This window comes from Pseudomonas sp. E1BtOHC1 (assembly GCF_058744285.1).
Genome location: NZ_CP196023.1, coordinates 1,491,643 through 1,606,020, shown reverse-complemented (window position 1 = coordinate 1,606,020; position 114,378 = coordinate 1,491,643). Strand labels below are relative to the sequence as shown.

Annotated in this window: 102 protein-coding genes and 2 pseudogenes (2 of these 104 cut by a window edge); 72 read left to right on the top strand and 32 right to left on the bottom strand. The window is 63.8% G+C overall.

The genetic code is table 11. The annotated features are described in order from the left end of the window. Together ACSSVC_RS07345 and ACSSVC_RS07340 are read left to right on the top strand one after the other, a co-directional pair. Window positions 1-650 (top strand): annotated as a pseudogene (locus ACSSVC_RS07345) (cache domain-containing protein); its annotated part reaches 439 nt to the left of the window's first position; the annotation flags it as partial. Between the two features lie 90 nt (window positions 651-740). Continuing rightward, window positions 741-1,508, top strand: a complete 768-nt coding sequence (locus ACSSVC_RS07340) for a methyl-accepting chemotaxis protein (RefSeq protein WP_404939905.1) — start codon at window positions 741-743, stop codon at window positions 1,506-1,508. Window positions 1,509-1,592: 84 nt separating this feature from the next. On the opposite strand, the gene ACSSVC_RS07335 is transcribed toward ACSSVC_RS07340, so the two are convergent. Continuing rightward, entirely contained in the window at window positions 1,593-2,870 is a 1,278-nt protein-coding gene (locus tag ACSSVC_RS07335) for an acetyl-CoA C-acetyltransferase (RefSeq protein WP_346636281.1), read from the bottom strand. Between the two features lie 133 nt (window positions 2,871-3,003). Here ACSSVC_RS07335 and ACSSVC_RS07330 point away from each other — a divergent pair, with 133 nt between their 5' ends. From ACSSVC_RS07330 to ACSSVC_RS07315, 4 genes are all read left to right on the top strand, one after another. After that, window positions 3,004-4,356, top strand: a complete 1,353-nt coding sequence (locus ACSSVC_RS07330; RefSeq protein WP_346636282.1) for a 3-oxoacyl-ACP reductase — start codon at window positions 3,004-3,006, stop codon at window positions 4,354-4,356. Between the two features lie 2 nt (window positions 4,357-4,358). Then, window positions 4,359-5,213, top strand: a complete 855-nt coding sequence (locus tag ACSSVC_RS07325; RefSeq protein ID WP_492612119.1) for a MaoC family dehydratase — start codon at window positions 4,359-4,361, stop codon at window positions 5,211-5,213. Between the two features lie 531 nt (window positions 5,214-5,744). Continuing rightward, window positions 5,745-7,277 (top strand): collagen-like triple helix repeat-containing protein, encoded by a 1,533-nt coding sequence (locus ACSSVC_RS07320; protein ID WP_346636284.1) that lies wholly within the window; start codon window positions 5,745-5,747, stop codon window positions 7,275-7,277. Between the two features lie 192 nt (window positions 7,278-7,469). Further along, window positions 7,470-9,146 carry a ShlB/FhaC/HecB family hemolysin secretion/activation protein gene (locus tag ACSSVC_RS07315; RefSeq protein WP_346636285.1) on the top strand — a complete coding sequence of 559 codons (1,677 nt, stop codon included), beginning with the start codon at window positions 7,470-7,472 and terminating at the stop codon, window positions 9,144-9,146. A 161-nt stretch (window positions 9,147-9,307) separates the two neighbouring features. On the opposite strand, the gene ACSSVC_RS07310 is transcribed toward ACSSVC_RS07315, so the two are convergent. Genes ACSSVC_RS07310 through ACSSVC_RS07300 form a run of 3 tightly spaced genes read right to left on the bottom strand, consistent with a single transcriptional unit; the run spans window position 9,308 to window position 10,249 of the window. After that, a complete protein-coding gene (locus ACSSVC_RS07310) occupies window positions 9,308-9,721 on the bottom strand; it encodes a response regulator (RefSeq protein WP_346636286.1) in 414 nt (137 codons plus the stop codon). A 57-nt stretch (window positions 9,722-9,778) separates the two neighbouring features. Continuing rightward, window positions 9,779-9,985 carry a Flp family type IVb pilin gene (locus ACSSVC_RS07305; RefSeq protein ID WP_346636287.1) on the bottom strand — a complete coding sequence of 69 codons (207 nt, stop codon included), beginning with the start codon at window positions 9,983-9,985 and terminating at the stop codon, window positions 9,779-9,781. Between the two features lie 57 nt (window positions 9,986-10,042). After that, window positions 10,043-10,249 carry a Flp family type IVb pilin gene (locus ACSSVC_RS07300; RefSeq protein ID WP_346636288.1) on the bottom strand — a complete coding sequence of 69 codons (207 nt, stop codon included), beginning with the start codon at window positions 10,247-10,249 and terminating at the stop codon, window positions 10,043-10,045. Between the two features lie 330 nt (window positions 10,250-10,579). Here ACSSVC_RS07300 and cpaB point away from each other — a divergent pair, with 330 nt between their 5' ends. The 8 genes from cpaB to ACSSVC_RS07260 are packed head-to-tail and all read left to right on the top strand — an operon-like array spanning window position 10,580 to window position 18,052. Next, on the top strand, window positions 10,580-11,515 hold the full coding sequence (gene cpaB / locus ACSSVC_RS07295; RefSeq protein ID WP_404938170.1) for a Flp pilus assembly protein CpaB: 936 nt from the start codon (window positions 10,580-10,582) through the stop codon (window positions 11,513-11,515). A 19-nt stretch (window positions 11,516-11,534) separates the two neighbouring features. Continuing rightward, window positions 11,535-12,788 carry a type II and III secretion system protein family protein gene (locus ACSSVC_RS07290; protein ID WP_346636290.1) on the top strand — a complete coding sequence of 418 codons (1,254 nt, stop codon included), beginning with the start codon at window positions 11,535-11,537 and terminating at the stop codon, window positions 12,786-12,788. Further along, window positions 12,785-13,978, top strand: a complete 1,194-nt coding sequence (locus ACSSVC_RS07285) for a CpaE/TadZ family protein (RefSeq protein WP_346636291.1) — start codon at window positions 12,785-12,787, stop codon at window positions 13,976-13,978. The genes ACSSVC_RS07290 and ACSSVC_RS07285 overlap by 4 nt, the downstream gene beginning before the upstream one ends. Then, complete coding sequence (locus ACSSVC_RS07280) at window positions 13,975-15,255, top strand: TadA family conjugal transfer-associated ATPase (RefSeq protein ID WP_346636292.1); 1,281 nt, start codon at window positions 13,975-13,977, stop codon at window positions 15,253-15,255. The genes ACSSVC_RS07285 and ACSSVC_RS07280 overlap by 4 nt, the downstream gene beginning before the upstream one ends. Before the next feature lie 16 nt (window positions 15,256-15,271). Beyond that, entirely contained in the window at window positions 15,272-16,153 is an 882-nt protein-coding gene (locus ACSSVC_RS07275) for a type II secretion system F family protein (protein ID WP_346636293.1), read from the top strand. Between the two features lies 1 nt (window position 16,154). Then, a complete protein-coding gene (locus tag ACSSVC_RS07270) occupies window positions 16,155-17,039 on the top strand; it encodes a type II secretion system F family protein (protein WP_346636294.1) in 885 nt (294 codons plus the stop codon). Window positions 17,040-17,049: 10 nt separating this feature from the next. Continuing rightward, on the top strand, window positions 17,050-17,784 hold the full coding sequence (locus tag ACSSVC_RS07265) for a tetratricopeptide repeat protein (protein WP_492612118.1): 735 nt from the start codon (window positions 17,050-17,052) through the stop codon (window positions 17,782-17,784). A 1-nt stretch (window position 17,785) separates the two neighbouring features. Then, window positions 17,786-18,052, top strand: coding sequence for a DUF3613 domain-containing protein (locus tag ACSSVC_RS07260; protein ID WP_346636296.1), 267 nt, complete (start codon window positions 17,786-17,788; stop codon window positions 18,050-18,052). A 56-nt stretch (window positions 18,053-18,108) separates the two neighbouring features. On the opposite strand, the gene ACSSVC_RS07255 is transcribed toward ACSSVC_RS07260, so the two are convergent. After that, window positions 18,109-18,897, bottom strand: coding sequence for a response regulator (locus tag ACSSVC_RS07255; protein ID WP_346636297.1), 789 nt, complete (start codon window positions 18,895-18,897; stop codon window positions 18,109-18,111). A 126-nt stretch (window positions 18,898-19,023) separates the two neighbouring features. Then, complete coding sequence (locus ACSSVC_RS07250) at window positions 19,024-19,494, bottom strand: prepilin peptidase (protein WP_346636298.1); 471 nt, start codon at window positions 19,492-19,494, stop codon at window positions 19,024-19,026. Window positions 19,495-19,567: 73 nt separating this feature from the next. Here ACSSVC_RS07250 and ACSSVC_RS07245 point away from each other — a divergent pair, with 73 nt between their 5' ends. Both ACSSVC_RS07245 and ACSSVC_RS07240 read left to right on the top strand, forming a co-directional pair. Then, window positions 19,568-20,005 (top strand): TadE/TadG family type IV pilus assembly protein, encoded by a 438-nt coding sequence (locus tag ACSSVC_RS07245; protein ID WP_346636299.1) that lies wholly within the window; start codon window positions 19,568-19,570, stop codon window positions 20,003-20,005. Then, window positions 20,002-22,764 (top strand): PAS domain-containing sensor histidine kinase, encoded by a 2,763-nt coding sequence (locus ACSSVC_RS07240; protein ID WP_492612117.1) that lies wholly within the window; start codon window positions 20,002-20,004, stop codon window positions 22,762-22,764. The genes ACSSVC_RS07245 and ACSSVC_RS07240 overlap by 4 nt, the downstream gene beginning before the upstream one ends. Here ACSSVC_RS07240 and ACSSVC_RS07235 read toward each other — a convergent pair. From ACSSVC_RS07235 to ACSSVC_RS07215, 5 genes are all read right to left on the bottom strand, one after another. Next, complete coding sequence (locus ACSSVC_RS07235; protein WP_492612116.1) at window positions 22,749-24,767, bottom strand: pilus assembly protein TadG-related protein; 2,019 nt, start codon at window positions 24,765-24,767, stop codon at window positions 22,749-22,751. The two genes, ACSSVC_RS07240 and ACSSVC_RS07235, sit on opposite strands and share 16 nt — an antisense overlap. A gap of 179 nt (window positions 24,768-24,946) precedes the next feature. Further along, entirely contained in the window at window positions 24,947-25,504 is a 558-nt protein-coding gene (locus ACSSVC_RS07230; RefSeq protein ID WP_346636302.1) for a DUF4136 domain-containing protein, read from the bottom strand. A gap of 41 nt (window positions 25,505-25,545) precedes the next feature. After that, complete coding sequence (locus ACSSVC_RS07225; RefSeq protein WP_346636303.1) at window positions 25,546-26,154, bottom strand: DUF4136 domain-containing protein; 609 nt, start codon at window positions 26,152-26,154, stop codon at window positions 25,546-25,548. Between the two features lie 11 nt (window positions 26,155-26,165). Next, window positions 26,166-26,915 (bottom strand): methyltransferase, encoded by a 750-nt coding sequence (locus tag ACSSVC_RS07220; protein ID WP_123726002.1) that lies wholly within the window; start codon window positions 26,913-26,915, stop codon window positions 26,166-26,168. Then, window positions 26,912-27,217 (bottom strand): MazG-like family protein, encoded by a 306-nt coding sequence (locus ACSSVC_RS07215; RefSeq protein WP_123726003.1) that lies wholly within the window; start codon window positions 27,215-27,217, stop codon window positions 26,912-26,914. Before ACSSVC_RS07215 ends, ACSSVC_RS07220 begins: the two co-directional genes overlap by 4 nt. A gap of 189 nt (window positions 27,218-27,406) precedes the next feature. On the opposite strand from ACSSVC_RS07215, the gene ACSSVC_RS07210 reads away from it, so the two are divergent. Together ACSSVC_RS07210 and ACSSVC_RS07205 are read left to right on the top strand one after the other, a co-directional pair. Continuing rightward, window positions 27,407-27,700, top strand: coding sequence for a hypothetical protein (locus ACSSVC_RS07210; protein ID WP_102863000.1), 294 nt, complete (start codon window positions 27,407-27,409; stop codon window positions 27,698-27,700). Between the two features lie 154 nt (window positions 27,701-27,854). Next, window positions 27,855-29,201: an MATE family efflux transporter gene (locus ACSSVC_RS07205; RefSeq protein WP_346636304.1), complete on the top strand. Its 1,347-nt coding sequence runs from the start codon at window positions 27,855-27,857 to the stop codon at window positions 29,199-29,201. Here ACSSVC_RS07205 and ACSSVC_RS07200 read toward each other — a convergent pair. From ACSSVC_RS07200 to ACSSVC_RS07180, 5 genes are all read right to left on the bottom strand, one after another. Next, a complete protein-coding gene (locus ACSSVC_RS07200) occupies window positions 29,195-30,067 on the bottom strand; it encodes an alpha/beta hydrolase (RefSeq protein WP_492612115.1) in 873 nt (290 codons plus the stop codon). The genes ACSSVC_RS07205 and ACSSVC_RS07200 overlap by 7 nt on opposite strands. A gap of 175 nt (window positions 30,068-30,242) precedes the next feature. Then, window positions 30,243-32,156, bottom strand: coding sequence for an arginine decarboxylase (gene speA / locus ACSSVC_RS07195; RefSeq protein ID WP_053148866.1), 1,914 nt, complete (start codon window positions 32,154-32,156; stop codon window positions 30,243-30,245). 222 nt (window positions 32,157-32,378) lie between these two features. Next, window positions 32,379-32,750 carry a translation initiation factor Sui1 gene (locus tag ACSSVC_RS07190; RefSeq protein WP_346636306.1) on the bottom strand — a complete coding sequence of 124 codons (372 nt, stop codon included), beginning with the start codon at window positions 32,748-32,750 and terminating at the stop codon, window positions 32,379-32,381. A gap of 198 nt (window positions 32,751-32,948) precedes the next feature. After that, entirely contained in the window at window positions 32,949-33,485 is a 537-nt protein-coding gene (locus tag ACSSVC_RS07185) for an NUDIX hydrolase (RefSeq protein ID WP_346636307.1), read from the bottom strand. A gap of 3 nt (window positions 33,486-33,488) precedes the next feature. Beyond that, entirely contained in the window at window positions 33,489-34,556 is a 1,068-nt protein-coding gene (locus tag ACSSVC_RS07180) for a DUF2333 family protein (RefSeq protein ID WP_123726007.1), read from the bottom strand. A 288-nt stretch (window positions 34,557-34,844) separates the two neighbouring features. Between ACSSVC_RS07180 and ACSSVC_RS07175 the strand changes: the two genes are divergently transcribed. The 18 genes and pseudogenes from ACSSVC_RS07175 to ACSSVC_RS07090 all read left to right on the top strand — a co-directional run bounded on the left by ACSSVC_RS07175 (window position 34,845) and on the right by ACSSVC_RS07090 (window position 54,900). Further along, window positions 34,845-36,515, top strand: a complete 1,671-nt coding sequence (locus ACSSVC_RS07175; RefSeq protein WP_404938162.1) for a diguanylate cyclase — start codon at window positions 34,845-34,847, stop codon at window positions 36,513-36,515. 1,499 nt (window positions 36,516-38,014) lie between these two features. Continuing rightward, window positions 38,015-38,530, top strand: a pseudogene (locus tag ACSSVC_RS07170) (methyl-accepting chemotaxis protein); the annotation flags it as partial. Between the two features lie 235 nt (window positions 38,531-38,765). Further along, window positions 38,766-39,221, top strand: coding sequence for a type II 3-dehydroquinate dehydratase (aroQ, locus tag ACSSVC_RS07165; protein ID WP_025130565.1), 456 nt, complete (start codon window positions 38,766-38,768; stop codon window positions 39,219-39,221). Window positions 39,222-39,245: 24 nt separating this feature from the next. Further along, window positions 39,246-39,704, top strand: a complete 459-nt coding sequence (gene accB / locus ACSSVC_RS07160; RefSeq protein ID WP_011059041.1) for an acetyl-CoA carboxylase biotin carboxyl carrier protein — start codon at window positions 39,246-39,248, stop codon at window positions 39,702-39,704. Window positions 39,705-39,721: 17 nt separating this feature from the next. Beyond that, complete coding sequence (gene accC, locus ACSSVC_RS07155; RefSeq protein WP_123726009.1) at window positions 39,722-41,083, top strand: acetyl-CoA carboxylase biotin carboxylase subunit; 1,362 nt, start codon at window positions 39,722-39,724, stop codon at window positions 41,081-41,083. 233 nt (window positions 41,084-41,316) lie between these two features. Beyond that, window positions 41,317-42,195: a 50S ribosomal protein L11 methyltransferase gene (gene prmA, locus ACSSVC_RS07150; RefSeq protein ID WP_102862993.1), complete on the top strand. Its 879-nt coding sequence runs from the start codon at window positions 41,317-41,319 to the stop codon at window positions 42,193-42,195. Window positions 42,196-42,225: 30 nt separating this feature from the next. After that, window positions 42,226-43,533: a DUF3426 domain-containing protein gene (locus ACSSVC_RS07145; RefSeq protein WP_346636310.1), complete on the top strand. Its 1,308-nt coding sequence runs from the start codon at window positions 42,226-42,228 to the stop codon at window positions 43,531-43,533. Between the two features lie 196 nt (window positions 43,534-43,729). Continuing rightward, a complete protein-coding gene (gene dusB / locus ACSSVC_RS07140; protein ID WP_346636311.1) occupies window positions 43,730-44,743 on the top strand; it encodes a tRNA dihydrouridine synthase DusB in 1,014 nt (337 codons plus the stop codon). Beyond that, complete coding sequence (gene fis, locus ACSSVC_RS07135) at window positions 44,740-45,060, top strand: DNA-binding transcriptional regulator Fis (protein WP_003186237.1); 321 nt, start codon at window positions 44,740-44,742, stop codon at window positions 45,058-45,060. The genes dusB and fis overlap by 4 nt, the downstream gene beginning before the upstream one ends. 82 nt (window positions 45,061-45,142) lie before the next feature. Next, window positions 45,143-46,750: a bifunctional phosphoribosylaminoimidazolecarboxamide formyltransferase/IMP cyclohydrolase gene (gene purH, locus ACSSVC_RS07130; RefSeq protein WP_446439485.1), complete on the top strand. Its 1,608-nt coding sequence runs from the start codon at window positions 45,143-45,145 to the stop codon at window positions 46,748-46,750. Between the two features lie 189 nt (window positions 46,751-46,939). Continuing rightward, entirely contained in the window at window positions 46,940-48,229 is a 1,290-nt protein-coding gene (purD, locus tag ACSSVC_RS07125; RefSeq protein ID WP_346636313.1) for a phosphoribosylamine--glycine ligase, read from the top strand. Window positions 48,230-48,329: 100 nt separating this feature from the next. Beyond that, window positions 48,330-51,116 (top strand): hybrid sensor histidine kinase/response regulator, encoded by a 2,787-nt coding sequence (locus ACSSVC_RS07120; protein ID WP_346636314.1) that lies wholly within the window; start codon window positions 48,330-48,332, stop codon window positions 51,114-51,116. A gap of 63 nt (window positions 51,117-51,179) precedes the next feature. Then, window positions 51,180-51,776, top strand: a complete 597-nt coding sequence (locus ACSSVC_RS07115; RefSeq protein WP_123723472.1) for a MarC family protein — start codon at window positions 51,180-51,182, stop codon at window positions 51,774-51,776. Between the two features lie 148 nt (window positions 51,777-51,924). Next, a complete protein-coding gene (locus ACSSVC_RS07110) occupies window positions 51,925-52,725 on the top strand; it encodes a hypothetical protein (protein ID WP_492612114.1) in 801 nt (266 codons plus the stop codon). Between the two features lie 3 nt (window positions 52,726-52,728). Further along, on the top strand, window positions 52,729-53,403 hold the full coding sequence (locus ACSSVC_RS07105; RefSeq protein WP_346636316.1) for a hypothetical protein: 675 nt from the start codon (window positions 52,729-52,731) through the stop codon (window positions 53,401-53,403). Between the two features lie 32 nt (window positions 53,404-53,435). Beyond that, entirely contained in the window at window positions 53,436-53,888 is a 453-nt protein-coding gene (locus ACSSVC_RS07100; RefSeq protein WP_346636317.1) for a hypothetical protein, read from the top strand. 26 nt (window positions 53,889-53,914) lie between these two features. Beyond that, on the top strand, window positions 53,915-54,460 hold the full coding sequence (locus tag ACSSVC_RS07095; RefSeq protein WP_492612113.1) for a CPCC family cysteine-rich protein: 546 nt from the start codon (window positions 53,915-53,917) through the stop codon (window positions 54,458-54,460). Then, complete coding sequence (locus tag ACSSVC_RS07090) at window positions 54,457-54,900, top strand: SMI1/KNR4 family protein (protein WP_346636319.1); 444 nt, start codon at window positions 54,457-54,459, stop codon at window positions 54,898-54,900. The genes ACSSVC_RS07095 and ACSSVC_RS07090 overlap by 4 nt, the downstream gene beginning before the upstream one ends. Before the next feature lie 74 nt (window positions 54,901-54,974). On the opposite strand, the gene cobJ is transcribed toward ACSSVC_RS07090, so the two are convergent. Genes cobJ through cobG form a run of 4 tightly spaced genes read right to left on the bottom strand, consistent with a single transcriptional unit; the run spans window position 54,975 to window position 59,359 of the window. Further along, on the bottom strand, window positions 54,975-56,696 hold the full coding sequence (gene cobJ / locus ACSSVC_RS07085) for a precorrin-3B C(17)-methyltransferase (RefSeq protein ID WP_346634621.1): 1,722 nt from the start codon (window positions 56,694-56,696) through the stop codon (window positions 54,975-54,977). Further along, window positions 56,696-57,427 (bottom strand): precorrin-2 C(20)-methyltransferase, encoded by a 732-nt coding sequence (locus ACSSVC_RS07080; RefSeq protein ID WP_346634627.1) that lies wholly within the window; start codon window positions 57,425-57,427, stop codon window positions 56,696-56,698. Before ACSSVC_RS07080 ends, cobJ begins: the two co-directional genes overlap by 1 nt. Continuing rightward, the gene (locus tag ACSSVC_RS07075) at window positions 57,427-58,053 is read right to left on the bottom strand and encodes a precorrin-8X methylmutase (protein ID WP_102862983.1); all 627 of its coding nucleotides are present in this window, start codon (window positions 58,051-58,053) and stop codon (window positions 57,427-57,429) included. Before ACSSVC_RS07075 ends, ACSSVC_RS07080 begins: the two co-directional genes overlap by 1 nt. Then, window positions 58,046-59,359: a precorrin-3B synthase gene (gene cobG / locus ACSSVC_RS07070; RefSeq protein WP_346634620.1), complete on the bottom strand. Its 1,314-nt coding sequence runs from the start codon at window positions 59,357-59,359 to the stop codon at window positions 58,046-58,048. The genes ACSSVC_RS07075 and cobG overlap by 8 nt, the downstream gene beginning before the upstream one ends. Before the next feature lie 131 nt (window positions 59,360-59,490). Between cobG and cbiE the strand changes: the two genes are divergently transcribed. The 27 genes from cbiE (at window position 59,491) to ACSSVC_RS06935 (ending at window position 85,719) form a co-directional block, all read left to right on the top strand. After that, complete coding sequence (cbiE, locus tag ACSSVC_RS07065) at window positions 59,491-60,705, top strand: precorrin-6y C5,15-methyltransferase (decarboxylating) subunit CbiE (protein WP_492612112.1); 1,215 nt, start codon at window positions 59,491-59,493, stop codon at window positions 60,703-60,705. Between the two features lie 93 nt (window positions 60,706-60,798). Next, on the top strand, window positions 60,799-61,896 hold the full coding sequence (locus ACSSVC_RS07060; RefSeq protein ID WP_346634618.1) for a cobalt-precorrin-5B (C(1))-methyltransferase: 1,098 nt from the start codon (window positions 60,799-60,801) through the stop codon (window positions 61,894-61,896). Next, window positions 61,893-62,621 carry a cobalt-precorrin-6A reductase gene (locus tag ACSSVC_RS07055; protein WP_492612111.1) on the top strand — a complete coding sequence of 243 codons (729 nt, stop codon included), beginning with the start codon at window positions 61,893-61,895 and terminating at the stop codon, window positions 62,619-62,621. The genes ACSSVC_RS07060 and ACSSVC_RS07055 overlap by 4 nt, the downstream gene beginning before the upstream one ends. 182 nt (window positions 62,622-62,803) lie before the next feature. Continuing rightward, entirely contained in the window at window positions 62,804-63,106 is a 303-nt protein-coding gene (locus ACSSVC_RS07050) for a type II toxin-antitoxin system RelE/ParE family toxin (protein ID WP_123723460.1), read from the top strand. 3 nt (window positions 63,107-63,109) lie between these two features. Further along, entirely contained in the window at window positions 63,110-63,400 is a 291-nt protein-coding gene (locus tag ACSSVC_RS07045; protein WP_123723459.1) for an addiction module antidote protein, read from the top strand. Between the two features lie 99 nt (window positions 63,401-63,499). Continuing rightward, the gene (locus ACSSVC_RS07040; RefSeq protein ID WP_346634616.1) at window positions 63,500-63,898 is read left to right on the top strand and encodes a DUF2946 domain-containing protein; all 399 of its coding nucleotides are present in this window, start codon (window positions 63,500-63,502) and stop codon (window positions 63,896-63,898) included. 49 nt (window positions 63,899-63,947) lie between these two features. Next, window positions 63,948-64,442: a copper chaperone PCu(A)C gene (locus ACSSVC_RS07035; protein ID WP_123723457.1), complete on the top strand. Its 495-nt coding sequence runs from the start codon at window positions 63,948-63,950 to the stop codon at window positions 64,440-64,442. An 18-nt stretch (window positions 64,443-64,460) separates the two neighbouring features. Further along, entirely contained in the window at window positions 64,461-64,907 is a 447-nt protein-coding gene (locus ACSSVC_RS07030; protein ID WP_492612110.1) for a DUF2946 domain-containing protein, read from the top strand. 88 nt (window positions 64,908-64,995) lie between these two features. After that, complete coding sequence (locus tag ACSSVC_RS07025) at window positions 64,996-67,128, top strand: TonB-dependent copper receptor (protein ID WP_492612109.1); 2,133 nt, start codon at window positions 64,996-64,998, stop codon at window positions 67,126-67,128. Between the two features lie 99 nt (window positions 67,129-67,227). Further along, a complete protein-coding gene (locus ACSSVC_RS07020; RefSeq protein ID WP_492612108.1) occupies window positions 67,228-68,610 on the top strand; it encodes a PepSY-associated TM helix domain-containing protein in 1,383 nt (460 codons plus the stop codon). Between the two features lie 154 nt (window positions 68,611-68,764). Beyond that, window positions 68,765-70,900 carry a TonB-dependent receptor gene (locus ACSSVC_RS07015; protein WP_404938153.1) on the top strand — a complete coding sequence of 712 codons (2,136 nt, stop codon included), beginning with the start codon at window positions 68,765-68,767 and terminating at the stop codon, window positions 70,898-70,900. Window positions 70,901-70,941: 41 nt separating this feature from the next. Then, window positions 70,942-71,730 (top strand): ABC transporter ATP-binding protein, encoded by a 789-nt coding sequence (locus ACSSVC_RS07010; RefSeq protein ID WP_346634611.1) that lies wholly within the window; start codon window positions 70,942-70,944, stop codon window positions 71,728-71,730. Beyond that, complete coding sequence (locus ACSSVC_RS07005; protein WP_404938152.1) at window positions 71,727-72,686, top strand: ABC transporter substrate-binding protein; 960 nt, start codon at window positions 71,727-71,729, stop codon at window positions 72,684-72,686. The genes ACSSVC_RS07010 and ACSSVC_RS07005 overlap by 4 nt, the downstream gene beginning before the upstream one ends. Next, window positions 72,683-73,693 (top strand): FecCD family ABC transporter permease, encoded by a 1,011-nt coding sequence (locus ACSSVC_RS07000; RefSeq protein WP_446439493.1) that lies wholly within the window; start codon window positions 72,683-72,685, stop codon window positions 73,691-73,693. The genes ACSSVC_RS07005 and ACSSVC_RS07000 overlap by 4 nt, the downstream gene beginning before the upstream one ends. Before the next feature lie 149 nt (window positions 73,694-73,842). Next, window positions 73,843-74,142, top strand: a complete 300-nt coding sequence (locus ACSSVC_RS06995; RefSeq protein WP_346634608.1) for a 7(1) septoil knot domain-containing protein — start codon at window positions 73,843-73,845, stop codon at window positions 74,140-74,142. A gap of 279 nt (window positions 74,143-74,421) precedes the next feature. Then, window positions 74,422-75,687: an urea ABC transporter substrate-binding protein gene (urtA, locus tag ACSSVC_RS06990; RefSeq protein ID WP_346634607.1), complete on the top strand. Its 1,266-nt coding sequence runs from the start codon at window positions 74,422-74,424 to the stop codon at window positions 75,685-75,687. Between the two features lie 147 nt (window positions 75,688-75,834). Beyond that, window positions 75,835-77,337, top strand: a complete 1,503-nt coding sequence (urtB, locus tag ACSSVC_RS06985) for an urea ABC transporter permease subunit UrtB (RefSeq protein ID WP_492612107.1) — start codon at window positions 75,835-75,837, stop codon at window positions 77,335-77,337. Beyond that, entirely contained in the window at window positions 77,337-78,416 is a 1,080-nt protein-coding gene (gene urtC / locus ACSSVC_RS06980; RefSeq protein ID WP_492612106.1) for an urea ABC transporter permease subunit UrtC, read from the top strand. The genes urtB and urtC overlap by 1 nt, the downstream gene beginning before the upstream one ends. Next, window positions 78,413-79,273: an urea ABC transporter ATP-binding protein UrtD gene (urtD, locus tag ACSSVC_RS06975; protein ID WP_404938149.1), complete on the top strand. Its 861-nt coding sequence runs from the start codon at window positions 78,413-78,415 to the stop codon at window positions 79,271-79,273. The genes urtC and urtD overlap by 4 nt, the downstream gene beginning before the upstream one ends. A 103-nt stretch (window positions 79,274-79,376) precedes the next feature. After that, a complete protein-coding gene (urtE, locus tag ACSSVC_RS06970) occupies window positions 79,377-80,075 on the top strand; it encodes an urea ABC transporter ATP-binding subunit UrtE (RefSeq protein ID WP_492612105.1) in 699 nt (232 codons plus the stop codon). Window positions 80,076-80,105: 30 nt separating this feature from the next. Further along, window positions 80,106-80,945, top strand: coding sequence for an urease accessory protein UreD (locus tag ACSSVC_RS06965; protein WP_346634604.1), 840 nt, complete (start codon window positions 80,106-80,108; stop codon window positions 80,943-80,945). Window positions 80,946-80,988: 43 nt separating this feature from the next. Further along, window positions 80,989-81,291, top strand: a complete 303-nt coding sequence (gene ureA, locus ACSSVC_RS06960) for an urease subunit gamma (protein ID WP_003197350.1) — start codon at window positions 80,989-80,991, stop codon at window positions 81,289-81,291. A gap of 9 nt (window positions 81,292-81,300) precedes the next feature. After that, a complete protein-coding gene (locus tag ACSSVC_RS06955) occupies window positions 81,301-81,834 on the top strand; it encodes a GNAT family N-acetyltransferase (RefSeq protein ID WP_346634603.1) in 534 nt (177 codons plus the stop codon). A gap of 7 nt (window positions 81,835-81,841) precedes the next feature. Continuing rightward, window positions 81,842-82,375 carry a GNAT family N-acetyltransferase gene (locus ACSSVC_RS06950; RefSeq protein WP_110650910.1) on the top strand — a complete coding sequence of 178 codons (534 nt, stop codon included), beginning with the start codon at window positions 81,842-81,844 and terminating at the stop codon, window positions 82,373-82,375. Then, a complete protein-coding gene (locus tag ACSSVC_RS06945; RefSeq protein ID WP_102862959.1) occupies window positions 82,372-82,677 on the top strand; it encodes an urease subunit beta in 306 nt (101 codons plus the stop codon). Before ACSSVC_RS06950 ends, ACSSVC_RS06945 begins: the two co-directional genes overlap by 4 nt. 108 nt (window positions 82,678-82,785) lie before the next feature. Next, a complete protein-coding gene (gene ureC, locus ACSSVC_RS06940) occupies window positions 82,786-84,486 on the top strand; it encodes an urease subunit alpha (protein ID WP_404938147.1) in 1,701 nt (566 codons plus the stop codon). A 99-nt stretch (window positions 84,487-84,585) separates the two neighbouring features. Then, window positions 84,586-85,719 carry a sensor histidine kinase gene (locus ACSSVC_RS06935; RefSeq protein ID WP_404938146.1) on the top strand — a complete coding sequence of 378 codons (1,134 nt, stop codon included), beginning with the start codon at window positions 84,586-84,588 and terminating at the stop codon, window positions 85,717-85,719. Between the two features lie 91 nt (window positions 85,720-85,810). Here ACSSVC_RS06935 and ACSSVC_RS06930 read toward each other — a convergent pair whose 3' ends face one another. Both ACSSVC_RS06930 and ACSSVC_RS06925 read right to left on the bottom strand, forming a co-directional pair. After that, a complete protein-coding gene (locus tag ACSSVC_RS06930) occupies window positions 85,811-86,113 on the bottom strand; it encodes a chaperone modulator CbpM (RefSeq protein ID WP_123723438.1) in 303 nt (100 codons plus the stop codon). Window positions 86,114-86,136: 23 nt separating this feature from the next. Then, on the bottom strand, window positions 86,137-87,075 hold the full coding sequence (locus ACSSVC_RS06925) for a DnaJ C-terminal domain-containing protein (RefSeq protein ID WP_346634600.1): 939 nt from the start codon (window positions 87,073-87,075) through the stop codon (window positions 86,137-86,139). A gap of 297 nt (window positions 87,076-87,372) precedes the next feature. Here ACSSVC_RS06925 and ACSSVC_RS06920 point away from each other — a divergent pair, with 297 nt between their 5' ends. Together ACSSVC_RS06920 and ACSSVC_RS06915 are read left to right on the top strand one after the other, a co-directional pair. After that, window positions 87,373-88,638, top strand: coding sequence for an Hsp70 family protein (locus tag ACSSVC_RS06920; protein WP_346634599.1), 1,266 nt, complete (start codon window positions 87,373-87,375; stop codon window positions 88,636-88,638). A gap of 62 nt (window positions 88,639-88,700) precedes the next feature. Then, on the top strand, window positions 88,701-89,609 hold the full coding sequence (locus ACSSVC_RS06915; RefSeq protein WP_346634598.1) for a hypothetical protein: 909 nt from the start codon (window positions 88,701-88,703) through the stop codon (window positions 89,607-89,609). A gap of 12 nt (window positions 89,610-89,621) precedes the next feature. On the opposite strand, the gene ACSSVC_RS06910 is transcribed toward ACSSVC_RS06915, so the two are convergent. The 7 genes from ACSSVC_RS06910 to ACSSVC_RS06880 all read right to left on the bottom strand — a co-directional run bounded on the left by ACSSVC_RS06910 (window position 89,622) and on the right by ACSSVC_RS06880 (window position 105,073). After that, the gene (locus ACSSVC_RS06910) at window positions 89,622-90,632 is read right to left on the bottom strand and encodes an AI-2E family transporter (RefSeq protein ID WP_346634597.1); all 1,011 of its coding nucleotides are present in this window, start codon (window positions 90,630-90,632) and stop codon (window positions 89,622-89,624) included. Between the two features lie 313 nt (window positions 90,633-90,945). After that, entirely contained in the window at window positions 90,946-91,407 is a 462-nt protein-coding gene (locus ACSSVC_RS06905; RefSeq protein ID WP_346634596.1) for a hypothetical protein, read from the bottom strand. A 72-nt stretch (window positions 91,408-91,479) separates the two neighbouring features. After that, the gene (locus ACSSVC_RS06900; protein ID WP_346634595.1) at window positions 91,480-92,316 is read right to left on the bottom strand and encodes a hypothetical protein; all 837 of its coding nucleotides are present in this window, start codon (window positions 92,314-92,316) and stop codon (window positions 91,480-91,482) included. Further along, window positions 92,313-101,930: a hemagglutinin repeat-containing protein gene (locus ACSSVC_RS06895; RefSeq protein ID WP_492612104.1), complete on the bottom strand. Its 9,618-nt coding sequence runs from the start codon at window positions 101,928-101,930 to the stop codon at window positions 92,313-92,315. Before ACSSVC_RS06895 ends, ACSSVC_RS06900 begins: the two co-directional genes overlap by 4 nt. A gap of 35 nt (window positions 101,931-101,965) precedes the next feature. Then, window positions 101,966-103,669 (bottom strand): ShlB/FhaC/HecB family hemolysin secretion/activation protein, encoded by a 1,704-nt coding sequence (locus ACSSVC_RS06890; protein WP_446439497.1) that lies wholly within the window; start codon window positions 103,667-103,669, stop codon window positions 101,966-101,968. 244 nt (window positions 103,670-103,913) lie between these two features. Further along, window positions 103,914-104,213 (bottom strand): PsiF family protein, encoded by a 300-nt coding sequence (locus ACSSVC_RS06885; protein ID WP_025130517.1) that lies wholly within the window; start codon window positions 104,211-104,213, stop codon window positions 103,914-103,916. 71 nt (window positions 104,214-104,284) lie between these two features. Further along, the gene (locus ACSSVC_RS06880; protein ID WP_404938140.1) at window positions 104,285-105,073 is read right to left on the bottom strand and encodes an AraC family transcriptional regulator; all 789 of its coding nucleotides are present in this window, start codon (window positions 105,071-105,073) and stop codon (window positions 104,285-104,287) included. Window positions 105,074-105,169: 96 nt separating this feature from the next. Here ACSSVC_RS06880 and ACSSVC_RS06875 point away from each other — a divergent pair, with 96 nt between their 5' ends. Beyond that, window positions 105,170-106,075, top strand: a complete 906-nt coding sequence (locus ACSSVC_RS06875; RefSeq protein ID WP_492612103.1) for a DMT family transporter — start codon at window positions 105,170-105,172, stop codon at window positions 106,073-106,075. A 3-nt stretch (window positions 106,076-106,078) separates the two neighbouring features. Here ACSSVC_RS06875 and ACSSVC_RS06870 read toward each other — a convergent pair whose 3' ends face one another. Together ACSSVC_RS06870 and ACSSVC_RS06865 are read right to left on the bottom strand one after the other, a co-directional pair. Next, window positions 106,079-106,969: an esterase/lipase family protein gene (locus tag ACSSVC_RS06870; RefSeq protein WP_346634590.1), complete on the bottom strand. Its 891-nt coding sequence runs from the start codon at window positions 106,967-106,969 to the stop codon at window positions 106,079-106,081. A 169-nt stretch (window positions 106,970-107,138) separates the two neighbouring features. Further along, complete coding sequence (locus ACSSVC_RS06865) at window positions 107,139-107,777, bottom strand: FMN-dependent NADH-azoreductase (RefSeq protein WP_346634589.1); 639 nt, start codon at window positions 107,775-107,777, stop codon at window positions 107,139-107,141. A gap of 125 nt (window positions 107,778-107,902) precedes the next feature. Between ACSSVC_RS06865 and ACSSVC_RS06860 the strand changes: the two genes are divergently transcribed. Together ACSSVC_RS06860 and ACSSVC_RS06855 are read left to right on the top strand one after the other, a co-directional pair. After that, window positions 107,903-108,826, top strand: coding sequence for a LysR substrate-binding domain-containing protein (locus ACSSVC_RS06860; protein ID WP_346634588.1), 924 nt, complete (start codon window positions 107,903-107,905; stop codon window positions 108,824-108,826). A gap of 122 nt (window positions 108,827-108,948) precedes the next feature. Beyond that, window positions 108,949-109,479, top strand: coding sequence for a ferritin-like domain-containing protein (locus ACSSVC_RS06855; protein WP_346634587.1), 531 nt, complete (start codon window positions 108,949-108,951; stop codon window positions 109,477-109,479). A 66-nt stretch (window positions 109,480-109,545) separates the two neighbouring features. On the opposite strand, the gene ACSSVC_RS06850 is transcribed toward ACSSVC_RS06855, so the two are convergent. Then, window positions 109,546-111,621, bottom strand: a complete 2,076-nt coding sequence (locus tag ACSSVC_RS06850; RefSeq protein ID WP_346634586.1) for an AsmA family protein — start codon at window positions 111,619-111,621, stop codon at window positions 109,546-109,548. 384 nt (window positions 111,622-112,005) lie between these two features. On the opposite strand from ACSSVC_RS06850, the gene ACSSVC_RS06845 reads away from it, so the two are divergent. The 4 genes from ACSSVC_RS06845 to ACSSVC_RS06830 all read left to right on the top strand — a co-directional run. Continuing rightward, entirely contained in the window at window positions 112,006-112,473 is a 468-nt protein-coding gene (locus ACSSVC_RS06845) for a hypothetical protein (RefSeq protein WP_404938137.1), read from the top strand. 169 nt (window positions 112,474-112,642) lie between these two features. Then, complete coding sequence (locus ACSSVC_RS06840; RefSeq protein WP_123723426.1) at window positions 112,643-113,275, top strand: TetR family transcriptional regulator; 633 nt, start codon at window positions 112,643-112,645, stop codon at window positions 113,273-113,275. Between the two features lie 282 nt (window positions 113,276-113,557). Next, window positions 113,558-114,058 (top strand): urease accessory protein UreE, encoded by a 501-nt coding sequence (gene ureE / locus ACSSVC_RS06835; RefSeq protein WP_102881992.1) that lies wholly within the window; start codon window positions 113,558-113,560, stop codon window positions 114,056-114,058. Further along, window positions 114,055-114,378: the 5' portion of an urease accessory protein UreF gene (locus ACSSVC_RS06830; RefSeq protein WP_492612102.1), read on the top strand. 351 nt of this gene lie beyond the right edge of the window; only the first 324 of its 675 coding nucleotides appear in the window; its start codon is at window positions 114,055-114,057; its stop codon lies off the right edge, out of view. Before ureE ends, ACSSVC_RS06830 begins: the two co-directional genes overlap by 4 nt.

The window sequence follows — 114,378 nt, the reverse complement described above, 5'->3', positions numbered from 1 at the left end:
AAACCGCCCTGGCCAACCCAGGCAAGACCCTGCGCACCGACGCCTATTACTGGGCCAGCGACGATGCGGTGCTGGTCAGCACCGTACGCTCCCTGTCCAACCAGTTGGGCCCTCAAGGCGGGGTGGTCGCGGTCGACGTGTCGCTCAAGCAACTCACCGAAATCGTCAAGCAGATCAAGCTGGGCGAATCCGGTTACCTGATGCTGATGGAAAACAACGGCACGGTGCTGGTGGACCCCAAACAACCGGAACATAACTTCAAGGCCCTGGGCAGCCTCGGCGATGGTTATGCGCAACTGGCCAAGACCGGCAAGGGCCTGGTGCAGGTTGAGCTGGGTGGCGAGCACTACATGGCCAACGTCTGGCCTTCCGAACAACTGGGCTGGACCTTCATCGGCCTGATCAAGCAGAGCGAAGTCATGGGCTCGGCCACCCAACTGACCTGGATCATCGCCGTGATCGCCGGGGTCCTGGCCGTGCTGTTCGCAGTATTCGGAGCCAGCTTCGCCAGCCTCATCGTGCGCCCGATCCGCAGTGTCGCCAGTGGCCTGGAAGGCATCGCCCAGGGCGAAGGCGACCTGACCCGCAACCTGAATATCCGTGGCAGCGATGAAACCGCGCAACTGGCCAACTGGTTCAACCAGTTCCTCGCGGCGATCCGCAGCCTGATCCAGCACATCGGCCAGGCGGCACAGAAGATTCTCGCCACCTCCCATTCCTCGACCCAGGTTTCCAGCGACATGGCCGAAGCCGCCGGACGCCAGCGCGAAGCGGTGGACATGGTGTCCACGGCCTTCCACGAAATGGTTGCCACGGCCAACGAAGTGGCCCGCTCCTGCAGCCAGGCCGCCGAATCGGCGGACAGTGGCCAGCGTCAGGCCCAGGAAGGCCAGCAGCAGATCGACGACGCGGTACACAGCGTCGACCGCCTGAGCCAGGAGATCGAGCAGTCGGCACAATCGATGCAACAACTGGAACGCGACAGCAACGACATCCAGTCGATTCTCGGCACCATCCGCTCCATCGCCGAGCAGACCAACCTGCTGGCCCTCAACGCCGCCATCGAGGCGGCCCGGGCCGGTGAACAGGGCCGTGGGTTTGCCGTGGTGGCCGACGAAGTCCGCGCCCTGGCCAAGCGCACCGCCGATTCCACCGCCGAGATCGACGGGCTGCTGGGCAACCTGGCCAAGCGCACCAGCGCCGTGACCCAGCAGATGCACGCCAGCCTGGAAGTGTCCCAGCAGTCGGTGAACCGCATCGGCCTGGCGCGCAACAGCTTCGGACAGATCCGCGAGTCGGTGGACGTGATCCGCGACATGAACACCCAGATCGCCACCGCCGCCGAGGAGCAGCATCAAGTGGCGGAAGACATCAACCGGCACATCAGCCAGATCCATGGCGATGCGCAATTGGTGGCGGAACTGGCCAACGCGGCGCGCCTGGACTCCCAGAGCCTGGCCGGGCTGTCCAATGAGCTGGACAGCCTGGTACGACGCTTCAAGACTTGAGGACCCTTTCGCCGGCCAGCCGGGCCCCTACGGGTTTGAGGTATTTCTCTGTAGGAACCGGCTTGCCGGCGAATGCCACGAACCTCAGCGTTCGATGATCGCCGTCACGCCCTGGCCCCCGGCCGCACAGATGGAAATCAGCCCGCGCCCCTGCCCCGCCACACTCAGCAACTTGGCCAGGTTGGCGACAATCCGTCCACCGGTGGCGGCAAAGGGGTGTCCCGCCGCCAGGGAGCTGCCTTTGACGTTGAGCCGCGCGCGATCGATGGGCCCCAGGGGCGCGTCGAGGCCCAGGCGGGTCTTGCAATAATCCGCATCCTCCCAGGCCTTGAGGGTGCACAACACCTGGGCGGCAAAGGCTTCGTGGATCTCGTAATAGTCGAAGTCCTGCAGGCTCAGCCCGTTGCGCGCCAACAAGCGCGGCACGGCATACACCGGTGCCATCAGCAGCCCCTCGGCTCCATTGACGAAGTCCACCGCGCCAGCCTCACCGTCGCGCAGGTAGGCGAGGATCGGCAGACCGCGCTCCCGGGCCCATTGCTCACTGCCCAGCAACACCAGGGAGGCCCCGTCGGTCAGCGGCGTGGAGTTGCCGGCGGTGAGGGTGCCCGCAGCACTGCGATCGAAGGCGGGCTTGAGGCTGGCGAGCTTTTCCAGGGTCAGGTCCGGGCGCAGATTGTTGTCCCGGGTCAGGCCGAGGAAGGGCGTGAGCAAGTCGTCGTGCCAGCCTTCGGCATAGGCGGCGGCCATCTTCTGGTGGCTTTCCAGGGCCAGTTGGTCCTGTTCGCCACGGGGAATACTCCAGGTCTTGGCCATCTGCTCGCAGTGTTCGCCCATGGACAGGCCGGTGCGCGGCTCACCGTTGCGCGGCAGTTCCGGCTTGAGGTGATGGGGCCGCAACTGCAGCAGGATCTTCAGCTTGTCACCGGTACTCTTGGCCCGATTGGCCTGCAACAGGATCTGCCGCAACCCTTCGTTGACCCCGATCGGCGCATCCGAGGTGGTGTCGACGCCACCGGCGATGCCGCAGTCGATCTGCCCCAGGGCAATCTTGTTGGCCACCAGCAAGGCCGCTTCCAGGCCGGTGCCGCAGGCTTGCTGGATGTCATAGGCCGGGGTAGTGGGCGACAGCCGCGAACCCAGCACGCATTCCCGGGTCAGGTTGAAGTCCCGCGAATGCTTGAGCACCGCCCCCGCCGCTACTTCGCCAAGGCGCAGGCCATGGAGCTGGTAACGCTCGATCAGCCCCTCCAGGGCGGCCGTGAGCATGGCCTGGTTGCTGGCCGTGGCATACGGGCCGTTGGAGCGGGCGAAGGGAATGCGGTTACCGCCGATAATCGCGACGCGGCGCAGCTGTGTCATGGAAAGCTCCCTATTCTTTGAGTGCGACTTCGGTGAGTACGTCCCCCACTAGCGTAGGAGGCTTCTCGCAGATCGAACGACTCGGGGCCATTCGTGGTCCACACTTTGAACCCCAGCCTGCGGAGTGCGTTCCATGTCCGACCGTTATATCGACTTCGCCAATTCGTCCATCGGCCAGCGCCTGGTCGGGGCCTTTGGCCTGCCGTCACCGGTACGTCTGGAGCGCTGGCAGGCCGGCCGTCTGCGGCCCATCGAAGGCGCCCTGTTGATCGGTGGCGGCGCCATGGCCCAACAGGTGAGCGCCCTGGCACCGCGCCTGACCGACTCGGTCTACAGCTACGGCACCGATCCGGCCCTGGCCACGCCCTGGATTCCCGGCCACGGGCCCAAGCTCAAGGCAGTGGTCTTCGATGCCAGCGAACTGCTGCATACCGACCAGCTCAAGCAACTGCGGGAGTTCTTCCAGCCGCTGTTGCGAAGCCTTGAATCCAGCGCCCATCTGCTGATCCTCGGACGTGCTCCGCAAACCCTGGCAGAGCCCTTTGCCGCCAGTGCCCAGCGCGCCCTGGAGGGCTTCAGTCGCTCCCTGGCCAAGGAGTTGCGCGACGGCGCCACCCTGCAACTGCTGTATGTGGCCGAAGGCGCCGAAGAGCAGCTGGAAGGCGCCCTGCGATTTTTTCTCTCGCCCAAGAGTGCCTATGTTTCCGGGCAGGTGATCCACTTGCAGCCCTGTGCCAGCCAGGTCCAGGACTGGAGTCGACCACTGGCCGGGCGCAAGGCCCTGGTCACCGGCGCGGCCCGAGGCATTGGCGCGGCCATCGCCGAAACCCTGGCTCGGGACGGCGCTCAGGTGCTGTTGCTGGATGTGCCCCAGGCCAAGGCCGATCTGGAAGCCCTGGCCGCCCGTCTCGGCGGACGCGCCATCGGCCTGGATATCTGCGCCGAGGACGCCCCGGCCCAGTTGCTCGAGCAACTGCCCGACGGTATCGACATCCTGGTGCACAACGCCGGGATCACCCGGGACAAGACCCTGGCCAACATGACCGCGGAGTTCTGGGACGCGGTGCTGGCGGTGAACCTCAATGCCCCTCAGGTGCTGACCCAGGCCCTGCTGGACAGCGGCCTACTGCACGATCACGGACGCGTGATTTTGCTGGCCTCCATCAGCGGCATCGCCGGCAACCGTGGGCAGACCAACTACGCCGCCAGCAAGGCCGGGCTGATCGGCCTGGCCCAGGCCTGGGCACCCGTGCTCAAGGCCCGGGGCATCAGCATCAACGCCGTGGCGCCAGGCTTCATCGAGACCCAGATGACCGCCAAGGTGCCCTTCGCCTTGCGCGAAGCCGGACGCCGCATGAGTTCCCTGGGCCAGGGCGGGCTGCCTCAGGACGTCGCCGAGGCCGTGGCCTGGCTCGGCCAGCCGGGCAGTGGCGCGGTCAGCGGGCAAGCCTTGCGGGTGTGTGGCCAAAGTGTCCTGGGAGCCTGAAGATGACGACGCAATGGCATGAACTGAACCTGCCTGCACTCTTGCCGCCGCTGTTTCTCAAAGCGGCGCTGAGACGACGGCCTCATGGCACCGAGTTGCCCGAAGACGGGCTGCGCTGCTGGATCAGCCTGGAGCCCAAACAGCTGGCGGCCTATCGCAAGGTCTGCGGTTTTGCCGACAACGGCCTGCTCCCCGCCACCTATCCCCATGTGCTGGCCTTCGCGCTGCAAATGCAGCTGCTCACCGCGCAGAACTTCCCCTTCCCGTTGCTGGGGCTGGTCCATCTGGCCAACCGGATTCGAGTGTTACGCCCCATGGGCAACGTCAGCAGCGTGCGGATCGGCGTCCGGGTAGACAACCTGCAACCTCACGCCAAGGGGGCGGTGTTCGATCTGGTGACCACCGTGGACGATCTGCTGGGGCCACTCTGGGAAGCCGAAAGTCAGATGCTCTGTCGCACAGTCAAGTTGCCCGGAGAGCCTGCCGCGCCGCTCCCGTCATTGGGTGAAGGTCTGAACGAGGTGAGCCGCTGGCAGGCCGAAAGCAACATCGGCCGACGCTACGCCAGGGTCTCAGGTGACTACAACCCTATCCACCTCAGCGCCTGGAGTGCCCGTCTGTTCGGCTTTCCCCAGGCCATAGCCCACGGTCTGTGGAACAAGGCCATGACCCTGGCGGCGCTGAGCGAGCACCTGCCGGCCGCGAATATCGAAGTGTCGGTGCAGTTCATGAAGCCCGTGCTGCTGCCGGGGACCGTCCGCTTGCTGGCCAGCGCCGCTGGGTCCAGTGGCGAACTCCTGCTACTGGGCAACGGCGATCTGCAACATATGCAGGGTCGCTGGCAGCCCATCGCCTGAGACGTCATCAACCCCGACCTGCTTGGCTAACTGAGCGTGGATTCCGGCTTGCCGGGCCAGAAAGTCCCCAGCGAAAAACGGCAGGCACAACAGCCACCCGATGGGACCAGGCATCACAGGCTCCAACAGCCATTCGCTCGCGCAGTATCGGCTTGCGCAGAATTGAAAGCCCTCGACACCAACTAAGAAAGTCCCGGCAGTTGTCGCCCGCTGCCTAGAAAGCAAAATAAAACCTATTAATTGTATATATACAACTTTAGTTTAAACCCCAAGGAGAACACTCCAACCTCACACAATAACCCCTTAACTAACAATAACTTATAAAAACACAAACCCACAGCCAATACTTTTAAACTAGTTGCTTATAGAGAAACAAAACCCCAAGAACACAAGTCATTAATACCAAGTTCATAATTGTTCAAATAGTCGCTTGCGCCTTTTATGTAGACAACGGACGAAGGCATCTTCAGCACAGAACTGGAGAGCTGTCGAAAACAACGAACGTTGTAACAGGTGCAAGGGATACCTCTCATGAAAACTCAATTCGGATGGAAAGCATGTACAGCACTGGCCATGATCCTGACCCTCAGCCTGGCAGGCTGCAGCGGCGGCGGTGGCGGCCATAAGAGTGGCGGTAGCAGCTCATCTCCAACCACTGCTGGCGGTGGTACTGGTGGCGGAACAGGTGGTGGTACCGGCGGAGGCACCGGAGGCGGAACAGGTGGCACGACCAGCACCCTGGTGACTGCGGACGTGGTGTCCGGCGTGGGCACTACCGTGAGCGGTGTCGGCGACGGTGTCACTGCCCTGGGCGACTCCCTGGCGGCGGTTCCGGTGGTAGGCAGCCTGGCCCGCAGTGCCGTCAACACTACCGGCAATGTAGTGGACACCGTTGGTGAAGGCTTGACCAACGGCCTCGGCAAACTGGGCAGCGATCCCAAGGCCCTGAGCAAGACCACCGCCACCGTCGGCAACGTGGTCGGCGATGTGGGCACCGGAGTCAAAGATCTCAGCGGGCAACTGGCGGCGACCACCCAAAGCGTTCCGGTAGTCGGTGGCGTGGTGACCAGGGTGGCCCCGGTACTCAGCGGTGTCGGCACCCGGGTAACCATGCTGGGCAACACCTTGAGTACCGTTACCAGCAGCGGGCCGGTAGGCACCCTGACCGACGGCGTGGGTGACAAGGTACTGGTACCGGTAGTGAGCATGGCAGAAGGCCTGACCGGCAAAGTCGGCAGCAGCACCGGCCTCGGCGCTCCGGTCAAGGGTCTGATCAAAGGGGTGACCGATGCTGTGGATGATACCGGCGAGAAGGTCAGTGATACCGGTGATGGCAACCCTGTGACCGACCTGTTGGGCAATGCCCTGAGCAATGCCAGCGGCGCTGTAAACAGCGCGGGTGGCTACGTCGGCAAGTCCGGGAGCGGCACCGGAAGCGGTGGCAGCACCGGCGGTGGTACTGGCTTGGGCGGCACCGGCTTGCTGGAAGTCGTAGGCGGTGCAGTGGCCAACCTCGGCAACGGCATCAATACCGGCAACACCAATGGCACTGTCAGCACAGGGAGTGCCGCTGGCGGTGCAGTGGGCGGCCTGATCGCTTCGGTGGGCGGCGCCTTGGGCGGCCCAGGCACTCCCAACCTGGTGGTCACCGCTCCTCTGGCCAGTGTCGGTGTGAACCTTGGCTCGGCGTTGAATCCGATCACCAGTTCGGTCTCCGGCCTGACCCAGCAAGTGGGCGCAGCCAGCGGTCTGGGTGGCCCGGTCAGCGGTCTGCTGGGCCAAGTGGGCGGGGCTGTGAGCAATGTGGGCACTACCGTAGCCGGCAGCACGGGCGGCAATCAGGTCGGCGGCGCCCTGGGCGGCACCCTCGGCGCAGTGGGCAGCACCGTGGCCTCGGTGGGCGGTCTGGTCAACGGTGGCACTGCCCCCAGCGGCGGCTTGCTCGGTGGGCTCGGGGTCGGCGCCAGCGCCAGTGGCAGCGCTTCCGCAGGAGCGGGTCTCAACGGTGGCCTGGGTGGTGTGCTGGGTGGTTTGACCGGCGCCCTGGGCGGCAGCAAAAAATAATTTGCACCTGGCCGATTCGACGGCCTTACCTACAGCGCCTACGCTTGGTTGAGGGCGAGGGATTCAGATGAGTCTCTCGCCTTTTTGTTTATCCAGAGCATGACAATCCAGCACCCGATCATGGCTCAGACCCTGAACGGTGCATGGAATGAGGACTTTTAGCATCGCTGCGGCTTGACCATGGAGTGTCCTATGCGCACGTTGGCCAGTTTGTTGTTGATTGGATGCTGTACCTCCGCTTACGCCGACTCCCTTCCCCGTTTTCTCAACAGCAACGACAGCATTACCAACCTCCCCCAACCCAACCTGCCGGTGGACGCCTATCGCCCGGCCACACCGCAGTTGCAGATGCCCGAGCAACCCGTCGCCCCTCAAGGGCAGCAGCCGCTGATGATGGGCACCAAGGTCACGGTGCGCCAGGTACAGATCGAGGGCGGCACGGTCTACCCGCTTGAGGAGTTGGCGGCGATCTACCAGCCATTGATCGGCCATGAAACCAGCTTCGCTCAATTGATCGAAGCCACTCGTGAGATCACCCGACGCTACCAGAACGACGGCTACCTGCTGTCCTACGCCTTCATGCCGCAGCAGAACTTCGACCAGGGTGTCCTGCGGGTGGTGCTGGTGGAAGGCTATATCAGGGACTACCAGTTGCAGGGCGACATCGGCCCGGTGGCCACCTACCTGGACAAGCTGGTGAGCAAGCTAAAGGCCGAACGCCCGCTGACCCGCAAAACCTTCGAACGCTATACCACGCTGATGAGCCGGGTACCGGGTGTGACCCTGCAAGCGGTGGTGCCGCCACCGGGAACCACCGACGGTGCGACGCAACTGGTGGCCGTGGCCAGCCGCAAGCCCATCAGCACCACCCTCAACAGCACCGACGACAACCGCAACGGCCTGCAGGCCCTGGTGGGCATTACCAGCAGCTCGCAAACGGCCTGGGGCGAACAGCTCAGCCTCAGCGGACTGTTTCCCCCGGGCAAGGACAAGGAACACTACTACCGCCTGGACTACAGCCAGTTGCTGGGTTCCGAGGGCACGCAACTGAGCCTCTACGGTGCACGCTACCGCAGTGATCCGCGAAGCAACGTGCAATTGGCCAATGGCCTGGAGCTTGAGCCCCATCGCGAGAACGACCGTTTCTCCATCGGTGTCAGCCACCCCTTCATCGCCTCGCCCAATGAGATGCTTACCGCCGGTACGCGCCTGTATGCGGTGAACGACAAGACCCGCTATCGGGTGAGCAACAGCCCCCTGACCCTGGAAGAGAAAACCGATATCCGCGCCCTGGCGCTGGAGGGTGACTGGAGCAAGTCCGATCCGCGCCAACTGCGGATTCTCAGCGCCGGTATCTACCGGGGCCTGGACAGCATGGGGGCCAAGACCAACAACGAGCTCTACGACCTGGATTTCTTCCGCCTGCGGGTGGCGGGGGTACAGAGCGACCGTTTCTTCGACAATTGGCAGGGGGTGCTTTCCGCGGCCCTCTACTGGAGCGACGACAACCTGCCCGACAGTGAACGGGCCAGTTTCGGCGGGCAGAACTTCGCGCGGGGTTATCCCGATGACCAGGCCACTGGGGACAAGGGTTGGGGCGTGGCCTATGAGGTGAACTACAGCTTCCATCGTGAGGGCCCCTGGGTCCGGGTACTGCAACCCTACGTCGTGCTGGACCGCTCCAAGACCTGGTTCAACCAGTTGCCGGTCAGGGGCAGTAACCTGTCATCAGCCGCTGTGGGCCTGCGCTTCGGCGACGCCAAGCACTACAACATCGCTCTGGAGGCAGCCAAGCCCATGTCCGATGAAGCCCTGGACACCTACAACCGCCGTCCGCGCTACACCCTGAGCTTCAGTTATCAACTCTGAACAGTGGTGTGACCGAGGCCTGCCCAGCGGCAGGCCTTTTTTTGCCCGCACGACACCTCTCGCAGAGGGCTCCGCGATCAGGTGCTTGAGTGTTGTTCAAAAAAAGCGCTGCCCGCGTCCTGACCACTCGATGAGCGTCAGCCCGAGCCGACAGGGGGCGATCAGGGACCGACTATATGCAGCCGGGGTTGAGGAAACAGATTGTTGAGGGTTTCCAGCAGGCGCACGTGATAGATAGGTTTGCGGAACAGATCCAGTACCTGCAGGCGCAACAGATCGCTGACGTCATCCATATCGGCATGGCCGGACATGACGATGACCGGCAAATGCTGCCGCGAGGTGTGTTCGCGCAGGCGCTTGATCAAAGACAGGCCACTCTCCTCCGGCATACGCAGGTCAGTAATGACCAGCGCAATGTCCGGATGGCGAGTGAGGTGCTCCAACGCCAGCTTCACCGAGGTTGCGGTGAAACAACAGAAGCCCTCACCTTCCAGCAACTCGGTGAGCTCCAGCAGCGCGTCTTCTTCATCGTCCACCAGAAGCAGTTGCTGGCGTTGGGGGGAAGCAATATTCATCGACATTACCTTGAGCTGACTGTCCGACGGCCTTCACAGCAAGAGTAATTGCCGGCCTCAAGGCGTGGGTCGGGTAACCGTGGCACCTCCCATGGCAACGAGAATATTGTTGAAAATGGCCAAGACCCGATCGCCCATCGGCGTCACGAACACCACTACGACAACCGCTACCATGGCAACCACTATCGCGTACTCGATGGCCGACGCACCGTGTGTCCGGGCCAGAAACAGACGAGCGCGAAGCAGTAGGTATTCAATCAGCATGAAGCACCTCCGATTTATCGAACGCCGCAACAGCCGGCTAAGCACTCGCGCGCTGATTCACGGAGTGGGGCGAGTAACCACGGCTCCTCCCAAGGCAACCAGAACGTTGTTGAAAATGGCCAGTACCCGATTACCCAGAGGGGTCACGAACGCCACCACCACAACCGCAACCATAGCCACCACAATCGCGTACTCGATCGCGGAAGCGCCATCGGTACGGTCAAAAAACAGGCGCGCCCTGAGCCACAAATATTGAAGGATCATCCTAGTTCTCCTATGCGCCAGACGGCGCCGATGCAAGCGCACCGGAACAAAGTTCCCCGGTGCAAGTTGAGCATTGTCAACAAAGCCCAGCCCAGCAACTGTAAGAACTGATTAATCACTAAGTATTAATTGGAAGGTTGGCGCCAAAAAAACTCCTCCAGTTGGGTAACTCATACCTTTGTTAGCTATTTTTCGACGAGTTAATGGCATTTCGTCCTAGCTCTACTACCTTCACATAGCGAAATAGTTGCATGTTCATAGCTGCCTGATTGCGAAATTAACTCGTTTGGAATCACGGGCTGGTAGTGCAGCAGGATAGGGAGAGCCTTCATGAACAGTCGCGTCACCATGGGTCTGGCTGGACTTCTACTGCTGGGTGCGGTGTTTTTCGGTTACTGGGGCCTGGTCCTCAGCCGTCAACCCGAACCGGCTCCACCGACTCAACCGGTGGCCCCACCTGTCGTCGAACAAGCCACCAGCAACGCCGAGGACCAGACCCGCCAACCCGTGGTGGTACTGGTGCACGATGTACCACCTTTCGTTCCCCTCACCGCCGCGGATCTGGCGCTGGAAAAACTGCGCACCGCGCCGGCCGGCAGCCTCAATGCCATTGATCAGGCGGTGGGGCGTACGCCCTGGCGGCAACTGAGCGCCGGCACCTGGCTCAACGCCCAGAGTTTCGAGTCCGGTGGCGCCCTGGCACGGATGATTCGCAGCGATGAGCGAGCCCTGGCGGTAGCGGTGGATGAAGTGATCGGCGCCGCCGGACAACTAAGCCCCGGGGACTATGTCGACGTGCTGCTGTTCCTGCGCCAGGACACCACCAATCCACAGCAATCGGCACAGATTGCGGTGCCCGCCATGCGGGTCCTGGCGGTAGGCGAACAACTGGGACTGACCAATGACGGACAGCCCGCTGCCCCTGCCGTAAGCAACGAGGAGAAGCTCAAGCAGGACCAGCGCCGGATCGCCGCCCGTACTGTGGTCCTGGCCGTTCCCGAGCAGCTCTTGAGCCGGCTGATGCTCGCCACCCAGGTCGGTGTGCTGCGACTGGCCGTGCGTAGCAGCGAGGAACAGCGCCTGGCCCATTACTGGGCGGGCAACGAGGACGCCATCGGCCACCTCGATGCCGCCAACAGCAACCTGTTCCAGTTCACTCAACTGGCCCTCGGCAACGCTCCCCGTAGTCCGGTCGCCCACGGTGGCGCACCACGATCGGCGGTGGAGGTCATCCGAGGTAACCAGGTCTCTCAACAAACTCCCTGATTGAGCAAGGATGCACTACATGCGCAGTCGTTCCATGCCGCTGTTCACCACACTGTTGACCCTGAGCCTGGGCCAGTTGCTCTGGAACCAGGCCCTGGCTGCTCCAGTGCCGGGCTGCTCGAGCCTGGCGCCGTTGCCGACAGTGCTGGAAGTCGGCGAAGGTTTGCAGCAGGAACTGCAGTCCCCGGTGACCATCACCCGGCTGGCGGTGGGCGATCCGAAAGTCGCCGATGTCCACGCCAACGGCAACAAGGCCTTTCTCCTCACCGGCATGGCCCCTGGCGCCACTAGCCTGATGGTCTGGACCTCCTGCTCCAGCACTCCGCGCAAGAGCATGGTATTCGTCCGCGGCCGGGCCACTGCCGACATGACCACCAGCCGCTTGCCAATCAGCGATGATCCGTTGCTGCCCAGCCAGGTACAGACCGACATCCGCTTCGTCGAGGTCAGCCGCACCAAGCTCAAGGAGGCCAGTACCTCGATCTTCGGCCGCGGGCACAACTTCCTGTTCGGTTCCCCCAACACCGCTCCTGTCAGCAGTGGCACCTCCGGCAGCGTCACCCCGACCTTCGGTGGCCGGCGCACCAACATCCCCCTGGACAACGGCACCTTCAATATCGGCTTCGGCAACGGGCGGGTGCTGACGCTGATCAACGCCCTGGAAGGCAGCGGCTTCGCCTACACCCTGGCCCGGCCGTCGCTGGTGGCCCTCAGCGGCCAGAGCGCAAGCTTCCTTGCCGGTGGCGAAATCCCTATTCCGGTGCCCAGCACCGGCAGCAATAGCGTGACCATCGAGTACAAGGAATTCGGTATCCGCCTGACCCTGACCCCCACCATTGTCGACAGCGGTCGCATCTCGCTAAAAGTGGCCCCGGAGGTCAGCGAGCTGGACTACAGCAACGCTGTGACCATCGCCGGGACCCAAGTGCCCGCCCTGACCATCCGCCGTACCGATACCAGCATCTCCCTGGCCGATGGCGAAAGCTTCGTCATCAGCGGCCTGATCAGCTCCCGCAACAGTTCCCAGGTGAACAAGTTTCCCGGGCTGGGGGACATCCCGGTACTGGGTGCGTTCTTCCGCGACTCGACGATCAATCGCGAGGAGCGCGAGCTGCTGATGGTGGTCACTCCGCACCTGGTCCAGCCCCTGGCCGCCGACGCCAAGCTGCCGGCCTTGCCCGGTGAGCGCTTGCGCAGCTACGACCCGAACTTCTATCGCATGTTCTTCCTCGAGAACGGCAACTTCGACAAGCGCAGCGGGCTATCGCAATGAGCCAGAGCCAGAGCCTGAGCCAGACCTTTCTTGCCATCACCCGCAACAGCACCGACCTTGAGTGGCTGCAAGGGGCTCTGGCGCCCCTGGGCCAGGTAGTGGGGGCCGATGGCAGCCTCGACGAGTTGCTGGCACTGGTGGACGTGACCTTCGCCAATCTGGTGTTCGTCGGCCTCGACCGCGAGCATGTAGTGGCCCAGGCCGCGCTGATCGAAGGGGCCCTGGAAGCCAAGCCGATGCTGGCGATCGTTGCCCTCGGCGATGGCATGGACAACCAGTTGGTGCTCAACGCCATGCGCGCCGGGGCGCGGGATTTTGTCGCCTACGGCTCGCGCTCCAGCGAAGTCGCCGGCCTGGTCAGACGCTTGAGCAAGCGCCTGCCGGCCGTGACGCCCAACACCCATCTGGGCGGCCTGACCGTGCTCTACGGCGTCCAGGGCGACGGGGATGGCGCACTCCTGGCCGGGCACCTGGCGCTGGTGGTGCAGAAGAGCGGTCAGCAGACCCTATTGCTGGACCTCGGTCTGCCCCGGGGCGACAGCCTGGCCTTGCTGGGGCTGGAAAGCTCCTTCCACTTTGGCGACGCCCTGCGGCACTTGCGACGCCTGGATACAACCCTGATCGACAGCGCCTTCACCAGTGCCGAGGCCGGCTTGCGCATCCTCGCCTATGCCCCCCACGACGAGCCCCTGGAACACACCAGCGCGGCCGAGCTGTACATGCTGCTCAGTGCCTTGCGCCAGCACTTCCAGCACATCGTGGTGAACCTGGTCGGGCAGCCGGACAGCGAGGCCCTGCGCACCTTCGTCAGTCATTGCGACAAGCTGATCTGGTGCACCGACCAGAACGTGCTCGACTGCCGGCGCAACCTGGCGGTGCTCAACCATTGGCGCGAAAAGGGCTTGAAGCTCGATCACGCGCGCTTGCTGGTGGACCGTTACCTGCGCGCCGTCGCACCAGACTCCGAGACCCTGGGCAAGACCTTTGGCCTGGAGGTGATTGCGGTGCTGGCCTACAGCCCGGAGATTCGCCTGAATGCCAAGAACCAGGGCGTCACCCTGTTCGAACTGGCCCCACGCGAAGCCCTGACGCAAAGCCTGCGTACCCTGGGCGAGCGCCTGGCCAAACGTTCCGAAGGCCTGCCCAAGCCCAAAGCCGGCTGGCTCAACCGGATCATGGGGGGCAGATGAGCGGCGAAAAACTGTTTGGTGCCCCAGCCCGCGCGACCCTGGGTAACAGCGATCACGAAGGGCTGAAGCTGGTACTGCATCGCTACATCATCGATGCCATCGAAGAGTCGGGAAAGAACCTGCTGGAAAGCTCACGGCAGAACCTTGCGCAGTTCGTCACCGATAAAGTGGCGGAGTACATCGCGCGCATGCACCTGGCGATTTCGCGCTACGAGATGGAGCGCCTGGCGGAGGAAATCGTTGATGAGCTGACCGGCTTCGGCCCCCTGGAAGTGCTGCTGCGCGACCCGGCGGTGACTGAAATCCTGGTCAACGGTCCGCACCGGGTATTCGTCGAGCGTGACGGTGTATTGCACCAGAGCGACCTGCGCTTTATCGACGCCCACCATGTGGAGCGGGTCATGCAGCGGATTCTCGCGCCCCTTGGCCGACGCCTCGACGAGTCCTCGCCCATGGTCGATGCGCGGCTGCCGGACGGCAGCCGGGTCAACGCAATCATCCCGCCCATCGCCCTGGACGGCCCCTGCCTGTCGATTCGCAAATTTCGCAAGGACATGCTCAAGAGCAGCGACCTGATCGCCATGCAGACCATCGACCTGGCGATCTTCGAGTTCCTCCAGGAGGCCGTGGGCAAACGCTGCAACATCCTGATCAGCGGCGGCACCGGCACCGGCAAGACCACCCTGCTGAACATCCTCAGTCAGTTGATCAATCCCCACGAGCGGCTGGTGACCATCGAAGACGTGGCCGAACTGCAACTGGGACACCCCCATGTGGTGCGCCTGGAAACCCGTCCGCCCAATGCCGAGGGCCATGGCGAGGTCAAGGCCAGCGACCTGATTCGCAACGCCCTGCGGATGCGCCCGGACCGGATCATCCTCGGTGAGATCCGTGGCGTGGAGGTGCTGGATGTGCTGACCGCGATGAACACCGGCCACGATGGTTCCATGAGTACCGTGCACGCCAACAACGCCCAGGATGCGCTGCTGCGCCTGGAAACCCTGGTAGGCCTGACAGGTCGCCAGATCGCCGAGCGCACCTTGCGGCAGATGATCTGCGCGGCCCTGGATGTGGTGATCCAGTTGACCCGTCTGCCCGATGGCCGGCGCTGCGTCAGCGAAGTGGTGGAGGTGGTGGGCATTCGCGATGACATCTATGTCACCAATACCCTGTTCCGCCTGGATCGCCGCAACGGCTTGGGCTTCGGCTTCTTGCGCGAGGCACTGAATCCGGCAGGGGACAAACTGCGCCGCGAGAGCGGGCTGGGCGTCAATTGAACCGGCGAGGTAGCCCATGATCGGTCTGCTGCTTACCTTGATCTGCCTGATTCTGCTGGGGCTTTCCGGCTGGCTGTTCTATCACGGCGTGCGCAAGACCGAGCGTGAACGGGTACTCAACCGGCTGGCCGAGGGGCAACCCGATCTGCGCCCGCAACGCAGTTCATGGACCGGCCTGGAGCGCGCATTCGCCCGCGCCGGCCTGGGCCAGCCCAGTGAGCGCCTGGGCCTGTGGCTGGCGATGTGGGCAGTACTCATATTGCTGGGCTACCTGCTGGGGGACTGGCTCGGGCTGCTGGGTTGCATCTGCGGCCCACCGCTGCTGTTGCGGCTGTATATCGCCTGGCTGTACCAGCGCCGGCTCAAGCGCATGATCGAGCAACTGCCCCCCTTGCTGGATCACAGCGTGCGCAGCCTGAAGTCCGGGCGCACCCTGGCAGACGCCGTGCTGGGAGCCATCGAGGCCAGCAACGATCCACTGAAACAAGCCATGGGGCGTATCCAGCGCAACGTGCAGCTGGGGGTCAACCTGCCGGACGCAGTCAGTGATTTTGCCGAGTTCTACGAACAGGACGAGTTACGCATGTTCGCCCTGGGCCTCAAGGTCAATCACCGTTACGGCGGCAACGCCAGCGAGCTACTGGAAAACCTGATCAAGCTGATTCGCGAGCGAGAGCAAGGGGCTCGGCAACTGAGTGCGATGACCGGGGAAACCCGCATGACCGCCTGGGTCTTGGGGCTCCTGCCAATGATTCTGGTGAGTTACTTCATGCTCACCAACCCCGGCTACATGCTCGGCATGTGGCACGACCCTGCCGGGCAACAGATGCTGATTATTGCCGTGTGCCTGCAGATCTTCGGCTGCCTGGCGCTGTGGCGTATGTTGAGGAGTATCTGAAATGCTTCTGCTGGCCGCTGCGATGTTGTTTTTCGGAGCCTTGCTGCTGCTTGGCAACGGCGTGCTGGAGCAGCGCCGGCGCGAGCGCCAGATTGCCCAGCGACTGCAGGGCAACATGACCCGTGACAACCGCCTGGGCAGTTGGCTGCGACTGCTGGGCGACAGCCGCTTCGGCCAGCGCGCCGTCAGCATGGACAGCGAGACGCAGGTCCTGCTCAACCGCCTGGGCTGGCGTCGGGCCAACCAGCGCTCGCTGTTCGCCGCCTTGCAGATCGCCACGCCGCTGCTGGTGGTGTGCCTGACGATCTTCATCCAGGAAGTGGCCTATCCCCAGGCCGAGAACAAATGGCTGGTGCCCATGCTGGCCGCCGGTGCCGGCTATCTGCTGCCCAAGCGCGCCCTGGCCTACGCCGCCAAGCGCCGGCAGAAACTCATCGCCATGGAGATCTCCACCTTCATTCCCTTGCTGCGCATTCTGTTCGAGTCGGGCATGGCCGTGGAACAGGCCTTGCGGGTTCTGGGCAACGAAGCCCAGAAGCTGCTGCCGGAACTGACCCACGAGCTGCGCCTGATCCTGGCGCGGGTCGATTCGGGCCTGGAGTTGGGCCAGGAACTCAGCCAGACCGCAACCCTGCTGGCAGTAGACGAATTCACCGACACCTGCGTGATTCTCCAGCAACTGATACTGCAAGGTGGCGGCGCGATGAAATCCCTGCAGGCCCTCAAGCAGTTGCTCGACGACCGGCGCCTGACCCGCCTGCAGGAATACATCTCGAAAATGTCGGCCAAAATGTCGGTGGTGATGATGCTGTTTCTCTTCCCCGCCTTGTTGATCGTACTGGCCGGGCCGGGCTTCACCGCCATCGCCCGGGCCTTTGCTTCCTAGAGGGAATCTGATGAAAGCCATGATTGTCGCTGCCAGCTTGTTGCTGCTCGGCGGATGCGCCAGCAACGGCCAGGTGTCGTGGGCGACCCTGACCAACACCACCAGTTGCGCCAAGCTCAGCTCCGAGCAAGAGTTGGCGGTCAATCTCGCCGATGAGATGGCCAACGACGGCAAGCTGTACGCCAGCCTGGCCAACCTGCAGAACCTGCCGGACAACCTCGCCGAAGTGCGGGTACGCAAGGCCCGGGTCTACCGTCTGCTGGGCCGTAGTGAGGCCGAGCCGCTGTACCGCAGCCTGCTGGGTTCATGCCTGGCCGCCGAGGGCGAGCATGGCCTGGGCCAGTTGGCGGCGGCACGGGGAGATAACGGCCAGGCCCAGGCTCACCTGCAACGGGCGGCGCATCTGGCACCGACCAATGAAAAAATCCGCAACGACCTGGGGGTCGTCTACCTCAACCAGTTGCGCATCGAAGAGGCGCGCTTCGAATTCCTCACGGCCATCGAGCTCAAGCAGTCCGAGCCGTTGGCGGCCATCAACCTGGTGACCCTGTTGCTCTATCAGGACAACTGGAAGCAAGCCGCAGAAGTGGTCAGCCAGGCCAACCTCAATCCCCAGCAATTTGCCCAGGCCCAGGCCCGCTCCGAGGAGCTCGGGAAACCCGCGGCCACCACCGCCTCCGTGACCCAGGTGGCCAAGGGGTCCACCACCCTGCAGCCTGAGGCCACGCCGACCAAGGAGCGCTGAAATGAAACTGCCCATGCTCTGCTGTACCGTTCTGCTGACGCTGCCCCTGGCCGCACTGGCCATCGACGCAGGCCCCGCCTCGCCCCAGCAGCAGGAGACCGAAGGCTGGCTGCTGTTGCAAAGTCGCAATCTGGCGGCCTCGCCGCAGCCACAGACGGCGACCCCCACGGAACGTGAACTGGCGCTGCAACGCTGGTTGAAAAAATACCACTACGAAATTCCGGACCTGTACGACCCGGATGCCGGTGGCAAGGTGGAAACCAAATAGTCAGGAGGGAATCAAGCGGCGGTGAATCCATCACCGCCGCCATGCACAGCTCGCGATCAGTGGGCAGTGACCCGCTGGCGCAACCCCGAATTGCTCGGTGACAAGGCCAGGGCCAACTGTGTGCGGTTGTGCATGTGGGTCAGCCGCAGGACCTGGGAAACGTAGAGTTTGACGGTGTTTTCGGTGATCCCCAGTTCGCAGGCAATCTGGTAGTTGGTCTGCCCCTTGCCCACCAGTCGCGCCACGTCCAGTTGTCGTGGCGACAGCTGGTTGAAGATTGCCGGCATCTCGATGGAATCCGCGTCGGCGCTGTCGCCCTGCGACTCCTCGCTGCGACTGGCGGCGGGTGTACGCCGGACCTTGTCCAGGTCCTGGTACAGATCGTCGATGGACTCCGAAAGAAACTGCAGCTTCTGGTTCAGATGCCCCAGGTGCAGGTTCTTCTGCCGCTCCTGCAAGGCGATTTCCTGACGCTGCAGGCCTTCGAGGAGTTCGTCCAGGTCGATGGGTTTCTGATAGTAGTCGGCAATGCCGGCGCGCAGGGCCTTGATCACGTCCTGTTTGTCCGCCTGCCCGGTGAGCATGATGGCTTCGAACACCCGATGCTTGCCGGCCAGGCGCTGCAGCTCCTGCACCAGCTGGATACCGTCCATATCGGGCATGTGCAGATCGCAGAGCACCAGGGAGATTTCCGCGTCCTTGTTGAAGCAATCCACAGCCTGGCGGCTGGACTCGCAAGGAACACAACGGTAACCACTGCTTTCAAGAAACTCGCAAAGTTCTTCGACAATCAGTGGCTGATCATCGACCACGAGCACTTTCATCTGAGAGGTGAGCTTGTTCACGTGCTACTCCGTGCGGGCCAATCGTCGACGGGCCACTCCTGTCCTGCCCCGCATGATCCGGGCAGCTACAACTTAAAACCTAGACCCACTTTCCGACTATGTACATAGCATTAATCCGTCCGGCGACTAGTGGATCACGCTCACAGTTAAGACCATTCCAGCCAGTACAAAGGGGGCAAATGGGTATTTTTTTGACAAGCCTGTGCCGGACACTCGCCCTTGGGGCTCAAGTCCTTGTTTCTGCTGCAGCCAGAACCTGGGGACAATCAGCAACCACACCAGGCTACAGAGCCCGGCGCCAATAAAGGCCCCCAGCAGATGCTCAGGGTCGGAGAGCAGCCCCAGGGCCGCCATCAACTTGACGTCCCCCGCCCCCATCCGGCCCATGGCATACCCGGGCAGGGTGAACAGCAGAGCCAGCAACAATGCCCAGCCGCCCTGTGCGGCACTGGCACCCAGCCAGGTACTGCCGGTCCACAACAGGTAGAAGGCGGCCAGCAGTGCCGCGCCCAGAGTCAAGGTGTTGGCGATATGCCGCTGATGCAGATCCTGCAGCGCACAGATTGCCAACCAGATCCACAAAACCCAGAAATGCATCGGCTTGAACGTTCCTTTTGCCGGATTGATCCTATGCTCAATGGACATAGTGGTTGTCAGGGTAGACGCACTCATGAAACCGGGCCTCCCTAGAAAGCAGAAAGGTGCTGTGGCGATCGAGTTCGCTGCGGTGTTCGTGATCTTCTTCGCGGTGTTTTACGGCCTGGTCAGCTACAGCCTGCCGCTGCTGATGATGCAATCCTTCAACCAGGCGACCGCCGAAGCGGTGCGTCGGGCCGTGGCGGTCGACCCCAATACTGCCAACTACGCCACTACGGTGCAGAACCTGGCCAACACCGTGGTGCAGACCCAGACCAGCTGGATTCCGCCGGCCTTCAACTTCGCCGCTACCGACTACAGCGCTGTATACGCCAACGGCGTGCTCACCGTGCGGGTCGACTACCCCACCCAGAAACTCACCCAGGTGCTACCAAGCCTGGTATTGCCGGTGGTCGGCCCGGTGCCCAACCTGCCCACCACCCTGACCGCTATCTCGAGTGTGCAGTTTTGACCTCTGGGGACAAGCTTCTCGGGCGCTTGCTGGGTCGCCAGCCACTTCCCGCCGACGAGCCCCAGGTAACGCCCCAGGCTGTCGGCCTGCAACTGATACTGGACCAGCAGGGCAGAGTCCTCAGCAGTAGCGGGCCGTTGCGCCATGGGCTGGCCCAATTGCCCCCCTCCGCCGAGCCACCACATCTGCTGGACTACATCCTGCCCGACAGCACCCTGGCCCTCGAAGGCCGTCCCGCCGATTGGAGTGGACAGGTGCTGGACCTGGACCTGCGCGGGCTGGGTGGCAAGACCTTGCACCTGCGCGGCTGGCTCCAGCCCTGGGGTTCGCAATGGTCGCTGCATCTGCTGGACATCGGCGACCTGATTCAACAACGCCAGCAGGCCCTGAGCCATGAGCAATGCCGGATCTTCGCCGCGCAGATCAGCGAACAGATCCGCCTGTGCAACCTGACCCGTCTGTCGGACGTACTGCACGACCAGCTCGCCGACCTGGCCCGCTACTGGCACATCCCCTGCCTAGGCCTGGCCTTGCTCGACGAACAGGAGCAAAGCTGGGTCATCCACAGCTGCTACAGCGCCCATGACGCGCCCCGGCTTTGGCATAACGACCAAGAGCTGGGCACCGGCCTGGACAGCCTGAGCGGCAACACACCGCTGCATCTGAATCATATCCAGGGCCTGAATGAACACCCGCGGCTGCAGGGTATCTTCGGTCATCGCGAAGGTTTCCTGGTGCCCTACCGGGACGACCATGGTGTTGCCGCCTGGCTCCTGTGCGGCTGTTACACCGTGCAGCAATATGCGCCCAACCTGCTGGATCGCGACTGGCTGATGCTCACCGCGGCCCTGGCCGGACCACTGCTCAGCCGCCTGCGGGAACATCGTCATCATCTGCACCTGGAACGCCTGGAAGCCCTGCAAGGACTGCTGGGCGCCGGCTGGTGGGAGCTCTGCGCCGACACGGCGCAGGTGCTGCTGGCCAGCCAACTGGCCGCCAGCCTGCAACTGCCCGCCCCCAGCAACAGACTCAGCGTCCAGGACTGGCTGGAACTGATTCACCCCGCCGACCGCGCCGAACTCAGCAGCCGCCTGCAGGCCCTGAAACTGGGCAAGCCGCTGCTGCTCTGCGTACGCCTGCATGAAGCTGACCCGAGCGCGCCACCGCGCTGGTACCGCTTGCAGGGCCAGGCCCTGGGACGCGGGGAACAGCAACGGCTGGTGGGGTTCATGCTGGATATCAGCGACATCAAGAACCAACAGCAACAAGCCGCCGCGGCCCATGCCCGCCTGGATAACCTGATCGCCAGCTCGCCGGCGGTGATCTATGTCCAGCGCTACCAGGAAGGCGCCCTGCAACCGAGTTTTTTCAGCGCCAGCCTGCAACCCCTGCTGGGCTGGACCCTGGAAGACTGCCGCGAAGCAACCCTGGCGGAGTGGGTCCACCCCGAGGACCGCGACCTGTACTTCCAGCGCTGCCGCCAACTGCTGCGCGAAGGCAATGTCCACGCCCGCTACCGACTCCGGGATCGCCAGGGAAACTTCCACTGGGTCCTGGACGAAGCCCGGCTGCTGCGCGATGACCTGGGCCTGCCGGTGGAAGCCGTTGGCCTGTGGCTGGACGTCACCGAAGCCACCCTGGCCGCCGAACAGGTGCGCCAGAGCGAGGAGCGCTACCGGATTCTGGTGGAAGACTCGCCGGCGATGATCTGCCGCTACCGCCCGGACCTGACCCTGACCTTCGGCAACCGGCCGCTGGCAGCCTACCTGGAGTGCGCCGCCGAGGATCTGCCGGGGAGCAATCTGGGACAGTGGCTGTCCGCCGAACAGCGCGAGGGGTTCGAACGGCGGCTCAAGTTGCTGAGCCCGGAGTTTCCGGTCAGCACCGCAGAGATCAACCTGCAACTGCCAGGACGTGAACACGCCTGGTGGGTCTGGTCGGATCGCGGGGTATTCGATGACCAGGGGCAGTTGCTGGAAATCCAGGCCGTGGGCCGTGACAACACCGAGGTGCGGCGCTCCCAGCAGCAACTGACGCAAAGCGCGAAAATGGCCACCCTGGGGGAAATGGCCACCGGCCTGGCCCATGAAATCAACCAGCCGCTCAACGTGATGCGCATGGCCATCGTCAATGTGCTAAAGCGCCTGAGCAATGGCGATATCCAGGTCGACTACCTCACCGACAAACTCAATCGCATCGACGCTCAGGTCCAGCGGGCCGCCCGAGTGGTGGATCACATGCGGGTATTCGGCCGACGTTCGGAGGTGGAGCAACAGCCCTTCAATCCAGCCAATGCCATCGAGGGTACCCTGTCACTGCTGGCCGAAGGCATACGCGGCAAGGGACTGGAACTGCGTATCAGCGAGCTGGGTTTCGAGGTCCAGGTGCTGGGCTTTGTCGACCAGTTGGAACAGGTGCTGATCAACCTTTTGGTGAATGCCCGGGACGCCCTGCTGGGCAAGCTGGGCCAGCAGAAGGATTTCAAACCCTGGATTGCCATACACGGCCAGCGTGACGAACAGTGGGTGCGCCTGTGGGTCGAGGACAACGCCGGTGGCATCGACCCGCGGCTGCTGGAGCGAATCTTCGAGCCCTTCTTCACCACTAAGCCGGTGGGCGTCGGCACCGGGCTCGGTCTGTCGGTGAGCTACGGCATAATCCAGAACATGGGCGGTCGCCTGAGTGTCAGCAACGGTCAGGACGGCGCACGTTTTTGCATCGAGCTGCCGATCGCCCAGGCGGATCAGATCACCAGATAGGCCCTGCCCGTCTGCCCACAGGTGAGGTTGGCGCCTACTTCCACATCCATCAGGTTGATCCCCAGCGCCGTCAGCAAGTTGTTCAACAGCGGATCGAGCAGGGGGCTCAGCAGGTTGCTGATCAACGGCATGATCAGGCTGGTGACACCGTTGATCACTCCTCCCGCTACTGCCACCACCGAGCCAAGGAGGTTGGCGCTGACCGGCTGGTAAACCTGCAGGCTGATCCCGGCAATAGTGCCCGACAGGCTGTTGACGAGGTTGTTGGTCGGGGCGGCGTTCTGGTAGGTCGGCGCCTGGTTGACATTGCGCGGTACGGAAAAATCCGGCGCACCGCTTGAGTAGATCAGATCCCGCCCCACGTTCGGTCCGGTCTGGCTGAGCCCCAGCGAACTATCGACCTTGATGCCGATGCCCCCTGCGGCGAAGGCCGTGCGCGCCGGCCCGCAACTGCCGATCCCCAGAATCTTGTGACAGGTCCAGATACCCAGGTCGATGATCGGCAGCGGCGTCACCACAGGTTCCGTCGAGGAAGAGAACGCGGTGTTGGGATCAATCTGCCCCACCTTGATGTCGGCCAGGGACGACTCGCTGTGCGCCGTGAGGCTTTTGGTTCCGGTGTTGCCCGTCGGACAGCTGTAGTTGGTGACGTAGGCCTTGGCGCCCCCCAGCTCCAGGTTGATATCGATTCGCGGAGAAGGCAGCACTTGCGGGTCCACTTGCTGGCACCCGGCGCCCAGCAGGCAGCCCAAGGAGTTGATGGTATCGGCCAGATTCAGGCTCAGGACACTGTTGAGGGTCGGAGTCAGCGAGCCCACCAGCCCCAGCAAGGCGTTGGCCAGGCCGGTCACCCCGGACAGGCCTGTGAGGTTGACCGAAATCAGCGTCCGTACCTGAGCTGTGCGCACGTAGATGCGATTGGCCCCCAACGGATCGAGGATGGCCAGCCGAGGGTCACCGACAGCGGAGAACTGAGGCGGCTCAATGACCTTGATCCGGACCGTCACACTGGCCAGGCCCAGCAGGTTGGCCGGTATCACCGCTGCCACTGCGCTCTTGCTGTTGGCCAGTTGAATCATCGCTTGCAGCAGTTGGAAGAGCTGCAAGTTGGCATCCAGCGCGGTGGATGCAGCACCGGTCTGCAGTTTCAGGATGTCCCCCAGTTTCAACTGCGGTATCTGGGCACTCACCGCTACTTGTAGAGCCCCCAGGGCCGCCAGTATGTCGGCGGTCGCGCCATTGGCCTGGACCACGGTGGCGGCGGTCTGGATCAGCCGGGTCAGGCTGGCCTGGGTGTTGAGCAACTGGGTGTAGTTGCCGGCGGCGACGCCCAGGTCGATCGCCAGTTGATCGAGGTAGCGCAGTAAATTGATATCGCTGTTGAGCAGGCCATTCCAGCCCACAGCACTGATGTTCACACTGCCGCCGAGCATGTTGCCCACCACGGCATTGAGTATCGGTGAGTTGGTGCTGTTGACGGTGCCTATGGTGCTGCGAATGCTCAGTTGCGCCAGCGGTGGCGTCGGCGCAGCAGCCACGGCCGTGGCGCTGAGCTGAGTGGTGAGGTTGATCGGGCCTGGCGAGAACAGCGCCCCCACCCCCGACGCCACGCTGATGGGTACGGTGTTGGTGGCAATCACCCGCACGGCCGCCGACTGCGCTGGGTTGGCATTGAAGGTACGCAAGCTGTTGGCTGCGGTGGTCAGGGAGCCACAGGTGGTGGTGAGGGTACTGCCGGTGGCGATGACGAAACCATTGCGCACTGCACTCTGCCCGGCATAGGTGGCGGCAGTCAGGCCGGCCTGGCAATTGCCGCCACGGCTGACGGCTTCCAGCGCCGCGTTGTCCGCGACCCGTTGCAACTTGCGCTGCTCCATGTAGAGCCGACCGCTGTCCACCACCAGCAACATGAGCAACAGCGCCAGACCCAGGGTCGCCGCCGCCATCAGGCCAATGGCCCCGCGTTGTCGAGCCGGGCCGGAAAACCGCTTCAGGGGAGACATCGGGGCACTCCTTTACCGGCTCGCAGCCGAGCGCTACCTCCAAGAATATGAGGCAGTGTAGACAACGCTTGAGGGGCATGCTGGCAGGGTGATAGCCCGGCTGACTGGCGGTGAGCGGGGTCATCGGGAGCCCCTCATGCGGCGTTCCCGATGAGCCTCGCAAAAACTCAGGAGCAGCTTCAGTGCGGCGGATAGTTCTGCAGGATACGCATCACCGTGGTACGCACCGCTGCACTGCGTTCGGCGGGATTGGGCGAACTGCTGAGCATCTGTTCATCACTGCCACGCCAAACCAGCTTGCCGTCCTTGCCGTCCAGAAAATCGATCTGGATGGTCGCCACTTTATAGGTGATGTTACGGGTCTCGTTGTACATCGGGCCGCCCCAGTAGCCATTCCATGGGCCACCCCAGCCTCCACCATAGTTGGTGGTGACCTGCTGCTGGCGGTCCTCGACGATCAGATACGCCTGGACATTCAGATCAGCCCGATTCCCGCCCTGGGCCGGGCGCAGGCCACGCTGGTCCAACTGCTCGGCCACCGCCTGACGGATGCGCTGCTCGGTCAGGTCACTCTTGATGCGCGGGTCGTCGGGGCGATATTGCAGGGCGGGTTCTTTCCAGCTCCAGCTGCGGTAGGCGCCAAAGTCCCGGCTGGCGTCAAAGTCATGATTGACCTGGTCGGCGGCGCAGGCACTGAGCAAGGCGGCACACACCAGTAACGCGATTCGATGGAACATGCTGTTTCTCCGCGTGAAGACAAAAAACGGGCGCCGTTCAACTAACTGGGAGGATAGGCGGCCATGGCCTTTTGCACCGCCTCGCGCAGCGAATCGGCACGTTCACTCAGGCTGCCCCTGCTGCTGGTCTCGGCGCTGGCACTCCATACCGGCTGGCCGCTGGCGCCGTCGAACAGATTGACCCGGACCACCACGACCTCCACCTCGTAGGTGCGCACCACCGGCACGCTGCCGTACATGCCGTAGCCCGGTCCGTAGCGGTTGTAACCGCCGTAGCCGCCATAACCATAGTCGTCCTGGACCTGGCGCAGGCGCTTCTCAAGGTGCAGGTCGGCGCTGACCCATAGGTCCGCCGGCCGCGAGTCATGCACGGGGCGCAAACCCTGCTGATCCAGGGCATTGCTGACCGCCTCGGCGATCTGCGCCGAGTCGGCCCAGGCCGAGCCGTTGGGCAGGCGCCCATTGAGCCAGGCCCAGTTGCGGTAGCGTCCATAGTCCCGTTGCGGCGCAGGATAGGCGCTGCGGTCGAAGGTGTTGGCCGCTTGCGGCGGCGCCGGTGGCAGCGGGTTGCTACTGGCGACGTAGGGGTTGCTGCCCTGACAGGCGGCAAGCCCGGAACACAGGAAGATCAGACCCAGGCGGCGTTTCATTGCGCACTCCGTTAGACCGGCCGGCACAGCCAATGCAGATAACGCCCAAGGCCGGCAAAGCTTGGGTGTCGGCGGTGAGCCAGCTCCATCTCCAGCAGATCCGTCAGCTCGGCGCGAGCCTGGAATTCCACCGGCATGTAATCGTGGAAAACCCGCACTCCGCTCTGGGTTTCGACTCGCCACAAGCCCTCAAGTTGCGCCGCCAGCTCACGAGGATCAAGCGGTTGTTGCGGGGTCAGGCTCTGCTTCTCACCGGCCATGTCGTTCTTGCGCAGCTTGCGGAAGTGGCCCTTGAGCAGATTGCGATAAACCAGGGCATCGCGGTTATAGAACGCCAGGGACAGCCAGCCGTCGGCGCTGGTCAGTTGGTGCAGTACCGGCAGGATCGCGTGGGGTTCGGCCAGCCATTCCAGCACCGCATGACAGAGCACCAGGTCATAGGGTTCGGTGAGCTGCCCCAGCAATTCCTGCCAGGGTGCCTGGATGAAGGTCGCCTGCTGCCCGGCGTCGGCAAAGCGCTGGCGAGCCCCCTCAAGCATGGGCGCCGCAGGCTCGGCCAGGGTCACCTGGTGCCCACGCTGGGCCAGCCACAGGGACATGTGCCCCAAGCCGGCGCCGATATCCAACACCCGCAACGGCCGCTCGGGCAGGCTTTCCTTGAGGTCGGCCTGGAGCACCGCGAGGCGGATCGCCCCCTTGGCGCCGCCATAGATCTTCTCGGCGAAACGGGTCGCCAACTGGTCGAAATGCCGATCGCTCATGAGCAGAACCGCCGTTCGCTGTCCGCCAGCTTGCTGCGCACCACCTGGTCCATGTCCAGCCCCAGCTCGCTGCACAGCAACAGCAGATAGAGGACGATATCGCCCACCTCCTGTCCGGCGTGAGCCAGCTTGTCCGCGGGCAATTGCCGCGACTGGTCCTCGGTCAGCCACTGGAAGATTTCCACCAGCTCCGCCATCTCGACACTGGCAGCCATGGCCAGGTTCTTCGGGCTGTGAAATTGCTGCCAGTCGTTACGGTCACGAATGGCGTGCAGGCGTTGGGTCAGTTGCTCTAGGTTCATCGGGGTCTCCTGAAGGCGTATAGCTTCCGGGGGTTGGGCGTGGGACGCAAGAGCGCTTTCACCGGCAAGCCGGCTCCTACAGAATGTGCAGCCCCTGGCAGCTTCTATGCTTAACAGGGAACTCGCTGCGGGCATTCATGGCCCAAGGTTGAGCTCGGCACCCGCCCCCTCTTTCATCAGGACACACACATGCAGGTAGAAAGCTTCTTCGAGTGGCTTGGCCAGGCCATAGGTTCGGTCATCCGGTTTATCGTCGACCTGCTCAGCGGGTTGTTCAATACCCTGACCCATGCCGGTGGCAACTTCGTCGACGGGCTGTCCCGGGCACTGGGAATGGACACCTCCATCGTCAGCATCATCGGCCTGATCATCGGCCTGATGTTCCTCTACTCGGCGATCCGTGCCTTCATGCGCGCCTCGATCATCCTCGGCATCATCTGGCTGGTGCTCGGCCTCTGGCTGCTGAGCTGGATCATCCACTGATCCGCTGGCGTCAGAACCTGCTCACCCACTCGCAAGCGCCGGTCAGCGATTTGCAACGCGGCATCACCGAAGCGCGGCAGATCCTCAACCGCGACTTAAACCTCGGCGCATCCTGGCGCCGAGGCTACAATGCCGGCTCTCGCAAGGAGCCTGCATGTCCCCCCTGATCACCGATTGGCGTCATCGCCCTACCCATCGTCGCGTCTGGGCCCTGGCCGCGCCGATGATTCTGTCGAATATTTCCGTGCCCCTGGTGGCTCTGGTGGACAGCACGGTGATCGGTCACCTGCCCCACGCCCATCAACTGGGCGCGGTGGCGGTTGGCGCCAGCCTCTACACCTTCCTGGCCTGGGCCATGGGCTTCCTGCGCATGGGGGCCACCGGGTTCGCTGCCCAGGCCGCCGGCCGTGGCGACGGCGCAGCCCTGCGCCAGATCCTGCTCCAGGGGCTGCTGCTGGCGTTGGGCCTGGCACTGGTGCTGGGCGCCATCGGTGTCCCCCTCAGCGGCGCCGCCTTGCATCTGATGCAGCCCTCGGCGGACCTGGACCAGATGACCCGGGCATTCTTCCACACACGCCTGCTGGGCCTGCCCGCGGCCCTGGCCAGCTTCGCCCTGGTGGGCTGGTTTCTCGGCACCCAGAACGCCCGGGCGCCGCTGACCATCCTGCTCAGCACCAACCTGGTGAACATCGCTCTCAACCTGTGGTTCGTCCTGGGCCTGGACTGGGGCGTGGTGGGCTCGGCCCGGGCCTCGGTGATCGCCGAATGGACCGGCGCCCTGATCGGCCTGGCCATGACTCGTCCGGCCCTGCGCGCCTACCCGGGGCAGATCGTCTGGGCCACGCTGCGCCGCTGGCAAAGCTGGCGCCCACTGTTGGCAGTGAACCGTGACATCTTCATCCGCAGCCTGGCCCTGCAATCGGTGTTTTTCCTGATTACCGTACAAGGTGCGCGCCTCGGGGATGCCACGGTGGCAGCCAATGCCCTGCTGCTCAACGGCCTGCTGCTCACCGCCCACGCGCTGGACGGACTGGCCCACGCGGTAGAGGCCCTGTGCGGCCACGCCATCGGCGCCCACGATCGCCAGGCCCTGCGCCGTTCGCTGGTGGTGGCCGGCGGCTGGTCGCTGTTGGCCAGCCTGGGTTTTGCCGTGCTGTTCCTGCTGGGAGGCCACCTGTTCATCGAAATGCAGACCAACATTCCCGAGGTCCGCCAGACCGCCTTCACCTATTTGCCCTACCTTGCCGTGCTGCCCCTGATCGCCGTCTGGAGCTACCTGCTGGACGGTCTGTTCATCGGTGCCACCCGAGCCCGGGAAATGCGCAACGGCATGCTCCTCACCGTGCTCCTGCTGCTACCTTTCGCCTGGGCACTGCAAGGCTTCGGCAACCACGGCCTGTGGCTGACCTTTCTGCTGTTCATGCTCCTGCGCAGCCTGACTCTGGCAGCCTTCGCCTGGCACCTGGAGCGACGCGACGGCTGGTTTGCCGGAACTCACTGAGTCGGCGTCGACTCGACAAAACCACTGACCCGATCCAGTACCGGAGCCAGGCCGCGCAAGGGCCGGGACAAGGCCGCTACCAGAGTGGCGTGGCCCGTGCGGGAGAAGTAGAACTCCTGCACCGGCACGCCTGCCGCTCGCAGCTTGCTGGCCAGACCGCCGGTATTGCGCTGCGGGTTGACCAGGGAGTCTTCGCTGGACGCGATCAACAGTGCCGGTGGCGCGCCCCGGCTGACATGGTTGATGGGCTGCGAGTCCGGCGGCGAGTCGGGGTAGAAAAACACCGGGCGCACCTCGGGGTTGCGGATCGGCAGAAAGTCATAGGGCCCGGCCAGGCCGATCCAGCCCTTGATGATCTGCGGCGTCAGCCCGACTTGCCCCAGCAAGCGCGAGTCCAGGGCGAGCATGGCCACGTTGTAGGCGCCGGAACTGTGCCCCATCAGATACAGCCGCCGCGGGTCGGCGCCAAATTCACCAATATGTTCATGGGTCCAGGCCACGGCGCGGGCCGCGTCTTCGAGAAAGGCCGGGTAGCGCACCTGTGGATACAGCCGGTAGTCCGCCAGGACCACCACCATGCCCCGAGAGGCCAGGGCCTCGCCGACGAAGTCGTAGTCGCTGCGCGAGCCACTGTTCCAACTGCCGCCATAAAAGAACACCACCGGCGCACCGGGAACCACCTGCCGGGGCTGATAGACATCCAGCTTCTGCCGGGGATCGCTGCCGTAGGCAATGTCCCGAGTCTTGATAAAGGTGCTGCCGGGTGTCAGGGAATTGAGCACTTTGAGCGGTGAGCACGCCGCCAGCAGGCTGAGCACCAGGGTGCTGAACAACAGACGCCAGGCGCCCTTGGATGTATTGAGCATCAGCAAGCCTCGTTGCGCCCATCATGGACGCCTCTTCGCAGGCTAGCTGCAAATGGGACGGGGGCCCCTCTTCAGTGACAAACGTGAAAGCCGCGCAAAAAAAAACCGCGCCCTCCATCGCAGGGCGCGGCTTTGTGCGGGGGCGGGACGGGCATCACCGGGGATGCCCGGGCCCTCAGGACGACAGGTAGGACGAGCGGGTCAGGCCCAGACGCAAGGCGTCGAGGAACTGGGTGCGCTCGGCGGCGCTGATCTTGGCGCTGGCCACCTTGTCGCGGTAGTGGGTCATCAACTCCTCCGGCGACAGGTGCACGTAGCGCAGCATGTCCTCGATGGTGTCGTGGGTCTCGATCCCGGCGTGGTACACGCTGCCATTGGCCCGCTGGTAGATGTTCACTGAGTCGGTGTCGCCGAACAGGTTGTGCATGTCGCCAAGAATTTCCTGGTAGGCGCCCACCAGGAAGATCCCCAACAGGTAGTCCTCACCCTCATTGAGGCCGTGTACCGGCAGGCTGGTCTCGATGCTCTGCTCGTCGACGTACTGCTTGATCTTGCCGTCGGAGTCGCAGGTCAGGTCCTGCAACACGGCACGGCGCAGGGGCTCTTCGTCGAGACGGTGCAGCGGCAGGATCGGCAGCACCTGGCCGATGGCCCAGGTGTCCGGCAGGCTCTGGAACACCGAGAAGTTGCAGATGTACTTGTCGGCCAGCTTGTCGTTGAGTTCGTCCAGCACCTGGCGGTGGGAACGCTGACGCGCCTTGAGGGAGTTGTGCAGGCGACGGCATACCGCGAAGTAGCACTGCTCGGCCAGGGCTTTTTCGGCCAGGGTCAGCTTGCCGTCGGCATACTGGGCCGCCACGTCGCTCATGTAGTGAGTGGCGCGCCAGTAAGTTTCGGTGACCATCTCGATGTCGGTCGGACCCAGCAGGTCCACCAGCCATTGCACGGTTTCCGGCAGCTCTTCCTTGTTTTCGATCTTCGGCACGTCGTCGTTGTGTTTCTCGACGTCGGTGACCTGCACCACCAGCATGGCGTGGTGGGCAGTCAGGGAACGACCGCTCTCGGAGAAAATGTGCGGATGCGGCAGGTTCTGCGCATCGCAGAATTCCTTGAGCATGCCCACCACCACGCCGGCGTAGTCGTCCATGTCGTAGTTGATCGAGCTGGCATTGCGCGAGTGGGTACCGTCGTAGTCCACGCCGAGGCCGCCACCGACGTCGATGTGGTCCACCGGCAGGCCGAGGTTGCGCAATTCGCCGTAGTAGCGGATGGCTTCCTTGAAGCCGTGCTGGTAGTCCGCCAGGTTGGCGATCTGCGAGCCCATGTGGAAGTGCAGCAGGCGAATGCCCTGGTCCAGGCCGGCGGCGCGGAAACGCTCCACCACCGACAGCAGTTGCGCCGCCGACAGGCCGAACTTGGACTTTTCACCACCGGTGTCGGCCCATTTGCTCGAAGCCAGGGACGACAGGCGTACCCGCAGGCCCACTTGTGGCTTGACCTTGAGGGACGCCGCTTCCTCGATCACCAGGCCCACTTCGGACTCTTTCTCGATGACGATGAACACGTTGTGACCGAGCTTCTGGCCCATCAGCGCCAGGCGGATGAACTCGCGATCCTTGTAGCCGTTGCAAACGATGGTGCCGCCCTTGGGCGCCAGGGCCAGGACCGCCAGCAGCTCCGGCTTGGAGCCGGCTTCCAGGCCAATGGAGACATTCTGGGTAGCGATGATGTTCTCGATCACCGCTTCCTGCTGGTTAACCTTGATCGGGTACAGGGCGGTGTACTTGCTCTGGTATTCCAGGCGGCCGATGTTGGCGTCGAAAGCGCCGGTCAGCTGGCGCACGCGGTCCTGGAGGATGTCCGGGAAGCGCACCAGCAAAGGCAGGGACAAGCCGCTCTTGCGCAGCTCCTCGACTTGTTCGAACAGATCGATGGGCAAACTGCTCGGGCCGTTCGGACGAACTTCGACGCGACCGGCGTCATTGATCGCGAAATACCCGGCCCCCCAATGGCGAATCCCGTAAACACTGCGGCTGTCCGCAACTGTCCATTGGCTGCCATCGTCTTTACGTGTGCGTCGTACGGACATCGAAGTCCCCTATAAAGAAGTCATAGAGCGCCGCCCCAATCCGGGGTCGGCGCAGTCTAAAGAATGAAAATGACGATTAGCCTGCAAGCGCAATAGACCGCGCATGCCGTGCTGAGTTTAGAAACCGTTCATGAACAGGCTCTGTGAAAACCATGGAGACGACGCCAGCGTCCTGAGCCAATCAAGACAGCGTCCAGTCAGAGGTGGTTTTCACAGAGGCTGCTAGCCGCCGGACTTCTTCGCCTTGAAACCGTGCTTGACCAGTTCCGCCAAGAGTAGCTCGACATGGTCACCCTGGATTTCAATGACGCCGTCCTTCAAGGCGCCACCGGTACCACAACGTTTCTTCAACGTCGTGGCAAGCTCCCTGAGGGCGTCTTCGGCCAGGGGCACGCCGGTGATGGTGGTCACCGTCTTGCCGCCACGGCCCTTGCTCTCGCGACGCACGCGGGCAATGCCGTCGCCGGCCGGAATCACGGTTTGTTTGCAGATACAGGCGGCCACCGGCTGGCTACAGTCCGGGCAATGTCGACCTGCGTCGGTGGAAAACACCAGGCCACCAAGGGCGGCGAAGGATGCGGCTTTTTTGGCCACCGGCAATCCTCTTGGGAGGACAAAGACTGGTCGAAGCATATGGCGCTGCCATCGACCGCGAAGCCCCACTCAGGCAGGGGCAGCGCTACTGACCCGGCGCGCTTGCAACAAGCGCCGCCGGTTCAGCTTGAAAAGTCGCGCAGTGTAACGGCAAAAAGCCCGGTTGCTAAGAGCCAATCAGCGTCAATTTATGCAACTTTAACGACGACGCGCCAGATAGCGTTGCAAGGCGGCCAGGGAGTCCGGGCAATAGGGCTTTTCGTGGATTTCCCGCAGCACCTGATCCAGGGGAATGAAGTGCGCTTCCAGGACTTCTTCCGGCTGCAGGCGCAGCGGACCGTCCCACACGGCAGAGAACGCCGAACACCAGAGACGGTTGCCGGTGTCCTCGAAAAAGAAGTGATCATGGGCGGTCAGTTCGACCCCGCTCACCCCCAGCTCCTCTTCCAGCTCCCGGGCGGCGGATTCGGCATAGCTTTCAGTCGCCAGGACCATGCCGCCTGCGGCGACATCCCAATAGCCCGGATAGATGGCCTTGCTCAGGGTGCGCCGGTGCACGCACAGCTCACCGGCGGAATTGAACAGCATGATGTAGGTGCCACGCCCGATCAGGCCGCGCTGGCGCAGCTCCGAGCGGACCATGGCACCCAACAGTTGGTCTTCGCCATCGACCCAGGCAATTTCTTCAGCGTCGGAGGCGGCGCGATGGGCCGCCTCATTGGTGGTTGCAACCATGGATCAGCCTTGATTGAGCAGTTGGCGCAAGTCGATGACCGCCGCGTTGGCCCGGGAAATATAGTTGGCCATGACCAGCGAGTGGTTGGCCAGGACGCCGAAGCCGCTGCCATTGAGAATCATCGGGCTCCAGACCGGCTCCTGGGATGCCTCCAGCTCACGGATGATCTGACGCACACTGACCGTGGCGTTCTTTTTCGCCAGCACGTCGGCGAAGTCCACTTCAATCGCGCGCAGCAGGTGCGACAGCGCCCAGGCCTGGCCACGGGCCTCGTAGAAGACGTTGTCGATCTGCATCCATGGGGTTTCCACCACTTCTTCATCCACCTGCGGACCCTGGCCCGGGGCCGGCACTTCGGTTTTCAGTGCGGTGTTGAGCTTGACCCGGCCCACACTGGCCGACAGCCGTTGGGACAGAGAGCCCAGGCGCGTCCCTACATCACCCAGCCAGTTGTTGAGGTTGTCGGCACGGGCATAGAACTGTGCGGTCTTCTGGTTTGGATCGGAAAGGCGAGCCTGGTAGCGGCTAAGGGAATTGATGCCTTCCTGATACTCCGACTCGCTGGATGGCAGCACCCAGCTCTTGTTGTCGAAGTTGAAGCGCGGTTCGGCCTTGGCCAGGTCGGCGTCTTCAGCGGACTGCGACTGGGAGCGGGCGAAGTCCTTGCGCAAGGCTCGGGTCAGGTCGCGGACCTGGACCAGCACGCCGTATTCCCAGCTTGGCATGTTGTCCATCCACAGGCCCGGTGGAAAACGGTCGTTGGAGATATAGCCACCCGGCTTGTCCAGCAAGGTACCGACCACGGTCTTCAGGGTTTCCACGGTGGTGTAGCCCACCACCATCTGCCGGCCTTCCTTCTCGGCAGCGATCTGGGCGTTCTGCTGGACCGGGAACAGCGCAGGTTCCTGGCTCCAGTACCAGCCCAGGCCGCCAGTGACCAACAGATACAGGCCCAGCAAGGTGGCCAGGGCACGACTGAACAGCAGGCCACCGAAATAGCTGCGTGTCGCCGACTTGGGTTCGGCAGCACGATCCGGCGCGCTGCCTGCGCGATTCTTCCAATCCAGCATGGCTATGTCCTTTCAATCACTTGGGTTCATCGGTTCGACCACAACCCTACTCCATCGTGCCTTGCCTTGACGGGATAAATCTTCCGGCAAATGCGCGCCGCGCAATGATTGCGAATCAGGCGGTCACTATAAATGAAGCACACTCCAGAGCCTATGCGACCAGGCAGTCAGGAACTGAATAACGCCGCTTTGCACATTATTGACGTACGACACTCATGGGATACAAAAGTGGTGCTAGCATAGAGCCACCAGTCGATCTCAGCATGCACCCTAACTAGTAGTCAGGATATGACCGAGCCAGAAGACCCCAGCCGTGAGCGCCTCAAGCACCACTTTGCCCAGCGGGTAATTCATCAGGCACGTCAGATTCTTGAGATATGGCAGCGTCTGCAGCGCAGCGAATGGTCCACCAACGACATGTCGGAACTGTGTGAAGCCAACCTGCGCCTGCTGCGTTTCGCTGAACGCTTCGAACAGCCCGAACATACCCAACTGGCCCGCAGCATCGGCCAATCGCTGGAAGCGGTCGATGCCAATCGCGGTCGCCTGAGCAGCAACCTGATCACCGATCTCAATCGCTTGATGCAGCGCCTGTCGCGCACCGGCCTGCGCCACGGCGACCAGTTGGAACAGACCTTCCTGCCACCGTTGCGCAAACCTATCTACGTGATGTTGCAGGATCACGACCGGGCCGAACGCCTGGCCAAGCAACTGGAATTCTTTGGCCTCACGGCCCAGTCCCTGGACAGCATCGCCGCCTTTCGTTCGTCCATGGTCGAGCGCTTGCCGGCGGCCATCGTCATCGACGTAGACTTCTGCGGCCCCGGCATGGGCCTGACCCTGGCAGCCGAAGCCCAGGTCGGCCTGGAACAGAAACTACCGCTGCTGTTCTTCAGCCTGCATGAAACCGACACCCCGACTCGCCTGGCGGCAGTACGCGCCGGCGGCCAGGAGTTCCTCACCGGCACCCTGGAAGCCTCCAGCCTGCTGGAAAAGATCGAAGTGCTGACCTGCGTCGCCCAGTACGAACCTTATAAAGTGCTGATCATCGACGACTCCCGGGCCCAGGCCCTGCATACCGAGCGCCTGCTCAACAGCGCCGGAATCGTCACCCGCACCCTGATCGAGCCAATCCAGGCCATGGCCGAGCTGGCGGACTTTCAGCCGGACCTGATCATCCTCGACATGTACATGCCGGCCTGCACCGGGACCGAGCTGGCCAAGGTGATCCGCCACAACGACCGCTATGTCAGTGTGCCGATCATCTACCTGTCCGCCGAAGACGACCTGGACAAGCAACTGGACGCCATGAGCGAAGGCGGCGACGACTTCCTCACCAAGCCCATCAAGCCGCGGCACCTGATCACCACCGTGCGCAACCGCGCGGCCCGGGCCCGCAACCTCAAGGCGCGAATGGTCCGTGACAGCCTCACCGGCCTGTACAACCACACCCACATCCTGCAACTGCTGGAAGACTGCAGCTTCCGCGCTCGCCGCGAGAGCAAGCCACTGAGCTTCGCCATGCTCGACATCGACCATTTCAAACGGGTCAATGACAGCCATGGCCACCCCATGGGCGACCGGGTAATCAAGAGCCTGGCCCTGTTCCTCAAGCAGCGCCTGCGCAAGACCGACTTCATCGGCCGCTACGGCGGCGAAGAGTTCGCCATCGTCATGCCCGACACCGATCAGGACGCTGCCTGCAAAGTGCTGGACGAAATCCGCCAGCGCTTTGCCGAGATCCATTACCCGGCCCAGCCCCAGGACCTGTGGTGCACCTTCAGCGCCGGCGTGGTTGAGATGCAGGAAGACTCCGACAGCCTGATGATGGCCAGCCAGGCGGACGAGGCGCTGTACCGCGCCAAGCACAGCGGACGCAACCGGGTGCAGGCCGCACGGCAATCAAGTCAAAGTGCCATCTTTTCATCCGAATCCACAGATTCGGTCATAACCTTGTAATACAAACGCAATAAATTCAGGCGCTTACCATTTTTGCCGTTGGTAGAGCCCTGATGCGCCTGAAGCTGCTGACCAATCTCAATACCCTGCTGTTAGTTGCCGTCTGCCTGGCCCTGGGGGCCACGCTCTGGTGGTCGCAACGAGCCCTGGAACGCCCCTATCTGCTGATGGAGCGCTACCTGGGACTGTCCCAGCAGTTTCAAAACCAGGTGGCGCGCAACATCGAAGACTACCTGGCCAGCGGTGACGCTCTGCGCCTGAGTAGCGCGGCGCAGGCCATCGAGGCCCTGCAAGGCGAACTGACCGAGCTGCCGCCGCAGCTCGCGCAAAGCCTGCGCCCGAGCCTGGCCAGCCTGGACGACTTCAGCAGGACCGACCTGCTGGCCGCGGGCAAGCTGGCCGGCGATCCCCAGGCCCTGCTGTTGCAGGCCGAGCGGGAGCTGGGCGCCAACCTGGAACAGCTCAGCCAGTACGCCAGCAGGACCCAGTCCACAGAAGGCGCCACTTACCTGCCCTTGCTGCTCACCGCTGCACAGCACCTGGGCAAACTGTCCCTGGCCCGGGACAAGCTGGTGAGCAGCGGCCGCAGCGAACTGGCCGCCGATGTCGAACGCGAAGTGAACAATATCAAGGCCCAGGCCGACCGGCTCGAAGCCCTGCCTTTATTAGGGGTAACCGCCAGCAGCGAATCGGGCACCGATGATTTTGCTGCCCTGATGGGCCTGGAAAACACCCAGAAAGCCGCCGCAGAAGACGCCGGCGTCGGCCTCAAGCGCGAACTCCACAGCCTGCTCAACCGTTATCCGGCAGAACTCGAACGCACCCGGCAACAGATCCAGAAACGCGCCGACCTGAGCGCCGCGACCCTGTTGAAGATCACCGCTGTGCGCCAGGCCATCGCCGAGCTGGAACCCGCGGTACGGGCCCAGCACGGCCAGATCCAGGGCGAAGTGCGCTTGATGCAGGGGCTGATGATTGGCCTGATCCTGCTGATCGCCCTGGTCATCGACACCTTGCAGCGCAAGCTGGCCCGAGTCCTGACCAACCTGGCCCCGGCGCTATCGACCTGGGCCGAAGGCGACTTCAGCCGGCCGATCCAGTTGGGCAAGACCAACCGCGAACTGCACGCCATCGAAGAGTCCCTGAACCGCCTTCGAGCCTATCTGGTGGACCTGGTGGGCACCATTCGCCAGAACGCCGAGCAAGTGGCTGGCAGCAGCCGCGCCCTGGCCGACCTCAGCAGCGGCCTGCACAGCGGCGCCGAGCGCCAGGCCGGCGACACCGCCCAGATCCGCGATGCCCTGGGGGAGCTGGAAGCCACCATCCAGCAGGTTGCCGGTGACGCCAGCCAGGCCGCCGATGCCAGCCGCAGCGCTGGCCTTGCGGTGCAACAGGGGCAGAAAGTCATAGGCCTGAGCCTGACCGGGCTGCACGCCCTGGTGGGCGAGGTACAGGGCAACGCGCAAATGATCGAGCACCTGGCCCAGGAGTCCGCCACCATCGGCGGCGTGCTGACAGTGATCCGCTCCATTGCCGAACAGACCAACCTGCTGGCCCTCAACGCCGCCATCGAAGCTGCCCGTGCTGGAGAAATGGGCCGCGGCTTTGCCGTGGTCGCCGAAGAGGTGCGCTCCCTGGCCCAGCGTACCGCCGGGGCCACGGCGCAGATCCAGACCTTGATCGCCGGCCTGCAGACCGCCGCGCAACAATCGGTGCAAGGCATGCGCGCCCAGGTGGAACACGCCGAAGCCACCGCCAGCCAGGCCCAGGCTGCCGACGGCGCCCTGGACGAAATCGTCGGGGCGATCCAGACCATTGCCGACACCGCCGTGCGCATCGCCGACGTCACGGCCCAGCAAAGCGGTGCGGTCAGCGAGATCCGCGATCACAGCGAGCGCATCCATCAACTGGGCGGCGACAACCTGCTGCGCATTGGCGAAGGCCGGGCCCAGGGCGATAACCTGCTGGACCTCGGGGGACAATTGCATACAGCGGTGCAAGCCTTCCGCGTCTAAGCTGTGCATCTGCCCCGGCTTTCCCCGACAAACGCCTGATCATCGGTGAAACGGCTGGCCGGGAGTTCAGTGCTCTTACCCTGCAGGCAAATGACCGGATTTAACTGCTTGGTCACATATTTTGCGCAAACATCGGTCATCGTGCTGGCTATTGCCGAGAACTGGACAGTCATAAAGTCTTTCCGGCATAGTCGCCGGGTTCTGACAACAGCACCCCGATAACAAGGAACAACCGATGGCCACCCTACTGGTTCTTCACGGACCCAACCTGAACCTGCTCGGCACCCGTGAACCGGGGGTCTACGGTGCAACCACCCTGGCCCAGATCAACCAGGATCTGGAGCAGCGGGCCCGTGATGCCGGGCATCATCTGCAGTATCTGCAGAGCAATGCCGAGTACGAATTGATCGAACGTATCCATGCTGCCCGCGATGAAGGCGTGGACTTCATTTTGATCAATCCAGCAGCTTTTACGCATACAAGCGTCGCATTACGTGACGCGCTGCTGGCGGTGAGCATCCCATTCATCGAAGTGCATTTGTCCAACGTGCACAAACGCGAACCTTTCCGCCATCACTCCTACTTCTCCGACGTTGCGGTGGGAGTGATCTGCGGCCTTGGCGCCAGCGGTTACCGACTGGCCCTGGAGGCCGCACTAGAGCAGCTTGAACAACAAGCTAAACGCCCCTGACCGACCCTTGGGAGTTGATGATTCATGGATATCCGTAAAGTTAAGAAACTGATCGAACTGCTGGAAGAGTCCGGCATCGACGAGCTGGAGATCAAGGAAGGCGAAGAGTCCGTACGCATCAGCCGCCACAGCAAGACTCCAGCCCAGCAGTACTACGCACCGGCTCCCGTTGCCGCACCCGTAGCTGCACCTGCCGCAGCCGCACCGGCCGCCGCCGCTCCTGCCGCACCCGCCGCACCTGCGCTGAACGGCACCGTAGCCCGCTCGCCAATGGTCGGTACTTTCTACCGCAAATCTTCGCCTACCTCGCCAGCCTTCGTTGAAGTCGGCCAGAGCGTGAAGAAAGGCGACACCCTGTGCATCGTCGAAGCGATGAAGATGATGAACCACATCGAAGCTGAAACCAGCGGTGTGATCGAATCCATTCTTGTCGAAGACGGCCAGCCGGTTGAGTACGACCAACCGCTGTTCACCATCGTTTGAACCGCGGAGAGTCTTTGATGTTGAAGCCTGCGAAGTTGGAAAAAGTCCTGATCGCCAACCGCGGCGAAATCGCCCTGCGGATCCTGCGTGCCTGCAAGGAAATGGGGATCAAGACCGTCGCCGTCTACTCCAAGGCCGACAAGGAGCTGATGCACCTGGGCCTGGCGGACGAATCCGTCTGCATCGGGCCTGCGCAAGCCGCGCAGTCCTACCTGCACATCCCGGCCATCATCGCGGCCGCTGAAGTCACTGGCGCTACGGCAATCCACCCTGGCTACGGCTTCCTGGCGGAAAACGCCGACTTCGCCGAACAGGTGGAAAACTCCGGCTTCGCCTTCATCGGCCCGAAAGCTGACACCATCCGCCTGATGGGCGACAAGGTTTCCGCCAAGCACGCCATGATCGCGGCCGGTGTTCCTACGGTTCCAGGTTCCGACGGCCCACTGCCGGAAGACGAAGAAACTGCCCTGCGCATTGGCCGTGAAGTCGGCTACCCGGTGATCATCAAGGCCGCTGGCGGCGGCGGTGGTCGCGGCATGCGCGTGGTGCACAAGGAAGAAGACCTGATCGCCTCGGCGAAGCTGACCCGCTCCGAAGCCGGCGCAGCGTTTGGCAACCCGATGGTCTACCTGGAGAAGTTCCTGACCAACCCACGTCACGTGGAAGTTCAGGTGCTGTCCGACGGCCAGGGCAACGCCATCCACCTGGGCGACCGCGACTGCTCGCTGCAGCGTCGTCACCAGAAAGTCCTCGAAGAAGCGCCGGCACCGGGCATCGACGAGACTGCGCGCCAGGAAGTCTTCGCCCGCTGCGTCAAGGCGTGCATCGACATCGGCTACCGCGGTGCCGGTACGTTCGAGTTCCTTTACGAGAACGGCCGCTTCTACTTCATCGAGATGAACACTCGCGTACAGGTAGAGCACCCGGTTTCGGAAATGGTGACCGGTATCGACATCGTCAAGGAGATGCTCAGCATCGCCGCCGGCAACAAGCTGTCGTTCACCCAGGATGACGTGGTTATCCGCGGTCACGCCCTGGAATGCCGGATCAACGCCGAAGACCCGAAAACCTTCATGCCAAGCCCAGGCACGGTCAAGCATTTCCATGCTCCGGGCGGCAACGGCGTGCGCGTCGACTCGCACCTGTACAGCGGTTACGCGGTTCCACCGAACTACGATTCGTTGATCGGCAAGCTGATCACCTACGGGGCGACCCGTGACGAAGCCATGGCGCGCATGCGCAATGCGCTGGACGAAATCGTCGTCGACGGGATCAAGACCAACATCCCGCTGCACCGCGATCTGACCCGTGACGAAGGCTTCTGCAAAGGGGGCGTGAACATTCACTACCTCGAGCACAAGCTGGCCGAGCAACACTGATCGGTACTCGCCACACCGACAAGGCCGCTTTCGAGCGGCCTTGTCGCATCCGCCCCCACAGCCCTGTAGGAGCGAGCTTGCTCGCGAACCGCGCAGCGGCCATTCCCTGATCAACCGCCACCGCGACCAAGCACTCGGCATCCCCCCTCGCTCCTGCGGGTCGTCTCGCGTAAACTTGCGCGCTTCTCGCGGCCCGCTAGGCTGCACATCACATATTTTCAAAGGTGCCCGCCATGCCTTGGCTGCAAGTCCGTCTCGCCATCAGCCCAGAACAAGCCGAAACCTATGAAGACGCTTTTCTTGAAGTCGGTGCCGTCTCGGTCACCTTTATGGACGCCGAGGATCAGCCGATCTTCGAACCCGAACTGAACACCACCCCGCTGTGGTCCCACACTCACTTGCTGGCCCTGTTCGAGGGCGGCACCGAAGCCGCCAGCGTGCTCGCTCACCTGGAACTGCTGACCGGCAGCCCGCTGCCCGAGCACCATAGCGAAGTCATCGAGGACCAGGACTGGGAACGCAGCTGGATGGACAACTTCCAGCCGATGCGTTTCGGCCAGCGCCTGTGGATAGTTCCAAGCTGGCACGCTGCACCGGAGCCTGACGCGGTCAACCTGCTGCTAGACCCGGGCCTGGCCTTCGGCACCGGCACCCACCCGACCACCGCGCTGTGCCTGGAGTGGCTGGACGGCCAGGACCTGAAGGACTGCAACGTGCTGGACTTCGGTTGCGGCTCGGGAATCCTCGCCATCGCAGCCCTGTTGCTGGGCGCCAAGCAAGCGGTCGGCACCGATATCGACGTGCAGGCACTGGAAGCCTCCCGCGACAACGCCGGGCGCAACGGTATTGCCGACGAACTGTTCCCACTGTACCTGCCCGAGCAACTGCCCCAGGTCCAGGCCGATGTGCTGGTGGCCAACATCCTGGCCGGCCCGCTGGTCTCCCTGGCCCCGCAGCTGTCGGGCCTGGTGAAGTCCGGAGGACGCCTGGCACTCTCTGGCATCCTCGCCGAACAAGGTGAGGAAGTGGCTGCCGCCTATGCCCAGGACTTCGATCTGGACCCGATCGCCACCCTCGATGGCTGGGTGCGCATCACCGGCCGTCGGCGCTAGAATGGCCGCCTGCATAATCCGGATGGCCGCATGACCGACAGTTTCGTCACCCAATGCCCGCATTGCCAAACCAGGTTCCGTGTCAGCCATGCTCAGTTGAGCGTGGCTCGCGGGGTGGTTCGCTGCGGCTCCTGCCTGCAGGTGTTCAACGCCGCGCGGCAGTTGCTTGAGCAGCGCGCCGCCAAGGAAAGCGCAACATCCAGGCCGGCGGCGAAACCGGCAACCGCGCCTGCGGTAGCAGCGACGCCAAAACCCGAACAGCAGCCCGCCCCCGTACCTACGCCTGCGGCGGCACCTCCCCAGCGCGCCATCAGCCAGAAACAATGGTCGGCTGCCGAAATGGACCTGGATCACCTGGACCTCGACGAGGAATTGGCCAAGCTCGAGCAGCGGGAGATTCAGCCGGCCAAGGCCTTTGGCCAGGAACGCGAACACCAGGAAGACAGCCTCAGCGCCCGTCGCGACCCTCAGGACGCCGATGAAGCCCACTGGCCCGACGGCCTGTTCGGCAGCGCCGGCGAGCACGACGAGTCAGAGCCGGCCCCCCTCAAGGCCCAGGCACATCAGGACGACGTTGAACCCGAGCCGGCCCGCCCCAGCCGCACCGAGCCGTCGCTGTCCTTCAACCTGGCGGATCTGGATGACGAACCAAAGGCGCCGAAACTGCGCCAGGACGACGACCTGGAACCCTTCGAGGCCCAGGCTCACACAGACGCCGCCGAACACGACGAACCATCACCAGCCGCCACCCCCGGCAAGAAACGCCGCGAACGCAGCGAGCCCGGAGTCCAGGAAGATGTACTGCTGGACCTTGTGGACGACCCAATCCACCTCGATTGGCAGAAACGCCGCTCCCCCTGGGGCCGGCGCCTGCTCTGGCTGCTGCTGATCCTGCTGGCCGCCGGCGGCCTGGCGGGACAATACATCGCGTATCACTTCGACGAGCTCGCACGCCAGGATCAGTACCGCCCGTGGTTCCAGGAGTTGTGCCCGGAATTTGGCTGTACGGTACCGTCCCGCGTGGATATCGCCCGAATCAAGAGCAGCAACCTGGTGGTGCGCAGCCACCCGGAATTCAGCGGAGCACTGGTGGTGGACGCCATCATCTATAACCGCGCGCCCTTCTCCCAACCCTTCCCACTGCTGGAGCTGCGCTTCGCCGACCTCAACGGCCATCTGATTGCCAGCCGCAGCTTCAAACCCGGGGAATATCTGGGCGGCGAGATGCAGGATGTGGCGGAAATGCCGCCGCAGACGCCGATTCACATCGCCCTGGATATTCTCGACCCCGGACCGAAAGCCGTGAACTACAGTCTGAGTTTCCACTCGCCCGAGTGAATCGGCTGATCAGACTAACGGACAACTCTGGATTGACGACAGATTTATGACTGCATCGCTCAGATTGATCCCCGGGCGATAACGGAAGAACTGTTCAGATTTTATCCAATTCAGCCTTTATCCAGTCATCGAGAGCGGGTATCATGCCAACCCTTTTTCGAACTCTCATGATCCGGCCCCACAACAGGGAAGTCCTATGTCGGCGGTACGCATCGGCCCATATACATTGCACAACGGCTTGATTCTCGCCCCGATGGCGGGTGTCACCGACCAGCCCTTTCGTCAGCTTTGCAAGCAGTTGGGCGCGGGCCTTGTAGTCTCGGAAATGGTCACCAGCGACATGAGCTTGTGGAACAGCCGCAAATCGCGGTTGCGCATGATCCACGAAGGCGATCCCGAGCCACGCTCGGTACAGATTGCCGGTGGCGATGCACAGATGCTGGCAGACGCCGCCCGCGCCAACGTCGAGTTGGGCGCACAGATTATTGATATCAACATGGGTTGTCCGGCGAAGAAGGTCTGCAACAAGGCTGCCGGTTCCGCATTGCTGAAAGACGAAGCCCTGGTCAACGAGATTCTCCAGGCGGTGGTGGCCGCGGTGGACGTACCGGTCACCCTGAAGATCCGCACCGGCTGGGACCGGCAGAACAAGAACGGCCTGACGGTGGCGAAGATCGCCGAGCAGGCGGGCATCACGGCACTGGCGGTCCACGGTCGGACCCGGGCCGATCTGTACACCGGTGAAGCCGAGTACGACACCATTGCCGCGATCAAGCAGGCGGTGTCGATTCCGGTCTTTGCCAACGGCGACATCGACTCGCCCGAGAAGGCCCGGCAGGTATTGCACGCCACCGGGGCCGACGGGTTGTTGATCGGCCGGGCCGCCCAGGGGCGGCCATGGATTTTTCGTGAAATCGAACACTACCTGCGTACCGGTGAAACCCTCCCGGCACCGGAGCTGTTCGAAGTGGAACGTATTCTGCTAGAGCACCTGGCCGCGCTGCATGCCTTCTATGGGGAGGTCATGGGCGTCCGCATTGCGCGCAAGCATGTGGGCTGGTATCTCGCAACCCTGCCGGGCGCCAGGGAGTTTCGCGCCCACTTCAATCGTTTGGAAGATACGGAAGCACAATGCGCCAACGTTCGTGAGTTCTTTGCCGGACGTTACAAGAGCCTGGAAACAGGGGACGGAGAGGGGGTGGCCGCATGACGATGATGACCGAGACTTTAGTGAGTGGAACTACACCCGTGAGCGACAACGTGAATTTGAAACAGCACCTCAATACACCCAGCGAAGAAGGCCAGACCCTTCGCGGGAGTGTCGAGAAGGCGCTGCACAATTATTTCGCCCACCTTGAGGGCGCTGCCGTCACGGACGTGTACAACCTGGTGCTCTCCGAAGTCGAGGCTCCGTTGCTCGAAAGCGTGATGAACTACGTCAAGGGCAACCAGACCAAGGCCAGCGAACTCCTGGGCCTGAACCGCGGCACCCTGCGCAAGAAACTCAAGCAGTACGATTTGTTGTAAGCATTCAATCAAACCAGAAAGGCGCCCGCGTAAAAAACGGTCGCCTTTTTTGCTGACTCCTTTGCTTTTGATGGAAATTGAGATGACCGACCAGACTATCCGCCTGCCGATCCGCCGCGCCTTGATCAGTGTTTCCGACAAGACCGGGATCCTCGAATTCGCCAAGGAGCTGGAAGCCCTCGGTGTGGAGATCCTCTCCACCGGCGGGACCTTCAAACTGCTGCAGGACAACGGCGTGGCCGCAGTGGAAGTCGCGGATTACACCGGTTTCGCGGAAATGATGGACGGTCGGGTCAAGACCCTGCACCCGAAAATCCACGGCGGTATCCTCGGTCGTCGCGGTATCGACGACGCCATCATGAACGAGCACGGGATCAAGCCCATCGATCTGGTAGCGGTCAACCTCTACCCCTTCGAAGCCACCATTTCCAAGCCCGGCTGCGACCTGCCGACCGCCATCGAGAACATCGATATCGGCGGCCCGACCATGGTCCGCTCGGCGGCCAAGAACCATAAGGACGTGGCCATCGTGGTCAACGCCAGCGACTACGCCGGCATCCTGGAAAGCCTCAAGGCCGGCGGCCTGACCTACGCCCAGCGGTTCGACCTGATGCTCAAGGCCTTCGAACACACCGCCGCCTACGACGGCATGATCGCCAACTACATGGGCACCGTGAACCAGGCTGCCGAGACCCTCAGCACAGAAGGTCGCAGCGAATTCCCGCGCACCTTCAACAGCCAGTTCATCAAGGCCCAGGAAATGCGCTACGGCGAGAACCCGCACCAGAGCGCGGCGTTCTACGTGGAAGCCAAGCCTGCCGAAGTCGGCATCGCCACCGCCACCCAACTGCAAGGCAAGGAGCTGTCCTACAACAACGTAGCCGACACCGACGCGGCCCTGGAATGCGTGAAGAGCTTCGTCAAGCCGGCCTGCGTCATCGTCAAGCACGCCAACCCCTGTGGCGTGGCGGTGAGCCCGGACGCTGAAGGCGGCATCCGCCAGGCCTACGAACTGGCCTACGCCACCGACACCGAATCGGCCTTCGGCGGCATCATCGCCTTCAACCGCGAACTGGATGCAGCCACCGCCAAGGCCATCGTCGAGCGTCAGTTCGTCGAAGTGATCATTGCCCCGAGCGTCAGTGAAGAAGCCCGCGCCATCGTCGCCGCCAAGGCCAATGTGCGCCTGCTGGCCTGCGGCGAGTGGTCGGCAGACCGCGTACCGGCCTGGGACTACAAGCGCGTCAACGGTGGCCTGCTGGTGCAGAGCCGCGACATCGGCATGATCGGTGCCGACGACCTGAAAGTAGTGACCAAGCGCGCCCCGACCGAACAGGAAGTCCACGACCTGATCTTTGCCTGGAAAGTCGCCAAATTCGTCAAGTCCAACGCCATCGTCTACGCCAAGAACCGCCAGACCATCGGTGTCGGCGCCGGCCAGATGAGCCGCGTGAACTCGGCGCGGATCGCCGCCATCAAGGCCGAGCACGCCGGTTTGCAAGTAGCGGGCTCGGTAATGGCCTCTGACGCGTTCTTCCCGTTCCGCGACGGCCTGGACAACGCCGCCAAGGTCGGCATCACCGCGGTGATCCAGCCCGGTGGCTCGATGCGTGACAACGAAGTGATTGCCGCAGCCGACGAAGCGGGCATTGCCATGGTCTTCACCGGCATGCGCCACTTCCGTCACTGATACGACAACGGTCGCACTGACACCGGCATCTGCTGCGTTGGAGCCCACCTCGATGATGCTCATTGCCAACAGGCAACTGCGCTCATCGAGGTGGGCTCCGCCTTGCATCTAGCACTGTCATTGCAACCTCCTGAGGCGTGCAGCTCTTCAGGTTCCAAAACAGAATTAGCGTCATCCGAGGTTTTTGAAATGAATGTACTGATCATTGGTAGCGGCGGTCGTGAACACGCTCTGGCCTGGAAAGTCGCTCAGGACCCACGGGTTCAGAAAGTGTTTGTCGCCCCGGGCAACGCCGGTACCGCCATCGAAGCCAAGTGCGAGAACGTCGCCATTGACGTCCTGGCCCTGGAACAGTTGGCGGATTTCGCCGAGAAAAACGTCTCCCTGACCATCGTCGGTCCAGAAGTGCCGCTGGTGGCCGGCGTGGTGGATCTGTTCCGCTCCCGTGGCCTGGACTGCTTCGGCCCAACCGCCGGCGCCGCGCAGCTGGAAGGTTCGAAAGCCTTCACCAAGGACTTCCTCGCACGCCACAAGATCCCGACTGCCGACTACCAGAACTTCACCGAGATCGAGCCGGCCCTGGCCTATCTGCAGGAAAAAGGTGCGCCGATCGTGATCAAGGCCGACGGCCTGGCCGCCGGCAAAGGCGTGATCGTCGCCATGACCCTGGCCGAAGCCGAGGAAGCCGTGCGCGACATGCTCGCTGGCAATGCCTTCGGTGATGCCGGTTCCCGCGTCGTCATCGAGGAGTTCCTCGACGGCGAGGAAGCCAGCTTCATCGTCATGGTCGATGGCAAGAACGTGCTGCCCATGGCCACCAGCCAGGACCACAAACGCGTCGGCGACGGCGACACTGGCCCCAATACCGGTGGCATGGGCGCTTACTCGCCGGCACCGGTGGTCACTTCCGAAGTGCACCAGCGGGTGATGGATCTGGTGATCTGGCCCACCGTGCGCGGCATGGCCGAGGAAGGCAACGTCTACACCGGCTTCCTCTATGCCGGCCTGATGATCGACAAGGCTGGCAACCCGAAAGTCATCGAGTTCAACTGCCGCTTCGGCGACCCGGAAACCCAGCCGGTGATGCTGCGCCTGCAATCGAGCCTGGTGCTGTTGGTGGAAGCCGCCCTGGCCCAGGCCCTGGACAAGGTCGAAGCCCAGTGGGACCCACGCCCAAGCCTGGGCATCGTCCTGGCCGCCGGCGGCTATCCTGGTGACTATGCCAAGGGCGCGGCCATCACTGGCCTGGACGCCGCCGCTGCACTGGAAGGCAAGGTGTTCCACGCCGGCACCGCACTCAAGGACGGTCAGGTCGTGACTTCCGGCGGCCGGGTACTCTGCGCCACCGCCATGGGCGACAGCGTCGATGCAGCCCAGCAGCAAGCCTACCGCCTGGCGGCCAAGATCGACTGGCAGGGCTGCTTCTACCGCAACGACATCGGCTACCGTGCCATTGCTCGTGAGCGCGGCCAGGAGTAAAGCTGCCAGTGCCCCCCGGCAAGGGCCTTGCGCCCTTGCCGTGCGGTCATTACGCCGCGCATAGTTATAATCAGGCATCAACCAATGAAGGGATTTCGCCGTGCGCTGGCTCAGGACTGCCCTAGGCTTCACCGTCACATTGCTGACCCTGCTCTGCTTGAATTCGGCCCTGGCCGCTCAAGGCAGTGGCTGGGCGGTTTTGCTCGACGAACAGGCCGACCTGCAGCTCAGTGACATCCGCTCCCCGCGCTACACCAACCAGTTCAGCCCCATCGAGCTGGACAAGCTGACCGCTGCCGAACCCGATGGCGCCCTGTGGTTGCGCTTCAAGCTCCAACCGGGGACCCACGAGCAGATCCTGCGGATCTTTGCCCCCGACCTGTCCCACCTGAATCTCTACGTGCTCGACGGCGACAAGCTGATCGAACAAGTGAACACCGGCTCCAGCCAGTCGCAAGCCCAAAAGCCCCTGCCCAGCAGCGACTTCATACTGCCACTGCCGCAAAGTGCCAAGCCGCTGGACGTCTATCTGCGCCTGGTGTCCGAACATGAACTGCGTCCCTACATCACCCTGCAATCGGCAGTGATGGGCGCCGCCGACCAGAGCCAGACGCTGATCTACGGCCTGTTGTTCGGCTGCCTGGCGATGCTGATCCTGCACAACCTCACCCGCTTCGCCTACACCCGATCACGCAGCAGCCTGTGGCTGGCAGCCTGTGAGGGCCTGCTGACCCTCAGCCTGCTGATGCTGCTGAACCTGTTCGGTCCCTGGCTGCCGGACTGGCAAGCGCTGCAGACTCCGGGCGCCTATGTGGCCCTGCTGCTGACCGCGCCCTGCGGGATGATGTTCGCCTACCGGTTCTTTGCGCCACTGGGTCCGCACCCGCTGAACCGCCTGCTGCTGGGCAATATCCTGCTGATCGGCCTGTTCGGTCTGTTGCTGCTGTTCGTCAGCACCCTGCCGCTGAACATCATCACCTACGGCCTGGTGGCCCTGGCCGGCCTGAGCATGCTGTTCGTCGGCGGCTACCACTGGCACAAGGGCTACCGTCCGGCTCGGCTGTTCGTGACCGCCATGGTGATTTTCAACCTCGGCACCCTGGTGATACTTCCGGCGCTGCTGGGCCTGACCCTGGTGGCGCCGCAAGGGCTGATCGTCACCCTGCTGAGCGTGGTGTGCATCGCCGGGCTGCTGATGAGCATTGCCCTGGGCGAGCGCCAGCGCAACATCACCGAGAACCGCTTCAGCGTCAGCCGCGACCTGGCCGCCAGCACCGCCGAGGTCAATGCCAAGGCCGAGTTCCTGGCCAAGATCAGCCACGAGATCCGTACGCCGATGAACGGCGTGCTGGGCATGACCGAGCTGTTGCTGGGCACCCCTCTGTCGGTCAAGCAGCGCGACTACGTGCAGACCATCCACAGTGCCGGCAACGAGCTGCTGACCCTGATCAACGAGATCCTCGACATCTCCAAGCTGGAATCCGGGCAGATCGAACTGGACGACGTGCAGTTCGACCTCAACGCCCTGATCGAGGATTGCCTGAGTATCTTCCGGGCCAAGGCCGAGCAGCAGAACGTCGAGCTGATCAGCTTTATCCAGCCCCAGGTGCCTCGGGTCATCAGCGGTGATCCGACACGCCTGCGCCAGGCCCTGCTGAGCCTCCTGGAAAACGCCCTGAAGAAGACCGACGAAGGCGAAGTGCTGATCGTCGTCGCCCTCGACGAACGCAGCAGCAAGCCGCGCCTGCGCATTGCCGTACAAGACAGCGGCCAGCCCATGGATACCGAAGAGCGCGAGGCGCTGCTGCACACCGAGCTGCACAGCAAGAACTTCCTCGCCACCACCCGCCTGGGCGGCAACCTGGGCCTGGTGATCGCCCGTCAGCTGATCCTGCTGATGCACGGCGAATTCGGCATCAAGAGCGGCACCAACCAGGGCAGCACCCTGTGGCTGACCCTGCCCCTGGACGCCGAGCGCCTGGAGCATCCCACCGCCGACCTCGACGGTCCCTTGCAGGGCGCACGGGTGCTGGTGGTGGACGACAACGACACCTGCCGCAAGGTCCTGGTGCAGCAATGCAGCGCCTGGGGCCTGAACGTCAGTGCCGTGCCTTCGGGCAAGGAAGCCCTGGCCCTGCTGCGGACCAAGGCGCACCTGCGGGACTACTTCGACGTGGTGCTGCTGGACCAGAACATGCCCGGCATGACCGGCATGCAACTGGCGGCGAAGATCAAGGAAGACCCAAGCCTGAACCACGACATCCTGCTGATCATGCTCACCGGCATCAGCAACGCGCCCAGCAAGGTGATTGCGCGCAATGCCGGGATCAAGCGCATCCTCGCCAAGCCGGTGGCCGGCTACACCCTCAAGACCACCCTGGCCGACGAGCTCAACCAGCGTGACAAGGCGCCCGCCGCCCCCTACAACATGCCCCTGAGCCCGACACCCGGCCCGGCGCCGGTCACTGTGCCCAGCGACTTCAGCATTCTGGTGGCCGAGGACAACAGCATCTCCACCAAGGTCATCCGCGGCATGCTGGGCAAGCTCAACCTGCAACCCGACACCGCCAGCAACGGCGAGGAGGCCCTGCAGGCAATGAAGGCCAAGCGCTACGACCTGGTGCTGATGGACTGCGAAATGCCGGTGCTCGACGGCTTCTCCGCCACCCAGCAGTTGCGGGCCTGGGAGGTCGGCAACCAACGGGTGCGCACCCCGGTGGTGGCGCTGACCGCGCACATCCTCGCCGAGCACAAGGAGCGCGCGCGCCAGGCCGGCATGGACGGGCACATGGCCAAGCCAGTGGAGCTGTCGCAACTGCGCGAGCTGGTGGAACACTGGGTCACCCAGCGCGACCTGCGCGAGCGCAGCGCCGCACACACCAGTTGAGCCGACAGCCTCTGCAGCGCCTGTTAAACTCTGGCTCGCCCTCCCTAGTCGTGAGCTCCTGCCATGCTCCACGTGCTGTTCAGCGTTTACCTGAAGATGCTGGTGCTCTATAGCCCGTTCTTCGTCCTCTCGTGCTTCATCAGCCTGACCCGGGGCTACTCCTCCAAGGAACGCCGACGCCTGGCCTGGAAAGTCGCCCTGGCCACCCTGGTCTCCAGCATCTTGCTGTACCTGTTCGGGCGGGTGATCTTCAGCGTATTCGGCATCACCGTGGATGCCTTCCGCATCGGCGCGGGCAGTGTGCTGTTCATCTCGGCCCTGGGCATGGCCCAGGGCAAGTCGGCTGTACAGACCGACAACGTGCAGCAGGACGTGACCATCGTACCGTTGACCATTCCCCTGACCGTAGGCCCGGGCACCATCGGCGCCCTGCTGGTGATGGGGGTCAGCCAGCCCCACTGGGACGACAAGCTCACCGCCATCCTCAGCATCGCCCTGGCCAGCCTCACCGTGGGCGTGGTGCTGTACCTGTCCAACCGCATCGAACGCATCCTCGGCGACCAGGGATTGCAGATCGTCAGCCGGCTGATGGGACTGTTCGTCTGTGCCCTGGCGGCGCAAATCATCTTCACCGGAGTCAGGGGCTACCTGGTGCCTTAGGTCCGCCAGACAATACTCAAATCAAGCGACAGGCAACGCAATGCAGACTCTTCAACGACCCACCGGCACTGGGCCCGCTCCAGCGCGCGCCCAGTGCCTTGCACAGATCGGGCGCGGCCTGGCCTGCCTGCTGGCCGGGCTCCTGCTCATGCCCCTCCCGACGCTGGCAGCCGAATCGCCCCAGGCCAAGCTCGAGGCCTGGCTGAACCAGACCAGTGAATCCAGTGAGCGCTTTGGCGACTTTAAGGTGTACCACCGCCGGGACGGCAGCAGCCCCCGGGAAATCACCTACAAGGGCCAACTCTATCGGCCGCTGAACGCCTGGCAGATCACCGATGTAAAACCCACCGGGGCGACCCAGGGCGGACAGCCCGTACTGCTGGCCACCACCATCGAGTGGATGGGGGTCGGCACCGTGCTGATCGCGGTGCAGAACGACACGCCGCTGGCCCGCATCCTCAGCCCGGTCAAAAGTCGCGACGAGCCCGACTGGGGCCAGCCACAGCTCGGGCGCAACGACCTGCTGCTGTTCCCCGAGGGCGCACGCGCCCTGGTGCCCTCCACCGGGCAAGTCCTGTGGTTCGATGAGCGATTGCCCGGCTGGGGTTTCTCCCACTACGCCATGTTGGTGTCCGTGTCGCCGGACAATCGCAGCGCCGCATTTCTGGGCAAGGAAGGGCTGCTGCTCAGCTCGGCGGAACAGGGGGTGTATGCCCAACTGCCGATCAGCAAGGAGATGAATCTGAGCCAGCTCTGGCCACTGTTCAACCAAGCCGGCGCCCGTGCGCGAAAGGCCCTGGACGAAGGCCGGCGCATTGACCAGGGGCGCCTGCATCATGCCTTGCAGGTGGATTGGGTGGGCCGGCAGTTCAGCTGGCAGCAGGTGCAAGGAACCTGGCAACTCAAAGGCCTGGGGCTGACCTCCAGCCCTCTGAAGAGGGAGCATTGAGTGATGACCGTTTTACGCCCAGGGCCCACTCGACACCTGCTGCAACTGACCGCGGCCATTGTGCTGGGCGGTTGCGCCAGCCATGGTGCCGAGCAACCCAGCGATATTCGCACCGAAGACGCCAAGGCGGCAGAAGCAGTGCTGGAGCTTCAGGTCAGCTTCGCCAAGGCGCCGGACTACAAGCCCGAAACCTCCGGCCCCTATGCGTACAGCCAGTACGTGAAGATCGAAGGCGCACCGACGCTGCAGATCCCGTTCTACCAAAAGGGCATCGGCTTCGAGCTGGGCGTGGTCGGTGACCCACGGGCGTTGCTTGCCCTGCCCTACCCCTCGCCCAAGGCCGACTCCGCGAGTAACACCTTGCGGGTCGTCGGCCAGCAGCTGGACAGCACCCACTACCGCTTTGTGGTGTTGCCGCTGTCGGGCTGGAACAGCCTCGACAGTTTCGAGGTGGCCTTCGCCCACAACGGCCGGCGCGAAGCCATGACCTTCACCTACAGCACGCAAGTGGCCTGCAATAGCAGCTTCGCGGTGACGACGCCGACCTATGGTTTCGCCCTGTCGGTGGCGGCACGCTTCCCCAAGGGATCGGGCTGCCTCAAAGCCTGCGATGCACGCCCGGAGTACGCCGGGCAATGCGCTTACAATTCCGGTTTCCGACAAGTCTCGAACCTGTAGAAAACCCTTCCAGCAGGAGCAGGAACCGCACCATGCCCTACAGCGCCGACGCTGCCTTTATCCAGGAACAATGGCAGAACGAATACTTCCCTCGGGAAAACACTCTGACCCTGAACACGGGTTTTTACTGCCTGTTCGACCTGCCCCACCAACATCCCCGGCTGATCAACAAAGTCTGGATGCCAGCCTTGGATTACCCCCGCCAGGATGAGCCCGGTTTTGTCATGCCCTTGGGATTTTCCGCCGACGGCCCACAACCCTTTTACGCCACAGGCGGCGAGACGGCGGCCTTTGGCGGCGACGGCTTCCTGTCATTGCAGGAAAAGGATTCGGACACTCTGATCTGGTTGATCGTGCTCAGTGAGACCAACCCCTTCAACCGTGTAGACATCCAGGGCCAGTACCTGTGTGCCGAATCCACATCCGGAGTCAGGGTACGAGTTCCCATCGAGCGGCCCGATCAGCTGACCCTGACCTGGCCCTGAACCGCGCCTTCAACAAGCCGAGCCCCATGGAAAAACTCACCGCCAACGCCGCCATCGACCTTCTGAGCACACACAGGCTGCCCGGCCTCGACGTCGCCGCCCGAGCCTGCCATCTCTTGAACTGGTGGGGGATGGACTGCGACGACCTTGAATTCGCGACACTTCCACCCAGCCTGCAACAACAGATCATGACCCAACCGGAGCCCCCGGAAGAGGTACTGGACCCATGCTACGACGCGCTGCTGCTGATCGCCCTGCGCGCCGAATATCGCGGCGTGACTCACCTGTACCTGAGGCGCTGCCTGCGTGAAGCCGGGCTCGGCGACTTCGCCGTCAGCGCGAACATCGAGTGCCTGGAGGCCTGCCCCTGCTGCGGTTATCGAACCCTCTCGGCGCGGGGCGAATACGAGATCTGCGGGCTGTGCCATTGGGAAGACGACGGCAGCGAAGCGCTGGATGTGCTGAGCGGGCCCAACCATAAAACCCTGGGCCAGGCCCGGGAACACTTTGCCCAGCAGCAGAGCCGCCTGCCCTTGGACAAATGGCCACACATCACCAAGGACCACCCATGATTCCCCAGCAGTTGGTCACCCTGATCGAATCCCAGCCCAGTTTCCGCCAGCGCCCCGACACCGCAGAGGTCAGCCGAGCGCTGACCACACTGGGCATTGCCCTGGACAGCGAGTTCGCACAGATCTACCTGGCCTACCACCCCGCCGACTTCGAAAGCCGAGCGAACTACGAAGTGCTGATGGATATCGCCGAGCCCACCGAGGAGATCCTCATGGGCACCGAGTTCATCCATGAGGTCTGGGAGTTGCCAAAGCAATTTGTCGCCTTCACCTCATTGCAAGGCGAAGGCGGCTACTTGCTGGACAAGGACAGCGGCGGCGTCTGGGACTTCGACCTGGGCGACCGGGAAGCTTTCATCGCCGGCCGCATCCCGGCCAGATGGGCCAGCTTCTTCGAATTCATCCACTGGCTGCTGACCGCCGAACCCACCGACCCGTAGGAGCCGGCTTGCCGGCGAAGAGGCCCTTGAGCCTTGCACGGCTCTGGTGGACGCCTTCGCCGGCAAGCCGGCTCCTACAAGGGCTTGTTGCCGTACCAGCGCGGGGTGTACACCCACTCGCCGCCCTCGGCCCGGGGGAACACGCAGGTGGTGGAAGACCCCACCAGCACCATGGTGCGCATGTCCACCTGCTCCGGGGTCAGCTCGCCCAGGGTGATGACCCGCAGGGTCTGGCCCGGACGCCCAATATCTCGACCCAATACCACCGGGGTTTGCGGCGTGCGGTGCTGGCGCACGATCTCCAGGGCCCGGCCCAGTTGCCAGGGTCGGGAACGAGAGATGGGGTTGTAGAAGGCCAGGGCCAGGTCGGCCTGGGACGCCAGGTCCAGGCGCTTCTCGATGATGTCCCAGGGCTTGAGGTTGTCCGAAAGTGACAACACACAGAAGTCATGACCCAGCGGCGCGCCGGCCTGGGCAGCGGTGGCCAGGGAGGCGGAGACGCCAGGGAGGATCTCCAGGTCGACGCGGTGCCAGGCCGGATCGCTGGATTCGTGCAGGGCTTCCAGGACCGCGGCCGCCATGGCGAATACCCCCGGATCGCCGGACGACACCACCACCACCGAACGGCCCTGCGCCGCCAGTTCGAATGCGTGGCGGGCGCGCTGCATTTCTTCGCGGTTGTCAGTGCAGTGCATCACCTGATCGGCGCGAAACGGGCCGGCCATGCGCACGTAGGTTTCATAGCCCAGGATGTCGTTGGCCCGGGCCAGTTCGGCCTTGACCGCCGGCACCATGAGCTCGGCCGCGCCAGGACCAAGGCCGATGACCGCCAGACGTCCGCGGGGACGGCCGATCTGCTCCGGGTCCAGGGGCTGATTGGCCACGGCGATGGCGATGTCGTCTCCCACCTTCAGCGGCGGCAGCAATTGCGGCACGGCTTGCTGTGCCAGTTCGGCGACACTGCCGGCGGCCGGCAGGAAGCGCAGCGGCACACCCAGTTGCGCAGCCGCCTGGTGCAGGGCGCGGTCGGCCATGTCGCTGTCGGCCGCCAGCAGGCAGGCAACGGACTGCACGGCGATTCGCGCCTGATGCAGGGCCTGGCGGATGTGCGTGGCGAGGTCGGTATCGCTGGCGCCAGCACGCTGGTTCCTGCGGCAGGCGATGAGGACGCTGCGGGGGTAGATCAGCAGCTCATTGGCCGCAGGCTCGCGCTCGGCAGAGCCGACCCGGATGGTCAGGCGGGCCTGATCATTCTCGGGCAGCTTCGCTGCGGCCAGCCAGGGTGCTGCGCCTTCGATACGCACGCTTTCGCCACCCAGCAGGTCGGAGACGAAACGCTTGCCCAGTTCCAGGTCGCCCAGGGCATAACCGCTGGGCGGGTTGAGCAGACAGGTGCCGAAGCGCAGTTCACCACTGGTGGTAATGGCCGCGGCCACTCCAAGGCCCGCCGCGATTTCCCGGGCCATGACGTTGACGCCGCCAAGGCCGCCCAGCAGCGGCACCACGGCGCTGCCGTCTTCGGCCACGGCCAGAACCGGCGGTTCGGCGCCTTTTTCCAGCAGCAGCGGCGCCAGGGTCCGGATCACGATACCCGCCGCACACAGGGCGATGATGGGCGTGTCCTGTTGATAGAGCTGACGCAGGGTGGCACCGAATTCGTGGTAGATCCGATCGGCGCCTTCGACCCGTTCCGCCAGACCGTGGATCAACGAGTCGGGATACAGCCGCTGGATCTGCCGCGCGGTGTCGAGGCTGCCTTGGCCAAGGATGACGATGGCCGGAGTTGAACGGGCCATCAGCCTTGCCACCTTTCGCCGGGCACTATGATCAGCGAGAAGTACGGCGAGGACATCGGCTCCACTTCATCCAGCGGCACGATCTTCTGGTTGGCCATGGTGGCGCGCTCGACGTACAGCGCACGCTGCGCCAGCCCCAGTTCTTCCAGGACCTGGCGCACCTTGGGGAAGTTGCGTCCCAGCTTCATCACCACCGCCGCATCGGCGTCCGCCAGACGCCGCTTGAGTTCGTCATGGGGCAGCACGCCCGAGAGCACCGACAGACTCTGGTTGCGATACACCAGGGGCGCGCCCAGCACCGAAGCGCCGCCCAGCATCGAGCACACACCCGGCACCACTTCGGCCTGGTAACGCTCGGCCAGACGATCGTGCAGGTACATGTAGGAACCGTAGAAGAACGGGTCGCCTTCGCAGATCACCGCCACATCCCGACCGGCATCCAGATGCAGCGCCAGCTCTGCGCTGGCGCTGTCGTAGAAATCGCTGATCACTTGTTCGTAGGACAGCGGTGCCGGCAGCACTTCGGTGGTGACCGGGTACACCAGCGGCAGCAGGGTCTGGGCCTGTTGCAGGTGCCCTTCGATGATGCCGAAGGCGTTGCCTTTCTTGCCCTTGGCCACGAAGTAGGCCACCACCGGCGACTCGCGCAGCAGGCGCAGAGCCTTCACGGTTATCAGCTCCGGATCACCAGGCCCCACGCCAAGGCCGATCAAACGTCCAGGTTGCTGCATCATTCGATCTCCGTGGCCAGGGCGTTGACGGCGGCGGCCGCCATGGCGCTACCGCCCAGGCGACCCTGCATGATCACGAAGGGCACGCCGCGGCTGTCGGCGGCGAGCATCGCCTTGGATTCGGCGGCGCCGACGAAGCCCACTGGGAAGCCGAGGATCAGCGCCGGTTTCGGCGCGCCGGCGTCGAGCATTTCCAGCAGGTAGAACAGTGCTGTGGGAGCATTGCCGATCACCACGACGCTGCCTTCCAGGTGCGGACGCCAGAGCTCCAGAGCCGCCGCCGAGCGGGTGTTGCCCAGCTCCCGGGCCAGCTCCGGGACGCTGTCGTCGCGCAGGGTGCAGATCACTTTGTTGTTGGCCGGCAGGCGTGCCCGGGTAATGCCTTCAGAGACCATCCGTGCATCGCAGAGGATCGGTGCCCCGGCGGCCAGGGCATCACGCCCGGCCTTGCCGGCGCCCGCGGAGAACTGCAGGCCGTCGATGGCCTCGACCATGCCGCAGGCGTGGATCACCCGTACCGCGAGTTTTTCCAGGTCGGCGGGAATGCGATCCAGCTTGGCTTCTTCGCGGATGATCGCGAAGGAGTTGCGATAGATCTCCTGACCGTCGCGGATGTAATCAATCATCTAGGTGGCTCCGTGGGCGGGCATCAAGCAGTGCCTCTGCCGCTTCAATAGAAAGGTTGCGTGCGTGCAGCGTGCCGAAACCCGGCTGCGCTGCCTCGCGCAAATACAAGTCGTAACGTCCTGGGGCCGTCGCCAGCAGGGTGGCCGGCGCCACATGGGCGGCGGCGCAGGAACGGGAACAGGCCGACAAATGCACCGCCTGCTGGCGGCCATGGCGCTGGAGCAGGGCTGCCAACTTCAGCGCATCGCCCTTGGTGTCGGCCAGGGCTTTGCCGCAGCCACTGGAGCCGGTACAGGCAATCAGGTGGGCCAGGGATTGTTCAGGGCTGCACAACAGGCCCAGTTGGCTCAGACCCGCCGTGACCCCGGGGGCATCCGAGGGGGCAATGCCGGGCAGCAGCAGGCTCTGCCAGGGCGTGAAGCGCAGGCTGGCGTCGCCGTACTGTTCGGCCAGTTGCGCAGCGCCCTTGAGCATGACGGGATCAAGGCGCCCCAGCGGCGCAACCGCACCGACATAGACCCGACCGCTTTCACGCTGTGGATAAGTCCCCAGGTGCAGCCCTGCGACCGAGGCCGGGCGCTGCCAGCCGTCGAGGCTCAACAAGGGGCGGCTCAGGCGCCGGTTCAGATGGGCGAGAAAATCCGCCACCGGCACCTGCGCCAACAGGTGGCGCATCCGCGTCTGCTCGGGCGTCGCCAGCTCGAGAAACAGCTCCAGCACCGCCACCAGCAGTTCATGACCCAGTTCCTGAGGCACTGCCGCCAAGGGTTTATCCACAGGGCTGCCCGCCAGGCCAAAGGCCAACCGCAACTGCCCCTCCCGCACAAAGGCTGCCAGCCACAGATCGTGGTGATGTTCGAGCATGGCCAGGGCTTCGCCGCCATCGAGCTGCACGGCGAACTTGGCCGACAGTTCATGCAAGCGCGGGTGGCTCTGCAAGGTCTCGAGAATCTGCCCGGCCAGGGGCCGGGTATCCATCAGCGCTTGCCGATCAATCCCGGCGCTGGGGCTGAGCATCAGGTTGCGCACATCATCACCGGCGGCGGTGGTCGGTCCCAGGCCGGCCGCCAGCAGTTTGTCGATCAGCGCCTGCTGCTCGGCGCCAATACCGCGAATCTGCAGGTTGGCGCGGTTGGTGGCCTCGATCACACCGCCGGCATAAGCCTGCGCCGCCTCGGCCACCGCCGTTGCCTGGGCTGCACTGATGGCCCCGCCCGCCAGCTTGATCCGGCAGATGCCACCGTCCAGCGCCGGGACAATGCGCAGCAACCCCGGGCAGGCCGAGGGGCGGATGGCGGTGGACATCGGGCGTTCGTTCAAAGGGGTGACCGGCAGTGTGGGAAAAGCGCTTCGTCAGCGAAGGCGCGGTATTATGCCTGCTTTGTCCGAAGGCATGAAAAGCCTGCCTGTCGGAACCTTCGGTTTGAGGAATATAGATGTCGCCCTGGCTGACAGTAGTGGGAATCGGTGAAGACGGCTTCAAGGGCCTGGGCAGGAACGCCCGCCATGCCCTGCTGGGTGCTTCACGGATCATCGGCGGCCAGCGCCAGCTGGATCTGCTGCCGGCATGCATCCGTGGTGAACGCCAGTTGTGGCCCAGCCCGTTCTCACTGGAGCCGGTGCTGAGCCAGCGCGGGACGCCGGTCTGCGTGCTGGCCAGCGGCGATCCTATGCTGTTCGGCGTCGGTGCCAGTCTGGCCCGGCAACTGCCGGCCGAGGAGCTGCAGGTGCTGCCCTTCCCCTCCGCCTATTCCCTGGCCGCCGCACGCCTGGGCTGGGCCCTGCAGGAGGTGGTCACGCTGTCGGTGGTGGCGCGGCCGATTGCCGCTCTCAATGCCCAACTGTTCAGCGGCGTGCGCCTGCTGGTGCTGAGCAATGACCGCCACAGCCCGGCCACCATCGCCGGACTGCTGCGCGAGCGCGGCTTCGGCCCGAGCCGGATCACCGTACTGGAGCACCTGGGCGGCCCCTTGGAGCGACGCCTGGACAGCACTGCCGATGAATGGAGCGATCCGGCGATCGCCGACCTCAACCTGCTGGCCATCGAATGTCGCGCGGCCGCCGATACGCCGCAACTGTCCCGTCTGGCCGGCCTGCCGGACTCGGCTTTCCGTCATGACGGCCAGTTGACCAAGCGGGACGTGCGCGCCATCACCCTGGCCCGCCTGGCGCCCGTGCCCGGTGAACTGCTCTGGGATGTGGGGGCCGGCAGCGGCTCCATCGGTATCGAATGGATGCGTGCCCACCCCAGTTGCCGGGCCCTGGCCATCGAAGCCGATGACGGCCGCCAGCAGTTGATCGAACACAACCGCGACGTACTCGGGGTACCCGGGCTGCAACTGATTCGCGGCAGCGCCCCCCAGGCCCTGGCCGGACTGGAGCGTCCGGATGCGGTGTTCATCGGCGGTGGCGTGACCCGCGAAGGCGTATTACAGACTTGCTGGGAGCAGCTCAAGCCCGGTGGGCGCCTGGTGGCCAACGCGGTGACCCTGCAAAGTGAAATGACCCTGATGCACTGGCGCGACCAGTACGGCGGTGAACTGACCCGCATCCATATCGCCCAGGCCCAACCCCTGGGGGAGTTCGACACCTGGCGCCAGGCCCTGCCGATCACCCTGCTGGACCTGCACAAACCCCGGGACCTGCCATGAACCTTGCAGGAGCGGGCTTGCCCGCGAAAGCGCCCACCCAAGAGACCGCAGCGCGCCCTTCGCGAGCAAGCTCGCTCCTACGAGGGCTGGGGCATGCGTGAAGAAACAGCGGAACAACCCGCGCCCCTGCGCAGCGGCCTGACCACCGGCAGCTGCGCCACGGCCACCAGCCTGGCCGCCGCTCGCCTGCTCCTGGGGGGCGTCAACGCGGACGCGGTGGATATCGTCCTGCCCAAGGGTAAACAGGTGCAGATGCGCCTGGAGTTCTGCCGCCGTACCCGCGACGGCGCAGAGGCCGGAACCCTCAAGGATGCCGGCGACGACCCGGACGTGACCCACGGCGCCCTGCTCTACTCCCAGGTGCGCCTGACTCCCGAGCCGGGAATCCGCTTTATCGCCGGCCAGGGCGTGGGCACCGTGACCCGCCCCGGGCTGGTGCTGGCAGTGGGCGAGCCGGCGATCAATCCCGTGCCGCGCCGGATGATCGGCGAGCACTTGCAACGGCTCGCCGAGGAGCAGGCCTACCCCGGCGGGTTCGAAGTCACGGTGAACGTCGAGGGCGGAGCGGAACTGGCCCTGAAAACCATGAACCCGCGCCTGGGGATTCTTGGCGGGCTGTCGATCCTGGGCACCAGCGGCATTGTCCGGCCCTTCTCCTGCGCCGCCTACATCGCCTCGATCCACCAAGGCATCGACGTGGCCAAGACCAATGGCTACCTGCACATCGCCGCCTGCACCGGCAACGCCAGCGAGGACACCATGCGCCGGGTCTATGAGCTGCCGGAAATCGCCCTGATCGAAATGGGCGACTTCGTCGGCGCGGTGCTCAAGCACTTGCGCAAAGTACCTGTGGATAAACTCAGCCTGTGCGGCGGCTTCGGCAAGATCAGCAAACTGGCCGCCGGGCACATGGACTTGCACAGCCGCCACTCCAGCATCGACCTGCCGCAACTGGCGCAATGGGCCGCCGATGCGGGTGCCGATCCGGCGCTGCAACAGGCCATCCGCGAGGCCAATACCAGCCAGCAGGCGCTGGCCATGGCCAGCGCCGCGGGGGTCACCCTGGGCGACGTGGTGTGCCAGCACGCCCTGGACTTCGCCCGCAGCGTGGTGCCCGCTCAAGTCCAGGTGGAAGTCTTCGCCATCGATCGCCAGGGCGGCATCGTCGGCCACGCCGGAGCCTGGCAATGACCCGTATCCTGCTACTGGGCGGGGTCACCGAGGCCCTGGCCATCGCCCGCACCCTGGGCCCAACACATCTCTACAGCCTGGCCGGAGTAGGCCGGGTGCCCACCGACCTGAACTGCCAGGTACGAGTCGGCGGCTATGGCGGTGCCGAGGGGCTGGCACGCTTTATCCGCGAAGAGCGCATCGGCCTGCTGCTGGATGCCACCCACCCTTACGCGGCACAGATCAGCGCCAATGCACAGGCTGCCGCGCAACTGACCGGGATTGCCTGCTGGGCCTTGCGGCGTCCGGCGTGGCAACCGCAGCCCGGGGATGACTGGCGCGAGATCACGGATTGGCCGCACTTGGTGCAGGCCTTGGAACCCTTCAAGCGACCCTTGTTCACTCTGGGTCGCGAACCCTTGCAGCATCTGGAAGAAATTCCGGCCGGCCAGTTCTGGACCCTACGCGCCCTGGACGCCTACCCGGGCAACCCGCGCTGTGAAGTGATCGGGGCCCGCGGGCCGTTCCTGATCGAAGACGAACGGGCGCTGTTCGTGCGTCGGCAGATCGACGTGCTGATCAGCAAGAACAGCGGCAGCAGCGCCACCGAACCCAAACTGGAAGTGGCCCGCGAGCGGGGCATACCGGTGCTGGTGCTCAAGCGTCCCGAGCTGCCCGAGGTCGACCGCCAATTTGCCAGCGTAGCCGAGGTACTGAGCGCCCTGGGGCAACTGCCTCACGCCTGACAGACAAAGACGCCAAGCCCCACAGACTCTTGGGATTCCCCTGGCAGCGATCGATAAGGCAGTGCTTTAGCCTCCTTGGAACGATCCAGTGGCGACCGGTTCATCAGTAGCCGGTCGTCGCGCCAATCGATTTCAGTCTGGCAAATGAATTGCTAGGCAGTATCCCAAGGAATACAGTCACCATGTTCGTCTTTGAGCAGACTCAGGCGTTCACCCATTGGCTGCTACGCCTAAAAGATCCCCAGGGAAAAACCCGCGTGCTGGCCCGGATCAGGGCGGCGCAACTGGGCCGTTTCGGCGACTGCGAACCCGTGGGCGAAGGTGTCTATGAAATGCGCATCCATCGCGGCCCCGGCTACCGGGTGTACTTCTCGCGCCGGGACACCGTGATCTACCTGTTGCTGATCGGCGGTGACAAGAGCACCCAGAGACGCGATATCCAACGCGCCAGGCAGCTGGCCCATGACCTCAAGAGCGAGGGCTGAAACATGCGTACCCCAGTGACCCGCTTCGACGCGGCAGAGTACCTCAAGACCCCGGAAGACATGGTGGCCTACCTCGACGCCTGCTTCGAGGAAGACGCCGGCGACGGCGTGCTGATCCGCGCCGCGCTCAACGACATCGCCCGCGCCCGGGGCATGACCCAGGTGGCCCGCGACACCGGCCTGGGTCGCGAGAGCCTGTACAAGTCCCTGGGCAGCCAGGGCAATCCCGAGTTCGCGACTATCATCAAGGTCATGAAAGCACTGGGACTCAAGCTTCACGTCAGCCTGGCCTGAACTGGCACTGCGACACCACACCGCATACGCTGCTTTTTTACTTATCCACAGCGATCAGGCTAAATACCCGCCTGATCGCTCAACCGACGGATCGTCCCCATGTCCCGACAACGGCTCGCATTTGCCTGGATCGCCTGCTTCGCAGTGCTGTTCAACATGCTTGCCATGCCGCTTTCCGGGGCCATGCAACGCAACGATTCGGGGCTGGACGAACAACTGCTGTGGGGCAGCTTCTGCTCTTCCAGCGGCACCAGGATGGTGGCCATTTCCCTGGGCAAGCTTGAGCAGAAAGCCCCGCAGAACGACGACCACTCGAACATGCAGCACTGCTGGTGCTGTTCCGGCTCGGCGCCTCTGGTGGCCCTACCGGGCCATGTGCCGCAGCTGAACTTCATTCGTTTCGCCGCCCAGCCGGGCGCGCCGCAACCGAAGATCGCAATGCTCACCCCGCGCCAGCAATGGCCCAGCCTGAACCCCGGTGCCCCGCCTCTGGCATGATTCCCTTTCGCAAGTGATCTGCGTATTTGAATCGTTCTGGAGAACCGTCATGTCCAAACCGTCCCTGGTCAAGCAATCCCTGCTCCTGGCCGCCCTGCTGCTGCCTGCCTGTTTCGCCACCGCCCACGACTACAAGGCCGGTGAGTTGCAGATCGCCCATCCCTGGTCACAGGAACTGCCGCCGAACGCGCCGACCGTCGCCGCTTACTTCGTGGTGCACAACCCGGGCAAGAACGCCGACACCCTGCTCAGTGTCGACTCGCCGATCTCCGGTCGGGCCGAACTGCATGAACACGTCATGCAAGGCGACATGATGAAAATGCAGCAAGTGGCCAAGGTCACGGTGCCCGCCGGCGGCGAGGCGACCTTCGCCCCCATGGGCTACCACGTGATGCTGATGGAGCTCAAAGACCGCAGCCTGCTCAGCGACGGCAAGCGTTTCCCGCTGACCCTGCACTTTGAAAAGGCCGGCGATGTCACCGTCGAAGTGGCCGTACAGAAGCAGCCGCCGGCCGCCACGCAAGAGTCCAAGCACGCTCACTAAGCTGACCGGCTCGTTACCGTGAACGCCCCGCACGCGCCTGGCCGCAGGCGGTCCGCGCCGCGTCGCAACTCCCCGGGAGTCCGCCGCGGCAGCTGGATCAGCCTGTTCGCCATGCTGATGATCTTTATCGGCCCGCTGATCTCTCAGTCGATGCCGATGGATCACGCGATGCCGATGAACATGTCCATCTCCATGGACATGGGCGACGGCGCGCCCGGCTGTCACGGTGAAAGCCCGCATCAGGCCCAACAAGGCAAGTCCCAGGGTGAACAACACGTACTCTGGGAAAAATGCGGCTATTGCAGCCTGCTGTTCAATTGCCCGGCACTGCCTTCGGCGCTGTCGTTCGCCGCTCTGTTCACGCCGCCCACGCCGTATTTCCTGATCCCCGCCACGCGCCTGGGCCACGCCCGGCAGACCGTGTTCCCCGGCGCCCTGACCCGCGCCCCGCCGATCCTCGTCTGAGTCTCCAGCTCATCTCACACGGCCGACTGTCATCGCGACAGCCGCGTAGTTGCGGCCGTGTCATTCAAGACCGATCGATGGAACCTCTATGTTTTCTGCTGACACTCGCCTGGGCGCTGCCCAGCCATCCAAGCCCTTTGCCCTGAACCCGTCGCGCCTGCGTTTCAACCATGCCCTGGCGGTGCTTTGCGGCGTGCTGCTGACACCCCTGGCCCTAGCCGACGAGGCTCCGACGGACCACTCCCGACACGGCACGCAATTGAGCCCGACGGTGATCACCGCCATCGCCCCCAGCTCGCCCCTGACCGTGGTCACCAATCCCAAGGACCCGCGCCAGCCGGTCCCGGCCAGTGACGGCGGCGACTACCTGAAGACCATTCCCGGCTTCGCCCTGGTACGCAATGGCGGCACCAACGGCGACCCGGTACTGCGAGGCATGTTCGGCTCGCGCCTGAACATCCTCACCAACGGCGGCATGATGCTCGGTGCCTGCCCCGGTCGCATGGATGCACCGACCTCCTACATCTCCCCGGAAACCTACGATCGCCTGACCGTGATCAAGGGGCCGCAAACCGTACTCTGGGGCCCGGGCGCCTCGGCCGGCACGGTGCTCTTCGAGCGTGAACCGGAGCACTTCGGCGAACTCGGCACCCGGGTCAACGCCAGCCTGCTGGCGGGCTCCAACGGCCGCTTCGACAAGACCCTGGATGCTGCCGCCGGCGGCCCCCTGGGGTATGTGCGAGTGATCGGCAACACCGCCCACGCCGACGACTACAAGGACGGCAACAACGACACCGTGGCCTCGCGCTACGACAAGTGGAACGGTGACGTGGCGCTGGGCTGGACCCCGGACGCCGACACCTTGCTGGAGCTCACCGCCGGCAAGGGCGACGGCGAAGCCCGCTACGCTGGCCGTGGCATGGACGGCTCGCAGTTCAAGCGCGAAAGCCTGGGCCTGCGTTTCGAAAAATCCAACATCGGCGAGGTCCTGGACAAGGTCGAGGCCCAGGTCTACTACAACTACGCCGACCACGTGATGGACAACTACAGCCTGCGCACCCCGTCCGGCACCGGCATGATGGCCGGCCCCATGGCCTCCAATGTCGACCGTCGCACCCTCGGTGCACGGATCAAGGCCACCTGGCGCTGGGCCGACCTGCAGTTGATCGGCGGCCTGGATGCCCAGACCAACGAACACCGCAACCGCGCCAGCGGCGGTATCGATACCTACAAGCAGCTGCCTCGTACCAAGGACGCCGACTTCCACAACTACGGCGCCTTCGGCGAACTGACCTGGTACGCCGCCGAGCGCGACCGCCTGATCACCGGGGCCCGCCTCGACCGCGCCTCGGCCAAGGACTATCGCGAGCGCACCGGCTCGGGAATGATGAGCCGCCCCAACCCCACTGCCGGCGATACCCGGGCCGACACCCTGCCCAGCGGCTTCGTGCGTTACGAGCATGACCTGGCCGACAGCCCGACCACCCTCTATGTCGGCCTTGGCCACACTCAGCGCTTCCCCGACTACTGGGAGCTGTTCTCGCCGAAAATGGGTCCGGCAGGCTCGGTGAACGCCTTCGATTCGATCAAGCCGGAAAAGACCACCCAATTGGACTTCGGCCTGCAATACCAGGATGAAGACCTGGAAGCCTGGGCCTCGGGCTACATCGGCCAGGTGCGCGACTACATCCTCTTCGACTACAGCTCCATGATGATGGGCATGAACATGTCCCGGGCCGAGAACATCGACGCACGGATCATGGGCGGCGAACTGGGCGCGGCCTACAAACTGACCTCCAACTGGAAAGCCGATGCGACCCTGGCCTACGCCTGGGGCAAGAACAGCAGCGACGGCAAGGCCCTGCCGCAGATGCCGCCGCTGGATGCGCGCTTCGGCCTGACCTACAGCGAGGACAACTGGAGCGCCGGGGCCTTGTGGCGGGTGGTGGCAGCGCAAAACCGCGTTGACCTGAACAAGGGCAACGTGGTCGGCAAGGACTTCGGCAAGAGCGGTGGCTTCGGCGTGTTCTCCCTCAACGGCGCCTACCGGATCACCAAGAACCTCAAGCTCAGCACCGGGGTCGACAACCTGTTCGGCAAGGCCTACGCCGAACACCTGAACCTGGCGGGCAACGCCGGCTTCGGCTACCCGGCCAATGATCCCCAGGCGATCAAGGAACCAGGGCGCACCCTCTGGACCAAGGTCGACCTGAGCTTCTGATCCGTCTTCGCCGGCACGCCGGCTCCTCGTCGTAGGAGCTGGCTTGCCAGCGAACAGCCCCCATAAGAAAAGATCCACAGCCCTGCGGAGCGTTCCCCGATGAATCGACCCAAAGTGTCTTTCTACAACCTGGCCTGGCGCTGGCATTTCTACGCCGGGCTGTTCGTTGCTCCTTTCATGGTGATGCTGGCCCTGACCGGCATCGTCTACCTGTTCAAGCCACAGCTGGACCCGTTGATGTACGGCAGCCTGCTCAAGGTTCCCCCGGGCCATCACAGCCTGAGCGCCGATGAGCTGCTGCAACGGGTGCAAGCGGCCTACCCCCAAGGCCATGTCAAACAATACCTGCCGCCCCTGGATAGCGAACGCAGCGCGCAGTTCGTGGTGCAGGATGCCGGCCACGAACTCAACGTGTTCATCGACCCCTACCACGGTGACGTGCTCGGCGAGCAGGATGCCAAGGCCAACCTGCAGGCCGTGGCTCGGGCCATTCACGGCGAGCTGATGATCGGCACCGTCGGTGACCGGCTGGTGGAACTGGCCGCCGGTTGGGGCATCGTCCTGGTGATCTCGGGCCTGTACCTGTGGTGGCCTCGGGGCCCGTCTTCGGCGGGCGTGCTGTGGCCCCGTTTCAGCGCCCGCGGCCGGCTGTTCTGGCGCGATCTGCACAGCGTGCTGGGCTTCTGGGGCGCGGCCTTTCTGCTGCTGATGCTGCTCAGCGGCATGACCTGGACCGGCTTCTGGGGCAAGCAGTACGCCGACCTGTGGAACCGCTTCCCGGCGGCCATGTGGAACAACGTGCCGACCTCCGACCAGCAGGCCCGGGAGCTCAACAGCGCCACGCGCCAGACCGTGCCCTGGGCCCTGGAAAACACCCCGATGCCGATGTCCGGCGACCACGCCGAGCACATGGCCCACAACGCCGCGGACGCGGCGCCGGCAGCGCCGTCCATCAGCCTGCAAGCGGTGCAGGATATCGCTCGCCAGCGTCAGGTCGAGGCGGGCTACAGCATCACTCTGCCGAGCACTGCCACGGGCGTATTCACCATCGCGGTGTTCGCCGACGACCCGCGCAACGATGCCACCCTGCATGTTGACCAGTACAGCGGCAAGGTCCTGGCCGACGTACGCTGGCAGCATTACAGCAACGTGGCCCGGGCCACGGAGCTTGGGGTGATGCTGCACGAAGGCAAGATGTTCGGCCGCTTCAACCAGATCCTGGTGCTGGTGGTGTGCCTGATGATCCTGCTCAGCGCCGTGAGCGGCATCGTCATGTGGTGGCAGCGTCGCCCCCAGGGCCGACTCGGCGTGCCCCCACTGCGCCACGACCTGCCGAAATGGAAAACCGCGATGTTGATCATGGCGCTGCTGGCCCTGGCGTTTCCTTTGGTCGGGGCCTCGCTGATTGTGGTGTGGCTGCTCGATCGCCTGCTGCTCTCACGCTTCAACCGCGGGCCTGAATCTGCTTCATCTTCAACATGAATCAGCCGAGATGCGCGTTCCAGAGGGCTCTGTAGAATCTCGGCGCTTTAGCCGTGCACAGTTATAATGTTACTTTATAACACTAAAGTGTAAGATCCCTGCCCGCAGTCCCCCACTGCGGGCAACCCTCTCGAAGAAGTGATTCACCGTCCCGATGAACAAATACTTGCTGCCCAGCCTTTGCCTGATGGCCTTGCCTTCCCTGGCCCAGGCGAATGATTCCGCCGCTTCCCTGACCCTGCCCACCGGCACCATTTCGGCTCCGGCCAGCGAGGCCGACGACAGCGTCAGCCTGAAGACCCCCACCAGCGCCGGTTCGCGCTTGGGCCTCAGCGCCCTGGAAACTCCGGCCAGCACCGACAGCCTGAGCGGCGAACGGATTCGCGCCCGGGGTGAGCGCAGCATTCAGGACGCGGTCTCCCGCAGTGTCGGCATCAGCCGCACCGGCACACCGGGCGACGGTGGCACTTCGTTGTCGGCACGGGGTTTCACCGGGCAGAGTTCGGTGATGCAGCTGTATGACGGCAACCGCATGTACACCGGCATGGGCACCGTGACCTTCCCGGTGGACACCTGGGCGGTGGAGCGGGTCGACGTGCTGCGCGGCCCGGCCTCGGTGCTGTATGGCGAAGGCGCCACCGGCGCGGTGATCAATACCGTGGCGAAAAAACCCTTCAGCGGCGCGATCGAAAACCACCTGCGCCTGGGCTACGGCTCCTTCGATCGCCAGCAGCAGGCCCTGGACAGCGGCGGCTCCCTGAGCGACACCTTGAGCTACCGGCTCAACCTCAACCGCGAGCGCAGCAACGGCTGGGTCGACCGTGGCGACTCCTCTGGCGATTTCATCAGCGCCGCCCTGCGCTGGCAGGCCCGTGATGACCTGGCCTTTACCCTGGCCCACGACTACGGCGACCAGAACCCGATGAACTACTTCGGCACGCCGCTGATCGACGGGCGTTTCCACAAAAGCCTGCGTGACAAGAACTACAACGTGCGCAACGACCAGCAGCACTACAACGACCAGTGGACCCGCCTGACCAGCGAATGGCAGATTTCCGACCAGATCAGTGCCAGCAACGAGCTGTATTACCTCAAGGCCCAGCGCCGTTGGCAGAACGCCGAGAACTACAACTTCAACACCCTGGACCGGCAACTGACCCGCAGCGGCAACTACGGTATCGGCCACCAGCAGGAACAGCTCGGTGACCGTCAGACCTTCACCTTCAAGCACTCGCTGTTCGGCCTCGACAGCCAGACCCTGACCGGCGTCGACTACAACCGCATCCGCTTCCACATGAAGAGCAACTCGCCCTTCACAGACAGCGTGAGCAACGGTCAGCCGGTGGATCTGTACCATCCGGCCCCGGGCGACTTCGCCAGCAACAGCCCTTACCGCGATCAATTCAAGACCACCACCAAGCAGATGTCGGTGTTCGCCGAAAACCGCCTGCAGCTCAGCGAGCGCTGGTCCCTGGTGACCGGTGTGCGCCGCGACTACGCACATATCGATCGCGATGACTTGAAGGACGGCAGCCAGAGCGACAAGACCCTGACCGGCAATAACTGGAAGGCCGGGCTGGTGTTCGCCGTCACTCCGGACACCTCCCTCTACGGTCAGTACTCCACCAGCACCGACGGCGTCGGCGGACTGATTTCCCTGAGCAAGAGCCAGCAGCAGTTCGACCTGTCCAGCGCCAAGCAGAGCGAGATCGGTCTCAAGCAGGCGTTCTGGGACCAGCGTGGCGAATGGACGTTGGCCGCCTACCACATCGTCAAGAAGAAGCTGTTGACCGATGTTCCAGGCGAACCGAACCAGAAACAGCAAGTGGGCCAACAATCCTCCAACGGCCTGGAAGCCAGCCTGGACCTGCAACTGCCCCACGCCTGGCAACTGCAAGCCAACGCCGCCATCGTTCGCGCCCAGTACGACGACTTCCAGCAGGACGTCAACGGCGTGCAAGTCTCCCGCGACGGCAATCGCCCGGTGGACGTGCCGCGCCGCACGGCCAACCTGTGGCTGAGCAAAGCCATCAACGATGACCTGCGGGCCGGCGCCGGGGTGCGCTACGTGGACGCACGCTACGCCGACATGGCCAACCGCAATGAGTTGCCCAGCTACACCGTGGTCGATGCCAACCTGTCGTGGAAAGCACTGCCCAACACCACTCTGGGCCTGCAATTGAACAACCTGTTTGACCGCCAGTACGCACAAAGCCAATACAATGACGGCCAGCAATGGATACTCGGCGAGCCACGCTCGTTCTTCGTCACCGCTGACTACACCTTCTAACCCCTCCTGACGCTACGGCGCGGGGATCACACGGACACGGCATGACCTCGCTGAACCTCACCAACCTGGCCTGGACACCCCTGGGCCAGGGTCACTGCCATCACCAGTTCCAACTGCGTGAGGCCAGCCTGCAAGTGGCGGCCGGCGAGTTCGTTGGCCTGATCGGGCCCAACGGCAGCGGCAAGACCAGCCTGCTGCGCTGCGCCTATCGCTTCAGCAAGCCGCAGCAGGGTGAGGTGCAGCTTGAGCATCAGAATGTGTGGAAGCAATCTCCACGCTGGTGCGCGCAACGCATCGCCGTGGTGCTCCAGGAATTCCCCGACGCCTTCGGCCTGACGGTGGAGGAAGTGGTCGCCATGGGCCGCACGCCCCACAAGGGCCTGTTCGATGCAGACACTCAGGAAGACCGCAGCATCGCTCGCGAGGCCCTGGAGTCGGTGGGCCTGCTGGGCTTCGAGGACCATGCTTTCGCCACCTTGTCGGGGGGAGAGAAACAGCGGGTGATCCTGGCCCGGGCCCTGGCCCAGCGGCCGCAACTGCTGATCCTCGACGAACCGACCAACCACCTCGACCCGCGCTACCAGCTGGAGCTGTTGCAACGGGTCAAACGCCTGGGCATCGGCACCCTGGCCAGCATCCACGACCTGAACCTGGCCGCGGCCTTCTGCGACCGGCTGTATGTCCTCGATCACGGGCGCATCGTCGCCAGCGGTCCTCCCAGCGAAGTGCTCACCGTCGAGTTGCTGCGCAATGTCTTCGGGGTCGAGGCGCTGATCGACTCCCACCCCCTGTCCGGCTACCCACGAATCACCTGGATCACTCAACCATGACCTTGCGCTCCCTGCTTCGCTCCGGCCTCGCCCTGACCCTGTCGCTGGCCACTGCCCAAGCCTTCGCCGCGGCCACTCACTACCCGCTGACCCTCACCAGCTGCAACCGCGAAGTGACCTTCAAGCAAGCGCCGCAACACGCCCTCAGCCATGACATCAACATGACCCAGATGATGCTGGCCCTGGGGCTCAAGTCGCGGATGGTGGGCTACAGCGGCGTCAGTGGCTGGAAGGCCGTGACCCCGCAAATGAGCACGCTGCTGGACGGCCTGCCGGAGCTGGCAGCCAAGTACCCTTCAGTGGAAACCCTGCTCAACGCCAACGTCGACTTCCTGTTCGCCGGCTGGGACTACGGCATGCGCGTCGGCGGCGACCTGACCCCGCAAACCCTGGCGCCCCTGGGGATCAACGTCTACGAGCTGACCGAGTCCTGCGCCTTCGTCATGAAGCGCCCGGCAGCCAGCCTTGAGGACACCTACAACGACCTGCGCAACCTGGGGCGGATCTTCGACGTGCAGGACCGTGCCAACGCCCTGATCGCTCAGATGCAGGAGCAGGTCGCCGAAGTACAGAAGGACCTGCCCCAGGACAAGCCTCGGGTGTTCCTCTATGACAGCGGCGAAGACCGGGCCATGACCTCGGGCCGCCTGGGCATGCCCCAGGCCCTGATCGATGCCGCCGGAGGGCGCAACATTCTCGATGACGTCGAGGCCAGCTGGACCCGGATCAACTGGGAGACCGTGGTCGAGCGCAACCCGCAAGTGATCGTCATCGTCGACTACAGCGAAGTCACGGCCGAGCAAAAGCAGCAGTTCCTGCTGAACAACCAGGCCCTGCAAGGAGTCGACGCGATCAAGAACCAGCGCTTCATCGTCATTCCCTATGTGCAGGCCACCCCGGGCATCGACAACGTGCTGGCCGTGGAAACCCTGGCCAAGGGTTTCCACGGCGAATGATCAAAAGTCGTTATGCCTGGCTGTTGCTGACCCTCGCCGCCCTGCTGCTGGTGTCCTGTGTGCTGTCCCTGGGGTTTGGCCCGGCGCGGGTGCCGGCGGATGTGGTCTGGCGGATTCTCCTGCACAAGGCCCTGGGCCTGGGAACAGTGGACTGGAGCCCGGGCCAGGAGCATATCGTCTGGCTGATCCGCGTCCCGCGCATGCTCCTGGGGGCTCTGGTAGGCGCCGGGCTGGCGCTGATCGGCGCGGTGCTGCAAGCGGTGACCCGCAACCCACTGGCCGACCCGCACCTGCTGGGGGTGACCTCCGGCGCCACCCTCGGCGCGGTGATCGTGGTGCTGCACCTGGGGCAAGTCATCGGGCTGCTGACCCTGCCCCTGGCGGCCTTTGTCGGCGCCCTGGCGAGCATGGTCCTGGTGCTGGGCATTGCCGCTCGCAACGGCCGGCTCGACAGTGACCGACTGCTGCTGTGCGGCGTGGCGGTGTCCTTCGTGATGATGGCGGTGGCCAACCTGCTGCTGTTCATGGGCGACCACCGGGCCAGCTCCGCGGTGATGTTCTGGATGCTCGGCGGCCTGGGGCTGGCGCGCTGGGAACTGCTGGCGATTCCTGCCGCCAGCGTGCTGCTGGGGCTGGTGTTGCTACTGGGCATGGCCCGGCCGCTGAATGCCTTGATGGCCGGGGAGCAGACTGCCGTGACCCTGGGTCTGAACGCACGCAACGTACGCTTCAAGGTGTTCCTGATCGCCTCCCTGATGACCGGGGTGCTGGTGTCCATCAGTGGCTCCATCGGTTTTGTCGGGCTGATGGTGCCGCACATTGCCCGGCGCCTGGTGGGCGCCGAGCACCGTCGGCTGCTGCCGGCGTGCGTGCTGCTGGGTAGCCTGTTCCTGGTCTGGGTCGATGTCGCTGCCCGCACCCTGATTGCCCCCGAGGATCTGCCCATCGGTGTGGCCACCGCGGCCATTGGCGGGGTGTTCTTCATCGGCCTGATGCGCCGCCGCTGACTGTGCCCGCCTCTGTAGGAGCCGGCTTGCCGGCGAAGGCGCCCGTGAGCCTTGTGCCAGGTTCGAGGGCCTCTTCGCTGGCAAGCCAGCTCCTACAAACGTCGCCCTTGCTTTAAGATCGCGCGCTTCGATCTCTCAGGATGAGTCTCATGTTCAGAACCGCACTCTTGGCCGTGCTGCTCGGCACCTCCCTTGGCGCCCAGGCCGGCACCTCGGTCGACGTCTCGAAAATCTACGGCAACATCCAGATCGTCAACAGCTTCCCCGACTACAAGGTCAAGGTGGTGAACTCCTTTCCCGATCTGAAGGTGAAGCAGGTCAACTCCTTTCCCGACTCGGCGGGCAAATGGAAGATCGTCAACAGTTTTCCCGATTACAAGATCCAGATCGTCGACTCCTTTCCGGACTTCACCATCAAATATGTCGACTCCTTCCCCGGCGTGAATTGAAGCTCCCCTGCGATCACGGCTGCCGCTCTGCGGCAGCACCACAATGACGCATCCTCGCGCACCACGCCCTAGCCCAGGCCTCGTCTTGGGGCATCACCTCTCCCGCCGTCGCAGTTAAAGCGACGTTTTCATGCCCTGCGCCGACTCGGCACATCCCTTGCAAAACAGCCCTTCAGTACAGGCGGAGTGAAAACTGCTGCGTTAGCCAAGGTTTTCACTGCGCCTGTGAAGTCCGCATCTGCCACCTGAAAAAAATCAAAAGTTCATGGAGATCGCACAATGAAGCGTCGTAGTTTGCTCAAGGCTTTCACTCTCTCGGCAAGCATTGCCGCGATGGGCATGACCTGGACCGTCCAGGCCGCCGAGACCATCAAGGTCGGTATCCTGCATTCCCTGTCGGGGACCATGGCGATCTCTGAAACCTCGCTCAAAGACATGGCGCTGATGACCATTGACGAGATCAACGCCAAGGGCGGGGTCAACGGCAAGCTGCTGGAACCCGTGGTGGTGGACCCGGCCTCCAACTGGCCGCTGTTCGCCGAAAAGGGCCGCCAGTTGCTGACCCAGGACAAGGTGGCGGTGGTGTTCGGCTGCTGGACTTCGGTGTCGCGCAAATCGGTGCTGCCGGTATTCGAAGAGCTCAACGGCCTGTTGTTCTACCCGGTGCAGTACGAAGGCGAAGAAATGTCGCCCAACGTCTTCTACACCGGCGCTGCGCCGAACCAGCAAGCGATCCCGGCGGTGGAATACCTGATGAGCGAGGACGGCGGCAGCGCCAAGCGCTTCTTCCTCCTGGGCACCGACTACGTCTACCCGCGCACCACCAACAAGATCCTGCGCTCGTTCCTGCACTCCAAGGGCGTGGCGGACAAGGACATCGAAGAGGTCTACACCCCCTTCGGCCACGCCGACTATCAAACCATCGTCGCCAACATCAAGAAGTTCTCCGCCGGCGGCAAGACCGCAGTGATCTCCACGGTCAACGGCGATTCCAACGTGCCCTTCTACAAGGAGCTGGCCAACCAGGGCCTGAAGGCCACCGACGTGCCGGTGGTGGCGTTCTCCGTGGGCGAGGAAGAATTGCGCGGCATCGACACCAAGCCACTGGTGGGCAACCTGGCGGCGTGGAACTACTTCGAATCGGTGGATAACCCGGTGAACCAGAAGTTCGTCGCCGCCTGGAAAGCCTACGCCAAGGCCAAGAACCTGCCGGGTGCGGACAAGGCCGTGACCAACGACCCGATGGAAGCCACCTACGTCGGTATCCACATGTGGGCCCAGGCAGTGGAGAAAGCCAAGTCCACCGATGTCGACAAGGTCCGTGAGGCGCTGGCCGGGCAGACCTTCGCCGCACCCTCGGGCTACACCCTGACCATGGACAAGACCAACCACCACCTGCACAAGCCGGTGATGATCGGCGAGATCCAGCCGGACGGTCAGTTCAACGTGGTCTGGCAGACCGAAGGCCCGATCCGCGCCCAGCCCTGGAGCCCCTTCATCCCGGGCAACGACAAAAAGCCGGACTACGCGGTCAAGAGCAACTGATCCGAACCTGACGCCTTTCCTGCAGGAGCGAGCTTGCTCGCGATGAGGTCCGTTGGACCTGCAACGAAAACCGCCCGGCTGGCCGCTGCGCGGATCGCGAGCAAGCTCGCTCCTACAGGTTACCCAGGCGCTTTCAAGGACATCGATATGCCCACTGCCCTTTACCGTTTCATCCTCGCCTGCCTGCTGTTGCTGCCATGGGCGGCCCAAGCCGGTGATGCCGAAGACTTCGTCGCGGCCAATCCCACGCAACAGGCGCAGCTTCTGGAAAGCTGGGCCGCGCAGCCCGATCCGGCGCGCATCGAACTGCTCAACGCCCTGCAACAGGGCCAGTTGAGCATCGCCGGTGAAAGCAAAACCCTGCGCCTGAACAACCGCCTGCGGGGCCTGATCGACACCGCACTGGCCAGCCATCAATTGCTCGCCGCCGATGCCGGCAGCCGACTCGATGCCGCCCGGCAACTGCAGAAAAGCGCCAAGCCGGCGCAATTGAAATTCCTCGATGCCCAGCTGGCAGCCGAGCAAGACCCCGGCGTGCACGACGCCCTGAGCCTGGCCCTGGCCAACCTGCAATTGGTGGACAGCGACCCGGCAGTACGTCTGGCCGCCGTGCGCCTGCTGGGGGAAACCGGCGACCCGCTGGCCCGCACCCGCCTCGAAGGCTTGCTCGAACCCGGTGTCGAGGCCGATGCCAACGTGCGCACCGCCGCCGAAACCAGCCTGGCCCAGGTCAAGCGCAAGCTGCTGGTGGGTGAAGTCCTCGGCCAGGCCTTCAGCGGCTTGTCCCTGGGTTCGATCCTGCTGCTTGCGGCCCTGGGCCTGGCCATCACCTTCGGCCTGCTGGGGGTGATCAACATGGCCCACGGCGAGATGCTGATGCTCGGCGCCTACGCCACCTACGTGGTGCAATTGCTGTTCCAGCGCTACGCCCCGCAAGCCATCGAGTACTACCCGCTGCTGGCACTGCCGGTGGCGTTCTTCGTCACCGCCGGGATCGGCATGGCCCTGGAGCGCACGGTGATCCGTCATCTCTATGGCCGGCCCCTGGAAACCCTGCTGGCCACCTGGGGCATCAGCCTGATGCTGATCCAACTGGTGCGCCTGCTGTTCGGCGCGCAGAACGTCGAGGTGGCGAACCCGGCCTGGCTCTCCGGCGGCATCCAGGTATTGCCCAATCTGGTACTGCCCTACAACCGCATCGTGATCATCGCCTTCGCGCTGTTCGTTGTCGTGCTCACCTGGCTGCTGCTGAACAAGACCCGCCTGGGCCTGAACGTGCGTGCAGTAACCCAGAACCGCAACATGGCCGCCTGCTGCGGCGTGCCCACCGGGCGCGTGGACATGCTCGCCTTCGGTCTCGGCTCGGGCATCGCCGGCCTCGGTGGCGTGGCCCTGAGCCAAGTCGGCAACGTCGGCCCGGACCTCGGTCAGAGCTACATCATCGACTCGTTCCTGGTGGTGGTGCTCGGCGGGGTCGGGCAACTGGCCGGCAGTGTGCTGGCGGCCTTTGGTCTGGGGGTGGCGAACAAGATCCTCGAACCGCAGATCGGCGCCGTGTTGGGCAAGATCCTCATCCTGGCGCTGATCATTCTGTTTATCCAGAAACGCCCGCAAGGACTCTTCGCATTGAAAGGACGGGTGATCGACTGATGAATCAACCACTGCTGATTACCGCCAGCCAGAAAGCCGGGCCCAAGGTCACGATCGCGGTCGGCGCGCTGCTGCTCCTGGTGCTGCTGGCGTTGCCGCTGTTGTCACTGCTGCCGGCGGGCAACCCGCTGCAGGTCTCGGCCTACACCCTGACCCTGGTGGGCAAGATTCTCTGCTACGCCATTGTCGCCCTGGCCCTGGATCTGGTCTGGGGCTATGCCGGACTGCTGTCCCTGGGCCACGGCCTGTTCTTCGCCCTGGGCGGCTACGCCATGGGCATGTACCTGATGCGCCAGGCCGCCGGAGACGCCCTGCCGGCGTTCATGACCTTCCTTTCGTGGAGCGAGCTGCCCTGGTACTGGACCGGCACCAGCCACTTCCTCTGGGCCCTGTGCCTGGTGGTGCTGGCGCCGGGTCTGCTGGCCCTAGTGTTCGGTTTCTTCGCCTTCCGCTCACGGATCAAGGGCGTGTACTTCTCGATCATGACCCAGGCCCTGACGTTTGCCGGGATGCTGCTGTTCTTTCGCAACGAGACCGGTTTTGGCGGCAACAACGGCTTCACCAACTTCCGCAGTATCCTGGGTTTCGGCATCACCGAACCCGGCACCCGCGCGGCGCTGTTCCTGGCCACGGTGCTGCTACTGGTGGCCAGCCTGTACCTGGGCTGGCGCCTGGCCCGGAGTAAGTTCGGCCGGGTGCTGACCGCCCTGCGCGATGCCGAAAACCGCCTGATGTTCTGCGGCTACGACCCGCGTGGCTTCAAGCTGTTCGTCTGGGTCTTGAGCGCCGTGCTGTGCGGCTTGGCTGGCGCGCTGTATGTGCCCCAGGTGGGCATCATCAACCCCAGCGAAATGTCCCCCACCAACTCCATCGAAGCCGCCGTGTGGGTAGCCCTGGGCGGACGCGGCACGCTGATCGGACCGCTGCTGGGAGCCGGGCTGGTGAACGGCATGAAGAGCTGGTTCACCGTGGCCTTCCCCGAATACTGGCTGTTCTTCCTCGGCGCCCTGTTCATCGTGGTGACCCTGTACCTGCCCAAGGGCGTGATCGGCCTGCTGAAGAAACGAGGTGAGCAATGAGAGTCACAGCGACCGCGGATTTCATGCTCGAACCCATCCTCGAACCCAACAAGGACCAGGGCAGCAGCCGCGACGCCATCGGCCTCGGGCACGCTGCCGGCAAGGGCCTCAACACCCGCCACGGCACCATCCTGACCCTGGAAGACATCAGCGTCAGCTTCGACGGTTTCAAGGCCCTCAACGACCTCAACCTGTACATCGGCGTCGGCGAGCTGCGCTGCATCATCGGCCCCAACGGCGCCGGCAAGACCACCCTGATGGACGTGATCACCGGCAAGACCCGCCCCACCCAGGGCAAGGCCTGGTTCGGCGAAACCCTGGACCTGACCCAGATGAGCGAAGTGCAGATCGCCCAGGCCGGGATCGGCCGCAAGTTCCAGAAGCCCACGGTGTTCGAGGCCCTGAGCGTGTTCGAGAACCTGGAGCTGGCGCAGAAGACCGACAAGTCGGTGTGGGCCAGCCTCGGGGCGCGCCTGAACGGTGAGCAGAAGGACCGCATCGCCCAAGTGCTGGAGACCATTCGCCTGAGCCCTTCGGCCCAACGCCAGGCGGGCTTGCTGTCCCACGGTCAGAAACAGTTCCTGGAGATCGGCATGCTGCTGATGCAAGACCCGCAACTGCTGTTGCTGGACGAGCCGGTGGCGGGCATGACCGACGCCGAGACCGAGTTCACCGCCGAGCTGTTCAAGACCCTGGCGGGCAAGCACTCGTTGATGGTGGTGGAACACGACATGGGCTTTGTCGGCTCGATTGCCGACCACGTCACCGTGCTGCACCAGGGCAGCGTACTGGCCGAAGGGTCCCTGGAGCAGGTGCAGGAAAACGAACGGGTGATCGAGGTGTACCTCGGCCGTTAGCGCAACCGCCGCTCGCCGGCAGCCGGCTCCTACCCGTTCCCGTAGGAACTGGGTTGCCAGCGAAGACCACCCCGCAATCCCCACAAAATTCGAGTACCCGACCATGCTCCAAGTCGACAAGCTGCACCAATACTACGGCGGTAGCCACATCCTGCGCGGCCTGAGCTTCGAAGCCCGGATCGGCGAAGTCACCTGTCTGCTGGGGCGCAACGGCGTGGGCAAGACCACCCTGCTCAAATGCCTGATGGGCCTGCTGCCGGCCAAGGAAGGCGCGGTCAACTGGGAGGGTCGGACCATCACCGGCTACAAGCCCCATCAGCGCGTCCACGCCGGGATCGCCTACGTGCCCCAGGGCCGGGAAATCTTCGGCCGCCTGACTGTGGAAGAAAACCTGCTGATGGGCCTGTCCCGCTTCCCCGGCTCCCAGGCCAGGGAAGTACCGGCCTTCATCTACGAACTGTTCCCGGTGCTGTTGCAGATGAAGCAGCGCCGTGGCGGCGACCTCTCCGGCGGCCAGCAGCAACAACTGGCCATCGGTCGCGCCCTGGCCAGCCGCCCCCGGCTGCTGATCCTCGATGAGCCCACCGAAGGCATCCAGCCCTCGGTGATCAAGGAGATCGGCGCGGTGATCAAGAAACTCGCGGCCCAGGGCGATATGGCGATTCTGCTGGTGGAGCAGTTCTACGACTTCGCCGCCGAACTGGCCGACCAGTATCTGGTGATGTCCCGGGGCGAAATCGTCCAGCAGGGCCGTGGGGAAAATATGCAGGCAGAAGGTGTACGCGGCCTGGTTACGATCTAATCTGTAGCCTCCTAACGATAACGACCCAGCATGAACTCACCTGCCGTCACCGCCCTGTTCACCCCCAGCTGGCACGCCGAGCTGGAGCTGGCCTACGCCCGTTTCGGCGCCACCACGCGCCCGGTTCTGCGTCGCCACCTGGGCCCGCTGCGGGTGCAGAAGCACCTGTACGCCGAGGGCCCCGAGGTGTGCCAGCACATCATCGTCCACCCACCCGGCGGCATCGCCGGCGGCGACCGGCTGGCCATCAGTGCCCGGGTCGACCACGGCGCCTGGGCACAGCTGACCAGCCCCGGTGCCGCCAAGTGGTACCGCGCCACCGGCCCTGCCAGCCAGACCCTGAGGCTGCAAGTGGCACCGGGGGCGACCCTGGAATGGCTGCCCCAGGAAACCATTGTCTTCAGCGCCGCCCAGGCCGAACTGACCACCCTGGTCGAACTGCAAGGCGATGCCCGGCTGTTCTACTGGGACATCGTGGCCCTGGGACGCCCGGCCAGTGGCGAGCGCTTCGAGCAAGGGCACTTTCAGGCGCACCTGGACATCCGTCGCGACGGCCGGCCGCTCTGGCATGAACGCCAGCGCATCAATGGCGGCGACGGCCTGCTGGATTCCCCCATCGGCCTGGACGGCCAGCCGGTGTTCGCCACTTTGCTGGTGACCGGTGAAATCGACAGCGAACTGCTGGAGCGCTGCCGCGCCCTGGCGCACCCGGTACGCGGCGACCTGAGCCAACTGCCAGGCCTGCTGGTGGCCCGCTGCCTGGCCAGTGAAGCCCTGCAGGCCCGGGCCTGGCTGATCGACCTGTGGCGTCTGCTGCGCCCGGCGCTGCTGGGCCGCGAGGCTGTGCCACCGAGGATCTGGAACACCTGATGCCGACTCTCTTTTTTAACTGCCCAACAACGGATTGATCACGATGGACCTGACCCCACGCGAAAAAGACAAGCTGCTGATCTTCACCGCCGGCCTGGTGGCCGAGCGGCGACTGGCTCGCGGCCTCAAGCTCAATTACCCGGAGGCCATGGCCTATATTTCCGCGGCGCTGCTCGAAGGTGCCCGGGATGGCCAGACCGTGGCAGAACTGATGCACTACGGCACCACCCTGCTCAGCCGTGAACAGGTGATGGAAGGCATCCCGGAGATGATCCCGGAGATCCAGGTCGAGGCCACCTTCCCCGACGGCACCAAGCTGGTCACTGTCCATCAACCCATCGCCTGAGGCCGCGCCATGACCTATCGCATCCGCGACGCGTTGCACGCCGACCTGCCGGCGATCCGCGACATCTACAACGACGCCGTGGTCAATACCACGGCGATCTGGAACGACTCGCCGGTGGACCTGGGCAACCGCCAGGCCTGGTTCAGTGCGCGCCAGGCCCAGGGCTACCCGATCCTGGTGATCGTCAACGCCGAGGAGCAGGTGCTCGGCTACGCTTCCTTCGGCGACTGGCGGCCCTTCGACGGCTTTCGCCACACCGTGGAACATTCGGTCTATGTCCGCAGCGACCAGCGCGGCAACGGCCTGGGTCCACAGCTGATGGCGGTGCTGCTGGAACGCGCCCGTGGCTGTGACAAGCACGTGATGGTGGCCGCCATCGAAAGCGCCAACACCGCCTCGGTCCGCCTGCACCAGCGCCTGGGCTTTATCAGCACCGGACAGATGCCTCAGGTGGGCACCAAGTTCGGGCGCTGGCTGGACCTGACCTTCATGCAGCTGATTCTCAACCCCGGGGCACAACCGCCCGCCCCTCACAAGGAGTGACCTCTCGATGAACGCCGCCCAACTGCGCCGAGTCCATGGAGAAAGCTTTGCCCATTACCGTCAAGGATTGATCGACCTGCTGCTGGATTCGGTGCACCACGGCGCGTCCATCGGCTTCATGGCCGATCTGGACGACAGCCAGGCCCGGGACTACCTCGGCAGCGTGCAGGCCGGGGTCGAGGACGGCAGCCTGATGCTGTGGGTGGTGGTTCACGATGAGAAGGTCCTGGCCAGCGTGCAACTGGCGCTGTGCATGAAGGCCAATGGGCGCAACCGCGCCGAGGTGCAAAAGCTTCAGGTGCTGCACAGCGCCCGGCGCCGTGGCCTGGGCCAGCAATTGATGAACGCCCTGGAACAGGCCGCCCGCCAGCACAAGCGCGGGCTGCTGTACCTGGACACCGAGGCAGGCTCGGCGGCCGAGGACTTCTACCGTTCCCTGGGCTACACCCGGGTCGGCGAACTGCCCAACTACTGCCAGAGCCCGGACGGCACCTATACCCCCACCGCCATCTACTTCAAGACCCTGGGACAACCCCTATGATTCCTGGCCAATACCAGATCCAGCCTGGCGAGATCGAACTCAATGCCGGGCGCCGCACCTTGACCCTCAGCGTGGCCAACAGTGGCGACCGGCCGATCCAGGTCGGCTCCCACTATCACTTTTTCGAAACCAACGACGCCCTGACCTTCGACCGCGCCGCCAGCCGCGGCATGCGCCTGAACATTGCCGCCGGTACCGCCGTGCGCTTCGAACCGGGACAGACCCGGGAGGTGGAACTGGTGGATCTGGCCGGCAAGCGCCGGGTGTTCGGTTTTGCCGGACGCATCATGGGCGACCTCTGACCCCTCGACCCTACGCGCGTAGGAGCCGGCTTGCTGGCGAATGCGGTCTTTCGGGCCCCTTCGCCGGCAAGCCGGCTCCTACAAGACCTGTTTCTGTAAGGAGCTGCGATGAAGATTTCCCGTGAGGCCTATGCCGATATGTTCGGCCCTACCGTGGGCGACAAGGTGCGGCTGGCCGATACCGAGCTGTGGATCGAAGTGGAGAAGGACTTCACCACCTACGGCGAAGAAGTGAAGTTCGGCGGTGGCAAGGTGATCCGCGACGGCATGGGCCAGAGCCAACTGCTGGCATGCGATGTGGTGGACACCCTGATCACCAACGCGCTGATCATCGATCACTGGGGCATCGTCAAGGCTGACGTCGGTTTGAAGGACGGGCGCATCGCCGCCATCGGCAAGGCCGGCAACCCGGATATCCAGCCCGATGTGACCATCGCCATCGGCGCCAGCACCGAGGTCATCGCCGGTGAAGGCATGATCCTCACCGCCGGCGGCGTCGACACCCATATCCACTTCATCTGCCCGCAGCAGATCGAAGAGGCGCTGATGAGCGGCGTCACCACCATGATCGGCGGCGGCACCGGGCCGGCCACCGGGACCAACGCCACCACCTGCACCTCCGGGCCTTGGCACATGGCGCGCATGCTCCAGGCCGCGGACGCCTTCCCGATGAACATCGGCTTTACCGGCAAGGGCAACGCCAGCCTGCCGGAGCCCTTGATCGAGCAGGTCAAGGCGGGGGCCATCGGCCTCAAGCTGCACGAGGACTGGGGCAGCACCCCGGCCAGCATCGACAACTGCCTGAGCGTGGCCGATGAGTACGACGTGCAGGTGGCGATCCACACCGACACCCTGAACGAATCCGGCTTCGTCGAAACCACCCTAGGCGCCTTTAAGGGGCGGACCATCCACACCTACCACACCGAAGGTGCCGGCGGCGGCCATGCCCCGGACATCATCAAGGCCTGCGGCTTCGCCAATGTGCTGCCCAGCTCCACCAACCCGACCCGGCCCTTCACCCGCAACACCATCGACGAACACCTGGACATGCTCATGGTCTGCCACCATCTGGACCCGAGCATCGCCGAGGACGTGGCCTTCGCCGAGAGCCGCATCCGCCGGGAAACCATCGCCGCCGAAGACATCCTCCATGACCTGGGAGCGTTTTCGATGATCAGCTCCGACAGCCAGGCCATGGGCCGGGTCGGCGAAGTGGTGACCCGCACCTGGCAGACCGCCGACAAGATGCACCGCCAGCGCGGCCCGCTGCCGGGAGACGGCCCGGGCAACAGCAACTTCCGGGTCAAGCGCTACATCGCCAAGTACACCATCAACCCGGCCATCACCCACGGCATCAGCCATGAGGTGGGCTCCATCGAGGTGGGCAAATGGGCCGATCTGGTGCTTTGGCGCCCGGCCTTCTTCGGGGTCAAGCCGACCCTGATCCTCAAGGGCGGGGCCATTGCCGCCAGCCTGATGGGCGACGCCAATGCCTCGATCCCGACCCCGCAGCCGGTGCACTACCGGCCGATGTTCGCCAGTTACGGCGGCAGCCGCCACGCCACCAGCCTGACCTTTATCAGCCAGGCCGCACTGGACGCCGGCGTACCGGAGCAATTGGGGCTGAAGAAGCGCATCGCCGTGGTCAAGGGCTGTCGCAAGGTGCAAAAGAGTGACCTGATCCACAACGACTACCTGCCGGATATCGAAGTCGACCCGCAGACTTATCAGGTCAAGGCCGATGGTGTCCTGCTGTGGTGCGAACCGGCGGATGTGCTGCCCATGGCCCAGCGTTACTTCCTGTTCTGAGGCGCGTCCGGCCGCTGGGCAGGCCCGGTGTTGAAGCCGCGGATAAGGCGCTAAGATGCGTGTCGGTTTTCCACTCTCTGCCCAGTAAGGTGCCCGGCTATGCGCCTGTCCGATTTCATCGTGCAGCACGTTGATCGAATCGTTGATGAATGGGAACAATTTGCCAGGACCCTGGCCGCGGACACCCTGACCCGCAGCGACCTGCGGGATCACGCCACCTCGATCCTGCTGGCCGCCGCCCGGGACATGCGCATCACCCAGAGCCCGGGTGAGCAGTTGGCCAAGGCCCGGGGCGAAGGCCCGGAGAAATCCCCCAGCCTGGATGAGGCCGCCGCCAGCCATGGCGAACTGCGTCATCACGTGGGTTTCGATCTGGTGCAGATGACGTCCGAGTTCCGCCACCTGCGGGCCTGCGTGATCCGCCTGTGGGTCGCCAGCCTGGTGACGCCGGACCTGGAACACTTGCAAGACATGATCCGTTTCAACGAGGCCATCGACGAAGCCCTGGCCGAGTCCACCTGCGCCTACGCCGAGCAGGTCAGCCGCTCACGGGACATCTTCCTGGCGATTCTCGGCCACGACCTGCGGGCGCCGTTGCAGGCGGTGAGCATGTCCACCGAGATGCTGGCGCGCAAAATGCCGCTGGATAGCGACGCCCAGGCCTTTGTCTCACGCATCAAGAGCGGCACCCGACACATGGGCGCCATGGTCAGCGACCTGCTGGAGTTCGTCCGCAGTCGCCTGGGCAATGGCCTGCCCATCGATCCGGCGCCCATGGACTTGGCCAGCGCCGCCAAGGCTGCCATGGACGAAGCCTGCGCCGGGCAACCCGATTGCACACCGTTACTGAGCTTCGAGGGTGACAGCCATGGCATCTGGGACCGGGGACGTATCGAACAGATGCTGCAGAACCTGATCGGCAACGCCCTGCAGCACGGCAGCAACCGCCGTACCGTGACCGTGACCATTACCGGCGGTGCGGAACAGGTGCTGTTGACCGTGCACAATTACGGCCCGCCGATTCCCAAGGAAGCCCTGGGCACCCTGTTCGATCCTTTGGTGCGCAGTGCCGATGAGGAACTGGGCAGTACCAGCACCAGCCTTGGCCTGGGACTGTTCATCGTCAAGGAAGTGGTGACCGCGCACCAGGGCAGCATCGAAGTCAGCTCCAACGAGAGCGACGGCACCACCTTCGCCGTGATCCTGCCGCGCGTCTCCCGCGCCACCTCGTAGGAGCTGGCTTGCCAGCGAAGGCGTCAGCCCGGATTGCGCAAGGCCCAGGGGCCTCTTCGCCGGCAAGCCGGCTCCTGCGCAGTGAGGCGGATCAATCCAGCAGCAGGCGGCCCAGACGCTGCTTGAGCATCTGGTTCTCGGCCCGCAGTTGCCGCACTTCGTCCAGCAGGTCCAACGCCAGGGCGACGCCTTCCCACTCCAGGTCCAGGTCGCGGCGCAACTTCGCCGCGCGCTTGGCCAGGGACAGTTCAACATCGTTGAAACGCCAGTCCTTGGGCGCCGTCCCCTGAGGTTCGAGGATGCCGTGTTCGACGATTTCGATCACGTAGGCCGCCGACAGGTCGGCCACTTCACAGAACTCTTCCATGTCCAGCTGAACGATCAGGGTGCTCATGATCAGCGCCTCCTAGTGTCGAATCAGAAATTTTCCCGAGGGTCGAACGCGGCCTTCTTCGCCAGCTCCTGCCACAACGCCTTGACGTCGTCGCCGGTCTGCTTGGGCATCACGGCCTTGAGCTGGACGAACAGGTAGCCACGCTGGCCGGCCTTGTTCAGCAGGCCATGACCCTTGGCGCGCATGCGCTGGCCGTTCTGGCTGCCGGCCGGGACCTTGAGGTTGATCTTGCCGGTCAGGGTCGGTACCGCCACCTCGGTGCCCAGCGCCAGCTCCCAAGGGGCCAGCGGCAGGGTGATGATCAGGTTCTCGTCCTCCACATCGAACTTCGGATGGGGCGCAAAGCGAATGGTCAGGTACAGGTCGCCATTGGCTCCGCCGCCAACGCCCGGTGCACCCTGGCCCTTGAGGCGGATGCGTTCGCCGTCGGTGACCCCGGCTGGAATCTTCACGTTCAGGCTTTTGCTGGTATTGCTCACATGCTGGCCGGCAGCGTTGTACTGCGGCACCTGGAAGCTGATCTTCTTCGACTCGGTCGACAGGGTTTCTTCAAGAAAGATCGGCAGTTCCATTTCCACATCCTGTCCACGACGACCGCTGCTGCGGCGCTGTTCCGGGCCGCCGAATCCTGGCCCCCGGTTACCAAAGATCGAACTGAAGAAGTCCGAGAAGTCCCCACCGTCACCGCCACCAAAGCCACCACGGCTCTGCCAGCCCGGAGGCCCCTGGAACGGCTGGCCATGCTGGCCGTACTTGCGCAGGTCGTCGTACTCGGCGCGCTTGTCCGCGCTTTTCAGCGCTTCATAGGCTTCCGAGGCATCCTTGAACTTGGCCTCGGCATCCTTTTCCTTACTGACGTCGGGGTGGTACTTGCGCGCCAGCTTGCGATAGGCGGCCTTGATCGCCTTGTCGTCCGCTGTCGGCTCCACGCCGAGAATCTTGTAATAGTCTTTGAAGTCCATCGAGGGAATCACCATCCGTTATCAAAGTCGCGCGGCGTGCAGCACAGCATGCTCGGTCTGGCAGCATGAGAATTGATCAATCTCAATCCTCTGACTGAACGGCGCATCAGAAGTTTATCGGCAGCCTCGGGCGGATCTTGTGATCCCAGGTGGCTGCTCGGCCCATGCCTGCAAGTTTGGGGGTCAAGGATAGTCTTTCAAGGCACAACAGGTTGCGATTTAGCAGATAGTCGGCCTTTGCAACGCGCGAGGACTGGCGTACGCTGCGCGGCCGTTTTTTTCACCGGATCCAAAGACATGAACAACGCCACCCCGGCCCGTGCCTGCGGCATTGACTTCGGTACCTCCAACTCCACCGTCGGCTGGCTGCGCCCCGGCGAGGAGACGCTGATCGCCCTGGAGGACGACAAGATCACCCTGCCTTCGGTGGTGTTCTTCAATATCGAGGAACGCCGTCCGGTGTATGGCCGCCTGGCGTTGCACGAATACCTGGAAGGCTACGAAGGCCGGCTGATGCGCTCGCTGAAAAGCCTGCTGGGCTCCAAGCTGATCAAGCACGACACCAGCGTGCTGGGCACCGCGATGCCGTTCAAGGACCTGCTGGGGCTGTTCATCGGCCAGCTCAAGAACCGTGCCGAAGCCACCGCCGGTCGGGAATTCGACGAAGTGGTACTGGGGCGTCCGGTGTTCTTCGTCGATGACGACGCCGCCGCCGACCAGGAAGCCGAAGACACCCTGGTGGAAGTGGCCCGCAAGATTGGCTTCAAGGAAGTGTCCTTCCAGTACGAACCCATCGCCGCGGCCTTCGACTACGAATCCACCATCGAACGCGAAGAACTGGTGCTGATCGTCGACATCGGCGGTGGTACCTCGGACTTCTCCCTGGTGCGCCTTTCCCCCGAGCGCCGTGGGGTCGACAACCGGCACGACGACATCCTCGCCACCGGCGGTGTGCACGTCGGCGGTACCGACTTCGACAAGCAACTGAGCCTGCAGGGCGTAATGCCACTGTTCGGCTACGGCAGCCGGATGAAGAGCGGCGCCTACATGCCCACCAGCCACCACATGAACCTGGCGACCTGGCACACCATCAACTCGGTGTACTCGCAGAAGTCCCAGTTGGCCCTGGGCAGCATGCGCTATGACATCGAAGACACCGGCGGCATCGACCGCCTGTTCAAGCTGATCGAACAGCGCGCCGGCCACTGGCTGGCCATGGAAGTGGAAGAGACCAAGATCCAGCTGACCCACGCCGAGAACCGCCTGGTGCCCCTGGACCGGATCGAGCGCGACCTCAGTGTCGACCTGAGCCGGGCCCTGTTCGAAAGCTCCATCGACGGTCTGCTGGAGCGCATCCGCACCAGCGTCAGCCAATTGCTGAGCGACGCCAATGTCGGTGTGGGTCAGGTCGATACGGTGTTCTTCACCGGCGGTTCCAGCGGCATTCCGGCACTGCGCCAGAGCGTGGCGGCGATGCTGCCCAACGCCCGGCATGTGGAAGGCAATATCTTCGGCAGCATCGGTAGCGGCCTGGCGATTGAAGCCAGAAAGCGCTACGGCTAGGCACCCCGCGCCCGACATTGGTACCCCAGGGATGGGGAAAATTTTCGCAAGGAACCGCAACGATGAACCTGTGCAAGCTGCTGCCCCTACTGACCGCCCTGCTGCTGACCGGCTGCAAGGAAGATTTCATGTCCCTGCAGTTCGAGCAGCCGGTGGGGTATCGCGGCCAGCAGATAGATGCCAAGGTCGGCACCCTGCTGAGGGAGGCGATTGGCTCTCGCGGCATCGACCCTGAACAGATCGTGCTGGAACTGGATGAGCAGGACACTCGGGTGGTCCATCTGGCCCTCGACGGCGAATTGGGTCCTGAGCAGCGGGCGGCCCTGCGCGACCTGTTTGACCAGGTCGTCAAGGCCCGGGCGGCCAGCAGCATGGCCGTCGACCTGACACTCCAGGCCCAGCCCGGCGCGGCCACCCCGCAGCCAATCCCCCTGGAGCTGGCCATCACCTCCGAGGTACAGCTGTCGGCGCGCTACCAATATCTCGACCGGGCAATAGGCCTGTTCAACCAGAGCGGGGTTCCGGTGCAGATCGTCTGCGGCATCGAGGGACAATTGAACGGCGAGCTGCCCTTCAATGGGCTGAGCGTGCAACAGATCCCCAAGCAGTCGCCGGAGCATGTCTACCTGAATTTCCGCACTCAGAATTTTAGAAGACAGACCCTGCCGGCCCTGATGCAGGTCAGGGATGCCCAACTGCGCGAGAGCATGAGCAAAGGCGAGATTCGCCTGTGGGGCGAAGAGCAGATCCCGAACGACCTGCTGCGCACCAAGCTGCAATTGTCGATTGAAATCGGCAACCTGGGCGAGCAGATGCTGGCCGCCGATTTCAGTGCCGACAGCCGCCAGGACACCTGGACCAGCGAATGCGCGAAGAAGATCGAACAGTTGGGCCGACCGTTCTCCTTCCATATCGGCTCAGGCATCGATCGCCTGCAGGCGGTGACCTATGAGGATGCCGGGCGCGATTGAGCCCGGCGGGACTCAGACCAGCCCCGCCAGCTTCAACTCGCTCTTCAGATAGGCGTAATAGATCGGCCCCGCCACCACCCCGGGCAGGCCGAACGCCGCCTCGAACACCAGCATCGCCAGCAACAGCTCCCAGGACTTGGCACTGATCTGCCCGCCAACGATCCGCGCGTTGAGGAAGTATTCCAGCTTGTGGATAAAGATCAGGTAACCCAGGGCCGCCACCGCCACCCAGATCGACAGCGACAGGCCGACGATGGTGATCAGGGTGTTGGAAATCAGGTTGCCGATCACCGGCAGCAGGCCCAGCAGGAAGGTCAGCACGATCAGGGTCTTGGTCAGCGGCAGCTTGACCCCGAACAGCGGTAGGATCAGCGCCAGAAAGACCCCGGTGAAGAAGGTGTTGAGCAGGGAGATCTTGATCTGCGCGAAGACGATGTTGCGAAACGCCTGGACCAGCAGGTGCAGGCGGTCGAACAGCGCCGCCGCCAGGGGCTTGCGCTTGGTCAGGTCGGGGATGCGCTGCAGGGCGATGATGGCCCCCAGGACCATGCCGATGAGCAAGGTCACGAACATGTGCGCCGCGTCCTTGCCCACCAGTTGCAACTCGCTCAGGTGCTTGCTGGCCCAGGCGCCGATGGCGGCCTGGAACTCGGCGGCACTGGCCGGCAGGTAGGAATCGAGGAACGGCGGCAATTGGCCACGGGCCTTGTCCACCACCACCATGAACTTGCCCAGCGAGGCGCCGGGATTCTCCGCTTCATGCAGCAGGAAACTGATGGCCCCGGCGAACAGCAGGGTCAGCAGACTGACCACCAACGTGCCAAGCAGCGCCACCGCCAGCCAACGCGCACGCCGGCCCTCGATCAGCCGCTGCAGTTGTGGAGTGAGCATATTGACCAGCTCGAACACCAACAGCCCCGCCAGCAGGCTCGGCAGCAGCCGCAACGGCAAGGCCAGCAGCAGGCCGCCAAAGATGATGATCCAACTGATGAACAACAGATGACGCTGTGAAAACGCTGGCATATAGCCTCAAGACAAACAGCGGGAAAAGACCGGCAGTCTGCCAGCCTTCACCCCGGAGGAATAGTGGCAGGCGCCCCAAGGGCATGGGCTTACAGGGTACTTGAGTGTTGTGACAGGCGAAGGTTCAGTCTGTTCTGGCCTGAGGCAGCGGGGCTGAAGGGGCCGGCAGCGGCACGTCATAGCCGCAGTAGTGCAGGCGAGAGTCCAGGCGCTGGTTTCCGTAAACCAGAGAGGGCGCCGTGCAGCCGCTGATCCCCCGGACAACCACAGACCAGGGCAATCCCTGTAGCGCCGCAGATATACCCAAACACTTTCACTCTTTGTATTTGCTGATAAACGAATACCTGATGCCCGCGGCTTCGACGATGCTCCGCATCTCCTGCTCTTGCCCAGGTTCGCCAACAAAGAACAGCCAGACCCGAGGAAAGCGCTGATCACTCAGTGCGCCACCGACAATCGCCTTGTCCAGTGCCGGGTTGGCCCCGAACATCAGGAACCTGCCGTTGGGGCTTTGGGAAACCTTGGCGAACATGTCACGCACATTGAAGCGTTCAACACCCCCGCCGGCCACAATCACTAGACGATCGGGAAGCTGCCCATGGCTGTTGATCTGCGTGACAAGCAGTTGCAGATCCTGACGCTCACCTGAGCCACCGCTGTCCCTCTGCACCACATCAGCGACCTCAGACAGGACCTGGTCATGGTCCTTGGATACCGGCTGCGCCGCACAACCAGCCAGGGCCAGCAGCATCGCAATCCATGTCCAGCTTTTCATCTCCATCTCCTTATGCACTGTTGGCTGACGGGCTTGGCAGCAAACGCCTCCCCTTGGAACAGGCCCGAAGGTTCAAGGTGAAGGCGCCTTGAGATCGGGCAGCGGCACGTCGTAGCCGCAGTAGTGTAGGCGGGTCAGGGTCAGGCGCTTGTCGGGATAGTCGCTGCCCCAGGCGCTTCCCCGGTCATAACGGGCCTTGCCGCGAGCACAAACAGCCTGGAGCCGGTTTTGTGCCTGAGCCAGAGCCGAAGGTGCCAGACGCTTGATCTGCAAGCTGTCAAAGAACGGCAGGATAAAGGTCCGATCCAGATCGTAACCCTTGGCGCCCAACGCCAGACGTTGCCCGGCATGTACATAGAACGGTTGAGTAAGGCCGCTTTCCCCTTCCCAGCACCAATACCTGACCTCATCCTCCCAGAGCCCCACTGCAGCCCCCTGCCAGTGCTCATAGAAACGCAGGCACTGGTAGCCGCCCCGGGTGACCCAATCCACTTCACGGGGTTTGGCACCACTGCCGGGCAAAGCCAATGCAGCCAGCTTGCCCTGGAGAAAGGCGTCGCGGGGATACATCAGCCCATAACCCTCTCCGTCGAGAAAGCTGCTGACCTTCATGTACAGCGAAGACGCCGATACCTGGACATCGCCATAGGCGAAGGTCCCCTCGGTAGCGACAGACAGGCTGTCGCTGATTCTGTCGTAATAGAAACCGCCCATGAGCGTACCGCATTCTGTGTGCCGGAACGGTTCAGGCAGGTCGAAGGAGAAACGCTGGGGCAAGGTCACCCGCTTGGCCCCTTCGCTACACAACATGCGCTGTTCGGTGCGTCGCTCCTGCGGCTTGGCGGGAAGGTTCAGGCATCCCCCGAGCAGCAATGCCAGCCCCACCACCACACTTGGAATACCCCTCATCTGCGGATAGTGTCCTTGCCATTGGCATCGATGAACGTAGGTTCAATGTACCGGGGATTCTTCTTGAACTGGTCCTGCAGCGCATTGGGCGCATCACCGCACATGCCCTTGGCCACACACAGATAGTTCGAGTGGGGGCTGTCCACTCCCATCAACGAGGTGCTGGTAGCCAGCGAGCCAAAGAAGCGGGCCACCGGGTCGGACGAGTGCGTGAAGTTCTGCCCCAGCAGATCCGACACGGTATCGGTGACCGGCAACATGCCGAAAAAGGTCTTCGACCCCGGACGGTTGACCTGGAAGAAGGCGCCGTTGCCGATATCGAATCCGGCGGCATCGGCGGCTTCAAAGAAGCTCTTGGAACCCACTGGCGCGCCCGACAACTGGATGCTCCCGACCTGGCCATTGAGGTTGAAGTCCAGGCCGGAAATCGCCCGGTAGGTCAACAGGCCGCCCTGGCTGTGACCGGCAACGTCCAACTTGTACTCATCCTTGATCCCGGCCTGGAAGAAATCGTGCAGCTGCTGGGCGTTACCAGAGCGCACCGTCCCGCCCAGCGCCACATCCCACAGCGACTCGACCAAGTCGCCGAGAATCCCGTGCTCGGGGTTGTAGGCCTGCATGAAGGAATCGGAGCCGGTCTGCATCGCACCGTTGACCAATGCCGCCATCAGCGAGTTCTGGATGCCGTTGGTGAACACTGCACCATCACCATCGGGACGCTCGATCTCCATCAGCTTCTGCACGTTCTCGATCATCGGTTTGCCGGACAACGGGTCCACCTTGATGGTCTTGCCGTCGGACTCGTACTGGTACTTGGTCTCAACCCGGTAGAAGCGCATGTCACCCGTGATCAAGGCCGGCACCTGGGTGATCAGGCCACCATGGTTCTCGACGCCGGGCATGATGCCACCGGTGTACTTGCCAGCCTTGTCGAGCACGGATTCCAGGAGTCCAGGAATCCAGGCCAGCGGCAGCAACGACGGGTTGTCGGCCACCACCTGGTCCGCCGCCTTACTCAGGTCGCCAAACTGGGTAAAGATACCCGAGGCATTCTTGCCATAGTTCTTCATCCCCTCCTTCCACTGGTTCAGGGTCTGAATCGGGTGGCTCACCGACTCCAGGGACGACTGCGAGACATACAGGTCGGTACGCTTTTCCTTGTCCTTGGTGATTTCATAGGCCTGGGACACATCGCGGTTCAGGCCCGCAGTGGAGTCGGCGCCAGTCTTGGCGTCGTTGCGCACGGTGATGGTGCCCGCGCCCACTGTGGCCCGGACCTCTTGCTCACGCTCCTTGCGGTAGTCATAGCCGCTGACACTCCAGCCCGAAGCCCCGGTCTTGCCCTTGCCTTCCTGGCTCTTGTCCGTGGTGAAGGCCACGTCCTTGCCGCCGGTGGCCTTGGCGCCATCGCCGCCGCCCCAACCAAAGGTGCCGCCCGCGTTGACGTAGTAGCTGTGCTCCTTGTCCTGGCCGGAGATATCGCGGAAGCCCAGGGTGCCGGTGTCCAGTTTGAGATTGCCGTTGTCGGCGGCGACCAGCGCACCGTCGAGCTGAGTATGGTTCTCGGTGCGGATATCCACCCCGTTCTTGCCGGTGATGCTGGTCTGCTCCTGGACCCAGTTGGTCTTGCCGGTGGTCTTGCCCATGCCCAGGGAACCGCTGACGCTGCCCCCGCCGCCCAGGCCAATGCTCACGGTGACGCTGGCATCCATTTCCTTGCCGCTAACCTTACCGGTGTCCGGCACCGAGGAAACAGTCAGGTCACCGCCAACCCGGCCGATGACTTCACCGCCACGCAGGGTCGCGCCGGCAATGGTGGTGTCCTTGCCGCTGCTGAAGCGCAACTGGTCACCCGCCACCAGATGGGCGTTCTGCTGGTTCTGGTTGTCCCGGTCCAGTTGGCCCTTGCCCATGTCGACGCTGGCGTAGACCGAGATGAAGTCCTTGCCGCCCACGGCCAGGCCCACTTCACCACCGCCGCTGTGGCGGCTGGACTCGCTGCTGGAATCATTCTGCGCGGCACGGATGGTCAGGTCGTTGCCGGCGCCCAGGTCGATATCGCGCCCGGCCTGGACCTGGGTCCCAATCAGGGTCAGGTTGTTGCGCGCCTCAAGGCTGACATCGCGCCCGGCGAGGAACACCGACGGAGTATTGGTGCCCTGGCTCATCTGCTCGCTGGCCACACCGTTGCTGCCGCCGATGCCGGCACGGGCGCTACCGCCGCCGCTCTGGCCATTGATGCCGCCCTGGCTGCGGGCGGTCTTGCTCTCTTCGGAAACCGAACCGCGGGCCACATCCACATTGATGTCACGGCCCACCAGGGTGATGTCGCGCCCGGCGTCGAACTGACCACCGCGAATGTTGATGTCATTGCCGGCCACGGCGCTGATATCCCGCCCGGCTCCCAGGCTGGCAGGGCTGTTGCTGTGCACTTCCTGGCGCGAGCTGCTGGACTGGCTGGCCGTACCGAAATGGGTCGCGGCGGTCGGGCCCGAGGTGAACTGGTTGATCGCATCCACGGTGCTGAGCACGCTGGAGGCCTTGCTGGTGTTGTCCTCGCCTTTGCCGGTGCCCTTGATGGCGTCCATGGTGTTGCCGTAGTTGTGGCTGACATTGACCGTCAGGCCATTGCGGTCACGGCTCTTGCTGCGTTCCTCGATCGAGGTTTCCTTGCCCGCGTCGATGCTGATATCGCGCCCGGCCTGCAAGTTGACATCACGCCCGGCGTCTACCCGCGAGCCTTCCAGGGTCAGGTCACGCCCGGCCTTGATGGTTGCATCCTGCCCGGCCAGCAACTGGCTCGGCGCCACGGTCTGCTCGGCATTGCGCGATTTTTGCTTGAGGCCTTCGCTGCCCAGGAATGCGGTGACGCCATTGCGATCGCTCTCCAGGGACAACCCCACGTGCTTCTCGGATTTCCAGTTGCTCTGGTCCGAGCTGTTGCTGCCGGCCAGGACGTTGATGTCGCGCCCCGCCCCCACATTCAGGTTGCGCTCGGCCGCGGCCGTACTGCCGATCATGTTGACGTCACGGGATGCCTGCAGGGTGGTATCACGCCCGCCACTGACCACGCTGCCAACGCTCTGGGACTGAGTGTTTTCCTGGCCGGACTTCTTCGAGGAGGCAATCGACGTGAAACTGCCGGAACTGGAGAACCCCACCTTGCTCTTGTACTTGTCGCTCTGGCTGCTGGAAGTGTTGGCAGCGTCCATCAGGTTGATGTCGCCGTTCTTGTCGATCAGCCCGGCGCGCACTTCGGCATCGCGCTTGGCTTCGATGGAACTGGCCGAAAGGTTGACGTTGGTCCCGGCGATCACCACCGCGTCATTGCCGGCACTCAGCTCGCTGCCCACCTGGGTGGTGCTGCTGGAGGTGCGGCTTTTGCCGCTTTTGTTCAGGCCAAAGCTGCCTTTCTTTTTCTGGCTGTAGGAGCTGTCGTGCTGCTCCTGGGCCGATACCAGGCTAACGTCCCGGGTGGCGCCCACCAGCAGGTCGTTGCCGGCCTTGAGCTCGCTGCCGACCACGGTGACATCGCGCCCGCCGTTGAGGCTGATGCGGCCGTCCTTGTCCTGGCTGACGTTGACCATCAGGTCGTGCCCAGCGCTGATTTGCGAGGCCACGTTGGTGGTAGAGGAGTCGGCGCTGCGGGTGGTTTTGCTTTTACCCCAAGAGCCTTTCTTCTTCTGATAGAAAGTCGAGGACTGTTCGTCCTGGGCCGAGGCGATGACCATATCGCGCTCCGCCCCCAGCGACAGGTCATGCCCGGCACTGACGTTGCTCGCGACCACGGCCAGGTCGCGTCCGGCCTTGAGCTCGAGATTGCCGCCAGTGGTCACGCTGGAGCCCAGGGTCTGCACCGTGTCATTGGTCACCAGGCCGCGACGGATAGCGTTCTGGGTAAAGGTATGGTCCTGCACCGCCAGCAGGTCGATGTCGCGACCGGCGCTGAGCTTGGCATCACCGCCGCTGGCGATCTGGCCCTTGTTGGTCAGGTCGCGTCCGGCACTCAGATCAAGCTGCTGGCGCGCACTGATCTGACCTCCCTGGTCAAGAACGGTCCGGGTACCTGCGCCATAGGCCACAGCTACCGCCGTGCGGTCATTGAGGATGTCGCCCTTGATCGCCGAGACGCTGACCTGGTTGCCGCGAATCTCCCCGGCCAGGGCATTGCGCACACTGTCCTGGGCCATCAGGCTGACGCGCTCATTGGCCTCGATCAAACCGCCCTGGTACAGATTGCCACCCGCATTGACGCTCAAGTCGTTGCTGGCGCGCAGGGTGCCGACGTTGCTCAGGTCGCCACCGGCGATCAGGGTCATGTCCCGTCCCTGCACCAGGCTGCCGCCGCGCAAGTTGCGGGTCTCGGCCTGGGCCAGGTAAAGCACCGGTACCAGAACCTTCTCGCCCTGTACCTCGCGGGTCTCCATCCACACGATGTCATGGGTCAACGAAGCCACTTGCGCGGGTGTGAGAGACACCCCGACGCTGAGGTTCAAGCGGTCCTTGGAAGCGATGGCGTTATCCATCAGGTAACGATACTGGTCATAGTCGCTGGTCAGCCCCGAAGCCAGGAAGCGCTGCCCGGTCTGGGCCAATACCGCGTCGCGAATCAAGCGGGTTTCATACAGGCCGTCGCCCAGGCGACGCCAGGTCTGGTCGGTGTTGTAGTTCAAGTGCCCGAGCATGTAGTCCGAGCTCATGAAGCGCGAGAGGTCGGTGAAGGTCGGGTTGGTTTCGATCAGGTAGCGACCCTGAGGGTTCTGACTCTTGATGAACAGGCCGTATTCCCCCTGGGGAACTCTGTAGCTCGACAACGAAGTGGGATCGACAGCCGCGAAAGGCACGCCGGAGAAGTCCACGGGCACGAAGCTGACTTGGGTCGTGCCATCCGCCGCGACCCGCTCGATACGCTGCACGTCCTTGGCCACTTGCGCCGCAGCCGTGGTGCTTTGCGCGTTGACGGTGATGGCCTGCCCGCCCACCTGGGCAAGGCTGTTCTGCAACTGCTGCCCGGTGAGCTGGGCACGGGCCTGCTCGCTCAGGGTGCCGTTTTCCAGGTTGCCGCTGACTTGCAGGTGCAGACGCTCTCCAGCCTGCAAGGTGGCGCTATAGCCGGTCTGTGTACCTGGAAGGATCACGTTGCTGCCAACCGAAGACGGGTACTGCAGCACCGCTGCCGGCAGTGGGTCTTGCTGGTCCGGCGCACGTCCGCTGTTGCGCGCGTTCCAGGCCCTGGTCTCACGCTCGGCAAAACGGTAGGCGCTTTTTTTCACCCAGGACAATGTGTAGTTGATGGCCTCGACCCGCTGATCCAGGGTCAGGCCGCGGTTGTAGAAGTTGTTGGCGGTGACAAAGGCATCACGGTTGGCGGCGATCAGGCTCAGCTGGTTCTCCACCGTATCGGCATTGATGGTCAGGTCACGGTTGGACACCAGTCGCGCGGCGGCGGAGTGCTCGCCCATGGTGTTTTGATAGGTGGTGTTGACGGTGTAGACCCCCGAGTGGTGCTTGCCTGAGCAGTCGGTGCAATTGATCGTGATATTGCGCCGGGCAATGCTCTCACTGACGGCATATTTGTCCATGGCGTTGACCAGGGTCGCCACATTGAGGTTCATATCTCCCTGGCTTTCGATGGTCCCGGAGCGGTTGCTCAGCAGGACCGCACGGCCGCCGTCGAGGGCGGCGAAGCTGAGGTTGCCGGCGCTGTAGATATCACCGTAGCTGTTGGCCAGGCCGTTGCCTCGCAGCAGCATGTCGCCGCCGCTGTAGATCAGGGTGTCGGCCGAGGTGGTGATACCGTTGCCGGAGCGCAGTTGCATCTGCCCCAGGGCCCCGAGGGTACCGCGGTTGTTGATCTGTGCTGCGGACACATAGAGGTTCTGGCTGGCGATCAGGCGTCCCAGGTTGTCCAGGGTGCCGCGCAGGTTGAGTTCGGTGTCACCGCCACTGGCCAGGCGCCCGCCGTACTGGTTGAGGTCGCCAGCACCCACCGTGAGTTTGCCCCGGGATGACAGCAGTCCGCTGTTGTTCAGGTTGCCCCCCAGGTCCAGGGTCAGGTAACCGTCGCTGGCCAGTTCCCCGGCGTTGTTCAGGGTCGCCGCACCCACACGCAGGCCGCTGGCGCTGGCGATGCGGTCACCGGCACTCAGGTTGAGGTCGCTCCCGGTGCTCAGGTCCAGCGTACCGTTGAGTTGCATCAGGCCGCTGCGATCCACGGCAGCGACATCCCAGTCGCCATGGCCCAGGCCGGTGATCCGTCCCTGGAAGCCGGACAGCGCCCCCAGGTCCAGTTTGAACAGGCCGCCGCCGGCGTGCTCGATACCGCCGCCGATGTTGTTCAGTTGTCCGGCATTCAGGGCAAAGGCGCTGGAGCCCAGGGCCAGGGTACCGCCCTGGTTGTTCAGCCCGCCGCCCAGGGTGATCCGGCTTTGCTCGCCACCCACCGCCCGCACCCGGCCCCCGGCGCTGTTGTCCAGGTTGCCGCCCACCAGCAGCAGTGAGTTGCCCGACTCCACCAGCCCGCCCTGGTTGTAGAGGTTGGCCGCAACGTTAAGATCTAGCTGCCGGGCGCTGACTTCACCGCCAAAGCGGTTGTCCAGGGTCTGCCCGGTGCTGCTGAGCAGGCCATTGGCGTAGAGCTTGCCCGCCTGGTTGGTGAGGCGATCGACCACCAGTTTGAGCGCTCCGGCCTGACTGCTGATCAGTCCGGACTTGCCGTTCAGGGCACTGTTATCCACAGCCCCTGCGGTGATCCCCAGGGTCGCGCCCTGAAGGGTGCCTCCACGGTTATCCAGGGTGCCTTGGCCCAGCGCCACTTCGCCGTGGCTGTCCTTGGCCAGGATCATCCCTTGAACATTGTTCAGGCCGCCGGCCACCAGATTCAAACCGTCGCTGCCGGCCAGCAGTTGTCCCTGGCGGTTATCCAGGGCTGCGCCCTCAACCTCCAGACGCTGGCCCTTGAGGGTGCCGCCCAGGTTGTCCAACTGCCCGCCCTGGGTCACTCGCAGCGCCTGTTCACCGGCGTCGATGACCCCGGCGTTGTTGTTCAGTGCGCCGTGGTTGAGCTTCAGATCCAGCCCACCCTGACTGGCCACCACCGCGCCCTTGGCGCTGTTGTCGAGACCGGCGGCATCGAGCCCGACGCTGCGGCCCAGCAGCACACCGCCACTGTTGTTCAATTGACCGCCGTTGATCTGCAGATGCCCGTCGCTTTGCAGGCGCCCCTGGCTGTTGAGCAATTGCCCCGCTGCCACGCCGTCGGCCGTCAACGTCAACTGCAGGCCATCGCTGCCGGCCGCCAGCAGGCCCGACGCCTGGTTGTCCAGACGTTGGGTGCTGACGGTCAGCCGATCACCGGCCAATTGCCCGCCACGGTTATCCAGCAGACCGGTGTTGGTCAGCAGCAAGTGATTGCCCACCACGACTCCGCCCTGGTTGTTCAGGCTGCCCGAGACGATCTGCACGTCGCCCGTCTTGGCCTGCAGGTGGCCCAGGGCGTTGTTCAGGTGCTGCTTGACCGTCAGCGTGAGCTTGCCGGTCTCGGCGCTCAACACCCCGGCCTGGTTCTGGCTGAGGCTGTCGAGGTTGGCGGTCAGCACATTACCGATGACCTGACCCTGGTTGTTCGCCAGGTCCCGGGCGTCCAGCAGCAGGTGGTTCTTGCCTTGCAGCAGGCCGCCCTGGTTGTCGATGTCCGCGGTATGCAGCTCCAGTTCGTCGGCGGTGAGGGTGCCGCCCTGGTTGCCGAGCTTGCCGCCGCTGTCGAGGATCAGTTGCGGGGCGATCAGGGTGCCGCCGCGGTTGTCCACGCTGCCGGCCTTGAGGTTCAGGAGCGAAGTGGCCTGCAGCTTGCCACCGGCATTGATCAGGTCCTGATCAAGGCTCACTTGCAGCGCGCCCTGCTCGGCGCTGATCAGGCCCTTCTGGCTATTGTCCAGGCGCTTGCCGGTCACTTTGATCTGGTCCGCCAGCAGCTTGCCGCCCTGATTGAGCAACTCCCCACCCTGGGTTTCCAGCAGGGTCTGGGCCTGGAGCTGGCCGCCGTTGTTGTTCAACTGCTCGCTGATCTTGAAGGTGGCGCTGCCCTGACTGGACCCGATCAGGCCCTGCTGGTTGTCCAAGCGCTCGGCGCTGATCGCCACCTTGTCGGCGATCATCGAGCCCTTCTGGTTACTGATCTCACGAGCGTTGAGGGTCAGGTCGGCACCCGCCACTTCCAGGCGCCCACCATTGTTGTTCAGGCTGTCCAGGCTCAGGGTGGCGGTCTGCCGGTCGCCAAAGCGGATCAGGCCGCCCAGGTTGGCGATGGCCGGGGTGGTGAGCACCAGCTCATTGTTCGCCAGCACGCGGGCCTGCCCGCCCTGGTTGACCAGGCGTGCAGCCTTGACCTCGACCTTGGGCCCCTGGATCACTCCGTTCTGGTTGTTCAGAGTCTGCCGTGCGGTCAGTTGCAGAGTGCGGCTGGCCAGCACATCGCCGCGGTTTTCCAGGTTGTCGGCGTTCAGCTTGACCACGCCTTGATCGTTGCGGCTGTTGTCGCTGTTGACCCCGGCCTCGATGATGCCGTGGTTGACCAGTTGCCCGGCGTCCACCACCCGCACCTGATCCCGCGCCGCCAGACTGGTGCGGACCTCGATCTGTTCCTTGGCCTGCAGGGTCGCTTCGGTCCCGGCATAAGCCTTGCCCTTGAGGTCGATGCTCTGGGCCTTGATCGCGATCGCCTGATTGGCGCCCATGCCGGCCACCGTGACCTTGCCGTTGGCATCGATCTGGATGTCGCCGGTGCTGGCCGCCATCTCCCCCGACATGTTCACGCCCACGCCCTTCTCCGTGCCCACCAGGCGGATGGCCCCGGCGTACATGCCTCCCAGGGCCGCACTGTCGATGGCCAGTTCCGGCTTGGCACTGGCATCGGCTTCCCGGGCCGTGACGCTCAGGTCATCGGCCTTGACGTCGTTGCGCCCGGTGATGACGTTGAGGTTCTTGGCATACAGGTTGGCGTTGAGCTTGGTGCTGCGGGTGATCAGGTCGAACTGATCGATATTGCTGGCGTTGAGGCCGGCACCTTCAATGCTGATGTCGCCGCCATCGACCTGGAAGCGATCGAGCTTCTGGCCCTCGATAATCGGCTTGCCGGTGGTCAGGGTGGCGCGCGGGGTGTTGATGAAACCGCAGCCGTTGCAGGTAATGCCATGGGGGTTGGCGACGATCACCCGGGCGGCCTGCCCGGCCACCTCGGTGTACCCCGCCAGCTTGCTGCGATTGCTGCCAGTGACTTCGTTGAGGATGACCTGCGCCGCCTGCCCCTTGAGATTGGGGTTGCCGAGGATGTAGCCGCCCAGCTGGGTGCTCTGGGTCGAGCCGGTGGCGTTGTTGAGGATCAGGCCGTTGCTGCCGACGTTGTATTCGCTGAACTTGTTGTGGGACAAGCCGCTGCCATTGGCCGCGTTGATGTTGACAATGGGTACGCCGTTGCCCGCCGCGCCGATGGTGGCATTGCCCCCGGCGGCCGGGTCCAGGGTCAGGCCGGCGGCGACACTGACGATCGGATTGAGAAACAGGATCCCCGACAACGACAGGGCAATGCATTGGGCAAAGGGCTTGCGTACGTCCATATACGAATCATCCATCCACTAGCGTTTGGGTCGGGTCAGAAGAACAGGTCTACTCGGAAGTACACCGGATGCTCTCGCTTCTCGATAATGTCCGGTCGCTCCAGGGAGCGCGCGAAGCTGACTGACGCGGCCAGGTACTGGCCACGGGCGTTGAGTTCGATGGCGTTGCCACTCATGCGCCCCTTGGCGTCATGGTTGTAGCGATCGGCCTTGATCACCCCAACGTCATAGGCAAAGGCCAGGCCGTATTCCTGGACAAAGGGTTGCAGCGCCTGCCAAGTCACGGCACGGCGCCAGCGCAGCTGGTTGCGCCAGTAGCCGCCGCTGTTGCCGGAGAGGGTCTGGTCCTGGAAACCACGCACCGAATTGAGCCCGCCAAGGCTGATGCGCTGGGGGCTGAAGAGCACGTCCTCGCTGCGCTGGCCGGTGGCCAGGCTGTCGAAACTGAAGTTCTCGTTCCACAGGCGAAAGGGCTGCAGGTAGCTCAGGGTCAGGCTGTACTTGTTGTAGCGCGATACCGGCTCGCTGCCGTGGGGATTGCCGCTGCCCTGGGCGTCCAGGGCGCCGACGCCCTGCTGCCAGCCGATGTCGGCGTTGACCAGGGCATTGCCGATGCGCCGCCCGTGGTTGAAGCCCAGCTGGGTTTCGGTGATCCGGTTGCTGGAAACATCGATCAGGTTGTCGTCGATGTAGTTGCGTGTGCGCAAGTGGCTCAGCCCCAGGCTCATGCCGGTCTTGCTCAGGTTGTCGCGGTGCAGCACCCGCTCGGCCCGCAGTTGCTGGTTCTTGCTCTCGCCGTCCATGCTGAAGTCGAAGCCGGTGCTGTCATTGCGGGTGCGGTAGTAGCTCTGGCTGTAGGAGTAATTGAAGGTCCACCAACCCCAGGGCAGGCTGTAGTACAGGCTCTGGTTGTCGGAATGGCGCCAGCGATCGCTGACCGCATCCTGGTTGGCCCGCAGGCTCAACTGGTCCGCCAGCCCCAGGGGGCTATCCCAGTCCAGGCCGACGCCCATCTGCTGCTCGCCGGTGCTTTTGTCGCCGCTGTTGTTGCGGGTTGCCGACCCGTGCCACGGCTTCGAGCGCTGGCCCTTGAGCCCGACACGGCTGTCACCCAGTTTCTCCCCCGGGGACAGCTCCAACTCGACCTGGCGCGAAGGCAGGCGGCTGAGCTGGTCCACCAACTGCTCCAGCTCCCGCAGGTTGAGCACTTCGCCGGTGGTGCCGGGAAAGGCCATGGCCAGCTCCCGGGAACTGGCCAGCGCCGAGCTGTCCAGGCTTTCCAGGCGACCTTCGACGATGACGATGATCAATTGCCCCGACGCCAGCTCCTGGGCAGGCAGATAGGCGCGGGTGGTGACATAGCCCTGTTGCAGGTAGTGGTGGGTAATGGCCTTGAGCAGGGTGTTGATCTGCGCCACCGACAGGCACTGGTCGCGATAGGGCGCCACCAGGCGCTCCTGATCGACCGCCGAGAGGTGTTCGGCGCCTTTGAGGACCACGGTCTTGATGGTGAAACAGCGCTGCTCGCCAGGTTGCTCGGCGGGAGCGGGGGGCAGGGTCTTGCCAGGCAACTGCTGGAGCTCGTCCAGACGTTTCTGCTGGTCTTGCAGCAATTGCTGCTGGCGATCGCGGATCAGATCACGGTCACCCGGGGTCTGCAGCGGCGCAGCGCTGAGGGCAAACGAGCCAAATAAAGCACAAAACGCTACTACAGGCCTGCAACAGCCAAAACGCGACATGCCTTCCATTCCCTTGAGTCGCAGACGCCGGTACTAGAGCGGCCGCGCAGTGCATCCCAGCACCTGTTTTCGAAGGGGATAAAGTCTAAATGTAAAATTTATGACATAAAAAAAAAGCGACGAGCGGTAACTTTCAGATTTATCTCATTGAAATTAAATAGTTTTTATGATTCTAAATCCGTAAAAACCGATGCGAACCAAGGCCCTGTACCCGCCCAGATACCTTGGTCCCATCGATTCAGGCTCACTTTTTCTTCAGGCAATCACTCATGAACGCCTTGCGCGCATCGCCCTTGAGGGCCTGGGTGGTGGCCGTGGCGTTGCACGATTTCATTCTTTCCTGGGGGGTGGAAGGTGTCGCTGCAGCCGCCGGAGCCGCCTTGAGGCAGGTGCTCATGAAGGCCTTGCGCTCGTCGCCCTTGAGGGTCTTGGCGGTGGCCTCGGCGTTACAGGTGGTCATCTTGTTTTGCTGGGCAGTGGCGGCAAAACCTTGGGAGCAGAGCAGCAGGCCCACCATCAACAAAGGGATACGCAACATCTTCATGGAGTTTTCTCCTGGTCACCGTACCGACGGGCACGGCCTCCTGCGCAGTGTAGACAAAGCCTGTTACACCTTCACCTGTTCTGCAGGCTGGCCCGGCGGTACTGCTCGGGGGTGCAGCCGGCCTGGCGCTGGAACATCGCGATAAACGCCGAGGCGGTGCTGTAACCCATGTCGAAGGCGATTTCCTGGACGCTGCGGGGGCTTTCCAGGGCCTCGATGGCCGCGAGGAAGCGCTGACGCTGGCGCCATTCACCGAAGCTCATGCCCAGCTCACGCACGAACTGCCGGGCCAGGGTCCGTTCGCTGACATGGGCCTGCTGCGCCCAGTGGGCCAGGGGCTGGTGGTTGCCCGGCTCGGCCTGCAGGGCCTGGAGCACCCGCAACAGCTCGGGGTTGCGGGCATAGGGCAGGTAACAGTTATGCACCGGAGCCTGGCGCAGTTGGTCCAGCGCCACCTGGGCCAGACGTTGGTCGGCCTCGCCCTCCGGGATCTGCACATCCCGGGCAGCGAAGTCCTTGAGGATCGCCTTGAGAATCTCGCTGATGGCCAGGGTGCTGCCCTGCTCCGGCAGATCCGTGCACAGTTCCGGCGCCAGCAGCACCGCCCGGTAGTTGATCGGTTGCGAGGTATAGAAGCTGTGGGCGGTCTGCGGCGGCACCCAGACCGCGTACTGCGGCGGCGACATGAAGCGCTGGCCGGCAATGTCCATGTGCATCACGCCGTGGGCCGAATACTCCAGACAGCCCCAGGGATGCCGGTGCTCCAGGGCATGGCTGTGGGCGGCAAAGTCGGCATAGCGGAAGTACACCGGCGCAGGGAGGCCGTGAAAATCCAGGAGGTCGATGTGTTTTTTGCTCATGCTGTCCGGATGTCGGGGCTGGTTGTCCGGTTCGCAGTATAGGCATTGATCCGGACAGGAGGATAATCAGCCCTCATCAACTTTCTGGTTGTTTCCATGCAATACGCTTATCCACTGCTGGCCATCTTTATCTGGGCCGGCAATACCGTGATCAATAAACTCGCCGTGGGCGCGATCTTCCCTGCCGAGATCGGTTTCTACCGCTGGCTGCTGGCGGGCCTGCTGTTCACCCCGTTCATGCTCAAGCCGGTGATCAAGCACTGGCCCGAGATCCGCCCCAACCTCTGGCGCATCGCCATTCTCGGTGTGCTGGGCATGGCGGTGTACCAGAGTCTGGCCTACTTCGCCGCCAGCCTGACCTCGGCCACCAACATGGGCATCATCCTCTCGCTGATGCCGCTGATGTCCCTGGCCATGGCCATCGCCGCCCTGGGCCAGCGCCTGACCGCGGGAGCCCTGGTGGGCGCCGTGCTGTCCTTTGCCGGGGTGCTGGTGGTGGTGTCTTCCGGCAGCCTCGCCGCGCTGCTGCAACACGGGGTCAACCTAGGGGACGCGATGATGCTGGTGGCCACCCTGGCCTATGCGATCTACAGCACCTTGCTGAAGAAGTGGCAACTGCGCCTGCCGCCGCTGGTGCTGCTGTACCTGCAGGTGCTGGTGGCCGTGCTGGTGCTGCTGCCGTTGTTCCTGGCTTCGCCGAAGGTCGGCCCGACCCTGCAGAACATTCCGCTGGTGCTCTATGCCTGCCTGCTGGCTTCAATGCTGGCGCCCCTGGCCTGGATGCAGGCGGTGGTGCGCCTGGGACCAAGCCGGACCACGCTGTTTTTCAATCTGCTGCCGTTGATCACGGCGCTGATTGCAGCGGTGGTGCTGCATGAGCAGCTGGCCTGGTTCCATCTGGTGGGGGGGTTGTTGACCTTGGGCGGGGTGGTTCTTTCGGAGCGCTGGACCACGGTGCTGGGGCCGGTCGCCGGCAAGCCGGCGGCTACAGGGCAACAATGAGGGTCAAAGGTTGGCGGCCTTGAGGCGTCGGGCATGTTCGACGAACAGACGGATCGGTTCGGCGCCCTTGCCCACCAGCCCCAGGGATTGATTGACGATATCGAAGTGGTCCAGAGGGTAGTCGTCGCCGATGACCTGCCCCAGGTGCGAGCTGTAACGCCCGACCATGCCGTCGCACTGGCCGGCTTCGCGGACGAAGGTGCGGGCGAACAGGCGGCAACTGCGGTTGGTGCCGTCGAACAGGTTGCGTCCACGATTGGTCTTGCCCGGCTGCAAAATGCCGGACCAGGAGTAGTAACGCACGCCACCAACCTCTTCCGCGCCCTGGCCACCCCAGGTGGACGGTAACCCTTGAGGGTACTGGCGGTTGAACAGGGCCACGCCCTCGGTGGTCAGGGACTGATGCGAGGCGTGGATATCCACTGGCAGTTTCGGCCCGCGATAACCGGTTTCCAGCAGCGTCATCAAGGCCGAGATGCCCCGCAACAGCCAGCTCAGGACACGTCCCTTGAGGCTGTGTGCCGGGGAATGCCGTGCCAGGTAATCCGCCAGTTCGGAACCGTGGTTGGGGCCTGCCACCGAAGTCACGGAGGCGACCCAGTCCGGGCGCTTGGCCGCCGCGTAACGGGCGGTGAGCGCGCCCTGGCTATGGCCGATCAGATTGACCCGGGCGGCCCCGGTCTGAGCCATGATCCGTTGGACCTGGGCCAGCAGCTGTTCGCCGCGCACCTCGCTGGAGTTGAGCGGCGACACCTGTATCGCAAACACCTGGGCCCCACCCTGGCGCAAGGCTGGAATGATGCCGTACCAGTAGGGATACAACAGCAGGCGGACAAAGCCGAGCATGCCGGGCACCAGTACCAGGGGGTAACGCGTGGCAAGCTCTTGGGACATGCGGGGGACATCCTTGTGCGAAGGCAGCGGGGCTGGCTGAAAGCTAGACCATAACCAAGGCCGTCGTCAGCCCCCGTGACGCTTTGGCGACAAACCGATGACAGCCCATGGCGAACCTGCCCTCGCAGGCCGCCGCCGGCAGCAGGAGCATCCAGGCCATGGCGCCGCCTCAGAAACCCTGCGCCAGCGCCAGCAGGCGCTGCTGAGCTTCGCCGCAGGAGCCCGCGAAACGCTCGGGCGCCGACTCCTCGCCTTCCGCCGCGACCACGGTAATGTCCTCGATACCGATAAAACCCAGCGCCGTGCGCAACCAGCGGTCCGCATGGTTCATCGCCTCATGCTCGCCCCCCGGACCAAAGCCGCCACCGCCACGACTGGTGACGATCAACACCTTCTTGCCCTGCACCAAGGGCTGATACTGGGCCACGCCGTTGTCCTGCAGGGTGTTGAAGGTCAGCCCCAGACGCACGATGTGATCGACCCAGGCCTTGATCCCGCTGGGCACGCTGAAGTTGTGCATCGGCGCCGAGATCACCAGGCGCTGATGGCCGAGCAACTCGCTTACCAGCTCGTCACTCAAGGCCAGATCGGCCTGCATCGATAGCGGTCGAGCCTCGGGTTGTGGATAAAACGCCGCCGCGATAAAGGCTTCGCTGACATGGGGCAAGGAGCCCCGCCCAACTTCGCGCCGGGTCAGGATTGCCTCGGGATTGGCCTGTTGCCAGGCATGTAGAAAGTCATCGGCCAGACGCCGACTGTGGGAGCGCTCGCCTCGTGGGCTGCCGTGAATCGCAAGAATTGTGCTCATCTGATTTCTCGTGTACGGATTGGCTGAAACGGCCTTGAAGTCGGCCATATTCCGCGTTAAAGCTAGAGCCACCGCGACTCACCAACAAATGACTAAACATTCACTTGGATGAACTGCATTCATCCATGGAGCCCATCATGTTCGCCCACCTGCCCCTTACCGCACTGCGCACCTTCGAGTCCGCCGCGCGGCTGCTGAGCTTCAAGGCCGCTGCCGAGGATCTGTCGGTAACCCCCACGGCGGTGTCCCACCAGATCCGCAGCCTGGAACACTGGTTGGGGGTGCCACTGTTCGAACGCCTGCCCCGTCAGGTACGCCTGACGGAGTCCGGCCGCCGACTGTTCCACAGCCTGCATGGCGCTCTGCTGGATGTGGCCCAGAGCGTCGATACCCTGCGCCCCAGTCCCAGCGCCGCGCAGTTGACCGTGTCCACCACTGCGGCCTTCGCCGCCCTGTGGCTGGTGCCGCGCCTGGGGCGCTTCTACGCTCGGCACCCTGGCATCAACCTGCGCCTGGACACTCAGTGCGAGGTGGTGGACCTGCAACAGGACGCCAGCATTGATGTCGCGATCCGCTACAGCCAGGACGGCTACCTGAATCTCCACGGCCTGTGTCTGTTCGACGAGCGCTTTGCGGTCTATGGCGCGCCGCAGCAGGTGGCCCTGGCCCGGCAGCAGCCACCGTCCCTGATCAGCGTGCATTGGCGCAATTCCAGGTTGTATGCCGATGGCTGGCAGGCCTGGTGTGCCCAGGCCGGGGAAAACTGGCTCGACGCTCAGCCGCAGATCCGTTCCTACGACGAGGAACAGTACGCCCTGCAAGCCGCCATTGCCGGCCAGGGCCTGGTGCTGGCGAGCAACATTCTGGTGTCCCAGAGCGTGGCCAACGGCCTGCTGCAGGCCTATCGGCCGGAGGTCCAGGTGGATGGCGCGGGCTACAGCGCCCTGTGCGTGCCGGGACGGGAGCGGCATCCACCGGTGCGGGCCTTCCTCCAGTGGCTGCAACAGGAAGCGCTGCTGGCCGGGCATCCACCCCTGGTCCGCAGCTGACCCCGGCGCAGACCATCGGGCACATCCGATAAAACTTTTTGCTGCGCCCGGGACTCACAACTCAGGTAGTGATCAGGTCGACAGAGCCTGACGCAAAACGGATTAGCCTCCAGGAGATCGACATGAGCGACAAGCACTTATCTGATGTGAACACCCTGCGCGAACGGGCCCGCCAACACGTGGAAAACGGTGCCGTGACCGAGGGCTACAACGCCGATCGCGAGGAGGTGCTGCGGCTGCTCAACGAATCGTTGGCCACCGAGCTGGTGTGTGTCTTGCGCTACAAGCGCCACTACTTCATGGCCAGCGGCCTCAAGGCCAGCGTGGCAGCCGATGAGTTCCTCGAACACGCCACCCAGGAAGCCGAACACGCCGACAAGCTGGCGGAGCGGATCGTCCAGCTCGGCGGCGAGCCGGAGTTCAACCCGGACCTGCTGTCCAAGCACTCCCACGCCCAGTACGTGGCCGGCAATACTCTGAGGGAAATGGTCTACGAGGACCTGGTGGCCGAACGAATCGCCATCGACAGCTACCGCGAGATCATCCAGTACATCGGCGACAAGGACCCCACCACTCGCCGTCTGTTCGAAGAGATCCTGGCCCAGGAAGAGGAACACGCCGACGACATGGCGGACATCCTCAACGACCTGTAACGCGCTCTTCCAAGCCCGCCTCTGCCTAGCGCAGGAGCGGGCTCGCCGGCGAAGCCCCTGCCCCTCTTACTTGCTCGGTTTGACCGTCACCGGTGCCTTGCCCGAGCGCATTTGCTGCAGCAGCGGCGCGCACTGATTGGGCTCGTCACCGCTGGGCGCCACCAGCGCCAGCAAGCCCGCCGCCGGCCCGGCGATCAGCCCCAGCGCCACCATCCCGGCACCGCGCAGCACCAGCGGCACCGCCTTGACCCCGGCACTGGGCTTGATGAACTTGCCCTGCACATAAAGCGGTGAACGCAGGGAGAACAGACGCAAGCCCTTGGACTCCGGCGTGATGGTCAGGTCCAGTTGCTCGGAGGCCATATTGGCGGTGCCATCGATGTAGATGATGGCGTTCTCCGTGTCGAAGACGAACAGCCGTGATGTAGCCAGACCGCTCTTGATGCCAAAGTCGGCAGCGGCGCAATTGATCTTCACTTCCTTGTCGCCAAACATCTTGCCAATCACATAGTTGCCGACATTGAGCCCGGCGATTTCCATCAGGCTGCGGCTGATGGCGCCATCATTGATCAACATCTTCAGGTCGCCGTTGGCGCTGCCCAGCAAGGCTGCCACCGAGTTGCCGCGCCCGGTGATGTCGGCATCGCCGTTGAGCTCGCCGAAGCTGGTCTTCATCGGCTCGAAGGTGGGGAACAGTTGCTTGAGCTTGAAGTTGCGCGCCGTCAGCCTGGCCCGGCCTTCCAGCGGCGTGGTGTGACCATTGAGGCGCACCTGGGCGTCCAGCTTGCCCCCGGCCACGCCGAAGCGCAGGGGCTCCAGGCTGAGCTGGCCGTCGTTGAGCACCAAGTGCGTGTAGAGATCGGTGAACGGCAACTCGGCGCTGTGGACAATGCGCTTGCCGGTGAACTCCACATCGGCGTCCATATCACCCCAGCGCTCGGTGCGGAACTCCTCCACCGGCAGCACCTTGTCCGCCGGTTGCTTGCTCTCGCCACCCCGGGCCTTCTGCTTGGCGTTGGAGTCGGCACCAATCAGCGGCGCCAGGTCGCTCATCAGCAACTGGTTGGAGACCAATGCACCGCTGAGCTTGGGTCGCGGCTGGCTGGCCACGTAGGTCAGGTTGCCGTGGATATCGCTGTCGCCGATCTTGCCGTTGAAGTCCTGGTAGGTGAAGGTCGCACCCGCCGGGTCGTGGAGCTTGGCGGTCAGGTGGCCGTCGGTGGCGTAGGGCGGCGAGTCCGGCAGGGTCACCCCGGTCAGCGGATAGAGATTACCCAGGCTGGTGCCCGCCAATTTAAGACGCAGGTCCAGGGCGCCGAGGTTCAGCGGGTCGGTGAGGCTGCCGCGCAGTTCCACCTTGGTGTCGCCGATCTGCGCCTGGGCCTGCAATGGAAACGGCTTGCGCCCGTCCTGCAGGGCCAGCAAGCCGCCGATCTTGCCGGTGCCGGCCAGCTTCTGCCCGTGGTACTGGCCCTTGACCTTGAGGGCGAAGGCATAGGCCTGGGCCTCGGCGCCTTTTTCACTGATTTTCTTCGCTTCGCTCTCACCGACTATGTCGCTGAAGGGAATGGGTTTGCCGAGCAGCTCTACCTGCAGATCAAGCTGGGTTTTCAGGCTCTGGTCGTCCAGGGTCACATGGCCCTTGTCGAAACCGATGGCGCCGATGTCCACCGTCCAGTTGGAAGGCTCGGCCTCGGGGTCCTTCGGGTCGAACTTGAAGGTCCAGTTGGCGCGACCGTCCGCCAGCCGCTGCAGCGCGGCATCGGGCTCGGTGAGATCGATACGCGGGATGCTGACCCGCTGGGCCAACAGGGCCAGGGGCGAGATGCGCAACTCGACCCGCTTGAGGCTGACCATCTGCGGCGCCTTGGACCACTCCGGGTTGCCCAGGGTCAGGTCCTGAGCCACTACGTGAGGCCAGGGCACCCAGGCCCGCCAGCCACCCTCGTCGGGTTCGCGCTGCCAGGCCACGGACAAGTCGCCATTGATCGCGAAGGGCCGATGCAACTCCTCGGACACCTTGGCGTTGAGGGTCGGCTTGATGCGGTTCCAGTCGAAGAACGCGATCACCAGCACCAGCACGGCCAGTAGCAGGATCAGGCTGGCGACGGACCAGGCGAGGATTTTACGAGTGCGCGTCATTGCACGAGGCTCCTGAAGACAACTGAGCGCCAAACCACGACGCATCGATGAAATGCCGATGGAAAATCACCGGCCATGAAAACTACGACTGACAAAGCCCCCGCAGGTTTAATCGGGGAGCTCGTTCGGGCGAAAAAACCCGGATTCCTGATCAATCAGGCAGCTTTGTGTTACCTCCCTCCGCCCTTTCGTGAAGCATGAATGGGTCGAAAATACCCACCCCAGTGCAAAAGCCAACGGCGCAAACGCCCGTGCTAGAGCGTCGCGACCAAACAATCAATTCCGTTGATTATTACCATTGTGTTTATGAACTTTTATATCGATTTAGCGGCGGTAACATTAGCTCCGTACCCAATTTATCGCCCTCCCAAGGAGCACCTCATCATGAAACGCCACCTCTTACTGAGCCTGACCTTATCCATCCTGGCCGCCAACGCTTACGCCCTGCCCGCCGCCGAACAGGCCACTCCGCAGGTCAAGGCCAGCCACAGCGTATTCACCCAGACCCTGGCTGAAGGCGGTTCGGACCGTCTGATCGAACGCAACAAAGTCGCTGCCGACGGATACGACCGCACTCCGCAGGGTCAGAGCGTTGCCGAAGATGGCTATGATCGCACCCCACAAGGCCAGAACGTTGCCGAAGATGGCTACGACCGTACTCCACAAGGTCAGAACGTTGCCGAAGACGGCTACGACCGCACCCCACAAGGTCAGAACGTAGCTGAAGGCGGCCGTGATCGCCTGGAAGAGAAAGGCCTGGTTGAAGACGGCTACAGCCGCACTCCTCAAGGTCAGACCGTTGCCGAAGGCGGTGCTGATCGTCTGGCTGAACGTCATCAAGCAGCGAGCTGAGGCCATGCTGGCCCTGGAAAAAAGCCCGATCCCCGGATCGGGCTTTGACTTTTATAGCCGCTGCATTTTCCCCGCTGCACCTCGCGCCTTCGCCTGACTCCAGTTCGACTCCGGCAAAGTTGATTTGCTAGAGTGCGCCGCTCCCATTGAGCAAAGAATTCACCCGCCGATGCTGCCCCGCGCCGAACAGAAGCAACAGACCCGCAATGCCCTGATGGATGCCGCCCGACATCTGATGGAGTGTGGTCGTGGTTTCGGCAGCCTGAGCCTGCGGGAAGTGGCCAAAGCCGCCGGCATTGTCCCCACCGGCTTCTACCGGCACTTCAGCGACATGGACCAACTGGGCCTGGAACTGGTCAGCGAGGTCGGCCAGACCTTCCGCGAAACCATCCGCCTGGTACGCCACAACGAATTCGTCATGGGCGGCATCATCGACGCCTCGGTGCGCATCTTCCTCGATGTCGTAGAAGCCAAGCGCGCGCAATTTCTGTTTCTCGCCCGTGAGCAATACGGCGGCTCGCTGCCGGTGCGCCAGGCCATCGCCACCCTGCGCGAGAACATCAGTTCGGACCTGGCTGCCGACCTGACCCTGATGCCCAAGTTGCAGCACCTGAACGCCGCCGACCTGGGCGTCATGGCCGACCTGATCGTCAAGAGCGTGTTCGCCACCCTGCCGGACATCATCGATCCCCCGGCCCAGGCCCTGCCTGAACACCTGACGCCACAGGCGAAGATCACCCAGCAGTTGCGCTTCATCTTCATTGGCCTGAAGCACTGGCAAGGCCTGGGCAGCACCGAGTAACACTGCCTGCCCCTCTCCCCCTATCAATCAGCGTGCCCCGCTCTGGGCGGTGCGTTTGCGCCTGCTCGTCGGCCCGGCACCGGATTGCAGCAAAATTATTTCCAGCGCACCAACTCAGTGCTATAAATCAGCTCAGCGCGCCATTTTGTAACAAGATAAAACAAGGTTTTGCCCCTTTTTCAGGCGCAGCTCCGGTGTCGACAAAGGGTTTTTCCTCTCCTCCGGGCGATTGGCAAGGCCCTTGCTCTGGCTTGTGCATCGCTCATAGCTGGAAGCTTTCCGATGCTGGTGATCCACCGCAGAACCGAACCCCAAGCCACCTGGTCCGCCGAGCTGCACCTCACCTATGAGGCTCGCAGCAAAAGCCGCCTGCGCTGTTTCAGTGCCACAGGCGAAGACGTCGGCCTGTTTCTGGAGCGCGGCCAGCCCCCCCTGCATGACGGCGAGTTCCTGGCGGCCGAGGACGGACGCATCGTCAAGGTCTGCGCCCGCCCGGAAACCCTGCTCCATGTCACCTGCCGCAATGCCTTCGAACTGACCCGCGCCGCCTATCATCTGGGCAACCGCCACGTCGCCCTGCAAGTGGGCGATGGCTGGCTGCGCCTGCTCGATGACTACGTGCTCAAGGCCATGCTCGAACAACTGGGCGCCAGCACTGAAACCATCGAGGCGCCGTTCCAGCCCGAACACGGCGCCTACGGTGGCGGCCACCATCATTCCCGCCACGGCGATGAAGACTTCAACTACCCGCCGCGTCTGCACCAGTTCGGCGTCCGTCAATGAACCCAGCCTGGGCCCTGCTGCGCCTGGCCAGCCCGCAGTTGCCGATCGGTGGCTACAGCTATTCACAGGGACTGGAGATGGCAGTGGAGCAACAACGGGTGAACGACCCGGACAGTGCCAGGCGCTGGATCAGTGATCAGTTGCTGCTCAACCTGGCGCGCTTCGAGGCTCCACTGCTGCTCGCCCACTGCCAGGCCGCCGCGGATCAGGACTGGACCAGGCTCCAGCAACTCTGCGAAGAGCACCGGGCCAGCCGTGAAACCCGCGAGCTGTACCAGGAAAGCCGGCAGATGGGCTATTCCCTCATGCAATTGCTCGAA

Bases quoted from the DNA above. Each gene is read 5' to 3' on its own strand.
- ACSSVC_RS07340 (WP_404939905.1), top strand. From the start codon at position 741: ATGGCCGAAGCCGCCGGACGCCAGCGCGAAGCGGTGGACATGGTGTCC.
- ACSSVC_RS07335 (WP_346636281.1), bottom strand. From the start codon at position 2,870: ATGACACAGCTGCGCCGCGTCGCGATTATCGGCGGTAACCGCATTCCC.
- ACSSVC_RS07330 (WP_346636282.1), top strand. From the start codon at position 3,004: ATGTCCGACCGTTATATCGACTTCGCCAATTCGTCCATCGGCCAGCGC.
- ACSSVC_RS07325 (WP_492612119.1), top strand. From the start codon at position 4,359: ATGACGACGCAATGGCATGAACTGAACCTGCCTGCACTCTTGCCGCCG.
- ACSSVC_RS07320 (WP_346636284.1), top strand. From the start codon at position 5,745: ATGAAAACTCAATTCGGATGGAAAGCATGTACAGCACTGGCCATGATC.
- ACSSVC_RS07315 (WP_346636285.1), top strand. From the start codon at position 7,470: ATGCGCACGTTGGCCAGTTTGTTGTTGATTGGATGCTGTACCTCCGCT.
- ACSSVC_RS07310 (WP_346636286.1), bottom strand. From the start codon at position 9,721: ATGAATATTGCTTCCCCCCAACGCCAGCAACTGCTTCTGGTGGACGAT.
- ACSSVC_RS07305 (WP_346636287.1), bottom strand. From the start codon at position 9,985: ATGCTGATTGAATACCTACTGCTTCGCGCTCGTCTGTTTCTGGCCCGG.
- ACSSVC_RS07300 (WP_346636288.1), bottom strand. From the start codon at position 10,249: ATGATCCTTCAATATTTGTGGCTCAGGGCGCGCCTGTTTTTTGACCGT.
- cpaB (WP_404938170.1), top strand. From the start codon at position 10,580: ATGAACAGTCGCGTCACCATGGGTCTGGCTGGACTTCTACTGCTGGGT.
- ACSSVC_RS07290 (WP_346636290.1), top strand. From the start codon at position 11,535: ATGCGCAGTCGTTCCATGCCGCTGTTCACCACACTGTTGACCCTGAGC.
- ACSSVC_RS07285 (WP_346636291.1), top strand. From the start codon at position 12,785: ATGAGCCAGAGCCAGAGCCTGAGCCAGACCTTTCTTGCCATCACCCGC.
- ACSSVC_RS07280 (WP_346636292.1), top strand. From the start codon at position 13,975: ATGAGCGGCGAAAAACTGTTTGGTGCCCCAGCCCGCGCGACCCTGGGT.
- ACSSVC_RS07275 (WP_346636293.1), top strand. From the start codon at position 15,272: ATGATCGGTCTGCTGCTTACCTTGATCTGCCTGATTCTGCTGGGGCTT.
- ACSSVC_RS07270 (WP_346636294.1), top strand. From the start codon at position 16,155: ATGCTTCTGCTGGCCGCTGCGATGTTGTTTTTCGGAGCCTTGCTGCTG.
- ACSSVC_RS07265 (WP_492612118.1), top strand. From the start codon at position 17,050: ATGAAAGCCATGATTGTCGCTGCCAGCTTGTTGCTGCTCGGCGGATGC.
- ACSSVC_RS07260 (WP_346636296.1), top strand. From the start codon at position 17,786: ATGAAACTGCCCATGCTCTGCTGTACCGTTCTGCTGACGCTGCCCCTG.
- ACSSVC_RS07250 (WP_346636298.1), bottom strand. From the start codon at position 19,494: ATGCATTTCTGGGTTTTGTGGATCTGGTTGGCAATCTGTGCGCTGCAG.
- ACSSVC_RS07245 (WP_346636299.1), top strand. From the start codon at position 19,568: ATGAAACCGGGCCTCCCTAGAAAGCAGAAAGGTGCTGTGGCGATCGAG.
- ACSSVC_RS07235 (WP_492612116.1), bottom strand. From the start codon at position 24,767: ATGTCTCCCCTGAAGCGGTTTTCCGGCCCGGCTCGACAACGCGGGGCC.
- ACSSVC_RS07230 (WP_346636302.1), bottom strand. From the start codon at position 25,504: ATGTTCCATCGAATCGCGTTACTGGTGTGTGCCGCCTTGCTCAGTGCC.
- ACSSVC_RS07225 (WP_346636303.1), bottom strand. From the start codon at position 26,154: ATGAAACGCCGCCTGGGTCTGATCTTCCTGTGTTCCGGGCTTGCCGCC.
- ACSSVC_RS07220 (WP_123726002.1), bottom strand. From the start codon at position 26,915: ATGAGCGATCGGCATTTCGACCAGTTGGCGACCCGTTTCGCCGAGAAG.
- ACSSVC_RS07215 (WP_123726003.1), bottom strand. From the start codon at position 27,217: ATGAACCTAGAGCAACTGACCCAACGCCTGCACGCCATTCGTGACCGT.
- ACSSVC_RS07210 (WP_102863000.1), top strand. From the start codon at position 27,407: ATGCAGGTAGAAAGCTTCTTCGAGTGGCTTGGCCAGGCCATAGGTTCG.
- ACSSVC_RS07205 (WP_346636304.1), top strand. From the start codon at position 27,855: ATGTCCCCCCTGATCACCGATTGGCGTCATCGCCCTACCCATCGTCGC.
- ACSSVC_RS07200 (WP_492612115.1), bottom strand. From the start codon at position 30,067: ATGCTCAATACATCCAAGGGCGCCTGGCGTCTGTTGTTCAGCACCCTG.
- speA (WP_053148866.1), bottom strand. From the start codon at position 32,156: ATGTCCGTACGACGCACACGTAAAGACGATGGCAGCCAATGGACAGTT.
- ACSSVC_RS07185 (WP_346636307.1), bottom strand. From the start codon at position 33,485: ATGGTTGCAACCACCAATGAGGCGGCCCATCGCGCCGCCTCCGACGCT.
- ACSSVC_RS07180 (WP_123726007.1), bottom strand. From the start codon at position 34,556: ATGCTGGATTGGAAGAATCGCGCAGGCAGCGCGCCGGATCGTGCTGCC.
- ACSSVC_RS07175 (WP_404938162.1), top strand. From the start codon at position 34,845: ATGACCGAGCCAGAAGACCCCAGCCGTGAGCGCCTCAAGCACCACTTT.
- aroQ (WP_025130565.1), top strand. From the start codon at position 38,766: ATGGCCACCCTACTGGTTCTTCACGGACCCAACCTGAACCTGCTCGGC.
- accB (WP_011059041.1), top strand. From the start codon at position 39,246: ATGGATATCCGTAAAGTTAAGAAACTGATCGAACTGCTGGAAGAGTCC.
- accC (WP_123726009.1), top strand. From the start codon at position 39,722: ATGTTGAAGCCTGCGAAGTTGGAAAAAGTCCTGATCGCCAACCGCGGC.
- prmA (WP_102862993.1), top strand. From the start codon at position 41,317: ATGCCTTGGCTGCAAGTCCGTCTCGCCATCAGCCCAGAACAAGCCGAA.
- ACSSVC_RS07145 (WP_346636310.1), top strand. From the start codon at position 42,226: ATGACCGACAGTTTCGTCACCCAATGCCCGCATTGCCAAACCAGGTTC.
- dusB (WP_346636311.1), top strand. From the start codon at position 43,730: ATGTCGGCGGTACGCATCGGCCCATATACATTGCACAACGGCTTGATT.
- fis (WP_003186237.1), top strand. From the start codon at position 44,740: ATGACGATGATGACCGAGACTTTAGTGAGTGGAACTACACCCGTGAGC.
- purH (WP_446439485.1), top strand. From the start codon at position 45,143: ATGACCGACCAGACTATCCGCCTGCCGATCCGCCGCGCCTTGATCAGT.
- purD (WP_346636313.1), top strand. From the start codon at position 46,940: ATGAATGTACTGATCATTGGTAGCGGCGGTCGTGAACACGCTCTGGCC.
- ACSSVC_RS07115 (WP_123723472.1), top strand. From the start codon at position 51,180: ATGCTCCACGTGCTGTTCAGCGTTTACCTGAAGATGCTGGTGCTCTAT.
- ACSSVC_RS07110 (WP_492612114.1), top strand. From the start codon at position 51,925: ATGCCCCTCCCGACGCTGGCAGCCGAATCGCCCCAGGCCAAGCTCGAG.
- ACSSVC_RS07105 (WP_346636316.1), top strand. From the start codon at position 52,729: ATGACCGTTTTACGCCCAGGGCCCACTCGACACCTGCTGCAACTGACC.
- ACSSVC_RS07100 (WP_346636317.1), top strand. From the start codon at position 53,436: ATGCCCTACAGCGCCGACGCTGCCTTTATCCAGGAACAATGGCAGAAC.
- ACSSVC_RS07095 (WP_492612113.1), top strand. From the start codon at position 53,915: ATGGAAAAACTCACCGCCAACGCCGCCATCGACCTTCTGAGCACACAC.
- ACSSVC_RS07090 (WP_346636319.1), top strand. From the start codon at position 54,457: ATGATTCCCCAGCAGTTGGTCACCCTGATCGAATCCCAGCCCAGTTTC.
- cobJ (WP_346634621.1), bottom strand. From the start codon at position 56,696: ATGGCCCGTTCAACTCCGGCCATCGTCATCCTTGGCCAAGGCAGCCTC.
- ACSSVC_RS07080 (WP_346634627.1), bottom strand. From the start codon at position 57,427: ATGCAGCAACCTGGACGTTTGATCGGCCTTGGCGTGGGGCCTGGTGAT.
- ACSSVC_RS07075 (WP_102862983.1), bottom strand. From the start codon at position 58,053: ATGATTGATTACATCCGCGACGGTCAGGAGATCTATCGCAACTCCTTC.
- cobG (WP_346634620.1), bottom strand. From the start codon at position 59,359: ATGTCCACCGCCATCCGCCCCTCGGCCTGCCCGGGGTTGCTGCGCATT.
- cbiE (WP_492612112.1), top strand. From the start codon at position 59,491: ATGTCGCCCTGGCTGACAGTAGTGGGAATCGGTGAAGACGGCTTCAAG.
- ACSSVC_RS07060 (WP_346634618.1), top strand. From the start codon at position 60,799: ATGCGTGAAGAAACAGCGGAACAACCCGCGCCCCTGCGCAGCGGCCTG.
- ACSSVC_RS07055 (WP_492612111.1), top strand. From the start codon at position 61,893: ATGACCCGTATCCTGCTACTGGGCGGGGTCACCGAGGCCCTGGCCATC.
- ACSSVC_RS07050 (WP_123723460.1), top strand. From the start codon at position 62,804: ATGTTCGTCTTTGAGCAGACTCAGGCGTTCACCCATTGGCTGCTACGC.
- ACSSVC_RS07045 (WP_123723459.1), top strand. From the start codon at position 63,110: ATGCGTACCCCAGTGACCCGCTTCGACGCGGCAGAGTACCTCAAGACC.
- ACSSVC_RS07040 (WP_346634616.1), top strand. From the start codon at position 63,500: ATGTCCCGACAACGGCTCGCATTTGCCTGGATCGCCTGCTTCGCAGTG.
- ACSSVC_RS07035 (WP_123723457.1), top strand. From the start codon at position 63,948: ATGTCCAAACCGTCCCTGGTCAAGCAATCCCTGCTCCTGGCCGCCCTG.
- ACSSVC_RS07025 (WP_492612109.1), top strand. From the start codon at position 64,996: ATGTTTTCTGCTGACACTCGCCTGGGCGCTGCCCAGCCATCCAAGCCC.
- ACSSVC_RS07020 (WP_492612108.1), top strand. From the start codon at position 67,228: ATGAATCGACCCAAAGTGTCTTTCTACAACCTGGCCTGGCGCTGGCAT.
- ACSSVC_RS07015 (WP_404938153.1), top strand. From the start codon at position 68,765: ATGAACAAATACTTGCTGCCCAGCCTTTGCCTGATGGCCTTGCCTTCC.
- ACSSVC_RS07010 (WP_346634611.1), top strand. From the start codon at position 70,942: ATGACCTCGCTGAACCTCACCAACCTGGCCTGGACACCCCTGGGCCAG.
- ACSSVC_RS07005 (WP_404938152.1), top strand. From the start codon at position 71,727: ATGACCTTGCGCTCCCTGCTTCGCTCCGGCCTCGCCCTGACCCTGTCG.
- ACSSVC_RS07000 (WP_446439493.1), top strand. From the start codon at position 72,683: ATGATCAAAAGTCGTTATGCCTGGCTGTTGCTGACCCTCGCCGCCCTG.
- ACSSVC_RS06995 (WP_346634608.1), top strand. From the start codon at position 73,843: ATGTTCAGAACCGCACTCTTGGCCGTGCTGCTCGGCACCTCCCTTGGC.
- urtA (WP_346634607.1), top strand. From the start codon at position 74,422: ATGAAGCGTCGTAGTTTGCTCAAGGCTTTCACTCTCTCGGCAAGCATT.
- urtB (WP_492612107.1), top strand. From the start codon at position 75,835: ATGCCCACTGCCCTTTACCGTTTCATCCTCGCCTGCCTGCTGTTGCTG.
- urtC (WP_492612106.1), top strand. From the start codon at position 77,337: ATGAATCAACCACTGCTGATTACCGCCAGCCAGAAAGCCGGGCCCAAG.
- urtD (WP_404938149.1), top strand. From the start codon at position 78,413: ATGAGAGTCACAGCGACCGCGGATTTCATGCTCGAACCCATCCTCGAA.
- urtE (WP_492612105.1), top strand. From the start codon at position 79,377: ATGCTCCAAGTCGACAAGCTGCACCAATACTACGGCGGTAGCCACATC.
- ACSSVC_RS06965 (WP_346634604.1), top strand. From the start codon at position 80,106: ATGAACTCACCTGCCGTCACCGCCCTGTTCACCCCCAGCTGGCACGCC.
- ureA (WP_003197350.1), top strand. From the start codon at position 80,989: ATGGACCTGACCCCACGCGAAAAAGACAAGCTGCTGATCTTCACCGCC.
- ACSSVC_RS06955 (WP_346634603.1), top strand. From the start codon at position 81,301: ATGACCTATCGCATCCGCGACGCGTTGCACGCCGACCTGCCGGCGATC.
- ACSSVC_RS06950 (WP_110650910.1), top strand. From the start codon at position 81,842: ATGAACGCCGCCCAACTGCGCCGAGTCCATGGAGAAAGCTTTGCCCAT.
- ACSSVC_RS06945 (WP_102862959.1), top strand. From the start codon at position 82,372: ATGATTCCTGGCCAATACCAGATCCAGCCTGGCGAGATCGAACTCAAT.
- ureC (WP_404938147.1), top strand. From the start codon at position 82,786: ATGAAGATTTCCCGTGAGGCCTATGCCGATATGTTCGGCCCTACCGTG.
- ACSSVC_RS06935 (WP_404938146.1), top strand. From the start codon at position 84,586: ATGCGCCTGTCCGATTTCATCGTGCAGCACGTTGATCGAATCGTTGAT.
- ACSSVC_RS06930 (WP_123723438.1), bottom strand. From the start codon at position 86,113: ATGAGCACCCTGATCGTTCAGCTGGACATGGAAGAGTTCTGTGAAGTG.
- ACSSVC_RS06925 (WP_346634600.1), bottom strand. From the start codon at position 87,075: ATGGACTTCAAAGACTATTACAAGATTCTCGGCGTGGAGCCGACAGCG.
- ACSSVC_RS06920 (WP_346634599.1), top strand. From the start codon at position 87,373: ATGAACAACGCCACCCCGGCCCGTGCCTGCGGCATTGACTTCGGTACC.
- ACSSVC_RS06915 (WP_346634598.1), top strand. From the start codon at position 88,701: ATGAACCTGTGCAAGCTGCTGCCCCTACTGACCGCCCTGCTGCTGACC.
- ACSSVC_RS06910 (WP_346634597.1), bottom strand. From the start codon at position 90,632: ATGCCAGCGTTTTCACAGCGTCATCTGTTGTTCATCAGTTGGATCATC.
- ACSSVC_RS06905 (WP_346634596.1), bottom strand. From the start codon at position 91,407: ATGAAAAGCTGGACATGGATTGCGATGCTGCTGGCCCTGGCTGGTTGT.
- ACSSVC_RS06900 (WP_346634595.1), bottom strand. From the start codon at position 92,316: ATGAGGGGTATTCCAAGTGTGGTGGTGGGGCTGGCATTGCTGCTCGGG.
- ACSSVC_RS06895 (WP_492612104.1), bottom strand. From the start codon at position 101,930: ATGGACGTACGCAAGCCCTTTGCCCAATGCATTGCCCTGTCGTTGTCG.
- ACSSVC_RS06890 (WP_446439497.1), bottom strand. From the start codon at position 103,669: ATGTCGCGTTTTGGCTGTTGCAGGCCTGTAGTAGCGTTTTGTGCTTTA.
- ACSSVC_RS06885 (WP_025130517.1), bottom strand. From the start codon at position 104,213: ATGAAGATGTTGCGTATCCCTTTGTTGATGGTGGGCCTGCTGCTCTGC.
- ACSSVC_RS06880 (WP_404938140.1), bottom strand. From the start codon at position 105,073: ATGAGCAAAAAACACATCGACCTCCTGGATTTTCACGGCCTCCCTGCG.
- ACSSVC_RS06875 (WP_492612103.1), top strand. From the start codon at position 105,170: ATGCAATACGCTTATCCACTGCTGGCCATCTTTATCTGGGCCGGCAAT.
- ACSSVC_RS06870 (WP_346634590.1), bottom strand. From the start codon at position 106,969: ATGTCCCAAGAGCTTGCCACGCGTTACCCCCTGGTACTGGTGCCCGGC.
- ACSSVC_RS06865 (WP_346634589.1), bottom strand. From the start codon at position 107,777: ATGAGCACAATTCTTGCGATTCACGGCAGCCCACGAGGCGAGCGCTCC.
- ACSSVC_RS06860 (WP_346634588.1), top strand. From the start codon at position 107,903: ATGGAGCCCATCATGTTCGCCCACCTGCCCCTTACCGCACTGCGCACC.
- ACSSVC_RS06855 (WP_346634587.1), top strand. From the start codon at position 108,949: ATGAGCGACAAGCACTTATCTGATGTGAACACCCTGCGCGAACGGGCC.
- ACSSVC_RS06850 (WP_346634586.1), bottom strand. From the start codon at position 111,621: ATGACGCGCACTCGTAAAATCCTCGCCTGGTCCGTCGCCAGCCTGATC.
- ACSSVC_RS06845 (WP_404938137.1), top strand. From the start codon at position 112,006: ATGAAACGCCACCTCTTACTGAGCCTGACCTTATCCATCCTGGCCGCC.
- ACSSVC_RS06840 (WP_123723426.1), top strand. From the start codon at position 112,643: ATGCTGCCCCGCGCCGAACAGAAGCAACAGACCCGCAATGCCCTGATG.
- ureE (WP_102881992.1), top strand. From the start codon at position 113,558: ATGCTGGTGATCCACCGCAGAACCGAACCCCAAGCCACCTGGTCCGCC.